The organism is Prevotella koreensis (genome assembly GCF_003977605.1).
Lineage (GTDB): Bacteria > Bacteroidota > Bacteroidia > Bacteroidales > Bacteroidaceae > Prevotella > Prevotella koreensis.
The window spans coordinates 2,580,629-2,685,380 of sequence record NZ_RYYU01000001.1 but is presented as its reverse complement, the minus strand read 5'-3'; the positions used below and the strand labels follow the sequence as shown (position 1 = coordinate 2,685,380).

Here is a 104,752-nt window from a genome sequence, read left to right as displayed (position 1 = left end):
AAAGGAACGGTTGCCAAATCGTTACCCGAAAATCAACCAATCGCATGGAACACTCTTGTATAAAGGGTTGTCGCTTTCCTATCCAAAGTTACACAAAAAGTTTTGATTTGGCAACGATACAAGGATATTATATTTATTATTTCATGAAATAAAAACGAAAACTATATCTTATTGAAAGAATATTAGTGTAATTAAACTAATAATATTATTTTTGTACGCAAAAAGCACTTGCATTATGATTTTAAGGAGATACTGCTATATACTTCTCGCATTTGTCATTGTTTCATCCGGTTTATCATGCGTGCCGCATAAGAATGAATCTGAGAAATTCACTGCCATTGCAGACAGTTGCAACAAGGCAGACAACTCTCTATTGGCTTTGCAATATTATATAAAAGGATTTATAGCTGCAAAGAACGAGGGAAACGACTATCTTGCCATGAGATGTGCGGGATACATAAGCATTCTATATAATAGTTTCGGAAATGTTGACGGATGTTTGCAATATAACAAAATAGGCTATGAATTGTCCGTTAAACAGAATGCCGTCATTGAAGAATCGGCATTCTTGTCGAATTTTGTCACATACTATTGCAATATCAAAGACTCTGTAAAAGCAAGGATATATTATGACAAGCTCATAAACCTACGAATGGAAAAAGGCAAACTCAAATATGAATATTTTTGCATATATGAGTATGCACGCATTCTGAGATGCGTCGGAAACTATGCCGAAGCAGTAAAAGCACATAAAAAGGCTCTTGCTTATGCGATGAGGAATAATATGTGTGACATTTACGTGCTGTTCCAGAACAGCGAAATCGGAAACCTCATGATTTTGCAGCACAAATATAGAGAAGCTGCGGAAATAGGCGACAGTTGCCTAAAAGAGGCGACAAGGCTTGGCAACAAAGAACTGATGTTGAATTCCTACATTATGCTTGCTGATGCCTATGTCGGATTGCACGACAAAGAAAAAGCATACGAATATCTTGAAAAGCACTACAGTATGAACAACAAGGTATATAATATGCCTAAATTCTTTTCTTTGCAAAACGACTTGTACCAGTATGAGGCAACGATTCACAAACAAAGAATCAGCAAACTGACAATTGCCATTATTGCCATAGCAACCATAGCTGCCATCCTCATATTGCTTGTGCTGATCATATTCAGCAAAAACAGGGCCTTGAGAAAGGTTCAAATCATTGTCGTCAACACAGACAAAGAAATAATAAAACAGGAAAAAGAGAACAGAAAGACTCTTTCTATTGAGAATACCCAATCACAACATGTTGCACATTATGTTATACCGATTGATAAAAAAGACGAGTTATATCATAATATAAAGAATGTGCTTAGCGATTTGTCCATGATATCAGATACTGATTTTAACATCAACAAATTAGCGGAGGTCACGAACTCAAATGTGAAATATGTTTCAGTTGTCATAAATGAGAAATTCGGGAAAAGTTTCAAGAATGTTCTAAATGAGTATAGGGTAAAAGAGGCATGCAAGATGTTGTCTGATAATAAATATGGACATTTCACAATAAGAACGATATATGAGAATGTCGGCTATCGTAATGCAGCAAGTTTTATCAGGGCATTTAAAAACGTAAAGGGAATGACACCGTCTATATACCAAAGAATCTGCAAGGAAAATCCGCGCTGCGATAAATGACAGTCCTTCCCTTAGGAATTCTTTGTCCTTACCTTGGGCTGTGTAAGACCTAACATTAGGGCTTGTCCGGCTTCCCGTTAGGCAACGCTAATGCCGGGCATACCAAGAAGTATCAGGGATTCCACTGCACACACTAGACAACCACGAAGCACCTTACCGACACTGATGGATGCCATTAAGCAACTTGCACAGCGTTACACCAAACATTCCATTCGCATTCCGCGGGAAGACAGAAAGGAAGGCAATACCGCCAAATTTGAAAGAGGAAACCGCCTGTTTTAGTCTGCAATACAGGTGGTTTTGCAGCACTGCAGGATATACCGTGGCAGAACAACGGGACACCGTCGGCATACGAAACACAAAAAAACTAAATTTCTTTGTTTTTCAAACGCCTTGCACTAACTTTGCACGGTACTGTCCTAAAAAAGTGTGTAAGCCACTCTTTTCTCCTTTCTCTGTAATTTTGTTAATCATTCCTTTTTCCCTGTGTTGAAATTGATATATCTTTCTTTTATATGTCGTGTCTGTTTCCTCCATTGCGACAGCTCCCAATAGGAAAATCACAGTCTGTGACGAGGGCATTGCATTCCTCATTTTCATGGTTCTCTTGTATTTTCTGTTCAACCGTTCTATCCAATTAGTGGTATATATAAGCCTCTGAACCTGTGTCGGGAAATCCATATATGTGAAGTATGCAATGTTCCTTTGCTGCCTATATTTTTTCAGTGCCGGATACTTCTTTTCCCATTTCGCCACAAAGTTAATGAATTGTTCATAACCCCACAAGGAACTTGCCGTTTTTTCTTCCATGGGGAAGACTTCCGATAGTTCCTTTGCAACGACCGCCTTGTCCTTGTGGGACACATTGTTTATAACCTGCCTCTTCAAATGCGCCACGCAGAACCGGTGCGAAGCTGACGGAAAGGCCGCGCATACGGCATTCTCTATTCCCTGCAGTGCATCGGATACAATGAGGTCTATCTCTTTTACGCCACGCTCCTTCAATGCCTCGAGTTCCTCCTTCCGGCACAAGGCTCCCTCCGTAGGGTGATTTACTACGCCAAGAACCTCACGACTTCCGTCCTGAGCAACGCCAAGCAAAGTGTAATAAGCCTCTCCGGACACCTCCCTGTCCCTGCGTGTGGGAATGAAAGTGGCATCGATATAAACCACAAGATAGTGTGATGAGAGTTCTCTGCAAAGCCAACTTTCCACGTCTTCACGACAACTTTGTGCAAGATGTGACACTTGCTGTTTGCTGTAAGAGCGGCCATAGACTGTCTCTGATATCTCACCTATCTGCTCCGTCGTCAGGCCTTTGGTATATAAAAGGTCAAAGAAGTTTGGCACGCTCCTCGTCTTCACTGCGTATCAGACCAAGAAGGACGGGATAGAAACTGCCGCTTCGTCTGCGTGAAATGCGTAGGGAGAACTCAAAACCATGGCTGTGCCAACGACGGGGACGGAAGCCGTTGCATTGCTCACTTGAATGCTCACCCATGAACAACTCACGCTCATGAAGCATCAGAGAATTCATAATTAGAGACCTCTGCAAAACTCTTCTTTTAATTTGCCCATATCAAATATTTTTTGTACCTTTATGGCATGAAACAAAAGATATCCTCTCCAAGTTTTGCTGATATGTTTCTTGGCTAAATAAAGGTTAAGCAGACATTCTTTTCCCAAATAAATACAGTTATTGATTGGGCACCTATTCATGCTATAATCGAAGCAGCTTACACCAAAGGCTATAATTCTACCGGTCGTCCCGGCTATGACAGTCTTGTTTTATTCAAGATTGAATTGCTTCGCACGTGGTACGGTCTGAGTGACGGAGAGGTTGAAGATCAGGTTAACGACCGGCTTTCCTTTAGCCGTTTTGCAGGTCTTGGCATGGAAGATACTGTTCCTGACAGTACTACCGTTTGTCGTTTTCGTAATGTCTTGGTTGAGGCGGATTTATATGACACGCTCCTTGACGAGTTTAACAGGCAATTGGAAGTTAAAGGTGTCATTGTCAAGCATGGCGCAATTGTTGATGCAAGCATTACGAACACCCCCCGTCGTCCCCGCGGATGTAAGAGTTATGAGGTCGTTGAGGATAGAAAAGATGATGATAACACGGAGGCTTCGGAAAAAGCAATGGTCAAAGAAGTCATCAAGCCTAATGTGGATGCGGAAGCCCGTTGGATAAAGAAGATGGGAAAACTCCATTTCGGTTACAAGCGTCACACGGTAACGGATGAAAAAGGGATGGTACTTGCCGAAGAAACAACAGAAGCCAATGAAAGTGATATTAAACACTTGGAAACTCCTTTGAAGAAAGCCAAACTACCACGAAAGGCACTTGTCTATGCGGATAAAGGATACGACTCTGCTGAGAATAAGGAAACCCTCAAACGTATGGGACTCAAAAGCCGCATCATGCATAAGGGAACAAGAGGACATGAGATTACCGAAAGACAGAAGAGGGTCAATATCGCTATAAGTAAGATACGATACAAAGTAGAGCGTACTTTTGGTTCTATGCACAGATGGTTTGGTGCAGGAATAGCAAGGTATGTCGGACTCTCAAAAACACATGCACAGCATATAATGGAGTCAATTGCCTACAATTTATACAGGACACCGGGGATTATTGTGTGCAATTGTATCAAATAAGAGGAAACACACCCATAAAAGAGTGTGTTTACACTAAAGTTGCCTCATAAAAACATACGTTGTTTATAAATATTCACTCATTTAAAGTTATAGAGATGAAAGGTTAGTGAGTGAAAGGTTTTGCAGAGGTCTCAATTAATGACTGAAGGGGAACAAAACCCTCGTAGGTGCTTGTGTAATACGAAATAATTTCCGAAATTTGCAAATGTGTAAGTTCCATTTTTTCTTTATTATTATTGCAAATACAAAGATAATAAAAAAAAAGGGGCTTACACACTTTTTAGGACAGTACCCATTATTCGAACTTTATCATACCTGCCAACTGAATGAAATAGTCGTTCGACCAAATGTCAAGTTCCTTAGGATTACGGACAAAAGGGAGAACATCTGCTTTCACTTGATTGATGTCGGCTGTTGAAAGACGTTTTTTAAGTTTATCCAAAAATAATTCCTTGCTGATATGTTCTCGATTTAACTGAAGAATACGTTCATTAAGATGGGTAAAATCAAGTGGAATGTTATGGCGTATGTACCACTCAAAATCGTACCAGTCACGCCCTTTTAACCTGTTTTTCCATGCACGATATACCAATGCATGCATTTTTCCTGCAAACAGGTCGGGCAAAGTAAAACAACGAACCATAAACGACTCCGGAAGCAGAAGTAGTTTCTGTTCGGTATTGAAGTTCAACGGCGGCATGGTGTCAACTTCTATCTTTATCTTTACAGACTTTTCTGTCTGGAAGGTAATATCATATACATCAGTGTTGTCTTTTAAGAAAGCAGACTCCATCTTAGCAAAACTTTTCTTATCTTTCTTCTTTATTTCAACTTCTCTACCTACAATAGCAAATTCGTCAATGATTGGTTGGAAATATTTAGTGAAATCAAAATTGTCATTTGGTGCAAGTAACGAAAAATCCATATCCTCAGAAAAATTATCGCAAGTTGTGATAAAATTTCTTATCACAAGTAAAATATTATCCAAAGTGCTAATAGATATATATTTCCATTTATTTGATTATCAATAACACTTTTGATAATATTATCAGATAATATTTGTGTTACTTTGTACTTGTGCACCTCAAATGGTGTTCTCAATGTAACATGAAAAGTACAGAAATCAACTCTCTAATAGCCAATTGCGTTTTGCAGATGCGTTTGGATGGCTATGATGAGAAATGTATTGAAACGCATCAACGAAGGTGGCAGAAAGGTATTGTCACGTACATGCACAAAACTGGGACAACCCTGTTTTCTCCAGAAGTTGGAACGTCATTTCTCGCAGATGTCTTGCCGGGATTGGCAGCTTCTACGCAACGAGCCCATCGCAGGAGCATACATCTTTTGACGGAATTTATGCAAACGGGAATAATTCGCCGAAGAATAGTCAAGCTTCACGAATTTCCTCTTGATGGAGAAATAGGCAACGCAGTTCTCCAACATCTCGACTTTTTACGGGAACAGCGACGGTGCGAGCCGACAATCCATAACCACAGGCGTCTATTGAGTTACTTCATAGCTGGTCTCAGTCAAAAAGGAATTGATAGCATATGTGGTATAACAGAGAAAGTCATTGTGGAATTTGTTGATCATGCGCAGACATGTAAAAGCGAACACTTCTATGCCATCCGGCAGTTTTGCTCCTTTCTATATGAAAGAGGGATGACATCAACAAATCTTAGTTATGTGCTTACAAGAAGCAATTTTCCGCAACACGAGAAACTGCCTTCTGTTTACAGTTGCGATGAAATCAAGCAAATAGAAGGTTCTATAGAACAGTCATCGGCAGTCGGTAAACGTGATTACGCAATCTTCCTCCTTGCTTCACGACTGGGATTGAGGGTCTCAGACATAGCCTCATTGACATGGGACAATATAGATTGGGACAATGGCAAAATCACCCTTTACCAATACAAAACTAAAGCCCCAATGGAACTTCCACTTCTGAGGGAAATTGGAGAGGCATTGGTCACCTATGCAAGAGACTCCCGTCCGAAATCCCATCTAAAAGAAGTCTTCTTAACGGCATCGGCACCATACCGTCCGATGACACGCATCAGTCTGAATGGTGTGATTACAAGAATAATGCAGTCCTCGGGAATTGACATATCCAGTCGCAGGTTCGGGCCTCACTCCATGCGTCATTCACTTGCCAGCAATATGCTCCGCCAAGGGACATCCTTACCTGTCATATCAGGTATATTAGGGCACGAGAGTACGCAGACCACAATGGAATATCTCCGGGTGGACATTGTGAACTTGCGTGAATGTGTTCTTGATACCCCTTTAGTTGACGAAGCTTTTTATTTACAGAAAGGAGGGGCATTCTATGATTAATTATACCTTCAAGAGTATCTTCGCTCCTTATTTTACAAGTTTTGTGAAAATGAAAGCAGCGATGGGGTTTACAATATCCAAGATAGAGTACATATTCAAAGAGCTTGACGAAATTTATCGTATCATGCCCCTACACGAACCAGTCTTGACTAAAGAACTGGTGAAGGCATGGCGTGAAAGCCGGTTGAATGACAGCGAGAGGACGTTGTATGATAAATGGTCCATAATAAGTCAGTTTTCCCGGTATATGTGTCATTGCGGATTTGTCTGCTATGTTCCTCCCATGCCAAGGCAGAAAGACAAGTCCTTTATCCCAAGGGTTTTCACCCATGAGGAGATAGAACGTTTTTTCATTGCAGCAGACAGCCTCCGCTTCCATAACATTCAACCCACCTTATGTCTGTTTTCCATGCCCACCTTATTCCGTGTATTATATGCTACCGGAATCAGGATAGGCGAGGCTCTGAATTTGAACATTGAGGATGTCAACCTTGAAAAGGGTACGATACTCATCAGAAAATCAAAAAACCAACGGCAACGTATTGTTCCCATTACGCCTTCTTTGGACGCTGTACTACACCAGTATATATCCTACAGAGACAGAATGCCTCTCAAGAGCATACGGCACAAAGAATCACCATTGTTCATTTCACATACAGGAGGAAGGGTACTGAAAGGTACTGCTTACAAGTGGTTCAGGAAAATACTCAAATTGTGTGATATTCCTTTTATTGGAGGAAACCGTGGTCCAAGAGTTCATGATTTGCGACACACTTTTGCAGTCCATTCTCTAATGAAGCAGGTAAAGTCTGGTAAGGACATGTATTGCCTGCTCCCGATCCTTTCCGTGTTCATGGGGCATAAAACCTTATTGGGAACAGAGTCCTATATACGTCTAACCTCTGAGATGTTCCCTGAACTGAACCTGCAAATCGGTGCCATATCATCTTATGTATTCCCCTCACTTGAAAAAATGGTAAGAGAATATGACGAAGAATGACTTTGCTAAATTTCTGAAGGGATTCTTTACTGAAAATGTCCTTGACTATTTGGACTGGTTGCAAACTGACAAGTCCAGTTCTGTATCGACCAGGAATCAGAGGCTGGCTGCAATCCATGCTTTTTGCCGATATATGCAGTACGAGGATGTCACGCGCCTATATCAATGGCAGGAAATACTTGGTGTCAAGATGAAAAAGGCAATCAAGGGTACCATGAATTATCTGACGATGGATGCTGTCAAAGAATTGTTAGCGCATATACCGCAGACTACCATGCGGGGGCGTAGAGACCTCGCCATGCTCTCCCTGCTGTATGAAACCGGAGCCAGAGTACAGGAACTCATAGACCTTAGACCGGTTGATGTCTGTTTGTCCAAGCCATACTATGTAACACTCTTTGGCAAAGGAAACAAGAAAAGATTGGTGCCCATCCAAGATGCCCAAGTATCAATCCTACGCAAATATATGGAAGAAAACCATCTGCTTGAACTGAGAATGAATCAGCGCCCTCTCTTTCAGAATGGTCGTGGAGGAAAACTGACAGGAGCAGGCATAACCTATATCTTAAAAAACTATGCAACGATGGCCAGAACTGCCTCAGAAAATCTCATCCCTGAAAAAATCAGTCCTCACTGTCTTCGCCATAGTAAAGCTATGCATCTGTTACAGGCAGGAGTGAATCTCGTTTATATAAGAGATATTTTAGGTCATGTGTCAATCCAGACAACTGAAGTATATGCACGTGCAGACTCCAAACAAAAGCGGGAAGCTTTGGAGAAAACATATACTTCAATCCTTCCACAAGAGGAAGATAACAAACCTTCATGGGAATCTGATTCTGAACTGAAAAGTTGGTTAAAAAACTTAGGACGGTAGTAATATTATCCAAAGTGATGGCAAAAAGTATCCCTGATAAGCAATTAATAATCAGTCATGCAAAAGTCGTACTTTGGATAATATTTTACTTGCGATAAGAAAAACGTTGAAGACCATGAAATATGCGAAGACATGTACCACCATAAAAGGCTGCCACATCAAAAAAACCGCCATTGTAAAGACCTGCAAGAATCACCTGCTGATTAACTTCAAAAATGGCATTTCGCTTTTGAAGTTCGGTTGTCTGTTCGTAAGTTGACAACATCTGACTATATATTTCGTTCATCGCTTCAAATAATTAATGAGTGTTTGAACAGACTTTGCCTTTTTGCCCACCTTGGCATAGCGTTCGAAAATACTAATATCCATATTGAGAATATCCTCAATATCCATTCGTATATCTTCTATCAAGTATGTTTCCACGTCCTTGACATATCGAAGATTAACCTGTGGGGAGTTAGCAATCAAGTCGCATAGAGCCTTTTCGGGCGTTGCCATAAGGAATGCGTAACTCTTCTTGTTGATGCTTGTTACACCGATATGAAAAGCATCTCGGTTCATGAAAGTATAATCGAAGCGTCCAATCGGAGTGTCAAAACTACGAGAATGTTTGATGGTCATTGACTGGGTGATATAGACGGTCTCAGGAATTAAGCCGTAATATCTCAATGCAGATGACATTGATACATAAGAAGGAGCATAAATATGGTTTGCAATCAGTTCTGAAGATAGTGGTACATGTGATACCGATGGATCTACAACATATAGCCCCTTCTTGAGTCTGATGATCTTACCACCTAATTCAAGATTACGCACCTTCTGGTTTCCTGCCTTCATTTCAGAAAACAATGAAGATATGGCAGAAGTGGTTACCGGGATATTTGCAATATGTTCCAAATCCATAGCCATGGCACAAAGATAGACAAAAATTGAATAGCAAACTAATATATCCTTGTTTTTCTGTTCAAAATATGACTATTTTAACTAAATAGCCTTTATTGATATTGTTCTTTAACCCAAACCGATCATTAGAGCCTGCACAGATTTGGGGTTTATTTGGGGCGCGAGTTTTATTCATGTTCAAGTTCACTTTATTTTATCCGTAAAGTGTTTATGTATCGGTGTTATATACAATAATGTTCCGAATAAAATGAGCGATTAGAGTGGGAATAAAAAAATCCGGAGAAATATATTCCCCGGATTTTATATTATAGTAGTAATTGCTTATTCGTTGCAATCGCAAGCCTTGAAACTTTCAAGGTCTTCAATGTTGAAATTCTTGATGTATGCCGACTTGCCGAAAACACTCTCTTCCGTCATTCTTACATATACGTTGGCCGACTTTCCGAACAGTTCGGGAGCACGTGTGGCATCGTCGAGCAACAAGATTGACATTATAATTTCGGCTGTCATGTCATAGAGACGACGTGCAAGGAAATCCTGTGCGTTCTGACTTCCGAGTTCCTTAACACGGTTGAGAGTGTCTTCATAGATTCCGACAAGAGTCTCTATGCGTGTTTTCAGAGCGGCATGAGCCTCATCGGTCACGATGTCTGCAAGCATTTCCTTGATTATGCCGAGCAGAGTTCCGTTGGTGATATAGCGGATCGCTGCCACCACCTGCAACTGCGTCGTTCCTTCATAGATAGAGAAGATACGAGCATCGCGATAGAGGCGTTGGCTCTTGTATTCCATGATGAAGCCCGAACCTCCGTGTATGGAGATTGCATCGTAAGCATTCTGATTGGCATACTCTGAGTTCATTCCCTTTGCCAGCGGTGTGAAAGCATCTGCCAAGCGTGTGTATTTCTTCATCTCGGCACGCTCTTCGGGAGTAAGTTTACGATCACGCTGAATATCTTCGAGACACTTATATATATCCACATACATCGCTGTCTGATAGAGCAGTGATCGACCGGCATCGAGTTTTGCCTTCATGCGGCTGAGCATATCATAAACGGCGGGGAAATTTATAATCTTCTCTCCGAACTGCGCACGATCCTTTGCGTATGCCAATCCCTCGTTGTAAGCCTCCTGTGCCACACCGACCGACTGTGCTGCGATACCCAAGCGGGCACCGTTCATCAAAGCCATGACATATTTAATAAGTCCCATACGAGTGCTTCCGCAGAGTTCTGCCTTAGCATTCTTATATGTGAGTTCGCATGTAGGACTGCCATGAATACCGAGTTTATGCTCTATATGACGCACATCAACACCACCATCGCGCTTGTCGTAGATGAACATTGACAGACCGCGACCGTCGTGAGTGTTTTCCTCAGAACGTGCAAGAACAAGGTGAATGTCAGAGTCGCCATTGGTGATGAAACGCTTCACACCGTTCAGTCGCCAGCAGTTGTTCTCCTCATCAAATGTAGCCTTCAGCATAACACGCTGCAGGTCAGAGCCTGCATCCGGTTCGGTAAGGTCCATCGACATTGTCTCACCTTCGCAAATGCGTGGTATGTATTTCTCGCGCTGCTCCTCCGAACCGAACTCATAGAGAGTGTCGATGCACGACTGCAGACTCCATATATTCTGGAAACCGGCATCGGCAGCCGATATAATCTCGCTGAGCATCGAGAAAGTGATGTTCGGAAGGTTCAGACCGCCATACTTGCGAGGCATTGATATACCCCAAAGTCCGGCCTTGCGTGTTACGTCAAGGTTCTCGAAAGTCTTTGAAGCGTATATCATACGTTTGTTCTCAAGGTGCGGACCTTCTATATCAACGGATTCGCTGTTAGGCTCTATCACGTTTGCCGCGATGTCGCCTGTGATGTCAAGAATCTGCTTGTAGTTCTCTATCGCGTCCTCATAGTTTACCGGAGCATCTTCGAACTGCTTTGCATCAGCATATCCTTTCTCCTTGAGTTCCACCACTCGCTTCATGAGCGGGTGTGAAAGATGGAACTCCAATTCAGGATGGTCGCTATAATAATTTGCCATAATTTATTTCTTTTCTATTTTCAACTTACTTGCTGTTTTCCTTGTAATATTTAATCAACTTCGGAACCACTTCTTCCACCGTTCCTACGATAACATAGTCGGCTATCTGATTGATTGGAGCGTCTGGGTCTGAGTTTACCGAGATGATGATGCCCGAATCCTGCATACCGGCAATGTGCTGTATCTGTCCGGAGATACCACAAGCGATATATACCTTAGGATGAACGGTAACACCGGTCTGACCAATCTGACGATCGTGGTCGCAGAAACCGGCATCAACAGCGGCACGGCTGGCACCAACCTCGCCATGAAGTTCCTTTGCCAAGCCGAACAGCAAGTCGAAATTCTCTTTCGAACCCATGCCGTAACCACCGGCAACAACGATAGGAGCACCTTTGAGGTTGTGCTTGGCAGCCTCGACATGACGGTCGAGCACCTTTACGACACCTGCCACAACCATATCCACATACTTGCTTACCTCCGGATAAACCACTTCTTTTCTTGCCTCGCCATCATATATGGCCTTCTGCATCACGCCACTGCGAACGGTGGCCATCTGTGGACGATGCTCCGGATTGACAATGGTAGCAACGATGTTGCCACCGAAAGCCGGACGAATCTGATAGAGAAGATTCTCATAAACTTTCTTCTCTTTCTTGTCCTCGAAGTCTCCAATCTCAAGTTCGGTACAGTCGGCAGTCAATCCGCTGGTGAGCGAAGATGACACGCGTGGACCGAGGTCACGACCGATAACAGTAGCACCCATGAGACATATCTGTGGTTTCTCCTCCTTGAACAGATTTACCATGATGTCGGTATGCGGAGCAGATGTGTATGGGAAGAGTCCTTCACCGTCAAACACGAAGAGTTTGTCAACACCGTATGGCAGAATCTGGCTCTCCACCTTATCCTTTATGCCCGTACCAATTACAATGGCATGGAGTTCCACGTTCAGTTGATTGGCAAGTTTACGGCCCTTTGTAAGCAATTCTTGTGAAACCTCGGCAACGCTTGTGCCCTCAATTTCTATATATACAAAAACATTATTCATAACTTATCCAATGATTTTTTCTGAAAGTAATTCTTTTATCAAACCATCAATATCGCTGTCGCTTGCGGTGAGAGTCTTGCTCTCCTTTGCTTGGAATACGATGTTCTTGACGGTCTTAACCTTTGTCGGCGAACCTGCCAAACCACATTGTGCGGCATCACCATCAACATCTGCAACGCTCCATTGGTTGAGAGTGAGGTAAGGACGCTCGTCATAGAGGTAGTCGTATGGCGTGCCTTCGCTCGGACGTTCCATCGGACAGGTAGCACGCTTGTACTTCATCACCAGTTTCGCATTGGCCGGACGGCATGGTGCGGCACTGCCATTAACGGTAATCACAACCGGCAGCGGAGCCTCAACAGTCTCCACACCACCATCTATATAGCGGCGTATCGTGGCCTTTCCGTCTTCTATTTTAAGAATCTCTTCTGCGTATGTCACTTGATTTAGGCCGAGTTTCTGTGCCACCTGCGGACCCACCTGCGCGGTATCTCCGTCGATAGCCTGACGACCGCCAAGCACTATATCAACATCACCAATCTTCTTTATTGCCGTGGCAAGAGCATAACTGGTGGCCAAAGTGTCGGCACCGGCAAACAAGCGGTCTGTCAACAGCCACCCTGTGTCTGCGCCGCGGTAAAGTCCTTGACGTATTATCTCGCCGGCACGTGGAGGACCCATTGTGAGTATTCCTACCGTTGAACCGGGATTTTGCTCCTTAATACGGAGCGCCTGCTCCAAAGCATTAAAGTCTTCCGGATTGAAGATTGCCGGAAGAGCAGCACGATTAACTGTGCCTTCGGCAGTCATTGCGTCCTTGCCGACATTTCGCGTGTCGGGAACTTGCTTAGCAAGTACAACGATTTTCAATTTCATAAAAATAAATAAATAATATAATGATATTCTATTTCAAGGCTGCAAAGTTACGCTTTTTTTACCGTGTAACAAAGAAAAAGTAATTAAAAAATGCACAATCGTCCTTAATGTGTGCACAAAAAGGGGCGTTTGTGCAAGTTTTCAACATCAATTAACCATTCATTTGTTCATGTGCGGTAAATATTAAATAGATGTAACACACATCAAAAGTCTCAAAAAAAATTATAGTATCTCATACTATTTTTGTAATTTTGCAGCGAATTAAGCGGGTGTTCACGATTAATTGTCATGACATAACACTTAATTTAGAACATTGACATTCATTGAAATCAAAAAACAAAGAAATATGAAGGAAACGCTTTTTGCCCTATTGGCAATCGCCGCATTTATGATGACGGCAAGTTGCAACAAGGTTGAGACATACGCGGAGAAAACGGAAAAGGAGAACAAAGCCATTAAATTGTTCATTAAAGAAAAGAAAATAAAGGTGATTTCTGAAAATGTTTTCGAGCAACAGGGATTTACCACCAACGTAAAAGAGAACGAGTACGTGCTCTTCAAATCGTCAGGAGTTTATATGCAGGTGGAAAGAAAGGGTTGCGGAAAACTGATTAATAACGGTGAGACAGCAACAATACTTTGCCGCTTCACAGAGAAGAACATATTCACCGACTCAATAATGCTCGACAACAGATTGTTCCATCAATTCTCGTCAATACCCGACAAAATGACTGTTACAAACACGAGCGGAACTTTCACAGCCTCTTTCGACATGAACAACAGCCTCATGTATCACGCCTACGGAAGTGCCTCTGTGCCCTCAGGATGGCTCACACCACTATCTTATATAAAAATAGGAAGGCAGAGTAATAATGAGGAGGAGATTGCAAAAGTGAACCTTATCGTGCCTCACTCGCAAGGACATAGTCATGCCTCGTCCGGCGTGTACCCATGTTTCTACACCATTACATACGAGAGAGGAAATTAAACAAAACAATATTATGACACTGATAAAATCAATATCCGGCATACGCGGAACAATCGGAGGGCACACCGGCGACACGCTTAATCCGCTCGACATTGTGAAATTTGTCACGGCATACGCCACTTTTATACGAAAAAATCGCCCCCAAGGATCGGGCAGAATAGTGGTAGGACGTGATGCACGCATATCGGGCGACATGGTGAAGAACGTGGTGTGCGGAACTCTTATGGGATTCGGCTACGACGTTATAAACATCGGACTGGCAACAACACCTACCACCGAACTTGCCGTAAGCATGGCGAAGGCTGACGGAGGAATCATAATAACGGCAAGCCATAACCCGCGACAGTGGAACGCGCTGAAACTGCTCAACCACGAAGGAGAATTTCTTAACAAAGAGGAGGGCAACGAAGTGCTGCGACTTGCAGAAGAAGAGAACTTCGAGTATGCTGATGTTGACCATTTGGGCAAATACATAGAAGACAACTCTTTCGACCAAAAGCACATCGACGCAGTACTGCAGTTGAAATATGTTGACCGCGAAGCAATAAAACATTCTCGCTTCAATGTCTGCGTTGACACAATCAACTCGGTTGGTGGTGTGATACTGCCAAAACTCCTCGAACAACTGAACGTATCATGCAAACTCATCAATGGCGAGCCCAACGGAGACTTTGCCCATAACCCGGAACCCTTGGAGAAAAACCTGCAAGGCATAATGGACGAAATGAAAAGCGGGCGATATGACCTTGGCATCGTTGTCGATCCGGATGTTGACCGCCTTGCATTCATCTGCGAGAACGGCGAGATGTTCGGCGAGGAATACACATTGGTATCAGTGGCCGATTATCTTCTCTCACGAATGGAGGAAGAGGGCATCACCAATCCCACAACAGTGAGCAACCTAAGTAGCACTCGTGCACTGCGCGACGTAACCGAGGCACACGGCGGACAATATTATGCAGCAGCCGTAGGCGAGGTTAACGTGACAACGAAAATGAAAGAGGTGGGCGCAGTAATCGGAGGCGAAGGAAACGGTGGTGTGATATATCCCGACAGCCACTATGGTCGCGATGCCCTCGTTGGCATAGCACTATTCCTTAGTTCGCTATCGCGCAAGGAAATGAAAGCATCTCAACTGCGCAAGACTTTCCCTCCTTACTTCATAGCAAAGAACCGCATCGACCTTACACCGCAGACAGATGTTGACGCGATACTCGAAAAAGTGAAGTCGATTTACAGCAACGAACAAGTGAACGACATTGACGGAGTAAAGATAGACTTTGCCGACTCATGGGTTCATCTGCGCAAGAGCAACACCGAACCGATAATACGCGTATATAGTGAGGCTTCTACAATGGAAGAGGCCGATGCTCTCGGAAAGAAAATCATGCAGGTTGTCTATGACATGCAATAAACAAGAATAATATCAACACTCTATAAAATAAGGTGACCGCTTTACTTGCAGTCACCTTTTTTTGTCATATAAGCCCCAAAAACAACTTATTCGTTTATGTTAAAAGAGGGAATATGTATTCATGTTCAGCACAAAACAGACGAATTTACAAATCAATTTGGGCGAATTTGCAGAACAAAACAGGCGAAATTGCTGAGCAATTTCGCCTGTTTTGGATTCTATAAAAAAGTTAATGACAGGTTTATTCTCTGTCTGTAAGCGAGTTATTGCATTGCTCTCGGGGTTCCGATGCAACCGCTCGGCATCTGTATATGCACAAGATTGCAGATTGTAGGCGCAATATCAGTGATGTGAACCTCAGTGGGACAAGAGCCATGAGGCACATCACGACCCATAAGAACAAATGGGATATGACAATCGTATGGATACCAAGTGCCATGCGTAGTACCTTCCCCTATCTCTTTACCCACACTATAAACGCCGGGGTTGAGCACCAGTTGTATGTCTCCGCTACGATCTTTATTATAGCCATTATATATTTTCTCTCGTATATATGTAGGAACACTTGCTGATGATATATCTTCAAGGTCAACAACATACATCACCAACGGACGTGTTTTGAAATAATTCATAATGTCCGCTTTCAACTCAGCGAAATCAAGTCCGGCGGCAGCCTTACGATTAATCACGACCTTATAGTCCATTATTCGTTCTACGAGACGTTCATGACCGGCATATTTTTCGGCAAGGAATTTGTTCACACTTTCCTCCTCACGGCCAAGGAAAAAGCCATCGGATGGGATTTTATGCTTCTGATTCTGCAAGATTCCGTTTGCTGCGCCATGATCGGCAGAAAGGAAAGCGACATACTCACCTTTGCCTACAGTCTTGTCAAGATAGTCGAAAAGGTCGGCAATTTGCTTGTCGAGTTCTATATATAAATTATGTGTAATTTCCGCATGCGTGCCGAAGACATGACCTACGAGGTCGGTACATGAGAAACTCACACATATCATGTCGGTTTCTCCACGCTGTCCCAGTTTCTCTCCGGCGATGGCACGCTTTGCCATATCTTTCACTATAAGGTTTCCGTATGGCGAATATTGCACGATGTCTATGAGTGAAGTCAACTTTTTATTGCCAACAGCAATTGGTTTAAGTTCTTTCACATCGCGTGCAATCTCCTTATTATAATTTTCAACCCACGACGGAAGCGACGACATGTAATAGGTTGATGTAACGAAACCCATGTTTTTTTTGTCGAACCAATATGCACCATCTGCCGAATGTCCTGCAGGAAATATGGCAGCACGATCTTTGAAAGAGACACCTATCACTTTCGATTTCCAATTTGTTGCTGTTTTCAGTTCGTCTCCTATTGTCGTCGCAAGCATGTTGCGTGGCGACATCAGTCCCGCTTCCGAGTTGCTACCAACGGTCATCACGGTTGTGTCCTCGGCACAATATACATATTTGCCGTTCATCAAGAATCTGTTACCGGCAATGCCATGAATACTCGGTACAGAGCCTGTATATAGAGAAGTGTGACCGATTGCCGTAACTGATGGGATATAGTTGATTTGACAATTCTCAAATGAGTAACCTTCGGACAGCATTCGTCGGAATCCTCTTGTTGTGTATTCATCGTGGAAACGATAGAGATAGTCCCAACGCATCTGGTCAACAACAATGCCCACAATGAGTTTCGGACGCAATCCTTGATTCCCACCCGCAAAAGTAGGAATGCAGGACAGAGCAAAGAACAATAATGTTAGTAATCTTGTTTTTGAAATCATGTTGCAAAAATTTAAATGAAAAATCACAAATGGTTTTGTCTAAACTTACATACTTCTATACCCCTTAGGCTTGTTACCTTTCTTACATTATTCTCATTACCTTGTCAACGAGAACTTCAAAGCCATTCCGAAATCCTGCGTAGTGGTAGGATAACTGCTCGAAGTGAGCAATGGGGTATTTGTCTGACAGTCATAGTAGAAAGTCATTGTTAGCAGACTTGAGAGAGTGTAATCGGCATGGAAAGCCAATTTAAACGCTGTATTACCTGACGAAGCAGAACTTGTCATGGATGCAATGTCGCGCACTATTGACGCCTGACTGCGATAACTAAGGTCAAGACGCAGGTTGAGGTCATGACTTATACCCTTGTTCTTGGAATTGCTACGGCTTGCAGATGCGTTCTCTTCACTATCTTTTCCGTCGTTTTTCTTACTTGACTTCAGCCTGCGATGATTACCACCGCCAAAGAATTTGAAATCGGCAATCTTGTAACCCATACCCAAAACCCAATCATTGCTATAAACCTCGCTCAACTGTATGCTCGTCATGGAAAGTGAAAGGTTGCGAGACTTGCGATACTCCAGTTTCCACGTCATGTTGTTCTGCAATGTAACATCTACTCCGAGCAACGGACTGAACATTTCAGTTATGCTGACCGTAGATATGTTATACATTGACGATGGCACCGGCATGGATGTTGTTGGGTCGTTTATGAAGCCCAGTCCGTTGATATGTTCTTGGAAAGTACTGTATGTACTGTAAGAACCAACCGAATAGATACTCTTGTAAGAGTGGTTCACGTTTACACTCTTGAAGACATCGCGGAACCAAGGCAACTGCGACAGACCGCTATATCTTACAGTCCAGTTTGGCAACAGTTTTGCCAACGTCGGGAAAATGCTCAGTCCCGAACCATTGCCGGAGGTATAGGCCGCAAGGAATGCCGGTATCATTACATCAGAACTATATAATCCGAGCCTGCCCAGTCCGGCCTGTGAGGAGTATGTCCTGCCTGCAAGAGCAGAGTTTGCCGGATATGGCATTCCCTCATATTGAGACTCGACACGATTGCGGAATCCTTCGAGAGAACGACAGAAACGCTCGAATGTGGCCGAGTGGTAACCGCTGGTTGCCGAGCCCATACCCTCGAATGCACTGTTCAGTGATATTGTTGTCATGCTGAACGTACCGCTACGCGTTGTAGGTCTGCCCTCATACATATATTGTATGCTGCTCGCGCGATTCTCTGTCCTCGCGGCATTGAGATCTATCTTAAGATTCTTGACAGGCTCAAGTGTCATGCGTAATTGCAGATCGATGTTGTTGCTTGTCGTTGCCGGTGTCGCCACGCTGTCGTTCATCAGTAGCCAACCGTTCTCTGCGGCTTTCGCAAGGTAACTGTCACCTGTAAGACCGAAAGCGAAATCAAGTCCGGGCGAAAGTATATCGCCACTCCTTTGACCGAAAATATCACCCACATTGGGCAAGAATCCCGGCAGCGACATGGCATACTGGTTGCGGTAAGAGATATTCAGCGAACGTACCATCATAAGAACCCTCGCCATACATTGCGCAGTCTTGTACCAGTTCTTATCATCAAGCGGTGGTTTGGCAGTCACTATGACTTTCAACGTTGTAGCCGAATCAACCTTTGATGTTATCTTTATATTATCCAAGCCATCCAACTTATATTTCAAAGGGAAAGCCTTGCCCTCTTTCGTCTTTGCCGAAACAATGAGACGTTTGGACTTACGACCATGGGCTACGGTTATTACGGTGTCGGGCAAGAGCGTTATCTCCTGTTCATACGACCTCTGATTCTTCGGAAGAGCCTCCTTTTCCTTAATATTTTCCTTATCCTCTACCTTGTCTCTTTTTTTCGTTTTGTTCTTTTTCGAAGAAGAACTAAAAGACATATTGAACCTCTCGTTGGTCTTCTTCAAGAACGGAATATGATTGTAGAGCCGCTCAAGATTGAACGAACCGTTGATGCTTAGGTTACGGTTATTACTTATCGTATTGCCCAAAGAAGTGCCGTTCTCAAGTGAAGAGCCACGAACCCATCTATAAGTAGAGTTATAACTAGCATCGGCATTAACCCAATCGAATATAGGAATGAGATTCAACGGCAATTGATAAGACAGCGAGAACGACTGATTATAGTCGAGTGGCGAACCTAAATTACGCAGCGACATCTTCACGGAATCTTTCCATGCAGCATATTGATCGGGATATAAATCCTTGTTTATCGGTGTGTATGGTTCCTCAATTTCCGCATGCGTTGCACTTTGGAAATTAAGATGCAGATTCTTCGTCAAGTCCCAACGTATTGAGAAATCACGATTCCAAAGGAACTGTTCGCTGAATGTCAACGGCAGTTGCGAACCACCCAAATTCTCCATGTCACGCTCTTGCAACTCATAGTAGTTACGTATGATTTCGGTATTGAATGCCACGTTCTGCGGCAACCAGTTCAGTCCGAAGCGTTTGAGAATGTCAAACCATCTGCTATTTCCCTTTATGAGTTTCTTGAAAGGCTCGAACGACTTATATACAGGCGTATAACTATAGTTCATAGAGCCTCGCCATTTGTCTTCTTTCTCATATATGGTTGTCTCGCCGGACGTATAACTATGGCTGTGACTGTATGAGAAACTGAAGTTTGCCGGGTCGTAAGGCATAGGATGAGCCTTTGTGGCAATGCCTATACGGACATTTGAGAGCGAGAAATTGGTGTTAGTGGTCTTCGTAACGGCAATACTCTCTATCGAGTCGCGCTCGTGTGCATTCTTGGCAGACTCAAGAGCATCGTCGAGTCGCATATCGGTATCAAGCGGATTATACTTCGGGCGCGTTTCCTCCTTTGTCACAGAGTAGTATAATGGTGCCGAAACCTTCGCCTTGTCGGGGAAGAACTTACCCAGTTCGATGTTCGCCGTGACGCTGTAAGTCTTGTAATTATCCTGCGAACGCTGCATCACACCCTCTTCAAGTCCACCAAATCCTTCGGTCATATATTTACCGGTGGCGTTCACCGTACCCACATCGCTTAACTGAACATTCAGCGCAGCCTGTGCCGCCCAACCGCCTTCGTTGTTGTATTCCAACATTCGCAACTCGTTAATCCACACCTCTCCCGACTTATTGTTTCGATCAAGGTTGCGCACTCCGATAATCATTGTCTTCACTTCGCCCAACGTCGGATTACCCATTATGGTTACACGGTTGTTCGGTCGTTTGCTGTCGTACTCGCTATATTCGCGATTGTATGATGCCATTCCGCCTGCCTTGGCTATGTTTCTGGCTTTTTTCAGGTTTGTGAATACGCTGAGATCGATGTCAAGCATATTCTCTTCCGGCCACACCGCACGACAGTCGGCTGACGAATAGCGGTCGTACTTCCCTGCCGGAGTAAGCTTCAGGGGTATCAGATACTCATAGTAATTGCTCTTATAGTCGCTTCCGAGACGCACGAACACAGCCAGTTGATTGTCGTGCAGATCGGTGGAGTTGTTCTCAAACGCATTTGCATGTACGAACATCTGCAACCGCTTATACTGTCGCAAATCCACCGTAGTGTTCTTATACACAGCCTTCGATTCATCGTTAGACAAGTTGTTCACCTGTATTGCAAGAGCCTGCTCATTGCTCTCGGTGAGTTGCGGCTGTGTAGGATCCTGCTCTCTGCGTATGCCCGGAGGCAACACATAGTTGACAGGAGTCTTGTCATTGTTTTCCTCAATATTGACAGCACTGACCGCCATTCTGCCAGAACCGTTCGCTCCCAACTGCTGCTGATAGACACGCCACTCGCCGCGCACAAGGTCGAGACTGCCGAAACGAAGCACAACAGGACGTTCAAAACCTGTCATGAACATACGCATGAAGCGTATTGAGGAGAAATCTGATATGTTTCCGACACGACTTGTGAACTCACGTATAGGTATTCGGAACTGATACCAGTTCACCGTTTCTCGGTTGCCATTGCGCAGGGTGCGTGTTGTTTCTCGTTTGTCAACGATGAAATTCTCGCCCACAATAAGCGAGTCGGGGTGTATGGCAACGCGATACTGGAAATATTTCTCATACTCATTGAGCGTGTAGTCTTGGTTTATGTCTTCCACGTCAGGCGTAGTCTTATACGATGTATCGTAATTTTCGGTACGCATATCATCGTCCGGTGAATTGCCCTGTGGCATGTTTATGCGCTTATATCGCTTAAGTATCGGTGCTTCAATCTGGTCATAGTCACGCCCACGGAAGTAGTGGTAGTTGTCATTGGCCGGGTCTGCCATGATACTGTCGAGGGCCGCTCCTGTCACATTCAGTCTTACTGCGTTGAGATAATCTTGATATGTAGTGAACTGTTTTTCCTCCTGATCTGTCAGTCCGTTATATCCTACATCCTGCAAGCGGCGAGAACCGTTTGTGGTGGCGAAAGCGTATGTCACCGTTGATTGCGTCGGAATCTTTCCCCATTGTGTAGTGGTGAAACTCTGCGAACCGTCAACCGGCATACCGCTCTCATAGAATTTCTTACCATCGCGGAGAATGTCCTCACTCATCTCGCCGAGGTTAAGGAACAGACTTCCGCTATGTCGGGTTGCCGTACCATTCTCACGTGTATATATGAATGGGTCGAGCATCCAGAATTCTATGTATTCTATGTTAGCCGTCTCGAAATCGTTAGTATCGAGTTTGCGCATCATACCGCCCCATCGCTGTTTCGGATTAGGCAATGTTCCGTCGCTGTTGAGTTGCGGGTCGAAGTTGTATGCTCCTCGTTCTGATGGGTAATAGGCAAGATTCAGAATGGGCAATGTCGAAGTTGCACCATTGTAACTGCTTTGGTCGCGGTTGGGATACAACTCATCAACATACACCTCGCGAACATAATGATTGGAAAGTTGATTTAGGTCGCTCTTGATATGCCCCGGAGTGAGTGATGAAGAGCGGTTGGTGAAAAGGCGGTCGATGTTATACCACGATAAGAGAGCGCGGTTGAAGCCGCTCTTAAGTGTGGTCTTGTCGTTATATTCATTAAACATTGTCGGCACACTCGACATAATCCAAGACGTTGGAGCACTCACATCAATGGCGTTCTTGGTATTCTCGAAGTCGTCAAGGTAGGACGCGTTGTCTTGTGTTCCACTTGCCTTGCCCGCAAAAAGTTGTGCAAATTCACCCGTAAAGGAAATGTTTGAAGGTTGGGTGCAGTGCAAGAAAGGAATCTTATCAAGCAAATTGGTTAGCCATTGGCTCTCTTGCTTCCAATTAAGGTTCACTCCCCACAGTGTATTATTAAGAGGTTCGCTACCCATTGCCACCTTAGTGGTAAGTGCTTGTTCTGAAAGATGCTGGAAAGTTCCGCTCAACTGGAAATTCTTACTGAAGTCATACTGCCAGTTCAGACCGACCATCGTTTTGCGTTGCTGTGCGTAGTCGCTCATACTCTCAAGGCTCACATTGACCGCAGTTCCCGCGTCTATTATACTTTGGTTGAGTATCGTAACCTCTCCGGCCGAATAATCCACGCTATAATCAGAACCTTCCGTCAGCGTCACACCACCTGCCGTTACTACTACCGAACCTTGCGGAACGTTATATGCCCCGAGCGAGATTACGTTTGCTAACGTTCCGCGGAATTGTCCCTGAAGAATATACTTATCCTTCTCGGCTATCTGTTTTGCAACATTCTTCGTAGAGTCGTACAATTCGGTAAAGCAATATTTCTTTGCGACGCCTGCATTGACACCTTTCTGTGTGAGATATTTATACAAATAATCCCCAAAAGGCTCTGCCGAAGGTAGGAAAACACGACCGTTGCTCACCGTATAGCCTTCCACGAAATCGAAATATCCGTTGGGATGAGCCTTCATATTATTGTCGAGACGGTCGGCTCCCAATATCTTTATCAGCGTTTGGTCTTTCACCTGTGGTTCGGGCAGATAAGAAAGATATACTCCTGCGGTGTCACTTTGGAATTTAACGTCAAGTCTGAACTTATCTTTATCTATTGATGTGGCAAGATAATATACGTTCTTCATCATCAAGTCCCAGTTTTCCTGTTTAGGGTTATTGCTGGTATTCTTCAGCGATTTAACAAACAATGCCTGCGAAACATCTGTGATGTCACTTGCAAACTCTCCCACTTGATATGTTGTTCCTCCGTATGTATATTCGTATGCCACGGCGAGCACTTGGTCGGTTTGTAGTGCCGTGCGCAGTGATATGTATCCCAATGCCTGATTTACGCTGTATTCTGAAGGGCTCAACAAGCGTGCACTCTGTAATTTTTCGTAGTCTGTTCCACCGGTAAATACTGCGTCAAGTACGCTTGATGACATATCGATGTCGCGTGCTGAGGCATAAGTTGTGGTAAGTTGGGAATACAGATTGTTGGCAGAGTTCGAGGGTACCATGCCCCCAGGGCCTTCTCCGAGTCGTGGCAATGCTATGATGTTACGGGTATTCGTTGTCGTTCCGGTCTTGTTTGTAACCCATATCTCTATTCGGTTTAGCGTTACACCTGTCATAACATTGGGCAAAGTGCGCATTGATGCGTCATAACGATCACGAAAATAAAACGAAAGGAAGAAGTGGCGGTTCTCCTCATAGTTCGCGGCATCAATCTCGAACGGTGTCAACTGTACTCCGCCTCTTGACGACACACTCTTCGATGAAGATTTTTTCTGTGACAACACAGTCTGTAGTTTCAGTCGTCCGAATTGCAAATCAGTGCGTATACCGAATAACGACGAGGCTCCTCTCACCAAAGTAGAATTGCTTGGGAATGATACATTTCCGGCCTCAACGAGTTTTATTATCTCGTCTTCCTTACCCTCGTACTTCAGTTTTATGTTCTGCGCATCAAAGTCTAACGTAGCATCTGTGTTATAGTTAAGGTTCATATTTACCTTGTCTCCCACCTTTCCGCTCACGTTAAGGTTTATCTTCTCGTCGAAGTCCATTGTCGTTGTCCTTCTGTGTCTTATCGGCAACGAAGGATTGTCTATGTTCTTCAGAGTAGCACCGAACTTGAGTTCTGCCGTACCCTGTGTCTTTATGCGCACACCACCGGGGCCGAATATTTTTTCTGCCGGTCCCAAGTCGAAGTGCATATCCGTGAAATCAAATTTCTCCTTACCTTCTTTTTGGAGAATTTCGCTATTCTTAAATCGGAAGAAACTGTCACGTTCTTGTTTCTCACTCCACCTCCAATACTCCTCCGGAGTCATCATTATCGGTGCATTGACATACGTGTCTGCTATTTTAGAACCTATAATATACCTGTTGAGGGTATCGTTATATAACACGTTATGCCTCATGTTATCCGGCAATTTTAGGTCGGCCGGATTACGAATCAGGTCATCGAATGTTATAGGTGATATGCGCTGAATACTCCAACGCGGGTTTAACAACGAGTCAGGGATGGAGTCCTCGTTGTCGATTATAAGTTCCTGTATTTCTTTTTTCTTGTCGTCCTTTTTATCTTTTTTATCGTTTTTATCATCAGGGCGAGGGTCGCGTACACGGTTGGTCGATCTTCTCGTCAAGTCATCCTGAAGCAATGGCGCGACATTCCATGCAAGCACATTTATGCTCACTGCCGCTAATAATAATATGTATATCTTCTTCAGGTTTCTCATCTAATCCGAGACTATTTACTTTATCTGCTTTAATGCGAGTTTCACCACCTGCTCTACAGGCATATCCGGATGTTCTTTCAATATCGCCATAACTACCTTCGATGACGGTGCCGGTGCAAAACCGAGCATTGTCAGCGCACCTACCGCCTCGTCTTTCACCGGACTTGCGAGCACTGTTGTAGGTTGACCCGCCACAGCAGACAGTTCCTCGGCAACGCCCGATGACACTATCTTGTCCTTGAGGTCAACTATAATACGCTGCGCAGTACGCAGTCCTATGCCTTTCACACTCTTCAGCATACGTTCATTTCCCGATGATATGACATTACAGAGTTCTGCTACCGTCATCTCCGAGAGTATCATTCGCGCGGTGTTTGCTCCCACTCCCGATACCGAAATGAGCAACAAGAACATCTCTCGCTCTTTCTTTGTAGCAAATCCAAAGAGCACATACGCATCCTCACGTATGGCCTCATATACCCAAAGACGCACCTCTTTCTTGCCTTGAACGGCACTGAAAGTATTTAGCGAAATGTTCAATCCGTAGCCAACGCCATGCGATTCTATCACAGCAAAAGCAGGGGTGACATCTGTAAGTTCACCCTTTATATACTCAATCATTTATTTTCTCCTTTTGTATATATACATCTTTATTAACGCACTCCTCTCCCCTTTTATTGCATTACAGCGTATTTAATAGCAAAAATCATATTGATTTATACCCGAATTCGGGACAAGAACTCGCGTGTCACATACTATTTTTTCAGCGTTTTTTTTTATATTAGAACATTATTATATACTTTTGCAGTGAGAAAATATAAAACAATAAAGAAAATGAAGAAGATAAGAGCAGCCATAGTGGGCTATGGTAACATCGGTCGCTACACTCTCGAAGCACTCGAAGCAGCACCCGATTTTGAAGTTGCAGGTATCGTAAGACGTAACGGTGCAGAGAACAAACCGGAAGAACTGGCACGGTATGAAGTAGTAAAAGATATAAAAGAACTGAAAGATGTGGATGTGGCTATTCTTTCCACGCCTACACGCAGTTGTGAAGAATACGCAAACAAAATTCTACCTTTAGGAATAAACACAGTAGATTCGTTCGACATACACTCTGAGATACGCGGGTATCGCGAACGCCTTATGGAACTGAACAAAAAGACAGGAACAGTAAGCGTTATTGCCGCAGGCTGGGATCCCGGTTCTGACAGTGTTGTACGCACCATGATGCAGAGCCTTGCACCCAAAGGACTGACATATACAAATTTCGGTCCCGGCATGTCTATGGGGCACTCTGTGTGCGCACGTTCCAAGGATGGTGTTAAGAATGCACTTTCAATGACCATTCCTCTCGGTGAGGGAATACACCGCCGCATGGTATATGTAGAATTGGAAGAAGGTGCGAAAATAGAAGATGTGGCAGCGGCAATAAAGGCCGACCCATACTTTGCAAACGATGAAACGCACGTGTTTGCAGTGCCATCGATAGATGAGTTACGCGACATGGGGCACGGTGTCAACCTTGTGCGCAAAGGTGTTAGCGGAAAGACACAGAATCAACGGCTTGAGTTCAATATGAGCATAAACAACCCTGCGCTCACCGGGCAGGTTCTTGTTAATGTAGCCCGCGCTTCCATGCGACAGCAGCCCGGTTGCTATACAATGATTGAAATTCCGGTTATAGACTATCTCGCAGGCGAACGTGCCGATATTGTGGAACATCTTGTGTGAAAAGTAATGTTGAGAGTTGAGGGCTGAAGATTGAGCGTTGAGGGTTGAGCGTTGAGCGAGGTTAGTATTATTCTTATGAATCAATTTCGCTCAACCCTCAACGCTCATCGCTCAACGCTCAACGCTCAACGCTCAACGCAAATCAGTTGTCTTCAGCAAACAATGGGTCGTCAGATGTCAGCATAACAGGTTTCTGTTGTGCTTCTTTAAGCAGTTTTTCCGGAACATACTGCTTATCAACAACAAGACGGAAAGAATATTCATTGAACCAATCGTTTGTCATAATAAGACAACCTTTACTTCCGCTGTCCGGTCCCCAAGAGTTCTCAACCTTCCACTTAACAGGCTTGCCATTGGCATCAAGGTCAACGGCAGAGAGTGTCATGGCATGTGTCGAACCACTGTCGAAAGTAGAAATGCGCTGTGCCTTATTCATCGGGAAAGTTGTACCGAGCAATGATTCATAGTCAAAGTTATCAAGTGCCAGCACACCTTTTTTACGATCAAACTGCTTACCAACATCATAACTGCTATACATCTTGCGTCCGTCTTTCAGCGATGCTATTGCCAATTCAGCAATCTCTTCCATCGGAAGATTCAGATAAGCCCAGTTATGTCCATCGTAAGTGTGACGATCAAGTTCCACCTCATACATCTTGTGATATTCGTGACGCGGGTCATTCATCACCATTATGAACGTTCCGTTGAGCGAACCACCCACCACTTCGCGATAAAATTCCTGCGGAGTATAAGTGCGTGGTGTACCTACCGTCTTTCCTTCCTTATTCTTGAAAGCGTAAGAGAACTGCTGCGGAGGATTGCCGAGTGTGAGTGCCAATATGCGATATACCACACCAAGCATCTTTGTTTTTTCCTCTTTTATCTGCTTCTTGTTCTTTCCTTGCGCAACCATATCACGCAACTGAAGTCCCTGTTCGCGCAGTTTGCTCATCAGCAGTGAACGCATTTTCGATGTATTTTCGGCACTATATGTCTCCGGCATAATGCTTTTCGGCACAAGTCCGTATTTCTCTGTAAGGTCGGCAACACCACAGAACGTACCACCATCACTAACCGGCGACTTGAAAAAGAACTGCACCTTTGGGTCTGTGATAGGTAGTTTGGCTGTTTCTATTACATTTTGCAGGAAAAGGTTCGACTTCTCCAATTGGTCATAAAAGAAAAGATAGTCATGCGAAAACTCCACTCTCAGCGAGTCGGTTCGCTTTGCGAAGTTAGAACGCAGTACGTTGAAACCACTGAACATCCAGCATCTTCCGGAACTTTTCTGGTCGTGTATGTTCTGCGCAGGTGTCTCCACGCTGAAATGAGTATCAACCTCGGCATTACTCATATAAGTGCGTGCAAGATTGTCGATACCATTTCCCGCCACGGCATTGAATATAGCCTTGTCGGCAGGACTGTTTCCATTAGTTTTCACTATCTGCTTCAACATATCCGTTGAAATGCCACCATCGTTGGTTTGCGCCATTGCAGAATGCGAGAAAGCAATCGCCAGCACAGGCACCAACAGCCTGTTTGTGATTCTTACGAAATGTTTTTTACTTGTCATGATTATTTTGAATTATACAATCTTTCATATCATATCAACACACTTGATATTAATAAAACACTACGCCCCTCTGCTTTTTAAAGCACTGAGGGGCGAGTGATTATCATGCAGGTGGTTCTATATACCCATGCCTCATTCACTCTTTTAACATGTCTGTAGGCCTCTTGATGTATTTTCCTATAAAACCCACCATTTATTTTGAAACTAATCTATAACGACTGTTGTCCAGCCGTGCTTATCCTCTGCAACACCATACTGAATATTGCGAAGATGTGTGTATAGTTTCTCTGATATTGGTCCCGGCTTTCCGTCCTTTGAAATCACGTAACTCTTGCCTGTCTCAACATCGTCAATGCGCGAAATCGGGCTTATCACGGCTGCAGTACCGCATGCTCCGGCTTCCTCGAACGTAGCGAGTTCTTCTTCCGGAATAGGTCTGCGCTCAACTTTCATACCGAAATCCTCTGCAAGTTGCATAAGACTCTTGTTGGTGATAGACGGTAGAATACTTGTTGACTTCGGTGTAACGTATGTATTGTTCTTTATTCCGAAGAAGTTTGCAGCACCGCACTCATCAATATATTTCTTCTCCTTGGCATCGAGATAGAACTCGCAAGCATAGCCGAGGTCATGTGCTTTCTTGTTTGCAAGCAACGAAGCGGCATAGTTTCCACCCACCTTATATATACCTGTTCCGAGAGGAGCGGCACGGTCGTGGTCACGCATTATAACGTAAGGGTTGGTAGAGAAACCGCCCTTGAAATATGGTCCTACCGGAGTAACCAATATCAAGAACAGATATTCGTTTGCCGGACGTACGCCAACCTGCGGACCTGTACCAATAAGCAACGGACGGATATAGAGCGTTGCACCGCTCTCGTATGTAGGAATCCACTCTTGATTCAGGCGAACAACTTTCTTTACCATCTCGCAGAACAGTTCTGTCGGAAGTTCCGGCATAAGTATTCCGCGGCATGTTGACTGCAGACGCGCTGCATTCTCTTCCATACGGAACACGCGCACCTTACCATCCGGACAGCGATAAGCCTTCAATCCCTCGAAAGCCTCCTGACCATAGTGCAGACTTGTCGCTGCCATGTGGAGTTTAATATACTCGTCGGAGCTTACTTCAATTTCGCCCCACTTTCCATTACGATAGTAGCATCGTACGTTGTAATCAGTCGGCATATAGCCAAAAGACAGATTTGCCCAGTCTAAGTTTTTCATAGCCTCTAAAAAAATTATAATGTTATAGTGCTGCAAAAGTATATAAAATAATACATAATTGCAAGTTTTTCCTTGACTATTTTTGTTTTTTACGACATTATATCACTTTATATAAAATATGTATAAGAATACCTTGTCAGAGCATTTTCTTTATTTCCTCATCGGTTTTGGTGAGACGGTCACGGCATAGTTTTATCAACTGTTTTGCCCGTTTCAGTTGGGTTGTCATCTCATCAATGCCCACTTCATTGTTTTCCATTCTCGAAACTATCTGTTCCAGTTCTTTAAGTGCTTCTTCGTATTTCATTCTGTTTGTTATTAATTGATGTTGAACACTTTTCTGTCATTTCATTCTTCACAATCCACGATAGAATGTATCGTGCCTTTTTCCACTCGTGTCTCTATCTTGTCGCCATGTTTCAGTTGCGATGCGTCGCGCACTATCTTACCCTCGTGCAGTGTTATGCTATAGCCTCGCTTCAGGAGCAAATCCGGGTCAAGAGCCGATACTCGCTGACCGAGCATCTGTAACATGTGCATTTCGCCGGTAACACGGCGTTCCAGCATTGGTTTGATGACACTTTCCAGTGTTTCCAATTTGTGCATATCATCGGATATTGAGCGTTGCGCGGCAGTAATCATATCACGCATCATACTGTCGATACGACGCTCCTGCCTCTCCTTGAATAGCGAGAAGAGCGGTGGAATCTTCTGTGCCGCTCGCTGTAGTCGCATCTGTTCCAAGTCCATTCTCTGCCTTGCATTAGTCTCCAGCACACCTTGCGCCTCCTGCAAATAATCCCACACCCGTTTCAAATGGTCTATCAGCAACGCTGCGGCAGCCGTGGGGGTCTTCACTCTCGTGTGACTTATCATGTCGAGAATGCTCTCATCGCGCTCATGTCCTATGCCGGTGATTACCGGAATGGGAAACTGTGCAACGTTTTCGGCAAGTGCCAAGGTATCAAAACCCGACAAGTCGCTCGTCGCACCACCACCTCTTATTATCACCACGCAGTCAGGCGCGGTCTCGTCTGATGTCAAGAAAGTTTCATAGATATTGTTCAGTGCGGCGATAACGCTTTGTTCCACGCCCTCTCCCTGCATCGTTGCAGGGAACAACCGAGTGACAAAACGGAAACCATAAGCATTGCTCTCAAGTTGGTCAACGAAGTCGCCATACCCCGCAGCATTGGCACTGCTTATTACTGCAATATGCTGACAGAACAGTGGCAATGACAATTCTTTCTGTAAGTCGAACACTCCCTCCCGCTTCAACTGCTCTATTATGGCCTGCCGCTTACGAGCCATGTCGCCAAGCGTATATGTCGGGTCAATGTCGCTTATTATCCAAGAAAAACCGTAGGCGGGGTGAAAATTCGCACTTACGAGCATCAGAACATTCATCCCTGAGCGCAGACGCTGCCCCGTAACCTTCTCAAAATATGGAGAAATCACGCTCCATGTATTCTGCCAACATTTGGCCGAGGCTCGCGCTATGGGTGTGTTCGTGCCCTCGCTTTTCTCAATAAGATCAATATAGCAATGCCCTCGCACCACCCTTAGTTCCGAAATCTCGGCCTCAACCCAGTATTCGCGCGGCATACCAATCTCTATCACCTCGGCAAGGAGTTGATTCAGTTCAAGGAGTGACAGCGCATTTCTAACCATCGGGTATATTGTTCATCTCGTTTCAAGTTATCGTCTGCAAAGATAACAATATTCCACAAATACACAAATGAAAATTTGTCATTTTGCTCAACTTCCACTATCTTTGCACCTGAATATGGATAATAGGAAAGCGACATTGGCCCTCGGAACAGAACCTGTGGGCAAGCTTCTATTACAATATGCCACGCCGGCGATTGTGGCCATGATGGCCTCATCGCTCTACAACATGGTCGATAGCATATTTATTGGACAAGGTGTAGGACCGATGGCTATATCGGGACTTGCCATAACATTCCCTTTCATGAACCTCAGTGCAGCGTTCGGAGCCGCCGTAGGTATCGGTGCATCAACCACATTATCAGTCAAGTTAGGTCAGCGCGACTATCAAACGGCACAGAAGATTCTCGGCAATACCGTATCACTGAATACCATCACCGGACTCGTTTTCGGTGTTATGAGTCTCATTTTCCTCGCCCCTATCCTCCGACTTTTCGGTGCAACAGACAACACCTTGCCATACGCAAGCGAATATATGACCGTGCTTCTCATCGGAAATGTAATCACACACCAGTATTTCGGACTGAATGCCCTACTACGTGCGGCATCGAAACCGCGCACGGCCATGTACACAACGATATTCACAGTGGTGCTTAACACTGTGCTCGACCCGATTTTCATCTATGTTTTCGACATGGGAATACGCGGTGCGGCAATAGCAACAATACTGTCACAGGCAATTGCTCTCGCATGGCAACTGCGCGTGTTCAGCAACAGTAACGAGATATTGCACTTCAAGAAAGGATGTTACAAACTGCATGCCGACATAGTGAAAAACATCATCGCTATCGGAATGTCGCCTTTTTCAATGAATGCCTGCTCGTGCATAGTGGTGATACTGATAAACACCACATTGGTAAAGTATGGAGGCGACATGGCGGTGGGAGCATACGCGATATTAAACCGCATTTCTTTCATTTTCTTCATGGTGGTAATGGGCATCAACCAAGGCATGCAGCCGATAGCGGGATATAACTACGGAGCACAGAAATACGACCGACTGATGCGCGTATTGAAACTTTCAGTGATTATTGCCTCTGTAGTAACGGTGACAGGATGGCTTGTGGGAGAACTTGCACCCTACCCTTGCGCAAGACTTTTCACACGCGACAAGCAACTGATAGATATGTCTATACACGCAATACGCATCACCATGATGTGCTTCCCGGTGATAGGATTTCAGGCTGTCACCACCAATTTCTTCCAGTCTATCGGAAAGGCCAAGATAAGCATCTTCCTTTCGCTATCACGCCAAATGATTTTCCTACTGCCGCTGCTCGTCATCCTACCGCCATCGATGGGGGTTGACGGAGTGTGGTGGTCATTACCTATATCAGACACTATCGCATTCTTGGTGACACTCATGATAATGTTAATATATATGAGAAAAATCAAGACAGGGAATGGAAATTAACCTCAAACGCTTTTTTATTTTTCGGATATGGATGAGAAAAAGATTATAATAAACATTGGACGACAACTCGGTTCGGGAGGAAGAGAAATAGCAAGACTTCTCGCCAACGACTTGGGATATAAATTCTACGACAAGGAATTGCTTAACCTTGCAGCAAAAGAGAGCGGATTCTCGGAGAAAGTATTCGAGAAAAACGACGAACACAAAGGTTTTCTGCGCTCGCTGTTATGTATGCACGCCCCTCACATCGGCGACAACAGTTTCTACAAAAGCGACTTCTCGCAAGAGAGTCTGTTCCTGTTCCAGAGCGATGCAATAAAGAAAGCGGCAACCGATGGGGCGTGTGTATTTGTCGGAAGATGTGCCGACTACGTGTTGCGCGAATACGACAACGTGATAAATATTTTCATTACCGCAGACATGAAACAGCGCATCGAGAGAGTTATCAAAAGGCATAATTGCGATGACGTGATGGCATGCAAAATCATCAACAGTCAGGAAAACGAACGCGCTTCCTACTACAACTATTACACGGGACAGAAGTGGGGCTATGCCGAGAACTATGACCTGTGCATCAATTCCTCTATTCTCGGAATAGAAGGGACGGTCGCTTTCATACGTGATTTCATCAAATCGCGTCAATGCAATTTATTTTAAAATCAAACGTTATTAAATAAAAACATCATATTATGAGAAGTATAGTCATCACCGGCGGTGCCGGTTTCATTGGGAGTCATGTGGTAAGACTCTTCGTAAACAAATATCCGGAATACCATATTATCAACCTTGACAGTTTGACCTACGCCGGAAATCTTGCCAACCTGAAAGACATTGAAGACCGTCCGAACTACGAATTTGTGAAAATGGACATCTGTGACTTCGATGCTTTCTACAAACTCATGCAAGAGAAGCACGTCGATGGCATAATACATCTTGCCGCAGAGAGCCATGTGGACAGGTCTATTAAAGACCCGTTCACGTTCGCACGCACCAACGTAATGGGCACTTTGTCACTCTTACAGGCAGCGAAACTCTACTGGGAGTCGCTACCCGAAGGCTACGAGGGTAAGCGTTTCTATCACATTTCTACAGACGAGGTGTACGGTGCGCTTGAAATCACCCACCCCGAAGGCATCGAACCGCCATTCTCAACCACGGCTTCATCGTCGGAACATCATAAGGCTTACGGTGACAAGTTCTTCCTCGAAACAACAAAATACGCACCTCACTCGCCATATTCTGCGTCAAAGGCTTCAAGCGACCACTTCGTCAGAGCCTTCCATGACACCTATGGAATGCCGGTGGTGGTGACAAACTGCTCAAACAACTACGGCCCTTACCAGTTCCCTGAGAAACTGATACCATTGTTTATCAACAATATACGTCACCGCAAACCACTACCGGTGTATGGCAAAGGAGAGAATGTGCGCGACTGGCTATACGTGGAAGACCATGCACGCGCCATTGACATGATTTTCCATAACGGAAAGATTGCCGAGACATACAACATCGGAGGCTTCAACGAATGGAAAAATATCGACATTATAAAGGTTGTGATAAACACCGTTGACAGACTGCTCGGACGAAAGGAGGGTGAGGACATGAACCTTATAACATACGTCACCGACCGCAAGGGACATGACATGCGCTACGCCATCGACTCCACAAAACTACAGAAAGAACTTGGTTGGGAACCGAGCCTGCAATTCGAGGAGGGAATAGAAAAAACCGTAAGGTGGTATCTCGACAACCACGAATGGCTCGACAACGTGACGAGTGGTGACTATCTGAAATACTACGAAAAGATGTATAGCAACCGCTAAGAGATGGGAGAACTCGGAAAAATCATCGAACTGCAAAAAGTTACCGACCCACGAGGCAATCTCACGGTGGCAGAGGGAATAACACAGATTCCGTTCGAGATTGCCCGTGCCTATTGGGTGTATGACGTGCCGGGAGGCGAAAGCCGCGGAGGGCATGCCCACAAACGACTGAAACAACTCGTGGTGGCAACCAGTGGGAGTTTCACCGTGACACTCGACAACGGACGGGAACAGAAGAAATACCTGCTCAATCATCCGTGGCAAGGACTACTGATAGACACAGGGATATGGCGAACACTCGACGACTTCTCGTCGGGTGCCGTCTGTCTTGTACTTGCATCACAACGTTACGAGGAAGATGACTATATCTACGAATACGATGATTTCTTAAAATACGTGGGATGTTCGAAATAAAGAGATACGCGAAAGAACAGGAACAGGAATGGAACGAGTTCGTGGAACGGTCGAAAAATGGTACTTTCCTTTTCGACAGACGTTACATGGACTATCACAAAGACCGGTTTACCGACCATTCGTTCATGTTCTATCGCGATAAGAAACTCTATGCAATGCTCCCCGCAAACGTCAAGGGAGATACTCTTTTTTCACATCAAGGACTGACCTACGGAGGACTAATCACCTCAAACGAAGCGCGAACGGTGCATGTCATGGAGATGTTCCGCATGCTCAACGAAACATTGAGAAACGAGGGAATAAAGCGCGTTGTATATAAGGCTCTGCCTTTTATCTATCACCGTCTGCCGGCCGAAGAAGACCTTTATGCCATTCACTGCGAATGTAATTACAGGATAGTGGAACGCGACGTGTCGTCAACAATATCTCCCAAGACCGCAATTAAATGGAAGAAAGACCGCAGGCACGGACTAAGGAAAGCGCATGACATGGGCATGATAGTGGAACGATGCACCGACTTCGATGCGTTTTGGAATGTTCTTACGGCAAATCTCATGGAAAATCATGATACGAAACCCGTACATTCTCTTGGCGAAATGAAACTCCTGAATTCACGTTTTCCCGAAAAAATACGACTGTATGTGAGCAGGAAAGGCAGTGAAACAATGGGCGGTTGCGTGGTTTATGTAATGAATGACATGGTGCATACGCAGTATATTTCGGCAACTGCAGAGGGGAAAAAGAACGGTGCAATAGACATAATTATCGACCATCTTTTGCATAAGGAGTTTTCAAACTTCACATATCTCGACTTCGGTAAATCCACCGAAGGACACAGTAAAATACTGAACGAGGATCTTATTTATCAGAAAGAGGGTTTCGGCGGCAGAGCGGTTTGCTATGACACATACGAGTGGACATTATAATAATATCATTAAACGCAACGATAGACCCTATCTTAACGCAACTTTTCAAGCAATCGGGCTATAATGTCACATTCATAACTAATCAGTTCGTTGCCAATCCGAGCAGTAACATATATTATTATTTAGGCGGATAATTCCTTAACGAACCGGTATGGATGCCCGTCAGTTTCCTCACCGCAACAACAAGACTCACAAATATGACCTTGGGCTGATTGAGGATTACGACGTGGCCAAAAGAAAAAGAGAAAATAATAACAGCAAGAAAGGAGAAATGATGATAGAATACTTATCACTGAAACGCATCAACGAAATGCACGGCGAAGAGATAAAGGAGGCCGTGAAGAATGTCATTGAGAGCGGATGGTATCTTCAAGGCAATGGTGTTCGCAAATTTGAGCACGAATATGCAGAATATACCGGCAGCCGGTATTGCATCGGCGTGGGGAACGGTCTTGACGCGCTGACACTTATCTTGCGTGCTTACATTGAATTGGGAGTGATGAAAGAAGGCGACGAAATAATCGTTCCGGCCAATACCTATATCGCTTCCATTCTATCAATTACAGAGAACAGACTGCGACCCGTGCTCGTGGAACCGCGCATTGAAACATTCCAGATTGACGACAGACTGATAGAAGAAAAGATAACAGAGCGCACACGGGCAATAATGATAGTGCATCTTTATGGTCATCCGGCCTTCTCTGACAAGATAAAGAACATCTGCAAACGGCATAATCTGAAACTGATAGAAGACTGTGCGCAGGCTCACGGCGTGATGCGCAACGAGATTCTGAAAGGACGACAAAAAGAGGAAACGTTATCAGATGCCGCAGCACACAGTTTCTACCCGGGAAAAAACCTTGGTGCACTGGGTGATGGCGGAGCAGTAACGACAAACAACGACATACTGGCAGATACCGTCAGAGCACTCGCGAACTATGGTTCCACGGAGAAGTATGTTTTCAAATACAAAGGAAGAAACAGTAGGCTCGATGAAATTCAGGCTGCCGCACTAAGCGTGAAACTGCGCTATCTTGACGCAGAAAACCTGCGGCGGCGCGAAATAGCGACATATTACGCAGAGCACATCACCAATCCCGATGTTTCACTGCCTACACAGGAATACTGCAAACGTAGCGTTCACCACATCTTCCCTGTGCTATGCAAAAACCGCGACAACTTGCAACAACAACTAAGAGAACAGGGAGTGATGACGATGATACACTATCCCATACCGCCGCATAAGCAACTGTGTTACAGCGAATGGAACGGAATAAGCCTGCCTGTGACAGAGAAAATACATAGAGAGGAACTCAGTCTGCCATGCAATCAGGCCATGACCGACCATGAAGTGGAACAAGTGGTGGAGAGAATAAACGCCGCATACTGACCGAAAGATACTGCATTTGCCCACGATAGCATTTCTTCAAGAAAGCAATTTGGGCGAATTTGCTGACCAAAATGGGCGAATTTGCTGACCAATTTCGCCGAAATTGTTCGGCAATTCAGGCTAAATTGCATTGCATCAAGACATCATCGGTATTGCATATCGCTGTAATATGGAATTTAACGGAAGAAGAACTACAAAACAGATTAACGGAATGACAGAAACAGACAATACTTTTCCATATCAAAAACGTAATGAAAACGGCAGATTGGCATTTGCCGTTTATCTTGCCGTTGCCACAATTTTCCTTTTCATTACATCCTTTCAAGGCATCTCTCACTTTGACATAGGAATGTATATATCAGGCTACCAGCATTTCAATTCCGACCCTTACACCACATGTTTTCTCGGACGGTGGTATCTCACTTTTCATCTGTTGGGCGCGATATGCAACCTGTTCGGCATAGACACTCTGCTTGGCCTGCGCCTGTTGAGAATAGTCATGCTGCTTGTATTGCAGACCATTATATACCTTTATCTGCGGAAATTAATAAAGACAAAGCATATCATTGCCGGACTTGCGATAACAATGTTCGCGCAATACGGTGCTTACAGCGAGATAAACTATAACGACCTTTCTGTTTTTATGCTCGTATGCGCCATTCTGTTATATCACAAGGGGTTGCATAGTGACAATCGTCCGCTTGTCAGCATTATCCTCTCCGGAGTGGTGGTAGGCATATCTTTCTTCTTTCGCCTTGTCAATCTGTCATTCATCCTGTTGCCTTTCTTTACCATAATCATTTCATTGTTCTATGGCATAAAGGTCGCTTGGCTGAAGCATACGGTTGCCTTTTTCCTCGGAGTGGCCGTTGGTTGTCTGATAGTTGTCGGAATTGCATGGGTTGACGGAACGGCCGGAGTGCTGCAAATTACGGTCAGCGACCTCATACACATCAGCGGAGACAGTAGTGATCCGCACAATATGAGGTCGATAATAAGATACTATCTCGAGGATATTTTGGGAGAAATAAAAATGTCGTTGTTCATTGCTTTCGTGATGTATGGCTTCATCTTGGCAAACCTGCAAGTAGGCAAGCGTCTGCTTCATGTTGCTTATTGCATACTGGCCGCAGCAATAATAATCGTCGTTTGGCAAGACGGAATATCTGCAAACACCACCGTAGGATTCTGTCTCGCCGCTTTATTGCTTGATATATTTAGCAGAAAATCATTCTCCACCCACCCCTCATTCCTCAACCCTCAACGCTCATCGCTCAACGTTCAACGTTCAACGCTCATCGCCCTTTCCTTCTTCATCCCCTTGATACTTCCCATCGGCAGCAACGGTACAAGCCAATTCTACGGCCAGTGCTTATGTATCCTCGCCCTGCCATTGGCTGTTTCGATAATTGCAAGGGGCGAAAAAAAGCCGTCGTTCCGAACCGGAACAACGGCTGTAAGATATATCATCGTTTCTATTTGTATAGGTCTTACGGTCACTAACATCTTCCGGCCGATGATGGAAGACGGCAACCGAATAGAATGTCGCTACACCATTGACAGCAAAGCCACGCGCTTCTTGCTGACAAACAAGGAAAATGCAGACTTGAACAACAAGATGGTAAAAGAGGTGAAGCCTATAATACCGAGCGGCAGTCATCTCATCTGTAACTTCTCAATAACAATGATTTCGGTGCTCGAATGTAAGCCTTACGGTATATTCTCTGAGATTTTCTCCACTAACCGCACGGCAGAACGTTACCTGCGCATCGCCCATGAGAAAGGCATTGAAGGCAAACAACTGCCTTACCTACTGGTTGACGAAGACCAAGAGACAGATGATTTCAGGCACGTAAGAAAGATATTATCGTCAATGTCGCCATACGAGGAGGTGTGGCGCAGCGACAATTATGTCCTGCTGAAGCCTATGAAGGGCAACGGAGATTGAAAGAAGGAAATGACGTTTATTTGTTTCCGATATTCCAACGTGCTCCAACCTGCAGGTTGAAATTGAGTTTCTTATCCTTGAAATAGTTCATAACGTTGCTTCCGTTATCAAAATAGTAACGTGCTCCCGGTTCAACATATATACCAAGATTTGGTGCAACCTTGAATTGTGCGCCAAGGGCTGCGTTTGCGGAGAACTGCATATTGTCTTTAACGACATCTCCCTCAACACCTTCCACTCTGTTTTTAGACTTCACATTGAAATCGGCCTGCGCTCCGGCTACACCATAGAATGACAGTCTGCCGACATCAAGCAACCTATATCCTACGGCAACCGGGACTCCTACATAATGCAAAGCCTGTTCTGATTTGATTTCGCTGCCGCGTATATCCCTTACGAAGGTTGACGACAATTTGCTGTACTGCAAACCTGACTCTACCCACATTCTCGGCGTTATGTCGTAACCAAGTCTAACTCCTATGGTTAAAGGTGCCTTATGTTCGGTACGTTCTTCATAGTCGGCAAGGAACAGTCGCGGCACCAACAGATTACCATCAATGGTAGTATTGCCGTTATATCCGAATCCACCAAGCAACGTAGGATTCATCAATACGCCGTTGTTACTTTTCCTGTCCATCATCGCGAGACTGCTCGCAGAAAGGCTTGCGGTGAAGCGATGGCGGAAACGAGGAGTGGTTTCAAAAGACTTAGGCATAACGGAGTAGCCATTGTGTCGCACCACTCGTTGCTTTTCTCCCTGCGGCAAACGCTCTGTTGTTGCGTGTTCCGCAACTTCCTTACTTTCACTTATCTTATCCTCAACTCTCACTGAGAGCATCACAGGCTCGCCATCTACCACTTCTGTCTGCAAGATATAGTTCTTGTTACCAACGCTGAAAGATATTTGTTCACTGCCATTAGTTTTTGCCTGTGCCATAAAATCATCAGAAACGCCTTTCTCAGAATACACATCCGATGAGTTTTCGACACTCCGGTTCGCACTATTATCTTGTGATATGCTACCTATATCTGCTGTATTTCCAACGGTACTATCCCCTTTCCACAGAAGAGACAATCCTACTCCGCATACGAAAAGGATAGTGGCGGCTATTGAAATCCACCTTTGCAAGGTGATTTTCCGAGCCTTGCCTTTCTTAGGAAGAGCCTGTTCTATCTGATGCCACAGTCCTTCCGGGGTCGGAGTCTCATGTCCCTCCAACCTCTCTCTCAGCCTTGATGTCCAGTCTTCCTTCATCATTACCTATTTCGTTTTTACGTATTCGTTAATCATATTTGCAAGAATTTTCTTGGCTCTAAGCAGTTGCGATGCAGACGAACTCACTTTTATACCAAGTTGCGAGGCAATTTCCTTATGGCTGTTCTGTTCTATCACGAACATATTGAACACTGTTCTGTAACCCGTAGGCAAACTTCCTATCATCTGCATCAATACCTCCAGCGGCACATTTTCCACATCGGGCGATTCCTCTTCGGGCAAGTCGGGCAGGTTGTCGGTATCAGAGAAAATCACTCGTCGTCGCAATGTGTTAAGGGCTTCGTTTGCCGTGACCTTCAGAATCCATCCTTTCAGTGTGCCCTCACCTTGAAACTTTATATCCCCTATACGTGTGAATATTTTTATGAAAGCATCTTGCAACACATCGCGAGCATCTTCCTCATTACCCATATAGCGCAGACAAACAGACATGGCAATACCTGAGTAACGGTCGTAGAGGCTTCGCTGCGCCTCACGCTTACCGTTCTTTATGTCGTGCAATAGTTTTTCTTCCGTGCCCACTTGGCTCTGACGCGCTTTCTTATGTATTTATAATTTTGCGATATTAACTATTTTCAGGGGCGTACTACATTCCCTGTCCGTGCCTTCAACCTTTATCTTGTCTATCACTAAGTTTGACAACAACTGTGAATATGGGGTTTTCATTTTGGTTCCAGTGCCGGACACACTCATCGCCACGGTATATTCCGTCCCATTGACATGCACTCTGAAAGTATGTAACAAGGGTAAATAATCGTAGTAATAAGAATCTCCGGTAGCAGAATATCCCGTCAACCTATATTGTAATATCATCATGGACAAATAGGATTTGGAAATGTCAAAAGAGACGTTAAAGTCCTTCATCTCATCTTCTGAAAACACCTTGCTACATATTGTTTTATATGGTATATTGCTGAAACCTACATATTCACTTGACATTAGCAATTTACATTTTCCCACATTGTTGCCATCAACAATCCAAGAGGCGGTAAAAACCTCGGCTATATCAAAGTTTCTGTCAAAGTTATGGTGAATATAATCGGAAGCATCTTCGTTGGAACATCCTGCAAACAACAGCATCGTTACGACTGCGAGCATATATGCAATGTTATTCTTCATATCTTTTGTATTATAAGATTATTATTATTACGAATATAGTTATCTATATTATGCAATCTATTATAATAACACGAAACTGCGTAAAATCTTGCATTATAAACCGATTTTTTTTCATTTTTCCACATTCTTAACTGCAATGACAAGTGGAGGAATACCGTCTTAATAAAATAATCAGGCACGTAAACGCATTGTACGTACCTGATTATCTACCGGCCTATCACGCCGGATGTTGTTGATTAAGGTATCAGCACCACCGTTACACTGCGTGCTGCTTGCGCTCCCATTACGAGAACCTGCGCGATGTCGGCGGTCTTTGACGGTCCGCTGATAAACACTCCGTAACCGTAGTCGTTAAACTCTACACGCCGATATGCCTCGTGCATGTTGTTAACTATCTCTGATTTCTTCAGCAGTATGACAAGATTTTCAGATATGAAGCATGCCACCTTCTCCTTCATCTGTTGCGGAACCCATATACAACCGTTCTCAGCCACACCGAAAATGCCGCGTATCACACCCACATCGGTATTGTTAAGAGCTTGTGCCGAATCAATGGTATCGGGGTTGCGGGTGGCTATCGTTATCTCCGGAAGGTTGCTTGCTATCTCCTTTGCCTCAGGATAGAGGTCGCGAACGAGGTTGTTCAAGTCTTGCCCCGGCTGTAGTTCAACCACCTTTCCGCCCACGTTTTGGCTCATTGTAATGAACTGTGTCAGTGGGTCAGGATAGGTTATTCCTTTAATATCGTCGAGACTCGGCATATCATACCGTTGCTTTATGTTTGCTCTGTAACGCGACAGAATATCTTCTTTATTGCTCATAAACTTTTAAGTTGAATGTTAAATGTTATAAGTTAAATATTCACCGCCTTCATTTCAGCATTCCACTCTTGAACATATCGTGGAAACTCTTCTTGGGGAAGGTCATCATTTTATGCCCCTTTGCCCAAGGATTAAGGCTGCACTCCATAAGGAATGAAGGCACATAGTTGGCTATCGGGGCGAACTTCAATGCCGTGTTATACAATCCGGAATTGCCATATAGGAAACTCATTGCCTTGCACATCAGTTTCTTTTGTTTGTTAGCAGTGCCATATTCGTCAAGATGCTGTCGCCACTTGTAAATCTGGTCGCCGAGATCTATCTTCACAGGGCACAACGTTTGACAACTAAGGCAGAGCGTACATGCCGACACATTGCCGGAATGTTGCAGTTTGCTGCGCAGCATACCGAGGTTGATTCCGATAGGACCGGGAATGAAATAACTGTAACTGTATCCTCCGGAACGGCGATAAACAGGACATGTATTCATGCACGAACCACATCTTATGCACTTCAGAACCTCCCAATGTTCCGGGTCGGCAATCCATTCCGAGCGTCCGTTATCCACCAATATGATGTGCATTTTCTCTGCCGTTGGACGCGCTTTGCGGAAGTGGCTGGTATAGGTTGTTGTCGGCTGACCAGTTCCGGCACGGCAAAGCATGCGTTGGAACACGGCAAGACTGTCATAATCAGGCACCAGTTTCTCAATTCCCATAGCAGCAATATGCAGTTTAGGACACGATGTACTCATGTCGGCATTACCCTCATTCGTACACACCACGATGTCTCCTGTTTCGGCCACACCAAAGTTTGCACCTGTCATTCCTGCATCTGCCGTGAGGAACTCGTTGCGCAAACTGAGACGCGCCATATATGTAAGATATGTAGGGTCGTGGTTGCCCGGCTCGGTACTGAGTTCTTTTTCGAAGAGTTCTCCTACGTCATCGTGGTTCAAGTGGATTGCAGGCATAACGATATGACTTGGCTTCTGGCCTTTCAACTGTATGATACGCTCGCCGAGATCGGTTTCCACCACTTCTATGCCATGCATCTCAAGGTATGGATTCATATCACATTCCTCTGTAAGCATGGACTTACTCTTGACCAATTTCTTCACGCGATGTTCACACAGAATACCCAATACAATCTCGTTAAACTCACGTGCATCACTCGCCCAGTGGACAATACATCCGTTCTTCTCGGCGTTTGTGGCAAACTGTTCGAGATATTTATCAAGATGAGTAATCGTGTGACGCTTTATGAGGGAAGCCTTCTCGCGCAACTGTTCCCATTCATCAAGTCCCATTGCCATATTATCTCTCTTGGTACGCACCGACCAAAACGTTGCGTCGTGCCATGCAGCATACTTCTGATTTTTCAGGAACTTATCTGCTGCCAATGAATGTGTTGTGCTCATAATCCTGTCGCTAAAATTTCTACTACGTGCTTAAACTCGATAGGCATGGCGCGCTTCTTTGCTATGCCAGCCATGTGCATGAGACACGAACAGTCGGGACCGGTGACATAACGTGCCCCTGTCTCTATGTGACGTTTCACTTTATCTATTCCCATCTGCTCGCTTACGGAAGTTTCTTCTATGGCGAACATTCCTCCGAAACCACAACATTCGTCTGAACGTTCCGGCTCCACAATCTCCAGACCTTCCACCAACTGCAATAGGTCGATTATCTTATTGAACTTCGGAACGTTCTGTTCTGACGATGATGAGAGTCCAAGTTCGCGCACTCCGTGACAAGAATTGTGAACGCTTACCTTGGCATTCATCTTGCCCAAAGGACAGTCAACCTTCAGTACATCGTGCATAAACTCCACGACATCCATTATCTTTTCGGCTGTCATACACTCGTGACGATCTTTCAACAGTCGTGGATAATTAAGCTTAACGAAGGCCGTACAACTCACGGATGGAGCCACGACATAATCGAAACCTTTAAACATATTTTCGAACTTCTCGGCCAAAGGCTTTGCCATCTTCTCGAACCCGGCATTCGCCATAGGCTGTCCGCAACACGTTTGATTGAGCGGATAGGTTACGTCAACGCCCAAATGCTTCAACAACCTATAAGTTGCGACACCCACTTCAGGGAATACGGCATCAACATAACATGGTATAAATAAACCTACTTTCATAATGTTCTTAGCATTTTAAAATCCTACTACGTGTAAACAAAAAAGACTATGTCTTCATAGTTAAACACTGCAAAGATATAAAAAAAATCGAAATAACAAAGGCTTTTGCATAAAAAAAAACGTTTTTAAGTAAAAATTGTTACCTTTGCATGCAAATAAATGACAAATTGCAATGATTGTTTGTATCGCAGAAAAACCAAGCGTGGCAAGAGACATAGCACGCATCATCGGAGCCACATCGCAACGACAGGGGTATATGGAGGGCAACGGTTACCAAGTGACATGGACCTTCGGGCACCTTTGTGAACTGAAGATGCCGGACGACTACACGCCGATGTGGAAAGCCTGGAGTCTCGCTTCACTGCCCATTATACCGCAACGCTTCGGGATAAAACTGATAGAACAATCGAGCATAAAACAGCAGTTTGCCGTGATACAGCAACTGATGAAGAGCGCCGAAGGGATAATAAACTGTGGCGACGCGGGACAAGAGGGAGAACTGATACAGCGTTGGGTGATGCAGAAAGCAGGCGCGACGTGCCCTGTGAAACGACTGTGGATTTCGTCGATGACCGACGAGGCGATACGCGAGGGCTTCGAAAAACTGAAAGACCAAAACGAATATCAACCCTTATATATGGCCGGAATGTCACGCGCAATAGGCGACTGGCTGCTCGGAATAAACGCCACGCGACTCTACACCGTGAAGTATGGACAGAACCGTCAGGTACTTAGCATCGGCAGGGTGCAAACTCCGACACTGGCAATGATTGTCAACCGCCAGAAGGAGATAGACAACTTCAAACCCGAACCATACTGGGTACTCGCCACAATATACCGTGACACTCAGTTCACGGCCACAAGTGGCAAGTTCGTATCAAAAGAAGAGGGCGAGAAAGCATTCGCAACCATTGCCGACAAACCTTTCTGCGTGACCGATGTTCAGAAAAAGAATGGCACCGAGACTCCCCGACAACTCTACGACCTAACGTCATTACAGGTGGATCTGAACCGCAAATACGGTTTCTCGGCAGAAAAATCGCTCAACCTTATTCAAAGTCTTTACGAGAAAAAAGTCACTACATACCCGCGTGTGGATACGCAATATCTCTCCGACGACATATATCCGAAATGTCCGCAGACCATGAACGGACTTTTCAAGACGACCTTCAATGGGCAGTATCCGTATGCCGAATTGGTGAAAACGCTGAGCGGAAAACCGCTGAAGAAGTCAAAACGAGTGTTCGACACGTCAAAAGTGACCGACCACCATGCCATAATTCCCACAGGAGTACCACCACGCGGACTCACCGATGACGAGCAGAAAGTGTTCGACCTCGTGGCGCGCCGCTTCATCGCAGCGTTCTATCCCGACTGCAAATTTGCCACTACCACGGTATTGGGAAAGGTGGAGGATATAGAGTTCAAGGCTTCGGGAAAGTTGATTACAGACCAAGGCTGGAGAGTGGTTTATGCCGAACAAAACACAGCGGACACGCAGGAAAAAACCATCAATCCGCAAGAGACAACGACAGAGAGCAACAGCGAAGAACGCACACTTCCCGATTTCGCAAAAGGCGAGAGCGGAGTACACACGCCTACGCTGACCGAAAAAATCACCACACCGCCCAAACACTACACCGAGGCATCACTACTGAGGGCAATGGAAACGGCCGGAAAATTTGTTGACGATGACGAACTGCGGTCGGCAATGAAAGAAAACGGCATCGGACGGCCGTCATCACGCGCCGGAATAATAGAGACTCTGTTCAAGCGTAACTATATAAAGAGAGAGAAGAAAAATCTCGTGGCAACGCCCACCGGTATCGAACTGATAGACATTATACACGAAGAACTGCTGAAAAGTCCCGAACTAACGGGCATTTGGGAGAAGCGTCTGCGCGACATAGAGCATGGAAAAGGTTCGCCGGAGGAGTTCATCAATGGGCTGAAAGAGCAGGTGACGCAAATAGTGAAACAGGTTATCGCCGACAACACCAACCGCCACGTGACCGCTGCACCTGCCGCAGATGAAAAAAAACAGTCACCGAAGGGCGATAAAAAAACTTCTGAAACCACCAACAAACGTTTCCGCACAGGCATGAAATGCCCTTTGTGTGGAAAAGGAAAGATAATAAAAGGCAAAACCGCCTATGGTTGTTCGAGGTGGAACGATGCACAAGAGCCGTGCCTCTTCCGCAAACCTTTCTGACAGATTAGGAATAAAGGCGAAGCCACAAAAATCAATAAAATTACCCCCAATCGGCCATTAGAATCCTCAACTGATTTTGTTCGATTGTTGAGCAGATGTGCAGACGTTTCATCGAAGGCGTAGCGGGCTACGTTAAGATGTAATGGTTGCTCAGATGTCAGCAAGCGGACTAAAGCAGTAGAACAGCATACCGGCAATAACAAATATAAGCAAATGCTGTCTAATGATCGATTGAGGTTAAGCAAGCACCGGTGTCAACCTATCTGCCACCAGTGCTTTTTCTTTGGCCTGTCATATTCGGAGATATGGCCGAGTCGCTCTCTCATAACGTCTTCGAGCGACTTGTTGTGTTTTATCATTTGATAAATCGTCCCCCAATCAGGCAGTCCGCCTATGTTACGGTCGTCTATGAAGAGGTCGGCCTTCAGTTTACGACTGAAGTGATTGTTGTTAGCGACACTCTCTTCAGGATAGTCCTTGTTTACGGCATAGAACTCCACTCCCCTCTCCCGGCACCAATTCACGGCCTCGTCGAGCAGTTTCCCTTCTCTCACGCTCCACAATATAAGTTTATGCTGATCTTTGATGAGCATTTTCAAAGTCTCTGTCGCGAACGGTATTTCCGCACCTATTTCAGGGTATCTGTGCTCAACAACAGTACCATCAAAATCTATCGCTATTGTCATTTATATAATAGTAAAAAGAAAAAACTATTTAGTATGCCTTGTCGTCACCAACAATGGCATCCTTTATTGTCTTGAAGATTATCTGAATATCGAGCCAAAAATTCCAGTGCTCGATATACCAAATGTCCTTCTCCACCCTTCTCGCCATATCGTCAACGGTCTTCGTTTCGCCCCGTTCACCATGTGTCTGTGCCCAACCGGTAATGCCAGGTTTAACGTAATGGCGTATCATGTAGTCGCCAATCTTCTCCGAATAATATTCGGTATGTGCAAGCATGTGAGGACGCGGCCCAACGATGCTCATGTCACCCATGAGCACATTTATGAACTGCGGCAACTCATCGATATTGGTATGACGCATGAATCGTCCCCACTTCGTCACTCTTGGATCCCCTTGCGTTGCCTGCACCTTGTCACTGTCACCGTTAATCTTCATCGAACGGAATTTGTAACACGTAAAGTCCTTGCCGTCATAACCGGTACGTTTCTGCTTGAAGAATATCGGTCCGGGCATGGTTATCTTTGTTATTATAGCCACAATGAGCAACACCCAAGGGAAAAGAAATACCAAGAAAAAAGCCGAGAAGAATACGTCGAACGCTCTCTTCTTCACCCTTTGCTTTGTACTCATCAGCGGTTCCTTGTATTGCGCCATGACATACACATTCCCCATTTCCAAAACCTCGGTATGCCGGTTGTATGCGGAGTGACTTCTCGGTATGTAATACAACCTGATCATTTTGCGGTAACATAGTTTCAACAAAGGCTTTATCTCATCGTCGTTATATACATTTGACGCTATATATATTTCATCAACACTATTGTTCTCAAGCCAGTATATAACATTATCGATATTGCCCAGCCGTTTATATTTGTCGTTTATCTCACCCGAAGAAAAGATGCCGAGCAGTTGATAGCCGTTCCATTGGTCGTGCATAATCTCGGCCACACGCTCCACCATATAGCCATAACCGATTATGACAGTAGTCATTTGATTACGCCCCGCACCCCTCATTTTTTTCAGCAAGTCGCGAACCAACAATCGTTCAATACTTATAGAGCCGAACACCACAGATGCAACGAAAAGCGAACGCCAAAATCCAGGCACCACAAGATGAGCCATACCCAAGACTGCTGCATTCACGATGATGAACATCAAGGCTGTACGCGACGTGTTACGCAACACCGAAGCGGGTGTAGAGGAACGGCTGTGAAGCGTGATTCCGACAAATAAATGCGCAATAAAATATGAAATATTGGCAATAAGCACATCAGAAAAAACGAGGATATGATCGTCTGTATATGGCCATATATTGAACAGATAGCACAGAAGCAATACAGCATTGAACGTCAACCAATCAATTACCGTAATGATACTTGACAAGATAAAAGCCCTGTTATTTGGAGACTTCATTATCTAATGCGTTATTTTAGTTTTTCTTTTTACTGCCGGCAAAGTTAATAATAAAAAAGATAAAAACAAAAAAAAATAATATTTTTGATGTTTTGACATCAGTATTTTGTAATTTTGCACGCAAAATAATAAAGTATAAACGGAATCCATCATGAATAAAATCACATCAAAAAAATATTTTATACCTATTTTTATTTGCTTGGCGATAGTCATAGGAGCGGCTTATTTCTATCTTTTCGCATCTTTAGCCAAAGACGGAAAGACATACTATTTATATATAGACGGTGACGACAACATAGACTCTATATATGCAAGGCTCGACACCATGACAACATCGGCAGGAATGTCGGCTTTCTCGATGCTGGCAAGGCACGATGGATATGCAGAAAAAATCATACAGGGCAGATATGCAGTGAAACCCGGAATTGGGGCACTGCGACTGCTCAGAAACCTGAAGAACGGCACACAAACGCCCTTGCATCTCACCATTCCGAGCGTGAGAACAACAGACAAACTCGCGGCGGTGCTGGGAAATAAACTGCAAATCGACTCACTCGAACTGGTAAAAGAACTCACCAACCCGGCCACCTGTTCACGATACGGACTCGACACACTTACCATTGCATGTCTTTTCATTCCCAATACATACGATGTTTATTGGACAATATCGGCAAAAGAACTGCTCGACCGAATGCAGAAAGAGAGCCGAACGTTCTGGAACGAAGACAGACGGCGCAAGGCAAAGGCACTGGGAATGACAGAGGTGCAGATAATCACACTCGCAAGTATTGTTGACGAGGAGACTGCAAACAATGACGAGAAGCCTATGGTGGCACAGATGTATCTCAACAGACTGCGCGAAGACATGCCATTGCAGGCCGACCCGACAGTGAAGTTCGCCCTGAAACAATTTGAACTGAAACGCATATATCACGGACAGTTATCAGTGAACAGTCCGTTCAACACTTATCGGAACAAGGGTCTGCCACCCGGACCGATACGCATACCTACCGTTGCGGGAATCGACGCGGTGCTGAACCATGCCAACCACGACTACCTATACATGTGCGCAAAAGAAGATTTCAGCGGCACACATAACTTTGCCAAGACATACGAAGAGCACCTTCAAAATGCCAAAAGATACTCCGATGCTCTCAATAAGCATGGCATAAAATAAGTAAAACAGGCGAATTTGCAAACCAAATTCGCCTATTTTGCTTTTCAATTTCGCCCAATTTGGTCGGCAAACTCGCCCAAATTGCAGAGCGTTCAATAACCTGTTGCCTAATAACAGTAGGACAAATGAAGATTATGAAATAGAGGAAAAGCAAAGTTACAACTCTAATGTCACTTGCATACCCGTATCGCACAATTACGCTAAAAAACGAACACATAAATATTTTGTCACCTAAATTATAATAAAAAATCATAAACATACATCAAGAAAGAGTTAATCGACATATATACGCCACTTTGTTTATAAATTAATTTTTGTAATTATATCTGTTATAAAAAATAAAATGTGTAACTTTGCAAAGTTTTATATGCGACATTATGTCGCCAAAAATCGAAAATCAAAAAATATATAATATATGACAATGCTACAAGAGAACGCCAAAGAGGAGAAGAAAAGCATTAGTTTCGTGGAACAATCAGTGGAACAAGACCTTGCCGAAGGAAAGAACGGAGGTCGTATTCAGACACGTTTCCCACCCGAACCGAACGGCTATCTGCACATCGGGCATGCAAAAGCGATATGTATGGACTTTGGTGTGGCTGAAAACTACAACGGAGTATGCAACCTGCGCTTCGATGACACCAATCCATCAAAAGAAGGAACAGAATATGTTGACTCCATACTCAACGACATACAGTGGCTCGGATTTAAATGGGGAAATCTTTATTATGCCTCAGACTATTTCAAGAAACTATGGGACTTCGCAATTTGGCTTATAGAACAAGGCAAGGCATACGTTGACGAGCAGACAAGCGAACAGATTGCCGAACAAAAGGGAACACCCACGCAGGCCGGCACACCCTCGCCTTACAGAGACCGCCCGATAGAGGAAAGTCTGCGACTGTTCCATGCAATGAATACGCCGGAAGCAGTGGAAGGTTCCATGGTGTTGAGAGCGAAACTCGACATGAGCAATCCTAATATGCACTTCCGCGACCCGATAATCTACCGCATAATACAAACTCCACATCATCGCACCGGAACCGAATGGCATGTTTATCCGATGTATGACTTTGCACACGGACAGAGCGATTATTTCGAGGGAGTGACCCACTCTATATGCACATTGGAATTTGTTCCACACCGTCCGCTATACGACCATTTCGTTGACGAACTGCAGGCAATGGAAAACCAAAGCGTATATCGTCCGCGACAGATCGAGTTCAATCGTCTGAACCTTACCTACACGGTAATGTCGAAGCGTAAACTGAAGGCTCTCGTGGACGAGCATCTCGTTGACGGTTGGGACGACCCGCGCATGCCAACGATATGCGGAATGCGCCGACGCGGATATTCGCCGGAGAGCATACGCAAGTTTATCGACTCTATCGGCTACACGAAATTCGATGCTCTGAACGACATGGCATTGCTCGAAGCCGCTGTGCGCGAAGACCTTAACGCCAAATCGTTGAGAGTGAGCGCAGTGCTCAATCCCGTGAAACTTGTCATCACCAACTATCCGGAGGGCGAAACAGAGGAAATGATTGCCGTGAACAACCCGGAAAACGAGGCCGACGGCACACACACCATAACTTTCAGTCGCAATCTATGGATAGAACGTGAGGACTTCATGGAGGACGCACCGAAGAAATTCTTCCGTCTGACACCGGGAAAAGAGGTGAGACTGAAGAACGCATATATCGTGAAATGTACCGGTTGTACTAAGAACGCCGAAGGTAACATAATCGAGATACAGGCAGAATACGACCCACAGAGCAAGAGTGGAATGGACGGTGCAAACCGTAAGGTAAAAGGTACTCTGCACTGGGTGAGTGCCGACCATTGCGTGAAAGCCGAGGTAAAACAATACGACCGGCTGTTCAACGTGGAGAACCCAAGTGCCGACGAGCGTGACTTCCGCGAACTACTGAACCCGACATCACTGAACGTTCTCAACGAATGTTATGTCGAGTCATTCGCAGCAGACCGCAAGCCCGGAGAGTATCTGCAATTCCAGCGCATCGGATATTTCATGGCAGACACCGGTTCCACACCCGAACATCCGGTATTCAACAAGACAGTGGGACTGAAGGACACATGGGCAAAGATGGCAAAAGCGTGACCTTGAGAACGCGAAGAGCGAACCGATGAGTAGTGCACGCATATAACCATATTGTTACCGCATGACAGACAACTATTACAACAGCAAGGATTTCAGGAATATACTGAACTCATTCGAGGAGTCGGAGAAGAATGGTGAGAACCGCTTTTTCGACCCTGACGACTTGCTCGACATTGTGGACTATTATTGTATTTACGGTAATGTGCCAAAGGCAAAAAAACTCATCAACCATATAATGGAAATGTTTCCGGACAACGATGATGCCATCATGATAAAAGCACGCATGTCGCTGACCTACGAACACGATCCGGACGAGGCAGAGTGGATAGCCGATAAAATGTCTGACGTGCAAGACATCGACTACCTATATCTGAAAGCAGAGATTATGCTCACTCGCGGACAGCAAAGTGAGGCGGAGACAATATTGAGCAGCGTGTACCACGATAACGCAGAAGAACAAGAACAGATTGCCGAAGAAATTTCAAAAATCTATATGGACTATAATTGCGTTGACAAGGCTAAGGCGTGGTTGGAAAAATGCGGAACGGAAGAAAGCGACTCAAAAAAAGAACTTCAAGCAAGAATTCTGTTAGTCGAAGGAGAAACGGAAAAGAGTCAGGAGATATTGAACGAACTGATTGACAATAACCCATATCAATCAGACTATTGGAACTTGCTTGCCAAAACGCAACTTATTAAGACCGACATCGAGGATTCAATAATCAGCAGCGAATATAGTTTAGCCATAAACCCAAATGACGAAGATGCCTTGCTAAACAAAGGTAACGCACTTTTCCATTTAGGCAACTATGACGAGGCAATAAAACATTTCCAACATTTCACGGAGTTACGTCCTGACGAAGAGACCGGCGAAATGATGGTCGGCCTGTCTTTGCTTGCTCAAGACAAATTGCAGGAGGCAGTGGAACATCTGAAAAAGGCCGAGGAGAAAATCACCATAGACTCTGACTATACAACAGAAATATACAATGAACTAACCATGATTCTGTGCAGGCTCGAACGCTATGATGAGGCTCTGAAATACATAGAGAAGAGCGAACAAGCCGACTGCAATCACTTGGAGTTGGAAATAATAAAAGGTATGGTGCTAATGTCGAAAGGTGAATACGAGGAAGGACAGCAGTGTTATGAAAAAGCATTAAAGAATTCCGGCTACTCACCAAAAATCTATCTAAAAATAGGTATTGCACTATACGAAAGTAAACTTTATGTTTCAGCCTATTTAACAACGGTATCGCTTGTAGAGGTTTGTGGTGATGAAATGCCGGAAGTATATGCCTATCATGCGCTGTTCAGTCTATATGCCGGCCATGAGAGCGAATATCTGAAATATCGGGAGATTGCTTTTGAGAAAGACCCACGCACCGCAGAGACACTGCTTGGCGAAATAACTCTCGATGAATAAAAACAATAAAACATCCCAACAATGACTTGGATTACATCATTACTCGACAATCTGAATTATCCCGCAATATTCTTTCTGATGATGCTGGAAAGCACCGTCGTTCCGGTACCTTCCGAATTGGTGGTATCGCCGGCGGCATATCATGCTGCAGGTGGTAACCTGAATATTTTTCTCGTTATACTTTTCTCAACACTCGGAGCCGACCTTGGAGCAACGATAAATTATCTTGCGGGATATTATCTTGGCAGACCCCTGATATATAAATTCGCAAACAGCAAAGTCGGTCATCTGTGTCTGCTCAACCAACAGAAAGTTGAGAAAAGCGAGAAATATTTCTACAACCACGGAATGTTTGCCACAATTACCGGCCGTCTCATTCCCGGAATACGTCACCTCATCTCGATACCGGCAGGACTTTCAAAGATGAACTACTGGAAATTCTTGCTCTATACAACAATCGGTGCCGGAGTATGGCACAGTATTCTTGCCGCCTTGGGCTGGTATATGCATGCCATAGTGCCGGAGGATCAACTTCACGACAAACTTTTGGAGTACGGCGATTATATAAAATGGGGCATCATTGCGATTGTGCTTTTAGGCATCGCTTATTTCATGGTGAAGAAACTGATAATCAAAAAACGGGCAATAAAAGATTAACGAAGAAACGTCGCCGGCCTGATGCAGGCAACATATCACTAAGATTATAAAAACTTGACATGACCGCTGAAGATGAAATATATTATCATTATTGGTGACGGCATGTCTGATCATCCCGTAGAAAGACTCGGTGGAAAGACATTGCTGCAATACGCAGACAAGCCCTGCATGGATATAATTGCACGACAGGGACGCACCGGGCGACTGATAAGTGTTCCGAATGGTTTCCTGCCGGGGAGCGAAGTGGCAAACACTGCAATCTTGGGGTATGACCTAAATGAGGTGTTTGAGGGGCGCGGGCCGTTGGAAGCGGCGGGCATGGGTTATGAAATGACTGCAGACGACATGACATTGCGATGCAACACGATAACCGTTTCCAACGATAAGATTATCAATCACAAGGGAGGCTACATTAATGATGATTATGCCGAAACACTCATCGAATATCTGAACAAAGAACTCGGAGACAAAAGGGTGAATTTCGTAAGAGGTGACCAATATCGGCATCTGCTCGTAATAAAAGGCGGCAACAAGCACATTGTATGCGCTTCGCCACACGAACATATCGGAGAACGATGGCATACACTTCGCGTAAAACCGGAAAACGGATGGGCAGACAGGCACGATGTATATACCGATGCCAACGGAAACGAGCATCAAAGAATGACCGGACAACAGACGGCCGACATACTGAACATGCTCATCGAGAAATCACACACTCTCCTATCGGCACACCCTCTTTACAAAAGTGGTGAAATAAAGGCCAATTGTATCTGGCCTTGGAGTGGAGGTTACCGACCGAAAATGCGTAAACTATCACAAATGTACCATAACATTAAAAGCGGTAGCGTAATCAGTGCCGTTGACCTTATAAGGGGCATTGGATGGTATGCCGGGCTTGACATAATAAATGTGGAAGGAGCAACCGGACTTGCAAACACCAACTATGAGGGAAAAGCACAGGCGGCAATAGAAGCACTCACACGACAGGACTTTGTCTTCGTACACGTAGAAGCAACCGACGAGGCCGGTCATGACGGTGACCTCGAAACGAAACTGCAAGCCATAAGCAATCTCGACCATCGGCTCATATCACCTATATATAATAATGTGATGAAATGGGACGAACCGGTGGTGATGGCAATACTACCCGACCACCCCACCCCGGTGGAAATGCGCATACACGTAAACGAGCCGGTACCATTCATAATATATCATAAAGGAATAGAGCCTGACAGCGTAAAGACATACGACGAATATAGCGTAATAAATGGTGCATACGGCACTATTGATTCCCGACAGTTCATGGAAAAACTATTCGAATTTTCATTGAATAATTCTTAAAATATTTGGAATTAACCGGATAATATACTATTTTTGCATTTGAAAAAGGAGATAATATTGGCCGTATCGTATAGATAGGGATACTCATCAAATAAATACAGAAAACCGAGAAGACTTCTTTTGTCAATGGCGGGCCATATAAAGTTCATTCGTGAACCTAAGCCGTAGGGCCGGTGGATTACAAAGACGGAGAGTTCTCAAATTATTTCAGCTCGGAGTTTCATCACTTCATCGATACGGCCATTTTCTTTTTGTTGAGCGTGGAGCGATAATCTCACTCTATCACAGTAAAACTCTCCGGCAACATGAAGCGTGGAGCGTGAACAAGTCTCAACAAATATAACATCAATAGAAATATAATATGTTCAGTGGTATCATAGAATCATTTGCCACAGTTGTGGCCATAGAGAAATATAAAGAGAACGTAGATTTGACGCTCACATGTGAGTTTGCAAACGAACTGAAGATAGACCAGAGTGTCGCCCACAATGGTGTGTGTCTCACGGTGGTGAAGATTGAAGGCGACAAATATGTGGTAACGGCAATGAAAGAGACTCTCGACCGCTCGAATCTCGGATTGATGAAAGTGGGTGACAAAGTGAACGTGGAACGCTCGATGATGATTAACGGCAGACTCGACGGACATATCGTGCAAGGACATGTGGATTCCACGGCCGAATGTATCGCTATGGAGGATGCGCAGGGAAGCACATACTTCACTTTCCGTCACGACACAACTCCTGAAATGATAGGCAGGGGCTATTTCACTGTGGATAAAGGCAGTGTTACCGTTAATGGTGTGTCGCTGACTGTATGTAATCCGACAAAAGATACATTCCAAGTGGCAATAATACCTTACACAATGGAGCACACGAACTTCTGCGACATACGCATAGGTACGATAGTGAACATCGAGTTCGACATATTGGGAAAATACATTGCAAGAATGAAAAGCCTTGAAGGTTGAGACTATACTCAACCTTTTTTTACACGTAACAATCAATCAAGATAAGCACATTTAAAATGAAATCGAAAATACTTGCTCTTTTTCTATGCACATTCTTTGCCACGGTATCGGCACAGGAATCAAAGAAGTGGACTATGCAGGACTGCGTGGACTATGCCATACAACATAACATTCAAATAAAGAAAAGCAGGATAAAGAAACATATTTCGCACGAGGACGTGTTGCAGTCGCAGGCCGATATGCTGCCCTCAATAATGGCACAGACTTCGCAGAATATGACATACAGACCTTGGCCGGAAACAGGAAGAGCAACGGTGGCGAACGGATATGTGCAGACTTCGGTTGATAAGGTTTTCTACAACGGTTCATACGGAGTGAATGCGAACTGGACAATATGGAACGGTGGAAAGAACACCAAGACAATAAAACAGAACAAGATAAACGAGGACATGGCAGAACTTGACTCTGCCATAACGGCGAACAACATACAAGAACAGATAGTGCAGTTGTTCGTACAGATAATATACACCAGCGAAGCAATCAACGTGAACAAGGAAAACCTTAAGACATGCATGGTTAACGAGGAACGCGGAAGGACGATGTTGGAGGTGGGAAAAATGAGTAAGGCCGATCTCGCACAACTCACTGCACAACGCGCAGAGGCCGAATATAATGTTGTTGAAGCAGAAACGAACGTCAAGAACTATAAGAGGCAACTCAAACAACTGCTACAACTGACTGATACTGAATTTGATGTGAGCATACCGGAAATGACAGACGAAATGGCACTGGAGGAAATTCCGACACTCAAGGACATCTACTGGAAAGCATCTAACAACCGACCGGAGATACGAAATGTACAACTCGGAATAGAAAACAGCAACCTAAGCGTGAGTCTTGCAAAGGCACAGAGGATGCCGACGGTGAGCCTTAACGCGAGTGTCATTACAAATACAACGTCTATGAGCGAAAGTGGTTGGGGTACACAGATGAAAAACAATCTCAACGTAGGTGCCGGTGTTACCGTAAGCATACCGATATTGGACAACAGGCAGACGAAAACCGCCATAAATAAGGCTATGTTTCAGAAACAGAATTACATGCTTGACTTGGAGAATGAACTTACAACCTTGTATAGCAATATAGAGAATTATTGGCTACAAGCAGAGTCAAACCAGAAACGTTTCAAGGCAGCAAGAGTGAACACGGAGAGCGCACAGGCAAGTTTCAACCTGCTGCAAGAGCAGTTTACACTCGGTCTGAAGAATATCGTGGAACTGATGAACGGTAAGGACAAACTGTATCTTGCAAAACAAAACGAACTGCAAAGCAAATACCTTACCATCTTTAACATCGCAATGCTTAAATTCTACGCGCGGTAAGAATAACATCACCTAAAGCAAAAGTAAACTTTACGGAGTCAATCTACTGATTAAGGCGAATAAGAAATAATTTCCAAATGCTATCAGGACACCTCAATCGCGAAGTGTTTAAAGAGGTCATTCGTGGGGTTTCTCGTATCAACCTGTAATGATGTAGGGAACTATAAAGCGAGGAGTTCGGACGGACTGTCTATCAGACAATCAGCACCGTGGTTTGTAAGGAAGCCTCTGTCACGGAATCCCCACAGAACACTGACACACCGCAGACCGGAAGCACGAGCCGTATCTATATCTACATCGCTGTCGCCTATATATAGTGCGCGGTCTCGGTCGTCACATTCCAACAGTCTCAAGGCCTCAATAACAGCATCGGGCGCAGGTTTCTTCCTTATCCTTTCGCTCTCACCTATTGCCACATCAATATAATCGGCAAAGAAACGACGGCGCAGTTGTTCTGTTGCCTCTTGCATCTTGTTGCTCACAATAGCCATACGTTTGCCACGCATCTTCAGTTCTGAAAGAGTTTCAAGGATACCTTCGTATGGCTTAGTGGTGTCGAAGCAATGTTCCATGTAATGCTCGCGAAACGTGGAATAGGCCTCATCGAAACGTGGATTTTCCTCACCGCCGGGCACGGCTCTTATCATAAGCATCTTCACACCGTTTCCCACGAAACGGCGAACATCCTCGATGCTATGTTCAGGCATTCCACAACTACGCAACGCATGATTCGTACTCGCGGCCAAATCGCCAAGGGAGTAGAGCAACGTGCCGTCTAAATCGAATATAAAATAATCGACCATAAAATTCTTTTCACACATTAATATATACTATACCATACTGCAACAGGCAAGAAATCAAGAAATAATCTGCCTTGCTTTCAGTTCGAGATATTTATTTATTATATTGACAGAGAGTTGGGCAGGTGCCGTGAGCAGACTGTATATACCATTCTGACGCAACGTGCTCACAATGAGTCTTTTCTCGTATGAGAATTTCTCGGCAATGACATGGCGATAATAATCTTCCACGTCTCGCGCCGGTGATTCTATGAACTCCTGTTGTTCCTTGTCGAGGAAGAACACTACAAGCAGTACGTGCTTGCGTGCCATTTGCTGCAAGTAAGACAGTTGACGACGCATTGACACCATGTCAGAGAAGTTGGTGTAAAGCACAAGCAGACTGCGCCGGTTCAGATGCTTGTCAAGATGTACGCAAAGCGAGTAATAGTCGGTATCTCCGAATGATGCATTCTGACTGTAAAGACAATCCATCAATGTCTCCATCTGGCCTGTCTGCTTTGCTGCCGGAACAAATGTTTCGAACTTTTCGTCGAAAGTTATCAGTCCTGCTTTGTCATCCTTTCTTATGGCAACGTATGAAAGAACGAGCGATGCGTTTATGGCATAGTCGAGCAATGTCATACCATCGAAAGACTGCTGCATCACACGACCTCGGTCAATCATGTTGTATATGTTCTGCGAACGTTCGTCCTGATATACATTCACCATCAGCGCGTGGCGGCGTGCGCTGGCTTTCCAGTTTATTGTTCGGTAGTCGTCACCCTGCACATACTCCTTTATCTGTTCAAAGTCGGTGTTATGTCCCACGCGGCGTATTCTCTTAATACCGAGTTCTTGGAGGTTGTTGTTCATGGCAAGCAACTCATAGCGGCGCAGCATAAGAAAAGAAGGATATACCTTCACGTCCTGTGAAACCTTGTCAGTGAAACGCCTACTTACGAAGCCAATACCCACCGTGACAAACGTTCTTATGTTTCCGAAACCATATACTCCGCGCTCTTTCGGTCTCAGATGATACTCTATCGTGGTGCTTTCCTTGGCTTTTATCACTGCCTTAAAGGATATGTCGCGCCGCTGAAAGACAAAAGGAATCTCGTCAATCACTTCAATCTTCACCTTGTAAGGAAAGGTGTTATCCACATGCACTCTGACCACATTGTCGTCACCGTTGGAAAATCTGTCGCTACATGAGCGTCTCGAAGCTATTCCGCGCCGCCAATAGAGCAACACTGTCTCCGTGAGTACTGCAATAAGGAAAAGTGACAGCAACACCTTGCCCGCCACAAAGAGCGGCGGAATCCAATATCCTGCGGCAACTATCAGTATTACGGCAGTTATTACGATATAAAATCTTCTGGTAAGAAACATTACTTAGGCACCTCCACTTTGTCAATCAAGCGTTGGGTAACCTTCAACGGTGTGAAGCCTTCCATCTCTGCCTCTGCAGTGATTATCATGCGGTGTTGCAAGATACTCGGTGTTACGAACCTCACATCTTCCGGAATAACGAAGTCACGTCCTTGCAGCAGGGCGAAAGCCTTTGCCGACTGCATCATGGCAACAGATGCTCTCGGTGAAGCACCAAGCAGAACGCGCTTACTCGTTCTGGTTTGCTGAACGATGTTAACGATGTATCGAATCAACGCCGGATCGATATATACATCATCTATATTACGCCGCAACTGTATCAGTTCTTCCTTTGAAATAACAGGTTTGATGTCGTCAAGTTTCACGAAGTCGCGCTTCCCTTGATGAAGTTGCAATATCTGTTCTTCCTCGGTAACCGATGGGTAGTTCATCGTTATCTTCATGAGGAAACGGTCGAGTTGGGCTTCCGGAAGTTTGTACGTACCCTCCTGCTCCACAGGGTTCTGCGTGGCAATGATTGTGAAGAGGTCGTCCATCTTGTATGTAGTACCGTCTATGCTAACCTGTTTTTCCTCCATAACTTCGAACAGAGCCGCCTGTGTTTTTGCCGGTGCGCGGTTTATCTCGTCAACAAGAACAATGTCTGCGAACACCGGACCTTCATGGAAATGAAACTCCGAGTCTTTCATATTGAACACCGTTGTACCGAGCACATCACTCGGCATAAGGTCCGGAGTAAACTGTATTCTGCTGAAGCCGGCATTTACAAGTCGTGCCATTAGTCGTGCAGTAAGTGTCTTGGCCACTCCCGGCACACCCTCTATCAGCACATGACCGTTAGCAAGCACTGCCGTTAGAATAAGGTCAACCGACTGGTTCTGGCCTATTATCACTTTTCTTATCTCTTCTCTCAACTGCTGTATCTTCTCCGAAAATACCGTCAGATCCATTCTGTTTTGTTCTTCAGCCATTTATTTTAATAATTAAATGTGTTTAAATTTAAATACTCGATACTATGTCATTCATATAATCGACATACATTATCATTTCTTCCTCTGTCATCGGCATATCGCTACGGCAGGCACGGCGCACTGTCTTTATCCTTGCACTGACATCACTCAACGGCATACCGGTGTGACGTGAGAGCGTATTGAAGTTGTCCTCATCCTCGGCATCTTCATCAATATCAATCTGTATCTCGCGCCTCAGATACTCGGTAAAGAACAGATATTTCTTCCTTACCAAATCGCCATGAATACCCTCTTGATAATATAACGTACCTATGAGTTTGGCAAACTCAAGTTGATAGTTCTCCGGTTTCTTTATCACAGGAATCACTCTCTGCCTGCGCCGGGCTGTGAATATCATAAAAAGCAATAGAGTGAGCAATGCCATATACATTGCCCAACGCAGCGGAGGATTGGTAATGAAGAAGCGCATCGGAGAGAGACTGACATTACTCTCTGTCGGATCGTCATCCCCAAGATTAGTTAAACGTGTCACAGGATTGTCGCTGACAGTGTTTAGAACGCGATAAACGAAAGACACATTTTTACCATCCATGATTCCGTAGTTCGTGAACAGCAATGGTGTTGAACATACCACGATTTCTCCTTTTCCCCATTTGCGTTTCATAACGACAGGTCTTTTATTTCCCTCTTCTAAATTCCATGCAATAGGTTTCCACTCCTCGCTCGTTTTCCTGACAAAGGTATCACAATCCATCGTGTAAACTTCAGTTTCTTGATCTTCCGCTAAAGCAATACTATCAATGTTTGTTTCATCATATTTTTCGGCATAAATTGTATCATTACCTAACTTGAAAGAACTATTGGTAAGTTCTGAAAAAACATTGTAAACTTGTTTTTTATAGAGAAAATCTTTATCCCACACCAATGTGTCCATATAGTATAACAATCCGTACAGTCTCGATTTCTTGAACATGCCAAAGTAAAAATTTCCTTCATCCATGTTCAACTCCAATGTATCAAGGATTTCACTTGAAAAGCCATGAGTGCAAAAAAGCACCTTATTCCCATCAGCAACGAAAGCAAGCATTGAATTCATTTCCGTACTAGACATTCCTTCATAATAATCTGCAGAAAGTGTTATTACGCTCTGCGGTTTCTTTGAACCGAGTTTCCGCAACTGATAAAACGTGGTATTACTTACCGAATAACCATTCTTCATACTCATCTTGGCCAGACTATCAAAGAGTTGAGATCCGAATGGCTGTTCGCTTTTATGACTAAACGTTGGTTCCCAATCGAACTGTTTTGGCACGGAAAGTTCGATAAGTATTGCCACTACGAGCAATAACGCTATTATAAATACAAATATCTTGCTGTTATTCATCAGCCCCTCCTTTCTCACCGATAGACTGTAGCGACTGTTGCCATGCCTCCATATTTCTCACATCATCCTCACTTGCTTCGTATTTTCCGTATCTCACCTTAACGAACTGAAGCGTCATTTTGCCAAGAGCCGCATCCGGCATCTCGTAAGTGTACTGCATCGGAGTCTTCCACGGCTGCCATATAATCCTGCCTGTGTCAGAAAGATGTTTCAACGTGTCGAGATATATGAGCCTCACGGCCTCAAACCAATCGCCACGTTCTTTTGCTTCTTCAATCTCTTTTGAGAAGTCTATGCCATAGATAGTGTCTTCAACTTCAATATAATCCAATGTGGTTTCTTCCTTACTGTGGAATAATTTGGGCTTAACCTTGTATATTATCCATAACACAAGCAGCAGCAATGAGACACCACCTATTATATATAATGTAATCTTAGTGTCGTATGAAACATCTGAAAACAAATCTTCAATGAACCGACTTATCTTACCCATGAGCCATTCAAAGAGATTCATCTGCGACCCCATCAACTCGCGGTTGTAGTCGTAGTCGCCATTTTCCTGCCATTCGGCAATCTGCCGTGTATTATATGTCAGCGTGTCTGCTATCATCTCTTATTCAAGATTCTCAAAGTTATCAATATCAGATTCCACTGTGATACTTTCCTTGCGCTCTGTTGCATGGGCATAATGATATGTTGTTGCAAGCGGCTGTATCATCATTGCAATATAGGTTACGAACATCATCAGCACACCGAAGAGAAAAGAAAACACACGTGCGGTGATGATTGCCCACTCCGGAGCGTCATCCACTTCTGTGAATATCATTACAAAAAAGGTGGCAATACCCCACGGCACGGCTACCACCTGCTCTATTATGTTCATCACAAAACCGACCACCATGTTGATAATGAACAGTCCCGCCCACGTTCCGAAGCCAAGCCTAATAGCACGCGATGCTGCTTCTTTCATTTTTATATCCTCAAAACTATAGATACAAGGGAACAGAAGCATAGGAATACTCATGACTATAATTGCCGGAATAAACAGAATAAACGCAATCGGGTTCACAAACGAAAGAACGCCACCGACAATAATCAAGCCCACCATTACCAACGTAGATTTCAACACACGCTTAATGTTATGCCACATCTTAGGCCAAATACTTGAAAACATCACGCCCTCAAGACCGTTCTCGCGCTCATTATACACCTGTACCATAGTGAAAGAAAAGGCCTGTAGCAATATGCTGCCAAGCAAAAAACAGAGCATCATTATGCCGTAACTGCCTAAAAAACGCATTATCATGGCAAGTTCACCATCCATACCGGTACCCTCCATTCCCAGGAATAACAACCCCATGTAAGCACCGAAGAAACTATTCATCGACACAGCCTGAACAATGCTCAGAGGCAGCAACATATAGATTGCCATCCTAAACATCACCCCCCAGTTATCGCGCAGGAAATCGAGCGCGGCCGTCATCCTTTCTCCTATCGTCCGTTCCTTATAGAACGGTATCTTGTCTATATCTTCCAATAATATATATTTTTCAAATTCAACTTTCTATCAACTCTCAACACTCCGCTCGGCTCCTTCAGGAGACGCTTTCGAAGCAAAGCGAAGAAAGAACGCTCTACGCTCAACACTCCGCTCGGCTCCTTCAGGAGACGCTTTCGAAGCAAAGCGAAGAAAAAACGCTCAACGCTCAACACTCAACGCTCTACCTGCCAAAATCCTCGGCCACACCACAAAATAGAATATCACGAAAGCAAGCGAACACAGAATTATTCCCGCTCTCACGCCATCGTGTATATCGGTATGACGAGTGACAAAGCCCTCTATAAATCCGGCAATAATGAAAACAGGCACAGTGCCTACGATAATCTTCAGTCCGCGGCGCGCACCGTTTCTGAACGCCACTCCTCTGCTATATGTGCCGGGGAACAGCCAACCTCGACCTAATGCCAGACCGGCCGCACCGCTTATTATGATAGCAGAAATCTCCAATGTGCCATGAAGCCATATTGCAAGAGCCGATTCAAGAAGCAGGCCGTGCGAAAAGAAGAACGTTTGGAAAGCACCAAGCATTATACCGTTCTGCATCAACAGATATCCCGTACCTACACAAGCAAATATACCCATGACAAATGCCATGAACGATACCATGACGTTGTTTATCGTTATCTGAAGAAACATCGGCGTTTCGCTGCCACCGTTATACACGGCCATAGGCCTGCCATTGTCGATGTTTTCGAGAGTCATATCAACATAATAGTCGCCAAGTATAAGGCGCGAGAAGTCGGGATCGTTGAGTTGAGACAACACGCCGACCAGCACAAAAACAGCGAATATCAGGAACGAAGCAAGCAACTCGCGACGTGCATCATACATTGTCAGCGGCACTTCGTGCGTCCAATAAGTGAAAATGCGCGTCCACTTCTCTTTTTTATTCTTATATATAGTATTATGCAAAGCCGAGGCAAGGTCGTTAAGATAGACCGTTATCCTCGACTTCCGATAATGAGTCTGTGCAAAAGCAAGGTCGGCAGTGATTTCCGTGTACGCCTCCGCCATGTCGTCCGGCGATGCGTTTTCAGAGTTATCTACCATACTTTCAGTCCTTTGCCACTTCTCAATGTTATTCCTTATGAATGAAGCCTCTTTCAAAGTTAAAAAGTTATATGTCGAAAGTTAATATCAACTTCCACAAAATTTGTTTGCAAAGTTAGAAAAAAACAATTACTTTTGCAAAAAAAACAAGAAAATGTCGCAAACAAATATCATAACAGGCCAATATGTACGCATAAGTCAATCGCCGGCAAGCATTGTCTCACGCATTATAGCATGGCTGATAGACATTATTTTAATTATTATCTATACCACAGGAATAACATTCAGCCTTATTAACATTTCTCCCAACATTGATAGCGATGTAACACTCATTGTTTTCTTAATGATTATCTACTTTCCGGCATTATGCTATCCGTTGATATGCGAAGTATTCTTCAATGGGCAAAGCATCGGTAAAAAAATATTAAAAATCCGCGTGGTAAAGAAAGACGGTTCGATGCCAACGCTCGGCGATTATGTCATGAGGTGGTTGCTATTCATCGCTGACGGACCTCTGATGGGAGGGCTTGGAATAGTCTTCATTCTGTTTTCAAAAAACAGTCAGCGACTCGGTGACATGGCAGCAGGCACAATGGTGATAAAAGCCAACGGCTATTCCCGCAACCGTGTATCACTGAATGAGTTCGGTTATGTCTCCAGCAACTACGTCCCATACTTTCCACAGGCTGCCGATCTCACATTGAAGCAGGCCGATGTTATAAAGCGTTGCCTGCAATCTGAAGAGCGTCTCCGCATAATACGCATATCGCGTCTTGCCCAGAAACTGCGCGCAATGTTCGGAGTGTCACATCTTCGCATGAGCGACGAGCAGTTCTTGCAAGTCCTTCTTCACGACTTCCAGTATTATGCCCTTGAAGAAGTGTGAGCAAAAATAATCAAGTTCACAACCTGCTTTTCGGCTAATAAAAATAACGAAAATATTGTTTCTATCGTAAATAGATTATCAGCAATATCAAATTAGAATAAAAAGATAAACCCCAATCTGTTATAAAGTTCATTACAGATTGGGGTTTATTATTTTTCATATTTCTCACAAACACAGAGCAATCCCTTTTACATCATTATCGAAATAAGTGTATCTGTAAGTCATGATAGCAAAGCAAAGTTCTTTTATATTTGATTTTGCAACTTTTTATGCGGAAACTATTATTAAGCATTGAAAGACAACAAGATTGGCAAGGTTTTGCGTATGTAAAAAAATAGTTGTACCTTTGCACCCAAATTTATAACAGAAGAAACAAATAATGATAACTCTTTCGAACATTGCCATACAATTCGGCAAGCGTGTATTATACAAAGATGTAAACATCAAGTTCACTAACGGAAATATTTATGGTGTCATCGGTGCTAACGGAGCGGGAAAATCAACACTACTGAAAGCAATCAGCGGTGAACTCGAACCAAATAAAGGTACCGTTGAACTCGGCCCCGGAGAACGACTCAGCGTGCTCGATCAGGACCACTTCAAATATGATGAATACACCGTAATGGACACCGTGCTCATGGGACACCAGCCTTTGTGGGAGAACATGAAGGAACGCGAACTTATCTACGCAAAGCCGGAGATGACCGAAGAAGACGGAAACAGAGCCGCAGAACTGGAGGAGAAATTCGCCGAAATGGACGGATGGAACGCCGAAAGCGATGCCGCGCAACTGCTTCAAAACCTCGGCGTAAAAGACCCGCAGCACCAAAAACAGATGTCAGAACTCTCCAACAACGAGAAGGTGAGGGTGATGCTGGCAAAGGCTTTGTTCGGAAACCCTGACAACCTGCTGCTCGACGAGCCTACCAACGACCTTGACCTCGACACCGTGCAGTGGCTTGAGGAATATCTCAGCAACGTGGAACAGACGGTGCTCGTGGTGAGTCACGACCGACATTTCCTTGATGCCGTATCTACACAGACCGTGGACATCGACTTCGGAAAGGTCACCGTGTTCTCCGGAAACTATTCGTTCTGGTACGAGTCGTCACAACTCGCACTGAGACAGGCACAGAACCAGAAGCAGAAGGCCGACGAGAAACGCAAGGAACTGGAGGAATTCATCCGCCGATTCTCTGCAAACGTGGCAAAGAGCAAGCAGACAACGAGCCGCAAAAAGATGCTTGACAAACTCAACGTGGAAGAAATTCGCCCATCAAGCCGTAAGTATCCGGGAATAATTTTCCAAATGGAACGCGAGCCGGGAAATCAAATTCTGGAGGTAGAAGACCTGAAAGCAGTCGATAAAGACGGAACGGTGCTTTTCGACAACGTGAACTTCAACATCGAGAAGGGCGAGAAAGTGGTATTCCTTTCACACAACCCTAAAGCAATGACAGCACTGTTCGAGATTATCAACGGCAACCGCGAACCGGAAAAGGGAACATACAAATGGGGCGTGACAATAACAACGGCATACCTGCCACTCGACAATACCGAGTTTTTCAACAGCGACATGAACCTCGTTGACTGGTTGTCACAATACGGCACGGGCAACGAAGTGACCATGAAAGGATACCTCGGACGTATGTTGTTCAAACAGGAAGAAGTGGAGAAGAAAGTCAATGTGCTCTCGGGAGGAGAGAAGATGCGATGCATGATTGCACGTATGCAACTGAAAAATGCCAACTGCATCATCCTCGACACACCCACAAACCACCTCGACCTCGAGTCTATACAGGCGTTCAACAACAACCTCGTGCAGTTCAAAGGCAACATACTATTCGCCAGTCACGACCATGAGTTCATCAACACCGTGGCCAACCGCATCATCGAACTTACACCGAGCGGAACAATAGACAAACTGACCACCTACGATGACTATATCTACGATGAACAGATAAAGGCACAGAGGGAAAAAATGTATTAAACCGAAATTGGCACATTATTTGCAGCATAGACTTATGACACCTTGCCGATGAACATCAGGAGCAAGCGTGTCATACGTTTTATTTTAATCATTTATTATATATGTAATAATGGATAAAGACGAAAAAATATTCGACATGGAGGGCGAAAACCCGCAAGACGAGAACCTAAACGGTGCAGAAGAGGCAGAACAGAACGAGACAAAAGAGACCGAAGCAGATACTACGGCCGGCGACTATGACACCAACGATGCAGAGGGCGAAGATATATCACCGCTCGACAAGGCTCTCGACGAGATAAAAGAACTGAAAGAACAACTGCTATACAAGGCGGCCGAATTTGATAATTTCCGCCGACGCACAATAAAAGAGAAAGCAGAACTCATTCTCAACGGCTCCGAAAAAGCAGTGCAGGCAGTGCTGCCCATAGCCGACGATATGGAGCGTGCCATTGAGAATGGAGCAAAGACTGACGACCCGCAGGTGTTGCGCGATGGTATGGAACTGATTTATCAGAAATTCATGAAGTCGCTCTCAACCCTCGGAGTGCAGAAGATTGAGACAACGGATGCAGATTTCGACGTTGATTTCCACGAGGCAATAGCAATGGTACCGGGAATGGGCGACGACAAGAAAGGCAAGGTGCTCGACTGTGTGCAAACGGGCTACACACTGAACGACAAGGTAATCAGGCATGCCAAAGTGGCAGTAGGACAATAGAAATTCTTATTTATGGCAAAGCGAGACTACTATGAGGTGCTTGGCGTTGACAAGAAAGCCTCGGAAGATGAAATAAAAAAGGCATACCGAAAGATTGCCATCAAGTATCACCCCGACCGCAATCCTGGCGACAAGGAAGCCGAGGAGAAATTCAAGGAGGCGGCAGAGGCCTACGATGTGCTGCACGATGAACAGAAGCGCAAGCAATATGACCAGTTCGGTTTCAACGGTCCGGCGGGCATGGGAGGCTTCGATGGTTTCGGTGCCGGTGGCGGATTCACAATGGACGACATATTCTCAATGTTCGGCGACGTGTTCGGCGGGCATGGAGGATTTGGCGGATTCAGCGGCTTCAGAGAGTCAGGCGGCTACCGAAAGCCAGCCCAACACCGCGGCAGCGACCTCAGACTGAAAGTGCGTCTGTCGTTGCAGGAAGTGGCATCGGGAGTCACAAAGAAATTCAAGGTAAAGAAAGATGTTACCTGTACACACTGTAACGGTTCGGGAGCAGAGAAGGGCAGCGAGAGAACAACCTGTCCGACGTGCAACGGCTCGGGTGTGGAGGTAAGGACACAGCAAAGCATCTTCGGCATGATGCAGACCCAAACGGTGTGCCACACATGCGGAGGCGAAGGCAAGGTGATAAAAAATAAATGTCACGAATGTGGCGGTTCGGGAGTGGTAAAAGGTGAGGAAGTGGTCGAGGTTTCCATTCCGGCAGGTGTTGCCGAAGGAATGGTAGTCAACGTTCCGAACAAGGGTAATGCCGGAATGCATAACGGAATACCGGGGAACATACAGGTGTTCATTACCGAAGAACAGAACGACACATTCGTAAGAGACGGCAACGACCTCATCTATAACTTACTGCTCGACTTCCCTACCGCCGCACTCGGCGGAAGCGTGGAGATTCCGAACATAGACGGTTCGAAGGTGAAGATAAAAATAGATCCGGGCACACAACCCGGAAAAACACTGCGACTGCGCGGAAAGGGTCTGCCAAGTGTCCAAGGCTACGGAAACGGAATGGGCGACGTGGTGGTAAACATCAGCGTCTATGTGCCTAAGACTCTGAGCCGTGAGGAGAAAGAAGCACTCGAAAAAATGCAGCAAAGCGACAACTTCAAGGGCGACAGTTCGACGAAGAAAAGCATATTCGAGAAATTCAAGAATTACTTCTCATGAGTTCCTCCGGAAGCGAACCGTGAAACGTAAAAAAACGAAAGCGAATGGCAACGTTTGTCTATCAAAACGTATGATTTGCCGAATCGCATCCTGAAAGCATATATTTCAGAAAGCAATTTCGCCGATTTTGCTGACCAATTTCGCCGATTTTGGTGAGCAATTTGGGCGAAATTGCTGTGCAATATGATATGTATTGCATCGCATTGAATAACTTACGATAAAAGACATGATGACATACGAGGAAACCGTAAAATATCTGTATGACTCGGTACCGATGTTCCAGAACGTCGGTGCGGCAGGATATAAAGAGGGACTGCAGAACACCATGACGCTCGACGAGCATTTCGGCCACCCTCATCGCACGTTCCGAACTATCCATGTGGGGGGCACCAACGGCAAGGGCTCGTGCTCGCACACCATTGCGGCAATGCTGCAAAGCGAGGGTTACAAGGTGGGACTCTACACATCGCCACATCTCGTGGACTTCCGCGAACGCATCAGAATAAACGGTGAGTGCATCGGAAAACAGTATGTAATAGATTTCGTGGAAAACGAACGCTCGTTTTTCGAACCCTTACATCCATCGTTCTTCGAACTCACCACGGCTCTCGCATTCAAGTATTTTGCAGAACAGAAAGTTGACTATGCCGTGATAGAGGTCGGACTGGGCGGCAGGCTCGACTGCACCAACATCATTAATCCGGTACTGTCTGTCATTACGAACATTTCTTTAGACCACACTCAGTTTCTCGGCGACACACTCGCAAAGATTGCGACAGAGAAAGCGGGCATTATCAAGCATGCCGTACCGGTTGTTATTGGTGAGACGAACGAAGAGACAAAACCTGTCTTCGTGGCTGCGGCAGAAAAGAACAATGCCCCCATCATATTTGCCGACAACGAGAATACGGACGAATATGACGGCATTGAATTTGAACTGAAAGGAAATTATCAGCAGAAAAACCGCTCCACAATACTATGTGCCGCAAGACAACTCGGCATATCGCGCGAATCCATAATAAAAGGAATGGCCACGGTGTGCGAGGCAACCGGACTGACAGGGAGGTGGCAGACACTCGGCACTCAACCGCTCGTGATATGCGACACGGGGCATAACGCCGGCGGGTGGCAGTATCTCGCGGAACAGATTAGTCAGGTGGAATGTGACACGTGTCGCATGGTGTTCGGTATGGTTGACGATAAAGACATGGATGCTGTAATGGCAATGCTACCTAAAAACGCCACATACTATTGGACACAGGCTGAGACAAAACGTGCCGTGAGCAGCACTGTGATAATGGCGAAAGGCAAAGAGTACGGACTAAACGGAACACCCTACCCTGACGTTATCAGTGCCTATCGCGCCGCATTGACAGACGCAGCATCCGCAGACTTCGTTTTCGTGGGTGGCAGCAGTTATGTCGTTGCCGACCTGTTGACAGGAATCATTCAGAAAACCACATAATAAATACACTTTCCGTTGAGACAAGAAACCATATAAACAATTTATTAAAAATATGACAATCAGGGAAATTCTTTAAATCTTTACAGGAATAACCATATTTATTATAATTTATGTTACCTTTGTAACCACATAATATAAATAAAGATATGGAGGAAAACAAGATTGTTATATATCAGACAGAAGACGGTCAGACACAGATTGACGTGTGCCTTGAAAACGATACCGTCTGGCTTACACAGGCTCAGATGGCTGAACTATTTCAAAAGGATAGGACTGTTATAACACGCCATATAAATAATATTTTCAAAGAGGGTGAATTAGAAAAGGAACAGGTATGTGCAAAAAATGCACATACCACTCGTCATGGTGCGATTGAAGGAAAACTACAAATACAAGAAACTATTATATACAACCTTGATGTCATTATCTCTGTTGGTTATCGCGTCAAGAGCAAACGAGGCACAGGTTTCCGAATTTGGGCACGAAAAGTATTGAAAGATTATTTGATTAAGGGATATGCTGTCAATCAACAAATACACAGCAAACAGATTGCCGAACTGCGACAGTTGGTACAAATGGTAGGTCGTACAATACAAAATCAGAAACCGGAATCTAACGATGAGAACCAAATTTTGTTTGATATAGTTGTAGATTATACATACGCTCTTGACACACTTGATAATTACGACTATCAGAGACTGAAAGTTGAAGAAACTACACAAGAAGACAAATTTCATGCAACTTATGAGAATGCAATGGAGGCAATTAAGACTTTGCGTGATAAATTTGGTGGTAGTACTCTGTTTGGTAATGAAAAAGATGATTCTTTCAAAAGTTCTATCGGGCAGATATATCAGACATTTGGAGGAAAAGAACTATATCCCAGTGTAGAGGAAAAAGCAGCCATGCTACTCTATCTCGTCACCAAGAACCATTCATTTAGTGACGGAAACAAACGCATTGCTGCAACTTTGTTCCTATGGTTTCTCAACAAAAACGGCATACTATACCGTACAAATGGCACAAAACGACTTGCAGACAACACTCTTGTTGCCCTGACACTGATGATAGCCGAAAGTAAAACGGAGGAAAAAGATGTCATGGTGAAAGTTGTCGTAAATCTTATAAACCAAAATAATGATTAAGTTATATCGAAAACAAATGTAAAAAAAGTATATAAAGTTGTTGGATAAGAGTTCCTTGGTATCATTGTTTTTTAAAGACTCATTATGCCTATAAAACATTATTAAGAAGTGTATGGTCTAATTATTTTGACGTATTTTTTTGTCTTTTCTCTTGCGACTCTCAACTTTTTTTGCTTACTTTGCAAATAAGTTTACTAACCATCAAATTATTATAATGATGAAGAAAAGCGAGACACAATTATTGTGTGGCCTGAAACGTTCAGACTTTCAGACCACGGTAAACGGTAAGAACACCGATTTGTATATACTCAAGAATAGTGCAGGTTACGAGGTAGCCATATCCAATTACGGAGGAGCATTGCTGGCAGTGATGGTGCCCGACAAAGACGGGAACATAGCAAACGTGGTGCAGGGACACTGTAACATCAAGGACATGATAAGCGGTCAGAGGCCACACTTATCGACACTGATTGGCAGATATGGCAATCGCATAAAGGATGGAAAGTTCCAACTCAACGGCAAGCAATACCAACTGGCCACCAACTGTGGACAACATTCACTGCACGGAGGATCGGAGGGTTTCCACGCACACGTATGGGACGCGTTCCAAATGAGCGACAACACGCTGGTATTGAACTACACCTCTCCTTATATGGAGGAAGGATTCACGGGCGAAATGAAGACTACTGTGGTGTATAACTTCAGCGAAAACAACGAACTGATTATCGGATATATGGCCACTGTGAACAAGAAGACTATAATAAACCTAACGCATCATGCGTTCTTCTCACTCGCCGGAATTGCTAACCCGACACCTACGATAGAAGATTTGGAATGTGAAATAAACGCCGATTTCTATCTCCCTATTGACAATACTTGTATTCCTACGGGCGAGATACTGAAGGTGGACGGTACACCTTTCGACTTCCGCAAAGCGAAATCGGTGGGCAGGGATATTGATGCCGACAACGAACAGATACGCAACGGAAACGGTTACGACCACTGCTTCGTACTGAACAAGCACGAAGAGGGCGAACTGACATTCGCAGCGAAAGCGAAAGACCCGAAAAGTGGCCGCACTCTGGAAGTATATACCACAGAACCCGGCATGCAGGTTTATAGCGATAATTCAGAAGGAGAATATAAGGGACAGAACGGTGCAACGTTCCAACGTCGCTCGGCTATATGTTTCGAGGCGCAGCACTTCCCCGACTCGCCTAACCATCCTTACTTCCCGTCGGTGATGATACGCCCCGGACAGCAGTATAAGCAGAAGACAATATACAAGTTCGGAGTAGAAAAATAAAAACATAAAAGAAATAATTCATAAAATAACGAAAATGTCTGAGTCTCAAAAAACAATAGAAGCATCATCGCAATCATAACGATGATGTTTCTGTATGCAATGATTGCATTCGTAACAAACCTCGCCGCACCAATCGGCGTGGTATGGAAGAACCAGCCGGAGATAGGTGGCAGCAACCTGTTGGGAATGATGGGTAACTTCATGAACTTCTTCGCCTATCTCTTCATGGGTATCCCTGCGGGTAAGATGCTACTGAAAGTGGGATACAAGAAAACGGCACTGATAGGTATTGCCGTGGGATTCTTCGGAGTACTTATTCAATACTTGTCGGGCTTCATGAGCGGACTGAACGGTTTCTATATCTATCTTCTCGGAGCATTCATATCGGGATTTTCCGTTTGTATGCTCAACACTGTGGTGAATCCGATGCTCAACCTGCTCGGAGGAGGCGGCAACCGTGGCAACCAACTCAACCTCATCGGTGGTACGCTGAACTCCCTTTCCGGCACGTTTACACCAATGCTCGTCGGTGCACTTATCGGAAACGTGGTTTCGATGGACATGGTGAAGAACAAGATTGAAATCGTGATAGACGGCGTAAAGCGTGTTGCAACAGAGAGCGATCTTACCCAAATAGCCAATGTCAACATCGTGATGTTCATCGCTATGGCGGTATTCGCAGCGGCATTTGTCATCTTGATGCTCGTGCCTATCAAAGACCCGGAAATCGGTAAGGCAACGGCAGATACGAAATTTGAACATTCGCCATTGTCGTTCCGCCATTGCGTGCTCGGCGTGATTGCCATATTCGTATATGTAGGTGTGGAAGTGGGCATACCCGGAACGCTGAACTTCTATATCTCCGATACGGCAAAAGGTGCCGGTACGATGTTCGTAAATGCCGCAGCAGTGGGAGGTTTCGTTGCCGGAACATACTGGCTGTTGATGCTCGTTGGACGTTTCAGCGCGGGCTTCATCGCCGGGCGTATTTCGAGCAGGGCAATGATGCTCACCGCTACGGGAATAGGTATGGTGCTAATCGTTACCGCGATATTCATTCCAAAGGAGAATACAGCCTCTATACCGCTGTTCACAGGTGGCGGTTTTGAGATGACAGCCATTCCGGTGAGTGCGATGCTGCTCGTGCTGTGCGGTCTGTTAACATCCATAATGTGGGCTTCTATCTTCAATCTCGCAACCGAGGGACTGGGCAAATACACCGCACAGGCGAGCGGAATATTCATGATGATGGTTGTAGGTGGAGGCGTACTGCCACTCCTTCAGAACTTCATCGCTGACAAGGCCGGATATATGGTATCCTACTTCGTGCCGCTCGCAGGTATGGCATATATGTTCTACTATGCCCTGATAGGCTGCAAGAACGTGAATAAAGACATCCCCGTAGATTGATTCTATTTGAAAGAGCACAGGAATCTCGCATAAACAAATCTTATCAATATCGGGTTCCTTTCTTTCTAAAAAAACATTCACGTCCCATTTACGAATAATTCACGCTCATTAGAGTTAAATCCTATGAACGTAAATTGAAGTAAATGGGACGTGAATTATTCGGGGATGAATTATTATTGGCCTCTGTTTATATTTCCTATTTTTTCCATTTTAATTCAGAAACTCTATTATTACCATTGAAGATAGATAAAATATAAAATCCTTCTTTTAATGAACTTGTATTTATTATTCCTTCAGAATTAGAAATTATACCATTATCAACTATATTACTTATAATTTTCAATCTTAAATATCCATCTACTGTTCTTGCATATTTATCATTATTATTTAAATCTTCTAAATAGTTAAAACTTTGCCATGAACCATCTTGTAGTAAAACGTAAGAGCCATTTTCTTCAATCTCACGTCTTGAATATATATAAGAACTATATGATTCTTTGTTTTGCGGAGATGATATAGTAGTATTGGATAAAAAGATTTCATGTGATTGATTATCTTTTGTATTTCCTTGGAAAGGTATTACGTTTTGTGTATTAGCATTATAAACGTACAATCCTTCAAATCCTGTTGCAATAGGCCTATCCCAATCGCAAAATGAGAAAAAATCCTGAATAGAATTACCTATATATCTAATGTAAGATCCTTTCGATAATCCATATTGCATTATAGCAGTTTCTTTATCAGGAGAATCAACGAAATAGTTTAAAGAAATACCTTGTCTATACGGAGGTTTACTAACCAGTAGCCACTTGTTATAACTATGTATTCTTGGAATAATATATGCACTATCTGAGATCGCTAAATTATAATTAGCATGCACATCATCAGATAGTATTGTAGAAGTATATTGATTTGAAGGTGTCAATGCAATTAGCGTATTACCTGAAGAATATGCTTTCAAACTGAAACCAACAACTTTAAGCAAAGCTTTTATTGCGACCGTAATAAAATCATACTTATCAGAATCAATCTTGCTTTGGTCTATATTATAATCATATTTAACTCTTGATGAAAATTTGATTTTCGCATCAGGAGAATCGCGGAAGAATTTTAGACCATCTTCATCTTTATTAAAATTTGGCATGTAATCATATATCTGCGCATATCTCTTGAGATAAACTTTATCTATCCTTTTGTTAGAAATAGGTGTATCGAAAGGAACAGAATATGTTTCAACCAAAGCAAGACAATCATCATCTTGCAAATTTTCGAACTCAACAGTAATATTTATAGGAAAAGTTGTAGGTATATTTTCCTCAACAAGTTTGCACGCATATTCAAATGCTCCTTTTTGGGTATAAGATATTCTCGTACCTTTATATTTGACATTGATTATAGTTCCACCATAAACATTTCTTGTTGACGGCAAATCTAATTTGATTTTAGAGTTATCAGAGGCATATACAATATTTGGATTTTTCTGTGCGAATCCCAATGTAACCCCAATTAAAAGGGTTATTAAAATAAAAAAACTGTCTTTTCATTTTATACATATTTTATTAGTTAATACTTTGTTTGTGTTATTATTGAATATTTTTATTACATATACACCCTTGTTCAAAACGGTTGTATACATAGTAGAATTTTTTGATACTTTTTCTAAAGTACCATTAATATTATAGATATATACGTCTACTGAATTTGGACTTTTAATAATGATTTCTTTATCCTCAACAAACAAATCAACATTGTCAGCATATTCTTGACTTACACCTACAGTTGATGGTTTTATTATAGAACTCATAGCTTGACCATACTTATTTATTGTCCAACAATATATCCCGTTATCCCAATGTCCGGGATATGCTAAAAGTCCAGTATCTGGTATTTCATAAAAAATATCATCAACATGTACACCAATATTATTATTATATTCCGCAATCATAACAATGCCACAATCATAATTTTCCCCATCTATCATTATTCTACATATAGGGAAATCATCTGCCCAATCTGGAACCCAAATTTTAGAGATAGAAATAACAGGGTCTGTTGGTAACACATCAAAAGGAATAAAATCAGAACATATATATTTAGACACCCTATCACTTCCTTCTTTATAATAAATTTTGCAGGCGTAGAAACAACTATCAGGATTAACTTCCTTTAAATCCTCCCAATTATAACCTTGCATGAATTTATTATATGGCTTAGAGAAATAGCAATTGAACATACCAGGGCTGTTCGTGAAAGAAAATTGTTTATCTTTAGACAACGTACAGTAATAGTCTTCACCATTCAATTGCTTAAGATATATTCTCCATTCGACAGAGTCTATTTCAATATTATTATCATTTAGCAATGACAGCGTAACCAAATCACCTGCTTTAATTTTATTTTCGGCTCCATTGTTATTTATTTTTACATCAACATGAAAAATATCATTTTTTTTATTGTTCAGCATCGCAGAAGGATATAAGCAACCAACCTCCATGAATCTTCCTGACTCGCCATAATCATTCTCCAAAGAAACGTCTATATATACTTTACTTCCTTTAACCATAGGTGATACATGAATAGTATCATCGGAATAATCATAACAATTGTTTATTGTGCCACTATACGCAGTATCGTATTGCCATGAAGAATCCCAATTCAACAATGCGTTAATTGTTATGGTATCATTAAAGTTCGTCCCTTTATAGAATTGATTGTAAAGGTTATCAGGTAGGGCTTCAAATTCTCCCACTTTGTAACGCGAATATCCTACTTTTGTAGAAATGGCCAAATCAGTATCCATTTTTTCGGATATGCGTACAAAGAAATTTATCGGTTTTTTTATAATAATTCTATCTTCCCATGTATCAATTGCCAACTTAAGACAATGAAGAACGCCCTCTGTCATAAAATAATTATCATCATAATTGACAATAAATTTGCCCATACGAGATTTTATCTTTTTAACGTTATATGATGAAGAGGGGATTTGGGGTTTAATAGTTTTTTCAATTAAATGTAAATGCTTTGCACTTTCATGATATTCAACAATACCACAATGCTCCACTTGTGCATTCAACGTTACATTACAAAAGAACGTCAAACTAACAAATAAAAGTAATGATAACATTTTTTTATTCATAGATTTGTATATTTTAAGTTGTTCATTTCATAGCATCTTATCTACTATATGGTCAATATTAAAAATAGACTCAATACTCAGTATTGTTTTAAAGATTCATTAGTTTATGAGAACTTGTACAAAGTAAAAAAAAATAAAACATATCACCAAATTTTTATATATATTTTCATTAAAACTTTAACATAAATTACATATAAATGGATTCTAAATTACTCGTAAATAAATTCATTTAGGATTCTATCCAAATGTTATAAATCAATTATTAACTTAAAATTCACACTCATTAGAGTTAAATCCTATGAACGTAAATTGAAGTAAATGGGACGTGAATTATTCGGAAATGAATTACTATCGGATTATATTCATATTTTCTATTAAATTCCTCCAAAAGGAGTGATATTCTCGTTTTTAATTGCTACCTTTGTCATGTCAGATATTTTGCTTGCTTGTTAGTTTTCGCAGCACCAAGATAAGTGAAATTTCTGACAAGACCAAGTGGCGTGAGAATATTATTACTCAAACACCTTGATTTATTACAAGATTTTGTGCTGCGGAATTAAGGTTTATGAATAATAGGAGTCTAATTCTGTTTATGCTTACGATGAATTGTATTCTTGCATATGCACAGATGTCTGTGGTAACCACCAACCGAAATATCGCTTTGGGAGTGAACCATCGCACTGCTGACTCTGCTTTGGTGAGTTGTTGTAATTTGGGACTATTAGCCAATACAGACACACTTCATGGCATACAGACCGGACTACTGACGAGCGTGGTGCAACGTGATCTGCGAGGAACGAACATCGCCGGATTGTTTGCACTCTCGTTAGGCAACGTCAGCGGACTGCAGGGTGGCGGGATAGTGAATGCCGTAGGGCGGCGGATGCACGGCTTACAGGTGGCAGGACTGTCCAATGTGGCAGGAGGCATACAGGGTGTACAGATTGCGGGACTAAGCAACATCAGTCGCTTAACACTCCACGGCCTACAGTTGTCAGCGGTGTCAAACATTGCAACAAATGTAAACCTTGGCATGCAGGCATCGCTCGTGGCCAACATCAGTGCAAGACAGATGCGGGGCATACAGATGGGAGCCTACAACTATGCCGACACGGTAAGTGGCGTGCAGGTGGGACTGTTCAATGTCTGCATCACTAACCCGCGCGGGGTGCAGGTGGGACTGGTGAACTACAGTTGCGACAGTCTGCGACACAGTTACGGCCTAATCAACATTCATCCCGACACGAAAATAAACCTTATGTTTTTCGGTGGCACGGGCAGCAGGTTCAACACCGCCTTGCGCCTGTATAACGGCACATCATATAAAATCATAGGCATAGGTTCCCGATATCGCGAACTGGACAAGAAATTCTCCGGAACCCTCTACTACCGATTAGGAAGGATGTTCCGCATCACGAACCACTGGATTGTCGGTGCCGATATTGGCTTCCAACACATCGAGAATTTCAATAGAGATAATGCCGATGTACCCGAACGGCTCTATGGCATAACTCCTCGTCTGACCACCGACCATCAGTTGACGAAATCGCTTGGGCTTCATGCCGCATTGGGCTACGAATCAACACGCTATTATAGCAGGGATGCAGTCTATCGCCAGGGAATGCTGTTTGAGGCCGGCTTGACATATTGCCTGCGACCTATTTCATCACGTGGCGCATCACCCTATTACCGCCCCGCCCGAAGATACGTGCTGCGGACGGATAGCATAACCCGTCGCCCCTGGCTGGCTGCCGCTGAGGTGATGGGCATCAATACGAGCATACACCTGTTCGACCGTTTCGTCCTCAACGAAGACTTCGCACAGACCACCCTCCACAGCATTAGCGACAATTTCCATACCGCTTTCGTATGGGACAACGATCTTTTCAATACTAACATGTTCGCTCACCCTTACCACGGTAACCTCTACTTCACCTCAGCCCGCAGCAACGGTATGAATTTCTGGCAGGCCTGTCCCTATGTCCTGGGAGGCTCTCTCATGTGGGAATTCTTCGGAGAGGCAACGCCGTCCAGTATCAACGACATATTCGCCACCTCCATTGGTGGGACAGCCCTCGGAGAAACTCTGTTCCGCATCTCCGCCTTGCCTCTCGATGACAGTAAACGCGGTATGCAGCGTTTTTGGCGCGAACTACTGGGTGGCATCATCAGTCCTATGCGTGCCTTGAACCGCATCATTACCGGCAATGCCTGGCGCGTGCGCCCCAAAGACAACCGATACCACGACTACGAGCGTCTGCCAATCAACCTGTCAGTATCTGCTGGGACTCGCTACTTAGCAGACAACGGAGCCTTGTTCCGTGGCGAATACAACCCTTACGTCAATCTCATGCTCAACTATGGCAACCCGTTCAGCGAAGAGAATAAGCCCTATGACTTTTTCAGCCTCGAAACGACTTTCGGACTTTCCGCCAACCAACCGATTGTCAATGCCATCCATCTTGTCGGACAGCTATGGTCAACACCCATCAACAGCGGAAAGAGTATCGACATGAAGTTTGGCATCTACCAACATTTCAATTTCTACAACAGCGAACCGGTAAAAGACGGTAGCGATATCGTGCCCTACCGTATCGGCGAGGCGGCCTCGGTAGGTGCAGGTTTCATCTACCGCCTGTCACAAATTGGTCATCTCGCCCGCATGGAGCAGCGCATCTTCTTCAACGGCATCATCCTCGGCGGATCGCTTTCCGACTACTTCCACATAATGGAACGCGACTACAACCTGGGCAGCGGAATCTCGGCCAAGGTGCAGACAATGACACAGTTCGGACGTTTCGCCCGATTCTCGTTGGATACCGACTTCTACAAGATATGGACATGGAAAGGCTATGATGAGGAGCGTGTCAGCAGGCTCGACAACCTTGAATACGCCAATGCGCAGGGTGATGTGGGCAATGCCGTGCTCTTCGTGCTCAACCCCCGACTGCAAGTCAACCTTACACGCCATCTGCTTTTCGATTTTTACTGCAGTAATTACTACCGTCACACATACTATCGTGACCATCCGAATGTTAGAGTTCATACCTTCGAAATACGGGCAGGACTCACTTTCGAATTATAAGACTTAATAATATTATGTCATAAAAATATTATGCGGGCGAAAAACGCCGGATGCTCTGTGCCCTTATTGATGCCGACAGAGAATTGATGTTTTTCGAAATCATTCATCGCACGGGTATCAACACTGCCTCGCATCGGGGGTTATACGGATAGAAAAAAAATGTTATTTGTTTTGTATTGTCCGTGATTTGAGTTACCTTTGCACACATATTGGAATTTTTTATAGAATTATGGCACAAGAAGATGTTTTTAAAAAGATAGTGTCTCACTGTAAGGAATATGGTTTCGTGTTCCCCTCAAGTGAAATTTACGATGGTCTTGCCGCTGTGTATGACTACGGACAGAACGGCATTGAACTGAAAAATAATATCAAACAATACTGGTGGAAGTCGATGGTACTGATGCACGAGAATATCGTGGGCATTGACAGTGCCGTCTTCATGCACCCCACAATATGGAAAGCCAGCGGACACGTTGACGCTTTCAATGACCCGCTGATAGACAACCGCGACTCAAAAAAACGCTATCGCGCAGACGTACTCATAGAAGATCAGATTGGGAAATATGAAGACAAGATAGCAAAAGAGGTGGCTAAGGCTGCGAAAAAGTTCGGTGACAGTTTCGACGAACAGAAATTCTGCGAGACAAACCCACGCGTACTGGAGAACAAGAAGAAGCGCGATGCTCTGCAAGAACGTTATGCCGAGGCTATGGGCGCAATGGACTTGGAAGGTCTGAAACAGATAATCATAGACGAGGGCATAGTATGTCCTATATCCGGAACAAAGAACTGGACCGATGTGAGACAGTTCAACCTTATGTTCTCAACGGAAATGGGGGCATCGGCCGACAGTTCGATGAAGGTTTACCTGCGCCCGGAAACGGCACAGGGTATATTCGTAAACTACCTGAATGTGCAGAAAACCGGACGCATGAAAATCCCATTCGGCATAGCACAGATTGGTAAGGCGTTCCGCAATGAGATTGTTGCAAGGCAGTTTATTTTCCGTATGCGCGAGTTCGAGCAAATGGAAATGCAGTTCTTTGTGAAGCCCGGAACCGAACTTGAATGGTTCCCAAGGTGGAGAGAAACGCGAATGAAATGGCATCAGGCACTGGGATTCGGAGCAGAGAACTACCGCTTCCACGACCATGAGAAACTGGCTCACTACGCTAATGCCGCAACAGACATTGAGTTCCGCATGCCGTTCGGATTCAAAGAGGTGGAGGGAATACATTCGAGAACCGACTTCGACCTCTCACAGCACGAGAAATTCTCTGGCAAACAAATCAAATATTTCGATCCGGCAACGAACGAAAGTTACGTGCCATACGTAATAGAAACATCTATCGGAGTTGACCGCATGTTCCTATCCATAATGTGCCATGCGTACACAGAGGAACAGTTGGAGAACGGAGAGAGTCGAGTTGTGCTGAAACTGCCTGCTGCATTGGCTCCGATAAAACTTGCAGTGCTGCCTCTTGTGAAGAAAGACGGACTGCCGGAAAAGGCACGCGAGATAATCGACGCGCTGAAATTCCATTTCAATTGCACGTACGACGAGAAAGATACTATCGGCAAACGCTATCGCCGTCAAGATGCAATAGGCACGCCTTACTGCATCACCGTAGATTACGACACGCTGAAAGACAACTGCGTGACACTGCGCAACCGCGACACAATGGAGCAGGAGCGCGTAAGCATTGACTGCCTGAACTCCCTAATAGAGGACAAGGTGAGCATCGCTTCGCTGCTGAAGAAGTTGCAGTAGGCATTAAATAACTGACGATTGCGAAACTTAATAAATAAAACAGAATGAGAAAAGAAAAGACCCTTGCACTGCTCGTAGCATTGTTTTCGCTATGCCTGTTCTCTTGCAGTGAGGACAATGGTGGCAATGATGAGTTTGAAAACTGGCAGGAACGCAACGAAACTTATTTCAACAACCTGTATAACAAGGCGAAAAACTCAGGCGATGCGAAATGGAAGACATTCAAGTCGTGGTCGCTGCAAGAGGCTGCGGCAACTGCTGTCGATGACCATATCGTGGTGGAAGTGCTGACAGAGGGAAGCGGAACAGACAACCCTTTGTTTACCGACAGTGTGAAAGTTCACTACCGCGGCAACCTGATGCCAACAGCATCTTACCCGAATGGCTTGCAGTTCGACTCGTCTTGGCTCGGCGAATATAATCTCTCAACCATGCTTCCGGTAAAAGCGAAGACCGGCGGATTCATAAACGGCTTCACTACGGCACTGATGCAAATGCACACCGGCGACCGTTGGCGCATCTATATACCTGCCGCACTCGCATACGCAGGCGAAAAGAACAAAGGTCTGATACCTCCGTATAGCACACTTGTATTCGATGTCACTCTCGTATCGTTTTGGAACTGATTATATTTCATTGAAACATTTGCTATACCTTTAGGACTATTAAGATAAATATTTCCCTAAAATACGCTGTTGTGCACGAACACATAGTTGATGTAAGTCAATAAAAGTGGCAGAATTTTATTATTCTGTCACTTTCTTATTGCCACTAACAGAAACGTCATTACCTTTGCATCGGAATTAAGAACATGAGTTTTACGAATGGTTTTAATAAGGTATAAAGATTTAGGTTAATTAGAAAATAGGTTAATAGTTTAGGTAAGAAAGATTGCAAGAACAATAGGTAGTAAGATTTAAGGTAATTATAAAGATTGTATAAAGGATAACACGATGCCCGCGAGGGTGCGTTGATTAATAAAAATTATAAGTTAAATATGACTACAGCCGTGAGGTTCAGTCTTTCAATCAGAAAAGTAAAGAAAAGAACAGATAATAGTTTTTTAAGGAATGTATTTAAACGAGCGACTTCTTTTTTAAGAAATCGCCCGTTATTTTTTTACCATATCAAACCGCAAACATATCTGATTCCAATAAGAAACTATTCAGAAACGGCACAGCAAGTAATCTCAACAATTATGAAAACAATCAATAAAAACAAATATTCTGTCTTTCTATATCAAAGTATTTTTCTCTTTATGTCAAAAACAACATGTGTCTTTATGTCCAAAACCCAAGTGTACGTACTTATAACAAATCATCATAAATATGTATGACAAAAGTAATTTGGAATATTGTGAAAGAAAAAACAATGTTCCTTTTTTTGTCGTTCAAACTAAAAGTCGTAACTTCGCGGCTCAAAACGAATGCCGATGTTTTCGATGAAGAACAGTGACGCACTGCTTGAAATGATTCGCAAAAAGCAGCAAATGACTACCGGTCAGAAGATGAGTCTGATCGTTTGGCTCAGCGTACCCGGTATTCTCGCCCAGATAACCACGGTATTGATGTTCTATATTGATGCCGCAATGGTAGGACATCTCGGTGCCAAGGAGTCGGCAAGCATCGGTTTGATTGAGTCATCGACATGGCTTTTCGGCAGTATCACCAATGCCGCCGCAATGGGATTTGCAGTGCAAGTGGCTCACTTTATCGGTGCAAATGACTTCCGTAAAGCGCGTGATGTTTTCCGTCATGCCATACTCTGCACCATGATATTCAGTTTTTTCATTGCCCTTGGTGGTGTGATAATCAGTGGCGACCTACCCTATTGGCTCGGTGGAAGCAAAGAAATAGCAGACGATGCCACGATTTATTTCATGGTATTCATGTTCATTATGCCCTTCTTTCAGTTATCAACGCTATCGGGTGCCATGCTGAAAAGTTCCGGCGACATGCGTATTCCGAGCATCATGAGCATACTGATGTGTGTATTTGACGTGGTGTTCAACTATATCTTCATTTTCATATTCCACCTCGGAGTACTCGGTGCAGCGATGGGCACGGCCATATCCATTATCTTAGGAGCACTCGGACAGGCTTATTTTGCAGTGTTCCGCAACAAGATACTGTCACTTCGTCTCGACCGTCATCGCTTCGTATGGAATAGTGGTTACGTACTGAATGCACTGAAAATTTCGTCGCCAATGGCAGCTCAGTCAATGCTAATGGGCGGCGCTCAGATAGTAAGCACTATCATTGTTGCCCCTCTCGGAATGTTCGCCATTGCTGCCAACTCGTTTGCAGTGACAGCAGAAAGCCTTTGTTACATGCCCGGCTATGGTATCGGTGAAGCCGCAACCACACTTATCGGGCAGAGCATCGGAGCCGGTCAGCGTGCCCTCACAAAGTCGTTTGCACGAATGACAATCCTACTCGGCATGGCTGTAATGGCATTTATGGGTATAGTGATGTATGTCTTTGCGCCGGAGATGATAGGTTTCCTCTCTCCCATCGAGGACATACGGTCGCTCGGCATAAATGTTCTGCGCATTGAAGCATTTGCCGAACCGTTCTTTGCCGCCTCTATCGTTGGTTACAGCATCTGTGTCGGTGCCGGCGACACATTGCGTCCGGCTCTAATGAACCTTGTTTCAATGTGGCTCGTCCGTCTCACCCTTGCCGCCATGCTCGCCCCCCGCTACGGTTTGCCCGGCGTGTGGTTTGCAATGGCGGTCGAACTCACTTTCCGCGGCACAATATTCCTTATCAGGATATATCGCGGAAAATGGTTAAAAGAGGCTTAACGTATTATTTCCCGGCTTTTTCCAAGTATTTTTCCATCAGCCATTTGTTCTGCTCCTCGATTGTCATCTCACTGTTGTCGAGCACCAAAGCATCGTCAGCCTTACGCAGTGGCGACACCTCTCGGTGACTATCAATATAGTCTCGTTGCTCCACATTGGCAAGAACATCGGCATAATCGGCCTCCACCCCTTTCGCTTTCAGTTCGTCATAACGACGACGGGCACGCACCTCTGCCGATGCCGTAACAAATATTTTGAGTTCTGCATCGGGAAAAACAACGGTTCCGATGTCGCGCCCATCCATTACAATACCTTTCTCCATGCCCATCTGTTGCTGTTGCGCCACGAGAGCCTCGCGCACGAATGGCAGTGCCGAGACAGCACTGACACGACTCGAAACCTGCATCGTGCGGATTTCATTTTCCACGAGCACGCCGTTGAGGTAGGTGTCCGGCCTACCGGTTTTGTCATTCAATGCAAACGATATTTTCACTTCCCCCATTCTTTCTCGCAGAGCATCGGCATCGATTTCGCATGCCGGAGTATATAGATTGTTGCGTAAAGCGAAAAGCGTAACGGCACGATACATCGCTCCGGTGTCCACATATACATATCCGATAGCGCGTGCCAAGTCTTTTGCCATTGTCGATTTTCCGCATGACGAATGCCCGTCAATGGCTATTGTGATTTTCTTCATAAACAGTATTCTTTATTCTCGGCAAAGGTAATGAAAAATGTCCGTACTGCAAAGGGATTTACCACGAAAAATATCAATTACGCAGATTGTATTCGTAAAACACTCTTCTAGCCTACAATACCAAATCATTCGTTATCAACTTTATATATTACCGCAAAGCAATTTGGGCGAGATTGCAAAGTAATTTGGGCGAATTTGCAAACCAATATCGCCCAAATTACTCAGCAAATTCGCCCAATTTACAAATCGTTCCGATATTTTAGAAAAGGAAAAGAGGCATACTTCAAGGGTTTGCAACATTATTATTGCTACCTCGAAACCTACCTCTTTCTTGGTTTTCCCTAATCAGAGAGTATATGTATTACTCGTAGATGAAGGTGAAATTTTTCTCTGCTGTGAGAGTGTTGCCAACGAAACAAGCCTTATGAGCGAATGTTTCGATTTTCTTGCGAGTCTTTTCGTCAAAGTCGCCCTTGATGTGGAACACCACGTTAAGTTTCGTTACGCTTAATGTCTCCATGCTCTCCTCAAACTCTCCGATTTCGGCATAACTGCCTGTGAGGTCGATTCCCTCTTTCAATCCACGGAGTGCCATAACGGTGAGCGCACAGTTTGCAAGCGACTGACCAAGCACATCAACCGGCGTTGGATATTCTCCATAACCACCGAATGCCTTACCGGCATCTGTTACTAACTTCTGTCCTGATGCAACATGTGTTGTTTCTACGCGGGCATTGCCCAAATACTTTGCTACTGAAATTGCCATAATTTTATTGTTTTGTTTTATTAGACTTCAACATACTATCACGAAGCATGCCGTTTATAATATCATACGTTTGCCGGAATCGTTGTCATTCTTCCCACTCGAAGCCACGAGCGAGCCCTCCTTCACTTGTCTCCTTATATAGAGATGGAATGTCATGTCCGGTCTTCTTCATCACTTCAACCACACGGTCGAACGACACACGGTGCCTACCATCGCTGAATGAGGCATATAGTTGGGCATCAAGCGCACGACATGCGGCAAAGGCATTACGTTCGATGCACGGTATCTGGACAAGTCCGCACACCGGGTCGCACGTCATTCCAAGATGATGTTCGAGTCCCATCTCTGCGGCATACTCCACCTGAGAGGGTGTTCCACCGAACAACTGACATGCTGCGGCAGAAGCCATTGCGCACGCCACGCCCACTTCACCCTGACAACCCACTTCGGCTCCGGAGATTGAAGCGTTTGACTTCACCACGTTTCCGAACAGTCCGGCAGTGGCAAGGGCACGCAATATTCTCGTATCGGAGAAATCGTGATGGCGCGACATGGCATACAACACGGCCGGAACCACTCCACATGAGCCGCAAGTTGGCGCGGTAACTATTTTTCCCATGCCTGCATTCTGCTCACTCACAGCGAGTGCGTAGGCATAAACCATTCCGCGCGACTGCAACGACGGTTTATAGGCACGCGCCTTTATATAATATGTGGCTGCCTTACGAGAAAGATTAAGCGGGCCGGGCAACGCTCCCTCACTCTCAAGTCCGCGTTCCACAGCCTCTTGCATGGTCTTCCATACTTCTGAAAGATAGTCCCAAATGCCACTTCCTTCACAGGCTTCCACATATTCCCAAAAGTGACGGCCGTTCTTTTCGCACCATTTCTGTATTTCGGCTATCGTGGTAAGTTCATATATTGGCTTCTCATAGAACAAATCGTTCTGCCCCTTACCTTCCGAAAGAGCACCTCCACCCACGCTATAAACAGTCCACTCGTCGGTCGTTGCGCCGTTTTCATCCATTGCCTTGAACAACATTCCGTTGGTGTGCACAGGCAACACAACGTCCGGTTTCCAACAAATTTCCACCGGAGCGATAGTGCTGAGCACGTCGATTATTGCCATGTCTGTCATGTGCCCCTTTCCGGTTGCCGCCAAACTACCGTAAAGTGTCACCTCGAATGATTTAGCCTTCGGGTTTCTCTCCCCGAATATTCTTGCTGCCCGATGCGGTCCCATTGTGTGACTGCTCGATGGCCCTGTACCTATTCTGAATATTGATTTTATCGATTCCATAATTATTACGTCAATTTTACCATCAGCAAATACCATGCCATTGATTTTTATATTGTCATAAATAGAATATGACCAAGACTACAAATGACGGAAAAAATGTGAGATACATGTCACGAATGGGGACAGATTTTGTTGGAACACCCTGCCCCACTGTGTGATGCGTTCTTTGCTCCACGTAAGTACAAGCCTACGCTTGGCACGCGACAGAGCCACATAGAGCCGGCGCATTTCTTCCTGCTGACGCTGCAAATCGTCGCGAGAATGGAAGCCGGGATAGTTGCCATCGGTCACTCCATACACTATAACATTGTCAAACTCAAGTCCTTTCGCCTTATGAACCGTGGAAACGAACACTTTCTCACGCATCGTGCGACTGCCACAGAGGTCGGCTTCTTTCAGAGTGTTCAGCACATTCATGAAATTGGCCAACTGCACATGCAAAGGTCGTCGGTCATCGCCTGTCACATCGTCAGCAATATAACGCTCCACGTATGGCATTTTATCAACCGGTGAAATACGCTCGGCAGCGAGCAAATAATTATAGGCATAACGCCACTCGGCAAGCAATGCCGGTTCGTCTGATACCTGTATGGAGTAAAGCATACCGTTAACATGGTCATAGAGAGGCTTATATGTCTCGCGCAAACGCTTCACTGCCTTGCTATATTTCAGAGGAATATCCACTTGTCGCTCTGCCTTTTGTTGACCTTCACGGAAACAGTAGTCTGCCAGATTCTTTGTTGCCATTATGTCATCATTGGCAAGGTGAGAGTTCTTTCCTTCAAGACCAAACTCCACAATCAGGTCTTTCAGTTTATGACTGCGCAGTCGCGGACTTATTATGCGCGCAATATGCAACGTGTCAATACAGCGCGGAAAACGTTCTTTAAAGTCGGATATGCCACAACGGTGGCGCAGGTTGTTGTGCATGATATGATAATCATATTTGGCGTTATGGCCGAGCAACACACAGCCGGAGGCATATTCCATAAACATACGCATTGCATCTTCCGGCTCGAGCAAGTCGTTATTGCGGTATTCCTCCACAAGTGGGTTTACCGTATCGCCCAACATAGGCGGTATGTCGCGCTCGGTGCGTATGAAGATATTCAGTTCCGAGCCTACCACAAGTTCTCCGTGATGCAGTTTTACGGCTGCTATCTGCACCACATCGTCTTCCTCTATCGACAGTCCCGTTGTCTCAGTATCGAACACTACAATGTCATCATGAGCATATATTTGCAGAAATTCTTGTAATGACGTTATGCCGTCATCGCGCATTAGGTCGGCCGGTGTCATGCCGTTTATGGCAAGGTCGCGCACGAAACTGCGAGCCGCCGAATTTGAGCCGACAGCGTTTATACCCGCCACAATGCGTGACCAAGCAAGAAAATTGTGATCGCCTGCTGCCACACTGAGATGCGCCATGGGCAGTTTCACGGCCGGTTCGGAGAAGAGATCACGCCCCGACACTTTGAAATGTTTCACACCGAGATTGGCAAGTCGTGCGCTTATATCGTCGGCTTCGGAGTTGTAACTTACAACCACGGCGACAGTCTCGTCAGGGAATCGAGCACCGATGCGTTTCACCAGTTCTGCCACATCCTGCTGTTCGTCTATGTTATTGTCGGAGCATGTTATCAGGAGGTCGCCCGCCTTAGCCTCTATCGCATGCGTTGTCTGCGGCAAAAGACGTTTGTCTATGCCCAACATTTCGTGTCCGTAGGTGTTGAACACATCAAGAAGATATTTCGGAGAGCGGTAGTTGGTGTAAAGGTTGTGTATCGTGCAGCGGCTCGCGAGCAAGTTGAGTGTTTCGCTTTTCGCACCCATGAACGAATATATGGCCTGCTGACTGTCGCCAAGACACATCACTGTGGGCGATTGTTGGGAGGTTATGAGGTCGATAATCTCAAGTTGCAACTGACTCAAATCCTGCACCTCGTCTATCTGAATCCATCCATATCGTTTGCCCGAATATCCGTGCTTTAGCGTGTCGTAGGCATATAACAGCAGGTCGGCAAAGTCCACAAGGTTGTGTTGCCGTTTATATTTCTCGTAATGCCGCGCCGCCGACATCATGCGTATGAAGTTCTGCACTTCACCATTGCGATTCAGTTCTGCCAGTTGTTCGTAATCGTCAATGTTACGATATAATTCCGATATGCTTTCACGCGTGAATCCTTTCATCAGAATCGCGCATATATGTTTCAGTGTCTGTGCGTTCAGTTCCTCACCATGCACCGTCAGTTCGCGCGGATATCCGCTCGTATATTGGTGCATGAAGTGTTGCAGATTGATTATTTTTGAGTATTGATGCCGCATTTTCGCATCTTCCTGCACGGCAATATCGTCCTGTTGCAGGAAGTCGGCAATTATGCTCACACTGTCGTCCTCGTCAAGTATCGATGTATCCATAGGCAACACCTCGTTCTCGAACAGGAATTGCGAACAGAACTTATGAATGTTTCCGACAAACAATTCATCCACGCTATCGCCTGCCATCTGCTCTATTCTTTCGCGCATTCCGCGTGATGCCCGGTTTGTGAATGTCAGGCAGAGCATGTCGCCATAATCAACACCAAGTTCGTGTGCATGTATTATTCTTTCGGCAAGCACCTCTGTCTTACCACATCCCGGTGGTGCCAACACAAGATGATAGCCTTCCTGTGCGTCTATCACCTCGCGCTGCCTTTCGTCATATCGTTTCCTTTCCATTGCCTTCACGATTGTTTCCGTCCCACAAAGTTACTGAAAATCCTTATAATATCTGCAAGAGTTGGGCAGTTTAACGCGTTATAAAAGCAATATGGTGTGAATCTGTAAAGATCCACACCATAAATGCCTTATTATAAGAATGTATGTTTATTGGCACCGAACGAAAATAATATAGAGCCAAACACGTTAATGTTTCGTACAAAGTGAAATAGCCTTTGACAATGCTTCGTGCTTTGCGACCTTGTAATCCGGAATGGTGCCATGAATATCCTTTTCGTCTGCTCCATACTGCCAGAAGCGTTTATATGACACAAAAGCATTCAGACCGGATATTGGCAACTTATATTCAAGTATGTCACCGAAACACACATTCATTCCTCCGGTTTCCTCTCCAACGACAGTCCCCATACCAAACTCTTTGAAAGTCCAAGCAAAAGAACTCGCAGAAGAGAACGTATTGCTACTCGTCAACAAATAAACATTACCTTTAAAATGCCTTTCCTTGTTGCTCAGAGGTACTTTCATTTCATCATCTCGTACTTCTCCGGAATACCAACCAATATTTACTTTTTCCTTCATCAGTGCTTGAGAGGTTGGCGTTACCTTCACCAAATACTTTCCAAACTGAGAGAAAGGTTTAGGTGAAATATAACGAAGCAGCACATCTCCTACCTGCGAATTACCACCTCCGTTTTCCGTAATATCTATTATCAAGTTAGTAATGTTGTTATTACGTAATGTCGTAAACATAGAATCAGCAAAGACTTTCATTCTCTCTACATCAGAAAAACTCCGAAAATCCATTATTGCCACATTCTCTTTCGGCATTATTCTGAAACTATATATTTCTTTTTCTTCGTCCTTTGTGCTTTCCTTCTGCTTTTTCTTTTTCAATGCGAACAGTTCATGGTTAGGGCATGGGGTCAGTGTAATATGACACGACTCCTTTTCCCCTGGCTTCAGATACTCGATATTATAACTATCGGCAGAGTAGAGCATGAAGAAAAAAGCAGCAAAACCATTACGCACTTTCTGCATCTTGTAAGCCATAGACTCTCCACTTACATAGTCAAGCATCTTTTCAAACATCTGACTATCAGAGACCCCATTTATTTTAATAATCCGTGCTCCTTCAGGAATTTTGTCATCTATTGAGAACAAAACAGTAATATCATTGTTTGGCATTACTCTGAAAGAAAGGGGAATTCGTGGAGTATCTTTCTTGAACGCGTCATTCAGAGGATAGAACAAAGACGTATGTCCATCACCTATTTTCACTACCAATGGTTGTATAAGTTGATACAATTTCAGTGTTGTCAATGAGTCCGGGAGTTTTTCTTCTATATCATTCAGCATTTTAAAGAAGTCTCCTTGCTTGCAAACTGAAAACATATCAGGGTGTATTTCGCCGATACTGAAAACGAGTGACGCTATATCAAAAATCGCTTGTTGCTTTGATAAAAGACCGCTATCGGACTTTTTCAACAACTCATCAGAAGGATTATCTATTGAATACGAGTACATTTCCTGCCCATCAACAGTGCTCGTAATTGACAGAAACAGTAGAATAGAGAATAGGAGTTTTTTCATTTTCATTATTTCTTAGTCTTATTTAAACGATTTATATTTAATTACTTATATAAAAAATCATTGATTTTTCCTGTAACTTTTCACTGCCCATATATTTATTAACGTGGCAATAACTGCAAGCATGACAAGTTGTGATTGAATACTACGGAATGTTCCGCCGCGCACAAAGACCGTGCGCATAGCCTCAATAAAATAACGCATAGGATTGATTCTCGTCATTATCTGCGCCCATTCGGGCATACTCTGTACCGGAGTGAACAACCCACTAAGCAGAATACAACATACCATTATAAACCACATTACGAACATCGCCTGCTGCATCTGGTCACTATAATTGGAAACAACAAGGCCGAGACCGCTGAAAACAAGCGCAAGGAGCATCACTGAAAGATAGATAAGCAGAACACTACCGGCAGAAACAAAACCATATACAAGCCATGCCAGCAACAAACTTACGCTTATTACAAAAAAGCCGATAACCCAATACGGAACGAGTTTGGCAAGAATAAATTCCCACTTAGACACAGGTGTTACGTTGATTTGCTCTATAGTACCTACCTCTTTCTCGCCCACAATGTTCAGAGCGGGCATAAACCCACACATCATTACTATGAGAATACCCATCAATGCCGGTATCATGAATAGTTTATAATCATGATGCACGTTATAAAGTGTTTTGTCAACGATAAACTTAGAACTATTATTTTTCGTCCATACGTTACCACTTGATTGTACGTTAGCAACAATCCGGGTCAGATAATTGGCTCCCATCATTCCTTTTGTTCCGTTTACACTATTCGCTGCAATAAACACTTGAGGCATCCTTCCGTTTACAATGTCACGCTCGTAATGCTGCGGTATCACGGCAATGACATCAACCTCGTTCTTTTCCAGTCGTTCATGAGCCTCCCGATATGATGATGCCATGCCGCAGAACTTGAAATAATCCGAATACTCTATGCGATGATCAAGGCGCAATGAGGTTTGACTGTGGTCGTTATCCACCAAAACCACATTGATGTTTTTCACCTCCATATTCGTTATCCAAGGTGCAACACATATCAGCACAATGGGAAAAGCCAATATCATTCGTGGCAAAAATGCGTTGCGGCGAATCTGTATGAACTCTTTCCGTATCAAACATATAAGTCTCATAGACATATCATAGTTTTATATCTTACGACTTTTCATTCAAGCCGTGTCTTGAATTTTGCCAATGCTATGGCAAGTATGCTCACAGTCATCACACTCATTACGGCAATTTCTTTTATCGCCATTTGCCACGACACGCCCATTATCATCAGTTTCTTTATCGCAGAGATGAACCACCGGGCAGGCATTGCATACGAAATCCATTGCAATATATCCGGCATACTTTCTACGGGATAAATCATACCCGATAGCAATATGCTTGGCATGAGAAGCAACATTCCCGACACGAGCATTGCCACCAATTGACTTCCGGCAACCACACTGATGAGGAGTCCCAATGACAATGCGAGAAGAATGTAAAGCATTGACACAAGGAATATTGAAATGATGTTTCCTGCAAGTGGCACATCAAGCACATAACGACTGATGAGCAACACTATAACAAGAATAAAAATCGAGAGTAGAAAATAAGGTACGGCCTTGGCTATGATTATCATCAGCGGACGCATCGGCGAGACAAGAAGCACCTCCATCGTGCCACGTTCTTTCTCTCTTGCAATGCTTACCGAGGTCATCATGGCACATATAAGCATCAGCAACATTCCCATTATACCGGGCACGAAGTTGTAAGCAGACTTCATCTGCGGATTATATAGCATTCTTGCGACTACCGGTGGCGATGACACATTTGTTATAATCTGCTGCACATAAGCCGTGCGTGTCAGTGCGGTGTTTGGGTCTGTTCCATCAACAAGAATCTGTATGCTATGCGAATAAGGATTGTCGGCATAACCGGCAGAGAAAACCAATGTCATATCTGCCCTCATGTCACGCATCAGTAGTTTTGCCTCTGCAACCGTTTCTACAAAATACTGCACCGTAAAATATTCCGAAGCATTGATACGGTCTATCACTTTCTGTGTCCCATTGTCAATGGATGAGGAGACAACAACCATCCGCACATTCTTTACATCGGTGGATATAGCAAACCCGAAAAGCAGAAGCATAACCACCGGCATGCCGAAAAGTATCATCAGCGTACGCCTGTCACGAAGTATATGCTTCGACTCCTTGATTACGAATGACATGAATTGCCTCATAATAATATATTTATGAAATGCCAAAACATCGAAATAAAATATTACTCTCTCTTCGCTTGTCGTGCCAAATAAGTGAAAACGTGATCCATATCAGGCTGGGCAAAACGATTTATCAACTCTTTCGGAGAACCTAATGCTCTCACTTCACCATCCACCATTATCGATATACGGTCGCAATATTCGGCCTCATCCATGTAATGAGTTGTCACAAAAACCGTTATTCCTTGCCTCGCCGCCTCGTAAATGAGTTGCCAAAACTGCCGACGTGTTGCCGGATCGACACCACCTGTAGGCTCATCGAGAAACACAACCTCCGGCTCATGTATGATACTGACAGAGAAAGCCAGCTTCTGTTTCCAACCCAACGGCAACGAACCAACAAGAGAATCCTTATGTTCAGTCAATCCGAGACGAGTCAACAAAGCATCGCTTTTCTTCCTTATCTGCTCCGCATTCATACCATATATTCCTCCGAAAAGACGTATATTCTCCGAAACCGTCATGTCTTCATAGAGCGAGAACTTCTGGCTCATATATCCGATGTGTCTCTTTATCTGCTCATACTCTGTCGCACAGTCAAACCCGGCAACACTCGCTCGTCCCGATGTTGGCTGACTCAATCCACTCAATATGCGCATCGCAGTAGTCTTTCCGGCACCATTGGCACCAAGAAAACCGAATATTTCGCCACGAATAACTCTGAAAGAGATGTTATTAACCGCACGAAAATCACCAAAAGATTTCACGAGATTTTCTACCACTATCACATCTTCTTGCTGCGTAGAGCGCACAATCGATTCATCATTATCGGTATCGGGAGTAAAGATATTTCTGAAATTGATGAGTATTTCATCAGGGGTTCCGATACCTTTCACTTCGCCTTCATACATGAAAGCCACTCGGTCACAATGTCTTATCTCGTCTATATAGGGTGTTGCAGCAACGACCGTGATACCACGTTCCTTGAGATGATCTATCATTTCCCACAAGTCCTTGCGACTCACGGGATCGACACCGGTCGTTGGTTCGTCAAGCAAAAGCACGTCAGGACTATGCACAAGGGCACAAGAGAGTGCAAGTTTCTGTTTCATGCCGCCCGACAACTTGCCTGCCCTGCGCTTTCTGAAAGGCTCTATATGGCTGTAAATATCCTTTATACCTTCATATCCGGATTCTACCGTGGTACCGAAAAGCGTAGCAAAAAATTCCAAGTTCTCTTCGACCGACAAATCCTGATACAGCGAGAACCTCCCAGGCATATAGCCAATACGGCGGCGTATCTCCGACATCTGTTTCTCGGTGTTGAAACCACAAACAACGCATGTTCCTTTCTTTGCCCCGGTTTTGTCGGCAGCATCGGGTAGAAGCAGCGTGGCAAGAATACGAAAAAGTGTGGTCTTACCGGCTCCATCCGGCCCTATAAGTCCGAAGATTTCGCCTTTCTTCACACTGAAAGACACATCGTGCAATGCTCTCACCTTGCCGAAATGCTTCGATACGTTGTTTACTTCTATCATTTATATTAAAAAGTCAAGAATTAAAAGATGAAATATGGGAAATTAATACAAAGCAGAGAATGCCTGTGCTTAAAACTTAACTTCTCCATACATTCCTATTTTTATATATCCGTCGTTCTTTACCCTTATCTTAACGGCATATACCTGATCGGCTCGTTCGTCATTGGTAAGAACACTCTTGGGTGTGAACTCCGACCGGCTGCTTATCCATGTCACAACACCATCATACTCATGACCTACATCGTCTCCATAGTCGGTGAACACTTTCACTTTCTGTCCAATCTTCACACGCGACAACTGCACAGATGTTATATATGCACGCAGAAACATATTATTGATGTCGGCAACCTTGAAAAGAGGTTTACCGGTAACAGCAAACTCACCCTCCTCGGCATATTTCTCGAGCACAGTACCGGCAATGGGAACCGTAATGTAGCATTTCTTCAGTTGATCGAGCACTTGCAACCGTTGTACTTCTGCCGCTCCTGCCTGCGAATCAATGCTACGTGCACTGTTGTCGAGAGATGACATCTGTGCCCCTAACTGGTGGCGAAGTACCGCTAACTGACTTTGCGCATCTTCAAGTTGCTTACGATTGGCAGCATTTTCATTCACCAACTGTTTGAAACGATTCACCTCCTGTTCTGCTTTATTAATCTGCTGACGTATTGCTGCTATCTGTTTATGCACGTCGGGACGTTGGTTTGCTATACCGGCACGGTTTGCCCCCAACTGTCTTACTTTCAATGCGAGTTGGACCGTGTCTATGAATCCCACCTGACTATTCTGCTCCAACACATCACCTTCGGTAACACTTAATTTCATAAGCCGTCCTGTCTGTTCGGCACTAACCGTCACTTCTGTTGCCTCAAAAGTGCCGGTGGCATCATATCCCTTATTGTCTGAAGAGCATGCAGCCATTACAACGACAACTGCGAATAAAAATATTTTTCTCATATCAGTTATTATTGATGGTTTTCAGTTTATGGATTTCTTGCAAAAGTTCCACCTCATGTATAGCGCGCTGCTGACGAGCCTCACTCACTGCATTAATGTCGCGCAACATCTCATTGACCGTTTCTATTCCACTCTCTACCCTCTTCTCGCTCGCACGGCGTATATTCTCGCGCAAGCGGATTATCTCATCATCATGAGCAATCTGACTACGAATATTTTCTATTTGTCCTTTCAACTGTTGTTCTTGAATGCGAATGTTGAAAAGGAAAGTTTCGCGGTTGACATTTACCTGTTGTTTCTCCATGTCAATGAGTTGGGTATCATTCTTCCTTCTGTATAAAGCACCGATATTCCACGACACCGTTGTACCAACTTTGTAATACGCATCCCAACCATTCTTAAACATATTCAGTCCCGGATTGCCTACTCCTCCTTGCAGAAAAACATCTACACGAGGGCGTAATGATACGTCAAGCGAACTTTGTCGCAAATCGAGAAGACGCTGTTGAGCATTATAAAACGAAAGTTCCGGACGATTATTGGCAGTAGGAAAAAGTGCTTCTGTTGGTTTCCGAAGTTTCACCGATGCATCAATGGGCGTGCCTATAAATGTTGAAAGCATGGAAAGATATGTCCGACGAAACGTATGTAACATTTCTTCTTGTTGACGTGCACGTATCAATTCTACCGATACCAAGTCAGCATCACTTTGGTTTGCCACTCCTCCGGTAATCATTGCCTCCACATTTTTCTGTACCAATCGCAGGTCATCTTGCAGCAAGATGTTATGCAATAGTTGTTCGTCAATCAACAATATGCTAAAGAACAACCTGTTTACACTCTCACGTATTCCATACATCATCACGTTGATTTGTTCATTTTGCACATCCGCCTGTGCTCTCGCGATTTTCTTTTCTGATGCGATTTTACCACCGTCATATATTACTTGACTGATAGTAACACTTGTATTATATTGGTCACGAGGCAATCCCTCATAATCTATTCCAAACTTTCCGATATCAATAGGTAATCGTGTCACACTACTCTGATAAGAAGCGTTACCTTGAAATAACACCTGCGGTAAATTTCCTTTGGCCACATTCGATAACGTGAAGTCGCGACTCTGCTCCACAAGACCATACTTCCTGATTGCCGGATAATTCGCCCGAGCCTGCTCTTGCAATTGTTCGAGAGTGATTTGAGCCTTGGCAGAAAAAGTCAAAAACATCAATAATATAACGACAATACTTTTCCTCATATCGCATCTGGTATATGTTAGTTGTCTGCAAATATACATAAATTCAAGATATAAACGTAATTTTTATTTTATAAAATGGCTTTTTACAAATCAAATTCGCCGAGATTGGTTTACAATTTCGGCGAATTTGATTGGCAAAATGGGCGAATTTACTTTGTTATTTCATGTATTTTACAGCGAATTAAAAAATCAGTTGCTTACTACTTCATTATCCTCACGGTCTTTACCGAGCCGTCAGTCATGTTTATCTTCTTAATTAACAGACCCTTGGTGTTGTCATCTACCCTGCGTCCCTGCATGTCATACAAAACGGTATTGGCAACAGTAGCACCCACTTCGTCTATACCCAAACTTTTGTTTACGTCAATCCAGCGCGTCAATGTTTCGTGTGTCTCGCCGCCACCGTTGTAAATGCTCTTCACACCGAAGCGTGTCCAAGAAGCGACATCTCTTGTATTCAGTATCACGGTGTGGTAATCGCCCTCGTTGCTGATGGTTCCGTTATCTGTTGTGAGGTTGTAAGGAATGGTAGTCATGTCGTTTGTCAGGCCGTAGAACGACGATGTGAAGACGTATGGTGTTGCTACTCCGTCTCCTTTATCGAAGAATAGTTGATAACTTAGTTTGCTCGGCATGATGTATTCGCCCTCCTTATTTTTCGCATACACATCGAATGTTACAAAATAATCCCCTCTCCAGTTCTTTTCAAAAGAATTCATTTCGGGCTGTTCGGGCACTGCAGCCATGTCTTCTATAGGAAGAACCTCAACGTCTTCGTAGTTATCGAAATTGCTAAGGCCGGTCTCGCTTGTCTCATCTGCATAGTCAATGGTATAGGCATCGGCCGTGTAGTGCTGTTCTTCCTCATTAAATTCAAACTCAATATTACCGGCAGGGTTGAAATAATAGTGCTGTACTTCCTTTGAACCTGGCACAATAAATTCTCCCATATACTTGTCTGCGGGGAAAACTATCTTATCTCCTGTCTTCTTTCCCTTAATCCAACCCTCCGGAAAACGGCTTGCAAGTCCGCTCATATAAACGTTATCACCATCAAGGGCAACCTTTATTATGCGTGTTTCGGGGTCGTTATCATAGTTCGCGTCTTCAACATTAAGTATATATTCTACGGTTTTCACACCTGTCGGAAGTGTGTCGGCATCTGCCAGGGAGAACCAACCTATCGCACTATCGTGACTCTCGCCGCCTCCGTTATATGTCACCTTTACACCTATTCTGTTCCACTTGGTGTAATCCATCAGCAGGTCAATATCACCGGTAAATATGTTCTTATTGTCAGTATAGTCATAAGGTATTTCGGTAATGTCTTCTTCCAACTTTACATATTCGCTCTTGTGGAAAGTCACCGGAGCCATTGTGTGATGAATATCGGAATATATCTTATATGTAATCTTCGATGATTTCATGGCATTTCCGTTGGTATCGACCAATGGTATGGTGAACATCAGTCTCGGGGCGGCACCGATTTTGCTTAAGAAAATCTTGTCTATCTGCGGTGTTGCGGGAGTTCCGGCACGTTCTGCCACCTTTAATAATGATGTATAAGTGTAGGCATAATAAAACGAGGGATTCTTATCGTTGTCGTTAATCATCACCACCTGCTTTGAGGTAATGGTATTTGCTGCCACATCATAATCGAAAACCGCATCCGAAAGTTTATTGGTATTTGAGTCATAGCCTGCAAAATACATTTCCAAGATACCTCCTGCCTTACCCAGATATTGGCCTGAAGCAAAAGTAATCTTATCGCCATTCCGCGTCCCTTTTATCCAAGCATTCGGCAGTTCCTTGCATACTCCACTTACATATACATCATTGCCATCAAAGCCTAACGACAATACGCCGCTTGCTTTCTTGTCGTCAATGTCGATAGCAAACAGCACATACTCGTCACATTTCAGTCCTGCGGGCGGCACAACCACAGTTCCGGCCTTGTGCGGTGCATGGGTTTGTGGCATGGATTGGCTTTCTTGAGATACCGAATTTTTATTGACGCTTCCAAGATTTTTCACCATTCCTGCCAATGGTGAAATGTTTTCGGTCAAGTGGTTCTGAGCGAATGCCATCACAGAGAACATTGCAATGACACAAGTAAGTAATCTTTTTTTCATAAGTGTGTTTATTAGTAATTCATAGTATTTATTTACTTCGTCAAGTATTTAAGGTCAAACGTATTCTTATTTTTAACTTACTAAGTTACGAATTTTATTTGACGCTCATGCAAAATATTTCTTTTATTTCTCCTATCTCATCAACTCATCATCGGCACTAACCATTTCACCATGACATATCCGCCGCCGATAAGCCATGCGTAGAGTATCGCTGCCAACAAGAAAGGCTTCGCTCCCGCTTTCTTGAACTTGTCTATGCTCGTCTCCGCACCGAGTGCTGTCATTGCCATTGTAAGCAAAAAGGTGTCAATGGTGGTGATTACACTTACAGCCGATGACGGCAAAAGGTTCAAAGAGTTGAACCCGATTACCACCAAGAAAAGTATCGCGAACCAAGGAATGGCAATGTTTCCCTTCGCTTGTTCTTCGCCGGACATTCTCCGTTTGGCAGAACGGGCAACGAAGAACGTGATTATAAGCAGCACGGGAACAAGCATCATGACACGAATCATCTTAACAATTATGGCAATACCCGATATGTCCTGCCCCATTGCATTACCCGCACCAACAACGTGAGCCACCTCATGTACCGTGCTTCCCGTAAAAATTCCCATTTCATTTGGAGGCAGGTTGAATATCCCTGCATGATAAAGTATAGGATAGATGAACATTGAGAGCGTGCCGAATATCACAACAGTAGATACCGCCACGGCTGTCTTGTATGGCTTGGCATGTATCGCTCCCTCGCAACCGAGCACCGCTGCGGCACCGCAGATGGCACTGCCGGTCGAGGTAAGAAGTGCTATGGAACGATCCATTTTAAGCAATTTGCCTACTATCAGGCCGATAACGATAGTCCCCGCAACAACTATTGCGTCTATGATAATGGCCGACAAACCCACGGCTGTGACATCCTGAAAGGTCAGTTTGAAACCGTAAAGGATAATGCCAAGTCGCAATATCCGCTTTGAACAGAACTTAATTCCGGGCACCCAAGTGTCTGGAAGGTTGTTACGCAGGCTGTTGGCATAGAGCATGCCAAGTATAATGCCGACAATCATTGGTGAGAAAGAGAGGGCTTTCACGAAGTCTGCCTCACCAATATAAAACGCAGCACATGCAAACAGCGTCATCAAGAGTACGCCGTGGAGCATCGAACTCCTTTCTTCGCTTATCATTTCAGTATTTATTTTTTTATTAGTTATTCACGAGCAATCGCCATAGCATAACATTTATGTCCCTTTTTCGGTCATACCGATATATACTGCCATTATCCCCACGGCAACACTTACACCGATATATGCGGCTGCAGTGAGTGCATCGCCGACCTTCATCATCTTCAGAGACTCGCTCGCAAAAGTGCTGAAAGTGGTGAAACCGCCACAGAATCCGGTGACAAGCAGCAGTTTCATATCGGGCGAAAGGACACCTCGCCCCACCATTCCCATAAGTATTCCGATAACCAACGAACCGAGAACATTCACCGTAAGAGTACCCCACGGCATACTCTCATTAAGCCATACCGAAATGAGATAACGCCCCACAGAACCTGCTGCACCGCCAAGCGCGACAAGGATAATGTTACGAATCATATCGTCAGAACTCGCTCGTGAAGTGGAACTTGATATTCTTGAAATCCTCTTGAGCCATCTGCAGCATATATCCGCTGTCGGCAAGGAACACATCGCGGCCTTCCTTGTCGAGTGCCATGTACTGATATTTGCGTTTCTTGAAGTTATCAAGTTCCGCCGCATCGTCGCTCTCTATCCAGCAAGCCTTGTACAGATGAACAGGTTCCCAACGGCACTTGGCGTTGTACTCGTTCTCCAGACGATATTGTATAACCTCAAACTGCAACTGTCCAACAGTGCCGATTATCTTCCTTCCGTTGAATTGATTTACGAAAAGTTGCGCCACTCCCTCGTCCATGAGTTGGTCGATGCCCTTTGCCAGTTGCTTGGATTTCATCGGGTCGTCGTTCTCTATATACTTGAACATCTCCGGCGAGAACGACGGCAGGCCTCGGAAATGAAGCAATTCGCCCTCTGTCAGCGTGTCGCCTATCTTGAAAATGCCATTGTCGGGCAGTCCCACAATGTCTCCCGGCCATGCCTCATCGATAGTACTCTTGCGCTGCGCCATAAACTGTGTAGGCGAAGAAAAGCGCACCGTCTTGCCCTGACGCACGTGCAGGTAAGGCTGATTGCGCACGAACTTTCCGCTACATACCTTGCAGAAAGCGATGCACGAACGATGATTGGGGTCGATATTGGCCGTTATTTTGAATATGAACCCGGAGAATTTCTTTTCCTCCGGCTTCACCATTCGCTCCTCGGCCATCGTTTCCTTGGGACTTGGTGCTATCTCAACGAAACAGTTGAGCAGTTCTTGAACACCGAAATTGTTCAGTGCCGAACCGAAGAAAACCGGTGCAACCTCTGCCGAACGGTATGTCTCGACATCAAAATCGGGATATACTCCGTCCACGAGTTCCAAGTCATCGTGCAGTCGTGCGGCATCTTGTTCGCCAACGACATCGGCAAGCATGTCGGTATTGTCTATGTCTATCTCCACCTTTTCTGTGACGCGCTGTTTGTCGGGTGTGAAGAGGTCGAGTTTCTTCTCATATATATTATATACTCCCTTGAACTTCGCTCCTTGATTGATAGGCCAGGACAGCGGTCTCACCTTTATCTCAAGTTCCTGTTCCAGTTCGTCGAGCAGGTCGAAAGGGTCGCGTCCTTCGCGGTCCATCTTGTTTATAAAGATGATTACCGGAGTATTTCTCATGCGGCACACGTTCATCAGTTTGCGTGTCTGTGTCTCCACACCTTTCGCGCTATCCACCACTATTATGGCCGAGTCAACGGCAGTAAGTGTGCGGTAAGTGTCTTCTGCAAAGTCTTGGTGACCCGGTGTGTCGAGAATATTCACCTTGTATGCCTCCTCCGTTTTTCCCGTCGGCGGTACGTAGTCGAACTCCATCACCGACGTGGAGACCGAAATACCACGCTGTTTCTCTATATCCATCCAGTCGCTGGTGGCAGTTTTCTTTATCTTGTTGTTCTTCACGGCACCGGCAACCTGTATCTGTCCGCCGAAAAGCAGGAACTTCTCGGTGAGTGTTGTCTTACCGGCATCGGGGTGCGAAATAATCGCAAACGTTCTTCTTCTTTCTATCTCTGTCATCTGATGCTATTTCTCTTGTCGTCCGTTCCTCACGGATAATCATATATTTTTCTTCTTTAACCTTCTGATAATTCGCGGATACAGTCTCTCAACGACTCCTCCCAGTATGGCAC

Annotated in this window: 79 protein-coding genes and 4 pseudogenes (1 of these 83 only partly in view); 36 read left to right on the top strand and 47 right to left on the bottom strand. The window is 44.4% G+C overall.

Features of this window, described 5'->3' with window-relative positions; genetic code table 11:
• Nucleotides 1-235: 235 nt before the first annotated feature.
• Nucleotides 236-1,684 carry an AraC family transcriptional regulator gene (locus tag EHV08_RS11335; RefSeq protein WP_126679366.1) on the top strand — a complete coding sequence of 483 codons (1,449 nt, stop codon included), beginning with the start codon at nt 236-238 and terminating at the stop codon, nt 1,682-1,684.
• A 384-nt stretch (nt 1,685-2,068) separates the two neighbouring features.
• On the opposite strand, the pseudogene EHV08_RS11330 reads toward EHV08_RS11335, so the two are convergent.
• Nucleotides 2,069-3,242, bottom strand: a pseudogene (locus EHV08_RS11330) (IS256 family transposase); the annotation flags it as partial.
• 98 nt (nt 3,243-3,340) lie between these two features.
• Here EHV08_RS11330 and EHV08_RS11325 point away from each other — a divergent pair.
• Entirely contained in the window at nt 3,341-4,345 is a 1,005-nt protein-coding gene (locus EHV08_RS11325) for an IS5 family transposase (protein WP_238988096.1), read from the top strand.
• 124 nt (nt 4,346-4,469) lie between these two features.
• On the opposite strand, the pseudogene EHV08_RS11960 reads toward EHV08_RS11325, so the two are convergent.
• Together EHV08_RS11960 and EHV08_RS11315 are read right to left on the bottom strand one after the other, a co-directional pair.
• Nucleotides 4,470-4,565 (bottom strand): annotated as a pseudogene (locus tag EHV08_RS11960) (transposase); the annotation flags it as partial.
• Between the two features lie 75 nt (nt 4,566-4,640).
• Nucleotides 4,641-5,282: pseudogene (locus tag EHV08_RS11315) on the bottom strand (nucleotidyl transferase AbiEii/AbiGii toxin family protein); the annotation flags it as partial.
• A gap of 234 nt (nt 5,283-5,516) precedes the next feature.
• Between EHV08_RS11315 and EHV08_RS11755 the strand changes: the two are divergent.
• From EHV08_RS11755 to EHV08_RS11300, 4 genes are all read left to right on the top strand, one after another.
• Nucleotides 5,517-5,696 (top strand): hypothetical protein, encoded by a 180-nt coding sequence (locus EHV08_RS11755; protein WP_238988037.1) that lies wholly within the window; start codon nt 5,517-5,519, stop codon nt 5,694-5,696.
• A 314-nt stretch (nt 5,697-6,010) separates the two neighbouring features.
• Nucleotides 6,011-6,685 (top strand): site-specific integrase, encoded by a 675-nt coding sequence (locus tag EHV08_RS11750; protein ID WP_238988038.1) that lies wholly within the window; start codon nt 6,011-6,013, stop codon nt 6,683-6,685.
• The gene (locus EHV08_RS11305) at nt 6,678-7,685 is read left to right on the top strand and encodes a tyrosine-type recombinase/integrase (protein WP_004343771.1); all 1,008 of its coding nucleotides are present in this window, start codon (nt 6,678-6,680) and stop codon (nt 7,683-7,685) included. Before EHV08_RS11750 ends, EHV08_RS11305 begins: the two co-directional genes overlap by 8 nt.
• A complete protein-coding gene (locus tag EHV08_RS11300; protein ID WP_126679364.1) occupies nt 7,672-8,562 on the top strand; it encodes a tyrosine-type recombinase/integrase in 891 nt (296 codons plus the stop codon). Before EHV08_RS11305 ends, EHV08_RS11300 begins: the two co-directional genes overlap by 14 nt.
• Before the next feature lie 97 nt (nt 8,563-8,659).
• Here EHV08_RS11300 and EHV08_RS11295 read toward each other — a convergent pair.
• The 5 genes and pseudogenes from EHV08_RS11295 to EHV08_RS11275 all read right to left on the bottom strand — a co-directional run.
• Nucleotides 8,660-8,848: pseudogene (locus EHV08_RS11295) on the bottom strand (nucleotidyl transferase AbiEii/AbiGii toxin family protein); the annotation flags it as partial.
• A complete protein-coding gene (locus EHV08_RS11290; protein WP_126679363.1) occupies nt 8,845-9,471 on the bottom strand; it encodes a type IV toxin-antitoxin system AbiEi family antitoxin domain-containing protein in 627 nt (208 codons plus the stop codon). The pseudogene EHV08_RS11295 and the gene EHV08_RS11290, both read right to left, overlap by 4 nt.
• Before the next feature lie 315 nt (nt 9,472-9,786).
• Nucleotides 9,787-11,511: an acyl-CoA dehydrogenase family protein gene (locus tag EHV08_RS11285; RefSeq protein ID WP_126679362.1), complete on the bottom strand. Its 1,725-nt coding sequence runs from the start codon at nt 11,509-11,511 to the stop codon at nt 9,787-9,789.
• A 25-nt stretch (nt 11,512-11,536) separates the two neighbouring features.
• Entirely contained in the window at nt 11,537-12,562 is a 1,026-nt protein-coding gene (locus tag EHV08_RS11280; RefSeq protein ID WP_126679361.1) for an electron transfer flavoprotein subunit alpha/FixB family protein, read from the bottom strand.
• Nucleotides 12,563-12,565: 3 nt separating this feature from the next.
• The gene (locus EHV08_RS11275) at nt 12,566-13,438 is read right to left on the bottom strand and encodes an electron transfer flavoprotein subunit beta/FixA family protein (protein ID WP_126679360.1); all 873 of its coding nucleotides are present in this window, start codon (nt 13,436-13,438) and stop codon (nt 12,566-12,568) included.
• 346 nt (nt 13,439-13,784) lie between these two features.
• Between EHV08_RS11275 and EHV08_RS11270 the strand changes: the two genes are divergently transcribed.
• Both EHV08_RS11270 and glmM read left to right on the top strand, forming a co-directional pair.
• Nucleotides 13,785-14,426 (top strand): DUF4827 domain-containing protein, encoded by a 642-nt coding sequence (locus EHV08_RS11270; protein WP_126679359.1) that lies wholly within the window; start codon nt 13,785-13,787, stop codon nt 14,424-14,426.
• 13 nt (nt 14,427-14,439) lie between these two features.
• Nucleotides 14,440-15,840 carry a phosphoglucosamine mutase gene (gene glmM, locus EHV08_RS11265; protein WP_126679358.1) on the top strand — a complete coding sequence of 467 codons (1,401 nt, stop codon included), beginning with the start codon at nt 14,440-14,442 and terminating at the stop codon, nt 15,838-15,840.
• 263 nt (nt 15,841-16,103) lie between these two features.
• Here the strand turns inward: glmM and EHV08_RS11260 are convergent, their stop codons facing one another.
• The 3 genes from EHV08_RS11260 to ruvA all read right to left on the bottom strand — a co-directional run bounded on the left by EHV08_RS11260 (nt 16,104) and on the right by ruvA (nt 25,907).
• The gene (locus EHV08_RS11260; RefSeq protein WP_126679357.1) at nt 16,104-17,636 is read right to left on the bottom strand and encodes an alkaline phosphatase family protein; all 1,533 of its coding nucleotides are present in this window, start codon (nt 17,634-17,636) and stop codon (nt 16,104-16,106) included.
• A 96-nt stretch (nt 17,637-17,732) separates the two neighbouring features.
• Nucleotides 17,733-25,286: a T9SS outer membrane translocon Sov/SprA gene (gene sov / locus EHV08_RS11255; protein ID WP_126679356.1), complete on the bottom strand. Its 7,554-nt coding sequence runs from the start codon at nt 25,284-25,286 to the stop codon at nt 17,733-17,735.
• A 15-nt stretch (nt 25,287-25,301) separates the two neighbouring features.
• Nucleotides 25,302-25,907: a Holliday junction branch migration protein RuvA gene (gene ruvA, locus EHV08_RS11250; RefSeq protein ID WP_126679355.1), complete on the bottom strand. Its 606-nt coding sequence runs from the start codon at nt 25,905-25,907 to the stop codon at nt 25,302-25,304.
• A gap of 213 nt (nt 25,908-26,120) precedes the next feature.
• Between ruvA and EHV08_RS11245 the strand changes: the two genes are divergently transcribed.
• Nucleotides 26,121-27,020, top strand: coding sequence for a diaminopimelate dehydrogenase (locus EHV08_RS11245; protein WP_126679354.1), 900 nt, complete (start codon nt 26,121-26,123; stop codon nt 27,018-27,020).
• 142 nt (nt 27,021-27,162) lie between these two features.
• Here the strand turns inward: EHV08_RS11245 and EHV08_RS11240 are convergent, their stop codons facing one another.
• From EHV08_RS11240 to xseA, 4 genes are all read right to left on the bottom strand, one after another.
• Nucleotides 27,163-28,512, bottom strand: a complete 1,350-nt coding sequence (locus EHV08_RS11240; protein WP_394366049.1) for a C1 family peptidase — start codon at nt 28,510-28,512, stop codon at nt 27,163-27,165.
• Between the two features lie 285 nt (nt 28,513-28,797).
• Nucleotides 28,798-29,820: a branched-chain amino acid aminotransferase gene (locus tag EHV08_RS11235; RefSeq protein ID WP_126679353.1), complete on the bottom strand. Its 1,023-nt coding sequence runs from the start codon at nt 29,818-29,820 to the stop codon at nt 28,798-28,800.
• 136 nt (nt 29,821-29,956) lie between these two features.
• A complete protein-coding gene (gene xseB, locus EHV08_RS11230) occupies nt 29,957-30,127 on the bottom strand; it encodes an exodeoxyribonuclease VII small subunit (protein ID WP_126679352.1) in 171 nt (56 codons plus the stop codon).
• Between the two features lie 41 nt (nt 30,128-30,168).
• Entirely contained in the window at nt 30,169-31,491 is a 1,323-nt protein-coding gene (gene xseA, locus EHV08_RS11225) for an exodeoxyribonuclease VII large subunit (protein ID WP_126679351.1), read from the bottom strand.
• Between the two features lie 115 nt (nt 31,492-31,606).
• On the opposite strand from xseA, the gene EHV08_RS11220 reads away from it, so the two are divergent.
• The 7 genes from EHV08_RS11220 (at nt 31,607) to EHV08_RS11190 (ending at nt 39,463) form a co-directional block, all read left to right on the top strand.
• A complete protein-coding gene (locus EHV08_RS11220; protein ID WP_126679496.1) occupies nt 31,607-32,962 on the top strand; it encodes an MATE family efflux transporter in 1,356 nt (451 codons plus the stop codon).
• A gap of 27 nt (nt 32,963-32,989) precedes the next feature.
• Nucleotides 32,990-33,619: a cytidylate kinase-like family protein gene (locus EHV08_RS11215; protein ID WP_126679350.1), complete on the top strand. Its 630-nt coding sequence runs from the start codon at nt 32,990-32,992 to the stop codon at nt 33,617-33,619.
• 32 nt (nt 33,620-33,651) lie between these two features.
• Complete coding sequence (locus EHV08_RS11210; RefSeq protein ID WP_203227068.1) at nt 33,652-34,785, top strand: dTDP-glucose 4,6-dehydratase; 1,134 nt, start codon at nt 33,652-33,654, stop codon at nt 34,783-34,785.
• A 3-nt stretch (nt 34,786-34,788) separates the two neighbouring features.
• Entirely contained in the window at nt 34,789-35,199 is a 411-nt protein-coding gene (locus tag EHV08_RS11205; protein ID WP_126679348.1) for a sugar 3,4-ketoisomerase, read from the top strand.
• Nucleotides 35,187-36,125: a GNAT family N-acetyltransferase gene (locus EHV08_RS11200; RefSeq protein WP_126679347.1), complete on the top strand. Its 939-nt coding sequence runs from the start codon at nt 35,187-35,189 to the stop codon at nt 36,123-36,125. Before EHV08_RS11205 ends, EHV08_RS11200 begins: the two co-directional genes overlap by 13 nt.
• A gap of 274 nt (nt 36,126-36,399) precedes the next feature.
• A complete protein-coding gene (locus EHV08_RS11195; RefSeq protein WP_126679495.1) occupies nt 36,400-37,515 on the top strand; it encodes a DegT/DnrJ/EryC1/StrS family aminotransferase in 1,116 nt (371 codons plus the stop codon).
• A 169-nt stretch (nt 37,516-37,684) separates the two neighbouring features.
• Entirely contained in the window at nt 37,685-39,463 is a 1,779-nt protein-coding gene (locus EHV08_RS11190) for a glycosyltransferase family protein (protein ID WP_126679346.1), read from the top strand.
• Between the two features lie 16 nt (nt 39,464-39,479).
• Here the strand turns inward: EHV08_RS11190 and EHV08_RS11185 are convergent, their stop codons facing one another.
• From EHV08_RS11185 to EHV08_RS11160, 6 genes are all read right to left on the bottom strand, one after another.
• Entirely contained in the window at nt 39,480-40,721 is a 1,242-nt protein-coding gene (locus EHV08_RS11185) for a porin family protein (protein WP_126679345.1), read from the bottom strand.
• 3 nt (nt 40,722-40,724) lie between these two features.
• Nucleotides 40,725-41,261, bottom strand: coding sequence for an RNA polymerase sigma factor (locus EHV08_RS11180; RefSeq protein ID WP_126679344.1), 537 nt, complete (start codon nt 41,259-41,261; stop codon nt 40,725-40,727).
• Nucleotides 41,262-41,288: 27 nt separating this feature from the next.
• Nucleotides 41,289-41,858 carry a hypothetical protein gene (locus EHV08_RS11175; RefSeq protein WP_126679343.1) on the bottom strand — a complete coding sequence of 190 codons (570 nt, stop codon included), beginning with the start codon at nt 41,856-41,858 and terminating at the stop codon, nt 41,289-41,291.
• 236 nt (nt 41,859-42,094) lie between these two features.
• Nucleotides 42,095-42,679 (bottom strand): LutC/YkgG family protein, encoded by a 585-nt coding sequence (locus tag EHV08_RS11170; protein ID WP_126679342.1) that lies wholly within the window; start codon nt 42,677-42,679, stop codon nt 42,095-42,097.
• 49 nt (nt 42,680-42,728) lie between these two features.
• The gene (locus tag EHV08_RS11165; RefSeq protein ID WP_126679341.1) at nt 42,729-44,099 is read right to left on the bottom strand and encodes a lactate utilization protein B; all 1,371 of its coding nucleotides are present in this window, start codon (nt 44,097-44,099) and stop codon (nt 42,729-42,731) included.
• Nucleotides 44,096-44,833, bottom strand: coding sequence for a (Fe-S)-binding protein (locus EHV08_RS11160; protein WP_126679340.1), 738 nt, complete (start codon nt 44,831-44,833; stop codon nt 44,096-44,098). Before EHV08_RS11160 ends, EHV08_RS11165 begins: the two co-directional genes overlap by 4 nt.
• A gap of 172 nt (nt 44,834-45,005) precedes the next feature.
• On the opposite strand from EHV08_RS11160, the gene EHV08_RS11155 reads away from it, so the two are divergent.
• On the top strand, nt 45,006-47,045 hold the full coding sequence (locus tag EHV08_RS11155; protein WP_126679339.1) for a DNA topoisomerase 3: 2,040 nt from the start codon (nt 45,006-45,008) through the stop codon (nt 47,043-47,045).
• A 254-nt stretch (nt 47,046-47,299) separates the two neighbouring features.
• On the opposite strand, the gene EHV08_RS11150 is transcribed toward EHV08_RS11155, so the two are convergent.
• Together EHV08_RS11150 and EHV08_RS11145 are read right to left on the bottom strand one after the other, a co-directional pair.
• Complete coding sequence (locus EHV08_RS11150) at nt 47,300-47,731, bottom strand: BT0820 family HAD-type phosphatase (RefSeq protein ID WP_126679338.1); 432 nt, start codon at nt 47,729-47,731, stop codon at nt 47,300-47,302.
• Nucleotides 47,732-47,759: 28 nt separating this feature from the next.
• Nucleotides 47,760-49,145: an undecaprenyl-phosphate glucose phosphotransferase gene (locus tag EHV08_RS11145; RefSeq protein ID WP_126679337.1), complete on the bottom strand. Its 1,386-nt coding sequence runs from the start codon at nt 49,143-49,145 to the stop codon at nt 47,760-47,762.
• 151 nt (nt 49,146-49,296) lie between these two features.
• Between EHV08_RS11145 and mltG the strand changes: the two genes are divergently transcribed.
• The 7 genes from mltG (at nt 49,297) to EHV08_RS11110 (ending at nt 58,220) form a co-directional block, all read left to right on the top strand.
• Nucleotides 49,297-50,322 (top strand): endolytic transglycosylase MltG, encoded by a 1,026-nt coding sequence (gene mltG, locus EHV08_RS11140; protein ID WP_126679336.1) that lies wholly within the window; start codon nt 49,297-49,299, stop codon nt 50,320-50,322.
• A gap of 415 nt (nt 50,323-50,737) precedes the next feature.
• Nucleotides 50,738-52,444 carry a glutamine--tRNA ligase/YqeY domain fusion protein gene (locus tag EHV08_RS11135; RefSeq protein ID WP_126679335.1) on the top strand — a complete coding sequence of 569 codons (1,707 nt, stop codon included), beginning with the start codon at nt 50,738-50,740 and terminating at the stop codon, nt 52,442-52,444.
• A 61-nt stretch (nt 52,445-52,505) separates the two neighbouring features.
• The gene (locus tag EHV08_RS11130) at nt 52,506-53,870 is read left to right on the top strand and encodes a tetratricopeptide repeat protein (protein WP_126679334.1); all 1,365 of its coding nucleotides are present in this window, start codon (nt 52,506-52,508) and stop codon (nt 53,868-53,870) included.
• Nucleotides 53,871-53,891: 21 nt separating this feature from the next.
• Nucleotides 53,892-54,527: a DedA family protein gene (locus EHV08_RS11125; protein ID WP_126679333.1), complete on the top strand. Its 636-nt coding sequence runs from the start codon at nt 53,892-53,894 to the stop codon at nt 54,525-54,527.
• Between the two features lie 72 nt (nt 54,528-54,599).
• Nucleotides 54,600-55,871, top strand: coding sequence for a cofactor-independent phosphoglycerate mutase (locus EHV08_RS11120; protein WP_126679332.1), 1,272 nt, complete (start codon nt 54,600-54,602; stop codon nt 55,869-55,871).
• Between the two features lie 361 nt (nt 55,872-56,232).
• A complete protein-coding gene (locus tag EHV08_RS11115; protein ID WP_126679331.1) occupies nt 56,233-56,838 on the top strand; it encodes a riboflavin synthase in 606 nt (201 codons plus the stop codon).
• 56 nt (nt 56,839-56,894) lie between these two features.
• Complete coding sequence (locus EHV08_RS11110; RefSeq protein ID WP_126679330.1) at nt 56,895-58,220, top strand: TolC family protein; 1,326 nt, start codon at nt 56,895-56,897, stop codon at nt 58,218-58,220.
• A 161-nt stretch (nt 58,221-58,381) separates the two neighbouring features.
• On the opposite strand, the gene EHV08_RS11105 is transcribed toward EHV08_RS11110, so the two are convergent.
• From EHV08_RS11105 to EHV08_RS11075, 7 genes are all read right to left on the bottom strand, one after another.
• Entirely contained in the window at nt 58,382-59,023 is a 642-nt protein-coding gene (locus tag EHV08_RS11105) for an HAD family hydrolase (RefSeq protein ID WP_126679329.1), read from the bottom strand.
• Nucleotides 59,024-59,077: 54 nt separating this feature from the next.
• Nucleotides 59,078-60,391 carry a DUF58 domain-containing protein gene (locus tag EHV08_RS11100; RefSeq protein ID WP_126679328.1) on the bottom strand — a complete coding sequence of 438 codons (1,314 nt, stop codon included), beginning with the start codon at nt 60,389-60,391 and terminating at the stop codon, nt 59,078-59,080.
• The gene (locus EHV08_RS11095; RefSeq protein ID WP_126679327.1) at nt 60,391-61,362 is read right to left on the bottom strand and encodes an AAA family ATPase; all 972 of its coding nucleotides are present in this window, start codon (nt 61,360-61,362) and stop codon (nt 60,391-60,393) included. Before EHV08_RS11095 ends, EHV08_RS11100 begins: the two co-directional genes overlap by 1 nt.
• A gap of 28 nt (nt 61,363-61,390) precedes the next feature.
• The gene (locus EHV08_RS11090) at nt 61,391-62,746 is read right to left on the bottom strand and encodes a DUF4350 domain-containing protein (RefSeq protein ID WP_126679326.1); all 1,356 of its coding nucleotides are present in this window, start codon (nt 62,744-62,746) and stop codon (nt 61,391-61,393) included.
• A complete protein-coding gene (locus EHV08_RS11085; protein WP_126679325.1) occupies nt 62,739-63,356 on the bottom strand; it encodes a DUF4129 domain-containing protein in 618 nt (205 codons plus the stop codon). Before EHV08_RS11085 ends, EHV08_RS11090 begins: the two co-directional genes overlap by 8 nt.
• A gap of 3 nt (nt 63,357-63,359) precedes the next feature.
• The gene (locus tag EHV08_RS11080) at nt 63,360-64,283 is read right to left on the bottom strand and encodes a hypothetical protein (protein WP_126679324.1); all 924 of its coding nucleotides are present in this window, start codon (nt 64,281-64,283) and stop codon (nt 63,360-63,362) included.
• A gap of 162 nt (nt 64,284-64,445) precedes the next feature.
• Entirely contained in the window at nt 64,446-65,414 is a 969-nt protein-coding gene (locus tag EHV08_RS11075; RefSeq protein WP_126679323.1) for a stage II sporulation protein M, read from the bottom strand.
• Between the two features lie 97 nt (nt 65,415-65,511).
• Here EHV08_RS11075 and EHV08_RS11070 point away from each other — a divergent pair, with 97 nt between their 5' ends.
• From EHV08_RS11070 to EHV08_RS11035, 8 genes are all read left to right on the top strand, one after another.
• Nucleotides 65,512-66,243, top strand: coding sequence for an RDD family protein (locus tag EHV08_RS11070; RefSeq protein ID WP_126679322.1), 732 nt, complete (start codon nt 65,512-65,514; stop codon nt 66,241-66,243).
• 379 nt (nt 66,244-66,622) lie between these two features.
• The gene (locus EHV08_RS11065; RefSeq protein ID WP_126679321.1) at nt 66,623-68,233 is read left to right on the top strand and encodes an ABC-F family ATP-binding cassette domain-containing protein; all 1,611 of its coding nucleotides are present in this window, start codon (nt 66,623-66,625) and stop codon (nt 68,231-68,233) included.
• Between the two features lie 109 nt (nt 68,234-68,342).
• A complete protein-coding gene (locus EHV08_RS11060) occupies nt 68,343-68,951 on the top strand; it encodes a nucleotide exchange factor GrpE (protein ID WP_126679320.1) in 609 nt (202 codons plus the stop codon).
• A 12-nt stretch (nt 68,952-68,963) separates the two neighbouring features.
• Complete coding sequence (dnaJ, locus tag EHV08_RS11055) at nt 68,964-70,136, top strand: molecular chaperone DnaJ (RefSeq protein WP_126679319.1); 1,173 nt, start codon at nt 68,964-68,966, stop codon at nt 70,134-70,136.
• A 229-nt stretch (nt 70,137-70,365) separates the two neighbouring features.
• A complete protein-coding gene (locus tag EHV08_RS11050; RefSeq protein ID WP_126679494.1) occupies nt 70,366-71,601 on the top strand; it encodes a bifunctional folylpolyglutamate synthase/dihydrofolate synthase in 1,236 nt (411 codons plus the stop codon).
• A 146-nt stretch (nt 71,602-71,747) separates the two neighbouring features.
• Entirely contained in the window at nt 71,748-72,746 is a 999-nt protein-coding gene (gene rhuM, locus EHV08_RS11045) for a virulence protein RhuM/Fic/DOC family protein (protein WP_126679318.1), read from the top strand.
• 214 nt (nt 72,747-72,960) lie between these two features.
• Nucleotides 72,961-74,052, top strand: a complete 1,092-nt coding sequence (locus tag EHV08_RS11040) for an aldose epimerase family protein (RefSeq protein WP_126679317.1) — start codon at nt 72,961-72,963, stop codon at nt 74,050-74,052.
• An 81-nt stretch (nt 74,053-74,133) separates the two neighbouring features.
• Nucleotides 74,134-75,462 carry an MFS transporter gene (locus tag EHV08_RS11035; RefSeq protein WP_126679316.1) on the top strand — a complete coding sequence of 443 codons (1,329 nt, stop codon included), beginning with the start codon at nt 74,134-74,136 and terminating at the stop codon, nt 75,460-75,462.
• Nucleotides 75,463-75,658: 196 nt separating this feature from the next.
• Here the strand turns inward: EHV08_RS11035 and EHV08_RS11030 are convergent, their stop codons facing one another.
• On the bottom strand, nt 75,659-76,957 hold the full coding sequence (locus EHV08_RS11030) for a hypothetical protein (protein WP_126679315.1): 1,299 nt from the start codon (nt 76,955-76,957) through the stop codon (nt 75,659-75,661).
• A 45-nt stretch (nt 76,958-77,002) separates the two neighbouring features.
• Nucleotides 77,003-78,601, bottom strand: coding sequence for a T9SS type A sorting domain-containing protein (locus tag EHV08_RS11025; protein ID WP_126679314.1), 1,599 nt, complete (start codon nt 78,599-78,601; stop codon nt 77,003-77,005).
• A 592-nt stretch (nt 78,602-79,193) separates the two neighbouring features.
• Here EHV08_RS11025 and EHV08_RS11020 point away from each other — a divergent pair.
• From EHV08_RS11020 to EHV08_RS11005, 4 genes are all read left to right on the top strand, one after another.
• Nucleotides 79,194-81,686, top strand: coding sequence for a DUF3943 domain-containing protein (locus EHV08_RS11020; RefSeq protein WP_238988076.1), 2,493 nt, complete (start codon nt 79,194-79,196; stop codon nt 81,684-81,686).
• A gap of 229 nt (nt 81,687-81,915) precedes the next feature.
• Nucleotides 81,916-83,457, top strand: a complete 1,542-nt coding sequence (locus EHV08_RS11015; RefSeq protein WP_126679312.1) for a glycine--tRNA ligase — start codon at nt 81,916-81,918, stop codon at nt 83,455-83,457.
• A 44-nt stretch (nt 83,458-83,501) separates the two neighbouring features.
• On the top strand, nt 83,502-84,083 hold the full coding sequence (locus tag EHV08_RS11010) for an FKBP-type peptidyl-prolyl cis-trans isomerase (protein WP_126679311.1): 582 nt from the start codon (nt 83,502-83,504) through the stop codon (nt 84,081-84,083).
• 806 nt (nt 84,084-84,889) lie between these two features.
• On the top strand, nt 84,890-86,263 hold the full coding sequence (locus EHV08_RS11005) for an MATE family efflux transporter (RefSeq protein WP_126679310.1): 1,374 nt from the start codon (nt 84,890-84,892) through the stop codon (nt 86,261-86,263).
• Nucleotides 86,264-86,267: 4 nt separating this feature from the next.
• Here EHV08_RS11005 and cmk read toward each other — a convergent pair whose 3' ends face one another.
• The 15 genes from cmk to rfbD all read right to left on the bottom strand — a co-directional run.
• Nucleotides 86,268-86,960: a (d)CMP kinase gene (gene cmk, locus EHV08_RS11000; RefSeq protein ID WP_126679309.1), complete on the bottom strand. Its 693-nt coding sequence runs from the start codon at nt 86,958-86,960 to the stop codon at nt 86,268-86,270.
• 361 nt (nt 86,961-87,321) lie between these two features.
• Nucleotides 87,322-87,726 (bottom strand): OsmC family protein, encoded by a 405-nt coding sequence (locus tag EHV08_RS10995; RefSeq protein WP_126679308.1) that lies wholly within the window; start codon nt 87,724-87,726, stop codon nt 87,322-87,324.
• An 85-nt stretch (nt 87,727-87,811) separates the two neighbouring features.
• The gene (locus tag EHV08_RS10990) at nt 87,812-89,026 is read right to left on the bottom strand and encodes an L-serine ammonia-lyase (protein ID WP_126679307.1); all 1,215 of its coding nucleotides are present in this window, start codon (nt 89,024-89,026) and stop codon (nt 87,812-87,814) included.
• A 78-nt stretch (nt 89,027-89,104) separates the two neighbouring features.
• Complete coding sequence (locus EHV08_RS10985) at nt 89,105-91,744, bottom strand: 3'-5' exonuclease (RefSeq protein WP_126679306.1); 2,640 nt, start codon at nt 91,742-91,744, stop codon at nt 89,105-89,107.
• Between the two features lie 186 nt (nt 91,745-91,930).
• Entirely contained in the window at nt 91,931-93,334 is a 1,404-nt protein-coding gene (locus EHV08_RS10980; protein ID WP_158676086.1) for a S41 family peptidase, read from the bottom strand.
• A 57-nt stretch (nt 93,335-93,391) separates the two neighbouring features.
• Nucleotides 93,392-94,489, bottom strand: coding sequence for an ABC transporter permease (locus EHV08_RS10975; protein ID WP_126679304.1), 1,098 nt, complete (start codon nt 94,487-94,489; stop codon nt 93,392-93,394).
• A gap of 32 nt (nt 94,490-94,521) precedes the next feature.
• Nucleotides 94,522-95,586 (bottom strand): ABC transporter permease, encoded by a 1,065-nt coding sequence (locus EHV08_RS10970; RefSeq protein WP_126679303.1) that lies wholly within the window; start codon nt 95,584-95,586, stop codon nt 94,522-94,524.
• A gap of 41 nt (nt 95,587-95,627) precedes the next feature.
• Nucleotides 95,628-97,103 (bottom strand): ATP-binding cassette domain-containing protein, encoded by a 1,476-nt coding sequence (locus EHV08_RS10965; protein ID WP_126679302.1) that lies wholly within the window; start codon nt 97,101-97,103, stop codon nt 95,628-95,630.
• A gap of 69 nt (nt 97,104-97,172) precedes the next feature.
• Nucleotides 97,173-98,060 (bottom strand): HlyD family secretion protein, encoded by an 888-nt coding sequence (locus EHV08_RS10960; protein ID WP_126679301.1) that lies wholly within the window; start codon nt 98,058-98,060, stop codon nt 97,173-97,175.
• Between the two features lies 1 nt (nt 98,061).
• Nucleotides 98,062-99,318: a TolC family protein gene (locus EHV08_RS10955; protein ID WP_158676085.1), complete on the bottom strand. Its 1,257-nt coding sequence runs from the start codon at nt 99,316-99,318 to the stop codon at nt 98,062-98,064.
• A gap of 200 nt (nt 99,319-99,518) precedes the next feature.
• The gene (locus EHV08_RS10950) at nt 99,519-101,450 is read right to left on the bottom strand and encodes a hypothetical protein (protein WP_126679299.1); all 1,932 of its coding nucleotides are present in this window, start codon (nt 101,448-101,450) and stop codon (nt 99,519-99,521) included.
• Nucleotides 101,451-101,590: 140 nt separating this feature from the next.
• Nucleotides 101,591-102,628, bottom strand: coding sequence for a YeiH family protein (locus EHV08_RS10945; RefSeq protein ID WP_126679298.1), 1,038 nt, complete (start codon nt 102,626-102,628; stop codon nt 101,591-101,593).
• A 54-nt stretch (nt 102,629-102,682) separates the two neighbouring features.
• Complete coding sequence (gene crcB / locus EHV08_RS10940) at nt 102,683-103,042, bottom strand: fluoride efflux transporter CrcB (protein WP_126679297.1); 360 nt, start codon at nt 103,040-103,042, stop codon at nt 102,683-102,685.
• A gap of 4 nt (nt 103,043-103,046) precedes the next feature.
• Nucleotides 103,047-104,639 (bottom strand): peptide chain release factor 3, encoded by a 1,593-nt coding sequence (locus EHV08_RS10935; RefSeq protein ID WP_126679296.1) that lies wholly within the window; start codon nt 104,637-104,639, stop codon nt 103,047-103,049.
• Between the two features lie 56 nt (nt 104,640-104,695).
• Nucleotides 104,696-104,752: the 3' portion of a dTDP-4-dehydrorhamnose reductase gene (gene rfbD, locus EHV08_RS10930; RefSeq protein WP_126679295.1), read on the bottom strand. It continues 801 nt past the right edge of the window; only the last 57 of its 858 coding nucleotides appear in the window; its start codon lies off the right edge, out of view; its stop codon occupies nt 104,696-104,698.

Bases quoted from the DNA above. Each gene is read 5' to 3' on its own strand.
- EHV08_RS11215 (WP_126679350.1), top strand. From the start codon at position 32,990: ATGGATGAGAAAAAGATTATAATAAACATTGGACGACAACTCGGTTCG.
- EHV08_RS11050 (WP_126679494.1), top strand. From the start codon at position 70,366: ATGACATACGAGGAAACCGTAAAATATCTGTATGACTCGGTACCGATG.
- EHV08_RS11205 (WP_126679348.1), top strand. From the start codon at position 34,789: ATGGGAGAACTCGGAAAAATCATCGAACTGCAAAAAGTTACCGACCCA.
- EHV08_RS11195 (WP_126679495.1), top strand. From the start codon at position 36,400: ATGATAGAATACTTATCACTGAAACGCATCAACGAAATGCACGGCGAA.
- EHV08_RS11110 (WP_126679330.1), top strand. From the start codon at position 56,895: ATGAAATCGAAAATACTTGCTCTTTTTCTATGCACATTCTTTGCCACG.
- EHV08_RS11755 (WP_238988037.1), top strand. From the start codon at position 5,517: ATGATGAGAAATGTATTGAAACGCATCAACGAAGGTGGCAGAAAGGTA.
- EHV08_RS11085 (WP_126679325.1), bottom strand. From the start codon at position 63,356: ATGATAGCAGACACGCTGACATATAATACACGGCAGATTGCCGAATGG.
- EHV08_RS11285 (WP_126679362.1), bottom strand. From the start codon at position 11,511: ATGGCAAATTATTATAGCGACCATCCTGAATTGGAGTTCCATCTTTCA.
- EHV08_RS11035 (WP_126679316.1), top strand. From the start codon at position 74,134: ATGATGTTTCTGTATGCAATGATTGCATTCGTAACAAACCTCGCCGCA.
- EHV08_RS11095 (WP_126679327.1), bottom strand. From the start codon at position 61,362: ATGGCTGAAGAACAAAACAGAATGGATCTGACGGTATTTTCGGAGAAG.
- EHV08_RS11025 (WP_126679314.1), bottom strand. From the start codon at position 78,601: ATGAATAAAAAAATGTTATCATTACTTTTATTTGTTAGTTTGACGTTC.
- EHV08_RS10960 (WP_126679301.1), bottom strand. From the start codon at position 98,060: ATGAGAAAAATATTTTTATTCGCAGTTGTCGTTGTAATGGCTGCATGC.
- EHV08_RS11060 (WP_126679320.1), top strand. From the start codon at position 68,343: ATGGATAAAGACGAAAAAATATTCGACATGGAGGGCGAAAACCCGCAA.
- EHV08_RS11235 (WP_126679353.1), bottom strand. From the start codon at position 29,820: ATGAAAAACTTAGACTGGGCAAATCTGTCTTTTGGCTATATGCCGACT.
- EHV08_RS11065 (WP_126679321.1), top strand. From the start codon at position 66,623: ATGATAACTCTTTCGAACATTGCCATACAATTCGGCAAGCGTGTATTA.
- EHV08_RS11220 (WP_126679496.1), top strand. From the start codon at position 31,607: ATGGATAATAGGAAAGCGACATTGGCCCTCGGAACAGAACCTGTGGGC.
- EHV08_RS10945 (WP_126679298.1), bottom strand. From the start codon at position 102,628: ATGATAAGCGAAGAAAGGAGTTCGATGCTCCACGGCGTACTCTTGATG.
- EHV08_RS10965 (WP_126679302.1), bottom strand. From the start codon at position 97,103: ATGATAGAAGTAAACAACGTATCGAAGCATTTCGGCAAGGTGAGAGCA.
- EHV08_RS10950 (WP_126679299.1), bottom strand. From the start codon at position 101,450: ATGAAAAAAAGATTACTTACTTGTGTCATTGCAATGTTCTCTGTGATG.
- mltG (WP_126679336.1), top strand. From the start codon at position 49,297: ATGAATAAAATCACATCAAAAAAATATTTTATACCTATTTTTATTTGC.
- EHV08_RS11300 (WP_126679364.1), top strand. From the start codon at position 7,672: ATGACGAAGAATGACTTTGCTAAATTTCTGAAGGGATTCTTTACTGAA.
- EHV08_RS11200 (WP_126679347.1), top strand. From the start codon at position 35,187: ATGTTCGAAATAAAGAGATACGCGAAAGAACAGGAACAGGAATGGAAC.
- EHV08_RS10955 (WP_158676085.1), bottom strand. From the start codon at position 99,318: ATGAGGAAAAGTATTGTCGTTATATTATTGATGTTTTTGACTTTTTCT.
- xseA (WP_126679351.1), bottom strand. From the start codon at position 31,491: ATGGTTAGAAATGCGCTGTCACTCCTTGAACTGAATCAACTCCTTGCC.
- EHV08_RS11185 (WP_126679345.1), bottom strand. From the start codon at position 40,721: ATGATGAAGGAAGACTGGACATCAAGGCTGAGAGAGAGGTTGGAGGGA.
- EHV08_RS11245 (WP_126679354.1), top strand. From the start codon at position 26,121: ATGAAGAAGATAAGAGCAGCCATAGTGGGCTATGGTAACATCGGTCGC.
- EHV08_RS11155 (WP_126679339.1), top strand. From the start codon at position 45,006: ATGATTGTTTGTATCGCAGAAAAACCAAGCGTGGCAAGAGACATAGCA.
- EHV08_RS11070 (WP_126679322.1), top strand. From the start codon at position 65,512: ATGTCGCAAACAAATATCATAACAGGCCAATATGTACGCATAAGTCAA.
- EHV08_RS11100 (WP_126679328.1), bottom strand. From the start codon at position 60,391: ATGTTTCTTACCAGAAGATTTTATATCGTAATAACTGCCGTAATACTG.
- cmk (WP_126679309.1), bottom strand. From the start codon at position 86,960: ATGAAGAAAATCACAATAGCCATTGACGGGCATTCGTCATGCGGAAAA.
- EHV08_RS11090 (WP_126679326.1), bottom strand. From the start codon at position 62,746: ATGAATAACAGCAAGATATTTGTATTTATAATAGCGTTATTGCTCGTA.
- EHV08_RS11130 (WP_126679334.1), top strand. From the start codon at position 52,506: ATGACAGACAACTATTACAACAGCAAGGATTTCAGGAATATACTGAAC.
- rhuM (WP_126679318.1), top strand. From the start codon at position 71,748: ATGGAGGAAAACAAGATTGTTATATATCAGACAGAAGACGGTCAGACA.
- EHV08_RS11160 (WP_126679340.1), bottom strand. From the start codon at position 44,833: ATGAAAGTAGGTTTATTTATACCATGTTATGTTGATGCCGTATTCCCT.
- EHV08_RS11750 (WP_238988038.1), top strand. From the start codon at position 6,011: ATGACATCAACAAATCTTAGTTATGTGCTTACAAGAAGCAATTTTCCG.
- EHV08_RS11210 (WP_203227068.1), top strand. From the start codon at position 33,652: ATGAGAAGTATAGTCATCACCGGCGGTGCCGGTTTCATTGGGAGTCAT.
- EHV08_RS11040 (WP_126679317.1), top strand. From the start codon at position 72,961: ATGATGAAGAAAAGCGAGACACAATTATTGTGTGGCCTGAAACGTTCA.
- EHV08_RS10970 (WP_126679303.1), bottom strand. From the start codon at position 95,586: ATGAGGCAATTCATGTCATTCGTAATCAAGGAGTCGAAGCATATACTT.
- EHV08_RS11005 (WP_126679310.1), top strand. From the start codon at position 84,890: ATGTTTTCGATGAAGAACAGTGACGCACTGCTTGAAATGATTCGCAAA.
- EHV08_RS10980 (WP_158676086.1), bottom strand. From the start codon at position 93,334: ATGAAAAAACTCCTATTCTCTATTCTACTGTTTCTGTCAATTACGAGC.
- EHV08_RS11335 (WP_126679366.1), top strand. From the start codon at position 236: ATGATTTTAAGGAGATACTGCTATATACTTCTCGCATTTGTCATTGTT.
- glmM (WP_126679358.1), top strand. From the start codon at position 14,440: ATGACACTGATAAAATCAATATCCGGCATACGCGGAACAATCGGAGGG.
- EHV08_RS11165 (WP_126679341.1), bottom strand. From the start codon at position 44,099: ATGAGCACAACACATTCATTGGCAGCAGATAAGTTCCTGAAAAATCAG.
- EHV08_RS11105 (WP_126679329.1), bottom strand. From the start codon at position 59,023: ATGGTCGATTATTTTATATTCGATTTAGACGGCACGTTGCTCTACTCC.
- EHV08_RS11170 (WP_126679342.1), bottom strand. From the start codon at position 42,679: ATGAGCAATAAAGAAGATATTCTGTCGCGTTACAGAGCAAACATAAAG.
- EHV08_RS10985 (WP_126679306.1), bottom strand. From the start codon at position 91,744: ATGGAAAGGAAACGATATGACGAAAGGCAGCGCGAGGTGATAGACGCA.
- EHV08_RS11290 (WP_126679363.1), bottom strand. From the start codon at position 9,471: ATGGCTATGGATTTGGAACATATTGCAAATATCCCGGTAACCACTTCT.
- EHV08_RS10975 (WP_126679304.1), bottom strand. From the start codon at position 94,489: ATGAGACTTATATGTTTGATACGGAAAGAGTTCATACAGATTCGCCGC.
- crcB (WP_126679297.1), bottom strand. From the start codon at position 103,042: ATGATTCGTAACATTATCCTTGTCGCGCTTGGCGGTGCAGCAGGTTCT.
- xseB (WP_126679352.1), bottom strand. From the start codon at position 30,127: ATGAAATACGAAGAAGCACTTAAAGAACTGGAACAGATAGTTTCGAGA.
- EHV08_RS11020 (WP_238988076.1), top strand. From the start codon at position 79,194: ATGCTTACGATGAATTGTATTCTTGCATATGCACAGATGTCTGTGGTA.
- EHV08_RS11145 (WP_126679337.1), bottom strand. From the start codon at position 49,145: ATGAAGTCTCCAAATAACAGGGCTTTTATCTTGTCAAGTATCATTACG.
- EHV08_RS10990 (WP_126679307.1), bottom strand. From the start codon at position 89,026: ATGGAATCGATAAAATCAATATTCAGAATAGGTACAGGGCCATCGAGC.
- EHV08_RS10995 (WP_126679308.1), bottom strand. From the start codon at position 87,726: ATGGCAATTTCAGTAGCAAAGTATTTGGGCAATGCCCGCGTAGAAACA.
- EHV08_RS11280 (WP_126679361.1), bottom strand. From the start codon at position 12,562: ATGAATAATGTTTTTGTATATATAGAAATTGAGGGCACAAGCGTTGCC.
- EHV08_RS11135 (WP_126679335.1), top strand. From the start codon at position 50,738: ATGACAATGCTACAAGAGAACGCCAAAGAGGAGAAGAAAAGCATTAGT.
- EHV08_RS11115 (WP_126679331.1), top strand. From the start codon at position 56,233: ATGTTCAGTGGTATCATAGAATCATTTGCCACAGTTGTGGCCATAGAG.
- EHV08_RS11150 (WP_126679338.1), bottom strand. From the start codon at position 47,731: ATGACAATAGCGATAGATTTTGATGGTACTGTTGTTGAGCACAGATAC.
- EHV08_RS11240 (WP_394366049.1), bottom strand. From the start codon at position 28,512: ATGGCGCAAACCAACGATGGTGGCATTTCAACGGATATGTTGAAGCAG.
- dnaJ (WP_126679319.1), top strand. From the start codon at position 68,964: ATGGCAAAGCGAGACTACTATGAGGTGCTTGGCGTTGACAAGAAAGCC.
- sov (WP_126679356.1), bottom strand. From the start codon at position 25,286: ATGAGAAACCTGAAGAAGATATACATATTATTATTAGCGGCAGTGAGC.
- EHV08_RS11120 (WP_126679332.1), top strand. From the start codon at position 54,600: ATGAAATATATTATCATTATTGGTGACGGCATGTCTGATCATCCCGTA.
- EHV08_RS11275 (WP_126679360.1), bottom strand. From the start codon at position 13,438: ATGAAATTGAAAATCGTTGTACTTGCTAAGCAAGTTCCCGACACGCGA.
- EHV08_RS11015 (WP_126679312.1), top strand. From the start codon at position 81,916: ATGGCACAAGAAGATGTTTTTAAAAAGATAGTGTCTCACTGTAAGGAA.
- EHV08_RS11125 (WP_126679333.1), top strand. From the start codon at position 53,892: ATGACTTGGATTACATCATTACTCGACAATCTGAATTATCCCGCAATA.
- EHV08_RS11175 (WP_126679343.1), bottom strand. From the start codon at position 41,858: ATGAAGAATAACATTGCATATATGCTCGCAGTCGTAACGATGCTGTTG.
- EHV08_RS11270 (WP_126679359.1), top strand. From the start codon at position 13,785: ATGAAGGAAACGCTTTTTGCCCTATTGGCAATCGCCGCATTTATGATG.
- ruvA (WP_126679355.1), bottom strand. From the start codon at position 25,907: ATGATTGAGTATATAAAGGGTGAACTTACAGATGTCACCCCTGCTTTT.
- EHV08_RS11190 (WP_126679346.1), top strand. From the start codon at position 37,685: ATGGAATTTAACGGAAGAAGAACTACAAAACAGATTAACGGAATGACA.
- EHV08_RS11305 (WP_004343771.1), top strand. From the start codon at position 6,678: ATGATTAATTATACCTTCAAGAGTATCTTCGCTCCTTATTTTACAAGT.
- EHV08_RS11010 (WP_126679311.1), top strand. From the start codon at position 83,502: ATGAGAAAAGAAAAGACCCTTGCACTGCTCGTAGCATTGTTTTCGCTA.
- EHV08_RS10935 (WP_126679296.1), bottom strand. From the start codon at position 104,639: ATGACAGAGATAGAAAGAAGAAGAACGTTTGCGATTATTTCGCACCCC.
- EHV08_RS11260 (WP_126679357.1), bottom strand. From the start codon at position 17,636: ATGATTTCAAAAACAAGATTACTAACATTATTGTTCTTTGCTCTGTCC.